Origin of the sequence: Brumimicrobium glaciale (assembly GCF_004152935.1) — a bacterium.
GTDB lineage: Bacteria > Bacteroidota > Bacteroidia > Flavobacteriales_D > Crocinitomicaceae > Brumimicrobium > Brumimicrobium glaciale.
In genome coordinates this window covers 1-115,343 of sequence record NZ_SETE01000004.1, presented here as the reverse complement: position 1 = coordinate 115,343, position 115,343 = coordinate 1, and the positions used below count along the sequence as shown (strand labels likewise).

At 33.5% G+C, this 115,343-nt stretch carries 100 protein-coding genes and 2 tRNA genes (1 of these 102 running past the window's edge); 42 read left to right on the top strand and 60 right to left on the bottom strand.

Going from position 1 to position 115,343, the window contains the following annotated elements; genetic code table 11:
* From carB to ERX46_RS10355, 7 genes are all read left to right on the top strand, one after another.
* On the top strand, positions 1-1,232 hold the final stretch of the coding sequence (gene carB, locus ERX46_RS10385) for a carbamoyl-phosphate synthase large subunit (RefSeq protein WP_130093801.1). Its footprint begins 1,585 nt before the window's first position; 1,232 of the gene's 2,817 nt are visible here — the last part of the coding sequence; its start codon lies off the left edge, out of view; it ends in the stop codon at positions 1,230-1,232.
* 120 nt (positions 1,233-1,352) lie between these two features.
* Entirely contained in the window at positions 1,353-1,619 is a 267-nt protein-coding gene (locus ERX46_RS10380; RefSeq protein ID WP_130093800.1) for a hypothetical protein, read from the top strand.
* A 278-nt stretch (positions 1,620-1,897) separates the two neighbouring features.
* A tRNA-Asp gene (locus ERX46_RS10375) sits at positions 1,898-1,971 on the top strand.
* 244 nt (positions 1,972-2,215) lie between these two features.
* Positions 2,216-2,289, top strand: a tRNA-Asp gene (locus tag ERX46_RS10370).
* Between the two features lie 1,330 nt (positions 2,290-3,619).
* Positions 3,620-4,294, top strand: coding sequence for a M24 family metallopeptidase (locus tag ERX46_RS10365; protein ID WP_130093799.1), 675 nt, complete (start codon positions 3,620-3,622; stop codon positions 4,292-4,294).
* A 206-nt stretch (positions 4,295-4,500) separates the two neighbouring features.
* Positions 4,501-5,046, top strand: coding sequence for a LemA family protein (locus ERX46_RS10360; RefSeq protein ID WP_130093798.1), 546 nt, complete (start codon positions 4,501-4,503; stop codon positions 5,044-5,046).
* Positions 5,043-6,749 (top strand): DUF2207 domain-containing protein, encoded by a 1,707-nt coding sequence (locus ERX46_RS10355; protein WP_130093797.1) that lies wholly within the window; start codon positions 5,043-5,045, stop codon positions 6,747-6,749. Before ERX46_RS10360 ends, ERX46_RS10355 begins: the two co-directional genes overlap by 4 nt.
* Before the next feature lie 32 nt (positions 6,750-6,781).
* On the opposite strand, the gene ERX46_RS10350 is transcribed toward ERX46_RS10355, so the two are convergent.
* The 11 genes from ERX46_RS10350 to ERX46_RS10300 all read right to left on the bottom strand — a co-directional run bounded on the left by ERX46_RS10350 (position 6,782) and on the right by ERX46_RS10300 (position 22,310).
* Entirely contained in the window at positions 6,782-8,404 is a 1,623-nt protein-coding gene (locus ERX46_RS10350; RefSeq protein ID WP_130093796.1) for a hypothetical protein, read from the bottom strand.
* Positions 8,382-9,524 carry a hypothetical protein gene (locus tag ERX46_RS10345; protein WP_130093795.1) on the bottom strand — a complete coding sequence of 381 codons (1,143 nt, stop codon included), beginning with the start codon at positions 9,522-9,524 and terminating at the stop codon, positions 8,382-8,384. The genes ERX46_RS10350 and ERX46_RS10345 overlap by 23 nt, the downstream gene beginning before the upstream one ends.
* Positions 9,525-9,841: 317 nt before the next feature.
* Positions 9,842-10,495, bottom strand: a complete 654-nt coding sequence (locus ERX46_RS10340) for a DUF6629 family protein (protein WP_130093794.1) — start codon at positions 10,493-10,495, stop codon at positions 9,842-9,844.
* 195 nt (positions 10,496-10,690) lie between these two features.
* Positions 10,691-11,635, bottom strand: a complete 945-nt coding sequence (locus ERX46_RS10335) for a HipA domain-containing protein (protein WP_130093793.1) — start codon at positions 11,633-11,635, stop codon at positions 10,691-10,693.
* Positions 11,625-11,960, bottom strand: a complete 336-nt coding sequence (locus ERX46_RS10330) for a HipA N-terminal domain-containing protein (RefSeq protein ID WP_130093792.1) — start codon at positions 11,958-11,960, stop codon at positions 11,625-11,627. The genes ERX46_RS10335 and ERX46_RS10330 overlap by 11 nt, the downstream gene beginning before the upstream one ends.
* 5 nt (positions 11,961-11,965) lie before the next feature.
* The gene (locus tag ERX46_RS10325) at positions 11,966-12,166 is read right to left on the bottom strand and encodes a type II toxin-antitoxin system Y4mF family antitoxin (protein ID WP_109357947.1); all 201 of its coding nucleotides are present in this window, start codon (positions 12,164-12,166) and stop codon (positions 11,966-11,968) included.
* A gap of 309 nt (positions 12,167-12,475) precedes the next feature.
* Complete coding sequence (locus ERX46_RS10320) at positions 12,476-12,922, bottom strand: hypothetical protein (protein ID WP_130093791.1); 447 nt, start codon at positions 12,920-12,922, stop codon at positions 12,476-12,478.
* 258 nt (positions 12,923-13,180) lie between these two features.
* On the bottom strand, positions 13,181-19,168 hold the full coding sequence (locus ERX46_RS10315; RefSeq protein WP_165366211.1) for an HYR-like domain-containing protein: 5,988 nt from the start codon (positions 19,166-19,168) through the stop codon (positions 13,181-13,183).
* 150 nt (positions 19,169-19,318) lie between these two features.
* Positions 19,319-19,699: a glyoxalase gene (locus ERX46_RS10310; protein ID WP_130093789.1), complete on the bottom strand. Its 381-nt coding sequence runs from the start codon at positions 19,697-19,699 to the stop codon at positions 19,319-19,321.
* Positions 19,692-21,155 (bottom strand): AAA family ATPase, encoded by a 1,464-nt coding sequence (locus ERX46_RS10305; protein ID WP_130093788.1) that lies wholly within the window; start codon positions 21,153-21,155, stop codon positions 19,692-19,694. The genes ERX46_RS10310 and ERX46_RS10305 overlap by 8 nt, the downstream gene beginning before the upstream one ends.
* 21 nt (positions 21,156-21,176) lie before the next feature.
* Entirely contained in the window at positions 21,177-22,310 is a 1,134-nt protein-coding gene (locus ERX46_RS10300) for a vWA domain-containing protein (protein WP_130093787.1), read from the bottom strand.
* Between the two features lie 207 nt (positions 22,311-22,517).
* Here ERX46_RS10300 and ERX46_RS10295 point away from each other — a divergent pair, with 207 nt between their 5' ends.
* From ERX46_RS10295 to ERX46_RS10285, 3 genes are all read left to right on the top strand, one after another.
* On the top strand, positions 22,518-23,738 hold the full coding sequence (locus tag ERX46_RS10295) for an FAD-dependent oxidoreductase (RefSeq protein ID WP_165366210.1): 1,221 nt from the start codon (positions 22,518-22,520) through the stop codon (positions 23,736-23,738).
* Positions 23,739-24,174: 436 nt separating this feature from the next.
* Complete coding sequence (locus ERX46_RS10290; RefSeq protein ID WP_130093785.1) at positions 24,175-24,366, top strand: ORF6N domain-containing protein; 192 nt, start codon at positions 24,175-24,177, stop codon at positions 24,364-24,366.
* A gap of 90 nt (positions 24,367-24,456) precedes the next feature.
* Positions 24,457-24,741, top strand: a complete 285-nt coding sequence (locus ERX46_RS10285) for a hypothetical protein (RefSeq protein ID WP_130093784.1) — start codon at positions 24,457-24,459, stop codon at positions 24,739-24,741.
* Positions 24,742-25,181: 440 nt separating this feature from the next.
* Here the strand turns inward: ERX46_RS10285 and ctlX are convergent, their stop codons facing one another.
* Complete coding sequence (gene ctlX, locus ERX46_RS10280) at positions 25,182-26,102, bottom strand: citrulline utilization hydrolase CtlX (RefSeq protein ID WP_130093783.1); 921 nt, start codon at positions 26,100-26,102, stop codon at positions 25,182-25,184.
* A 145-nt stretch (positions 26,103-26,247) separates the two neighbouring features.
* On the opposite strand from ctlX, the gene ERX46_RS10275 reads away from it, so the two are divergent.
* Positions 26,248-26,544: a hypothetical protein gene (locus tag ERX46_RS10275; protein ID WP_130093782.1), complete on the top strand. Its 297-nt coding sequence runs from the start codon at positions 26,248-26,250 to the stop codon at positions 26,542-26,544.
* A 41-nt stretch (positions 26,545-26,585) separates the two neighbouring features.
* On the opposite strand, the gene ERX46_RS10270 is transcribed toward ERX46_RS10275, so the two are convergent.
* Positions 26,586-27,740 (bottom strand): tetratricopeptide repeat protein, encoded by a 1,155-nt coding sequence (locus ERX46_RS10270; protein WP_130093781.1) that lies wholly within the window; start codon positions 27,738-27,740, stop codon positions 26,586-26,588.
* A complete protein-coding gene (locus ERX46_RS10265; RefSeq protein WP_130093780.1) occupies positions 27,718-28,290 on the bottom strand; it encodes an RNA polymerase sigma factor in 573 nt (190 codons plus the stop codon). Before ERX46_RS10265 ends, ERX46_RS10270 begins: the two co-directional genes overlap by 23 nt.
* A 202-nt stretch (positions 28,291-28,492) precedes the next feature.
* On the opposite strand from ERX46_RS10265, the gene ERX46_RS10260 reads away from it, so the two are divergent.
* Together ERX46_RS10260 and ERX46_RS10255 are read left to right on the top strand one after the other, a co-directional pair.
* On the top strand, positions 28,493-28,693 hold the full coding sequence (locus ERX46_RS10260; protein WP_130093779.1) for a hypothetical protein: 201 nt from the start codon (positions 28,493-28,495) through the stop codon (positions 28,691-28,693).
* 25 nt (positions 28,694-28,718) lie between these two features.
* Entirely contained in the window at positions 28,719-29,198 is a 480-nt protein-coding gene (locus ERX46_RS10255; protein ID WP_130093778.1) for a Dps family protein, read from the top strand.
* Between the two features lie 370 nt (positions 29,199-29,568).
* Here the strand turns inward: ERX46_RS10255 and rpe are convergent, their stop codons facing one another.
* Both rpe and ERX46_RS10245 read right to left on the bottom strand, forming a co-directional pair.
* Positions 29,569-30,219 (bottom strand): ribulose-phosphate 3-epimerase, encoded by a 651-nt coding sequence (gene rpe, locus ERX46_RS10250; RefSeq protein WP_130093777.1) that lies wholly within the window; start codon positions 30,217-30,219, stop codon positions 29,569-29,571.
* Between the two features lie 235 nt (positions 30,220-30,454).
* Positions 30,455-32,062 (bottom strand): L,D-transpeptidase family protein, encoded by a 1,608-nt coding sequence (locus tag ERX46_RS10245; RefSeq protein ID WP_165366209.1) that lies wholly within the window; start codon positions 32,060-32,062, stop codon positions 30,455-30,457.
* Between the two features lie 75 nt (positions 32,063-32,137).
* Here ERX46_RS10245 and ERX46_RS10240 point away from each other — a divergent pair, with 75 nt between their 5' ends.
* From ERX46_RS10240 to ERX46_RS10225, 4 genes are all read left to right on the top strand, one after another.
* Complete coding sequence (locus tag ERX46_RS10240) at positions 32,138-32,767, top strand: rhomboid family intramembrane serine protease (protein ID WP_130093775.1); 630 nt, start codon at positions 32,138-32,140, stop codon at positions 32,765-32,767.
* Between the two features lies 1 nt (position 32,768).
* Entirely contained in the window at positions 32,769-33,635 is an 867-nt protein-coding gene (locus tag ERX46_RS10235; RefSeq protein WP_130093774.1) for an aminotransferase class IV, read from the top strand.
* Positions 33,632-34,165, top strand: a complete 534-nt coding sequence (locus ERX46_RS10230; RefSeq protein ID WP_130093773.1) for an NADPH-dependent FMN reductase — start codon at positions 33,632-33,634, stop codon at positions 34,163-34,165. The genes ERX46_RS10235 and ERX46_RS10230 overlap by 4 nt, the downstream gene beginning before the upstream one ends.
* A 151-nt stretch (positions 34,166-34,316) precedes the next feature.
* Positions 34,317-36,500: a glutamine synthetase III family protein gene (locus tag ERX46_RS10225; protein WP_130093772.1), complete on the top strand. Its 2,184-nt coding sequence runs from the start codon at positions 34,317-34,319 to the stop codon at positions 36,498-36,500.
* 73 nt (positions 36,501-36,573) lie between these two features.
* Here the strand turns inward: ERX46_RS10225 and ERX46_RS10220 are convergent, their stop codons facing one another.
* The 11 genes from ERX46_RS10220 to ERX46_RS10170 all read right to left on the bottom strand — a co-directional run bounded on the left by ERX46_RS10220 (position 36,574) and on the right by ERX46_RS10170 (position 44,964).
* Positions 36,574-38,028 (bottom strand): alpha/beta fold hydrolase, encoded by a 1,455-nt coding sequence (locus ERX46_RS10220; protein ID WP_130093771.1) that lies wholly within the window; start codon positions 38,026-38,028, stop codon positions 36,574-36,576.
* Between the two features lie 154 nt (positions 38,029-38,182).
* On the bottom strand, positions 38,183-38,635 hold the full coding sequence (locus ERX46_RS10215) for a hypothetical protein (RefSeq protein WP_130093770.1): 453 nt from the start codon (positions 38,633-38,635) through the stop codon (positions 38,183-38,185).
* Entirely contained in the window at positions 38,635-39,093 is a 459-nt protein-coding gene (locus ERX46_RS10210) for a helix-turn-helix transcriptional regulator (RefSeq protein ID WP_130093769.1), read from the bottom strand. Before ERX46_RS10210 ends, ERX46_RS10215 begins: the two co-directional genes overlap by 1 nt.
* Complete coding sequence (locus ERX46_RS10205; RefSeq protein ID WP_130093768.1) at positions 39,093-39,614, bottom strand: hypothetical protein; 522 nt, start codon at positions 39,612-39,614, stop codon at positions 39,093-39,095. Before ERX46_RS10205 ends, ERX46_RS10210 begins: the two co-directional genes overlap by 1 nt.
* A gap of 295 nt (positions 39,615-39,909) precedes the next feature.
* Positions 39,910-40,476: an elongation factor P gene (gene efp, locus ERX46_RS10200; RefSeq protein ID WP_130093767.1), complete on the bottom strand. Its 567-nt coding sequence runs from the start codon at positions 40,474-40,476 to the stop codon at positions 39,910-39,912.
* A 161-nt stretch (positions 40,477-40,637) separates the two neighbouring features.
* Complete coding sequence (locus tag ERX46_RS10195; RefSeq protein WP_130093766.1) at positions 40,638-41,267, bottom strand: NAD(P)H-dependent oxidoreductase; 630 nt, start codon at positions 41,265-41,267, stop codon at positions 40,638-40,640.
* A gap of 8 nt (positions 41,268-41,275) precedes the next feature.
* Positions 41,276-41,794, bottom strand: coding sequence for a YceI family protein (locus ERX46_RS10190; protein WP_130093765.1), 519 nt, complete (start codon positions 41,792-41,794; stop codon positions 41,276-41,278).
* Between the two features lie 41 nt (positions 41,795-41,835).
* Positions 41,836-42,120, bottom strand: coding sequence for a GNAT family N-acetyltransferase (locus ERX46_RS10185; RefSeq protein WP_130093764.1), 285 nt, complete (start codon positions 42,118-42,120; stop codon positions 41,836-41,838).
* A 17-nt stretch (positions 42,121-42,137) separates the two neighbouring features.
* A complete protein-coding gene (locus ERX46_RS10180; RefSeq protein WP_130094068.1) occupies positions 42,138-42,851 on the bottom strand; it encodes a pirin family protein in 714 nt (237 codons plus the stop codon).
* Between the two features lie 526 nt (positions 42,852-43,377).
* Positions 43,378-44,253, bottom strand: coding sequence for an AraC family transcriptional regulator (locus ERX46_RS10175; protein WP_130093763.1), 876 nt, complete (start codon positions 44,251-44,253; stop codon positions 43,378-43,380).
* Positions 44,254-44,385: 132 nt separating this feature from the next.
* Positions 44,386-44,964, bottom strand: a complete 579-nt coding sequence (locus tag ERX46_RS10170) for an MliC family protein (protein WP_130093762.1) — start codon at positions 44,962-44,964, stop codon at positions 44,386-44,388.
* A gap of 484 nt (positions 44,965-45,448) precedes the next feature.
* Between ERX46_RS10170 and ERX46_RS10165 the strand changes: the two genes are divergently transcribed.
* Positions 45,449-45,769, top strand: coding sequence for a hypothetical protein (locus ERX46_RS10165; protein ID WP_130093761.1), 321 nt, complete (start codon positions 45,449-45,451; stop codon positions 45,767-45,769).
* 536 nt (positions 45,770-46,305) lie between these two features.
* Positions 46,306-47,808, top strand: a complete 1,503-nt coding sequence (locus ERX46_RS10160; protein ID WP_130093760.1) for a hypothetical protein — start codon at positions 46,306-46,308, stop codon at positions 47,806-47,808.
* A gap of 227 nt (positions 47,809-48,035) precedes the next feature.
* Here ERX46_RS10160 and ERX46_RS10155 read toward each other — a convergent pair whose 3' ends face one another.
* The 5 genes from ERX46_RS10155 to ERX46_RS10135 all read right to left on the bottom strand — a co-directional run bounded on the left by ERX46_RS10155 (position 48,036) and on the right by ERX46_RS10135 (position 54,995).
* Positions 48,036-50,384, bottom strand: coding sequence for a heavy metal translocating P-type ATPase (locus ERX46_RS10155; RefSeq protein ID WP_130093759.1), 2,349 nt, complete (start codon positions 50,382-50,384; stop codon positions 48,036-48,038).
* Positions 50,385-50,429: 45 nt separating this feature from the next.
* Positions 50,430-51,782, bottom strand: a complete 1,353-nt coding sequence (hemN, locus tag ERX46_RS10150) for an oxygen-independent coproporphyrinogen III oxidase (RefSeq protein ID WP_130093758.1) — start codon at positions 51,780-51,782, stop codon at positions 50,430-50,432.
* A gap of 177 nt (positions 51,783-51,959) precedes the next feature.
* Positions 51,960-52,844: a hypothetical protein gene (locus ERX46_RS10145; protein ID WP_130093757.1), complete on the bottom strand. Its 885-nt coding sequence runs from the start codon at positions 52,842-52,844 to the stop codon at positions 51,960-51,962.
* A 150-nt stretch (positions 52,845-52,994) separates the two neighbouring features.
* On the bottom strand, positions 52,995-53,945 hold the full coding sequence (locus tag ERX46_RS10140) for a mechanosensitive ion channel family protein (protein ID WP_130093756.1): 951 nt from the start codon (positions 53,943-53,945) through the stop codon (positions 52,995-52,997).
* 126 nt (positions 53,946-54,071) lie between these two features.
* Positions 54,072-54,995, bottom strand: coding sequence for a LysR family transcriptional regulator (locus ERX46_RS10135; RefSeq protein ID WP_130093755.1), 924 nt, complete (start codon positions 54,993-54,995; stop codon positions 54,072-54,074).
* Between the two features lie 177 nt (positions 54,996-55,172).
* Here ERX46_RS10135 and ERX46_RS10130 point away from each other — a divergent pair, with 177 nt between their 5' ends.
* Genes ERX46_RS10130 through ERX46_RS10120 form a run of 3 tightly spaced genes read left to right on the top strand, consistent with a single transcriptional unit; the run spans position 55,173 to position 56,371 of the window.
* Positions 55,173-55,811 (top strand): peroxiredoxin, encoded by a 639-nt coding sequence (locus ERX46_RS10130; protein ID WP_130093754.1) that lies wholly within the window; start codon positions 55,173-55,175, stop codon positions 55,809-55,811.
* Position 55,812: 1 nt separating this feature from the next.
* Complete coding sequence (locus ERX46_RS10125; protein WP_130093753.1) at positions 55,813-56,130, top strand: thioredoxin family protein; 318 nt, start codon at positions 55,813-55,815, stop codon at positions 56,128-56,130.
* The gene (locus tag ERX46_RS10120; protein ID WP_130093752.1) at positions 56,111-56,371 is read left to right on the top strand and encodes a DUF6952 family protein; all 261 of its coding nucleotides are present in this window, start codon (positions 56,111-56,113) and stop codon (positions 56,369-56,371) included. Before ERX46_RS10125 ends, ERX46_RS10120 begins: the two co-directional genes overlap by 20 nt.
* A gap of 667 nt (positions 56,372-57,038) precedes the next feature.
* On the opposite strand, the gene ERX46_RS10110 is transcribed toward ERX46_RS10120, so the two are convergent.
* From ERX46_RS10110 to ERX46_RS10095, 4 genes are all read right to left on the bottom strand, one after another.
* Positions 57,039-57,599, bottom strand: a complete 561-nt coding sequence (locus ERX46_RS10110) for a hypothetical protein (RefSeq protein WP_130093751.1) — start codon at positions 57,597-57,599, stop codon at positions 57,039-57,041.
* Positions 57,600-57,718: 119 nt separating this feature from the next.
* The gene (gcvT, locus tag ERX46_RS10105; RefSeq protein ID WP_130093750.1) at positions 57,719-58,801 is read right to left on the bottom strand and encodes a glycine cleavage system aminomethyltransferase GcvT; all 1,083 of its coding nucleotides are present in this window, start codon (positions 58,799-58,801) and stop codon (positions 57,719-57,721) included.
* A gap of 310 nt (positions 58,802-59,111) precedes the next feature.
* Positions 59,112-59,873, bottom strand: a complete 762-nt coding sequence (locus ERX46_RS10100; protein ID WP_165366208.1) for a nucleotidyl transferase AbiEii/AbiGii toxin family protein — start codon at positions 59,871-59,873, stop codon at positions 59,112-59,114.
* On the bottom strand, positions 59,870-60,157 hold the full coding sequence (locus ERX46_RS10095) for a DUF6922 domain-containing protein (RefSeq protein ID WP_394345118.1): 288 nt from the start codon (positions 60,155-60,157) through the stop codon (positions 59,870-59,872). Before ERX46_RS10095 ends, ERX46_RS10100 begins: the two co-directional genes overlap by 4 nt.
* A 417-nt stretch (positions 60,158-60,574) precedes the next feature.
* On the opposite strand from ERX46_RS10095, the gene ERX46_RS10090 reads away from it, so the two are divergent.
* Positions 60,575-61,270, top strand: coding sequence for a Dph6-related ATP pyrophosphatase (locus ERX46_RS10090; protein WP_130093747.1), 696 nt, complete (start codon positions 60,575-60,577; stop codon positions 61,268-61,270).
* A gap of 247 nt (positions 61,271-61,517) precedes the next feature.
* On the opposite strand, the gene ERX46_RS10085 is transcribed toward ERX46_RS10090, so the two are convergent.
* A complete protein-coding gene (locus tag ERX46_RS10085; protein ID WP_130093746.1) occupies positions 61,518-62,882 on the bottom strand; it encodes an IS4 family transposase in 1,365 nt (454 codons plus the stop codon).
* Positions 62,883-63,178: 296 nt separating this feature from the next.
* Here ERX46_RS10085 and lpxK point away from each other — a divergent pair, with 296 nt between their 5' ends.
* The 7 genes from lpxK (at position 63,179) to ERX46_RS10050 (ending at position 71,287) form a co-directional block, all read left to right on the top strand.
* Positions 63,179-64,219, top strand: a complete 1,041-nt coding sequence (gene lpxK, locus ERX46_RS10080) for a tetraacyldisaccharide 4'-kinase (RefSeq protein ID WP_130093745.1) — start codon at positions 63,179-63,181, stop codon at positions 64,217-64,219.
* Complete coding sequence (locus ERX46_RS10075) at positions 64,200-65,012, top strand: purine-nucleoside phosphorylase (RefSeq protein WP_130093744.1); 813 nt, start codon at positions 64,200-64,202, stop codon at positions 65,010-65,012. Before lpxK ends, ERX46_RS10075 begins: the two co-directional genes overlap by 20 nt.
* A gap of 21 nt (positions 65,013-65,033) precedes the next feature.
* Complete coding sequence (gatB, locus tag ERX46_RS10070; RefSeq protein ID WP_130093743.1) at positions 65,034-66,497, top strand: Asp-tRNA(Asn)/Glu-tRNA(Gln) amidotransferase subunit GatB; 1,464 nt, start codon at positions 65,034-65,036, stop codon at positions 66,495-66,497.
* Between the two features lies 1 nt (position 66,498).
* Positions 66,499-67,752 (top strand): TlpA family protein disulfide reductase, encoded by a 1,254-nt coding sequence (locus ERX46_RS10065; protein ID WP_207214158.1) that lies wholly within the window; start codon positions 66,499-66,501, stop codon positions 67,750-67,752.
* A 10-nt stretch (positions 67,753-67,762) separates the two neighbouring features.
* Complete coding sequence (locus ERX46_RS10060; protein ID WP_130093742.1) at positions 67,763-68,878, top strand: TlpA disulfide reductase family protein; 1,116 nt, start codon at positions 67,763-67,765, stop codon at positions 68,876-68,878.
* 14 nt (positions 68,879-68,892) lie between these two features.
* Complete coding sequence (locus tag ERX46_RS10055) at positions 68,893-69,678, top strand: UDP-2,3-diacylglucosamine diphosphatase (protein ID WP_130093741.1); 786 nt, start codon at positions 68,893-68,895, stop codon at positions 69,676-69,678.
* Between the two features lie 121 nt (positions 69,679-69,799).
* The gene (locus ERX46_RS10050) at positions 69,800-71,287 is read left to right on the top strand and encodes a DUF5723 family protein (protein WP_130093740.1); all 1,488 of its coding nucleotides are present in this window, start codon (positions 69,800-69,802) and stop codon (positions 71,285-71,287) included.
* A 240-nt stretch (positions 71,288-71,527) separates the two neighbouring features.
* Here the strand turns inward: ERX46_RS10050 and ERX46_RS10045 are convergent, their stop codons facing one another.
* Positions 71,528-72,898, bottom strand: coding sequence for an exonuclease domain-containing protein (locus ERX46_RS10045; RefSeq protein WP_130093739.1), 1,371 nt, complete (start codon positions 72,896-72,898; stop codon positions 71,528-71,530).
* 876 nt (positions 72,899-73,774) lie between these two features.
* On the opposite strand from ERX46_RS10045, the gene ERX46_RS10040 reads away from it, so the two are divergent.
* The 3 genes from ERX46_RS10040 to ERX46_RS10030 are packed head-to-tail and all read left to right on the top strand — an operon-like array spanning position 73,775 to position 76,254.
* Positions 73,775-74,935 (top strand): hypothetical protein, encoded by a 1,161-nt coding sequence (locus ERX46_RS10040; protein WP_130093738.1) that lies wholly within the window; start codon positions 73,775-73,777, stop codon positions 74,933-74,935.
* Positions 74,928-75,539, top strand: a complete 612-nt coding sequence (locus ERX46_RS10035) for an RNA polymerase sigma factor (RefSeq protein WP_130093737.1) — start codon at positions 74,928-74,930, stop codon at positions 75,537-75,539. The genes ERX46_RS10040 and ERX46_RS10035 overlap by 8 nt, the downstream gene beginning before the upstream one ends.
* Positions 75,529-76,254: a hypothetical protein gene (locus ERX46_RS10030; RefSeq protein WP_130093736.1), complete on the top strand. Its 726-nt coding sequence runs from the start codon at positions 75,529-75,531 to the stop codon at positions 76,252-76,254. Before ERX46_RS10035 ends, ERX46_RS10030 begins: the two co-directional genes overlap by 11 nt.
* 11 nt (positions 76,255-76,265) lie before the next feature.
* On the opposite strand, the gene ERX46_RS10025 is transcribed toward ERX46_RS10030, so the two are convergent.
* Complete coding sequence (locus ERX46_RS10025) at positions 76,266-76,943, bottom strand: T9SS type A sorting domain-containing protein (protein WP_130093735.1); 678 nt, start codon at positions 76,941-76,943, stop codon at positions 76,266-76,268.
* Positions 76,944-77,257: 314 nt separating this feature from the next.
* On the opposite strand from ERX46_RS10025, the gene ERX46_RS10020 reads away from it, so the two are divergent.
* Together ERX46_RS10020 and ERX46_RS10015 are read left to right on the top strand one after the other, a co-directional pair.
* Positions 77,258-77,503 carry a hypothetical protein gene (locus ERX46_RS10020; protein ID WP_130093734.1) on the top strand — a complete coding sequence of 82 codons (246 nt, stop codon included), beginning with the start codon at positions 77,258-77,260 and terminating at the stop codon, positions 77,501-77,503.
* Positions 77,504-77,809: 306 nt separating this feature from the next.
* On the top strand, positions 77,810-79,153 hold the full coding sequence (locus ERX46_RS10015; protein WP_130093733.1) for an OmpA family protein: 1,344 nt from the start codon (positions 77,810-77,812) through the stop codon (positions 79,151-79,153).
* Between the two features lie 255 nt (positions 79,154-79,408).
* On the opposite strand, the gene ERX46_RS10010 is transcribed toward ERX46_RS10015, so the two are convergent.
* The 5 genes from ERX46_RS10010 to ERX46_RS09990 form a co-directional block, all read right to left on the bottom strand.
* A complete protein-coding gene (locus tag ERX46_RS10010) occupies positions 79,409-81,463 on the bottom strand; it encodes a T9SS type A sorting domain-containing protein (RefSeq protein ID WP_207214157.1) in 2,055 nt (684 codons plus the stop codon).
* Between the two features lie 339 nt (positions 81,464-81,802).
* Positions 81,803-83,110 carry a glycosyltransferase family 2 protein gene (locus ERX46_RS10005; RefSeq protein WP_130093731.1) on the bottom strand — a complete coding sequence of 436 codons (1,308 nt, stop codon included), beginning with the start codon at positions 83,108-83,110 and terminating at the stop codon, positions 81,803-81,805.
* A complete protein-coding gene (locus ERX46_RS10000) occupies positions 83,110-84,537 on the bottom strand; it encodes a TackOD1 domain-containing metal-binding protein (RefSeq protein ID WP_130093730.1) in 1,428 nt (475 codons plus the stop codon). Before ERX46_RS10000 ends, ERX46_RS10005 begins: the two co-directional genes overlap by 1 nt.
* Before the next feature lies 1 nt (position 84,538).
* Positions 84,539-85,633 (bottom strand): HlyD family efflux transporter periplasmic adaptor subunit, encoded by a 1,095-nt coding sequence (locus ERX46_RS09995; RefSeq protein WP_130093729.1) that lies wholly within the window; start codon positions 85,631-85,633, stop codon positions 84,539-84,541.
* Positions 85,620-87,710 (bottom strand): hypothetical protein, encoded by a 2,091-nt coding sequence (locus tag ERX46_RS09990; protein WP_130093728.1) that lies wholly within the window; start codon positions 87,708-87,710, stop codon positions 85,620-85,622. Before ERX46_RS09990 ends, ERX46_RS09995 begins: the two co-directional genes overlap by 14 nt.
* Before the next feature lie 546 nt (positions 87,711-88,256).
* Between ERX46_RS09990 and ERX46_RS09985 the strand changes: the two genes are divergently transcribed.
* A complete protein-coding gene (locus tag ERX46_RS09985; protein ID WP_130093727.1) occupies positions 88,257-90,683 on the top strand; it encodes a TonB-dependent receptor in 2,427 nt (808 codons plus the stop codon).
* Positions 90,684-91,154: 471 nt separating this feature from the next.
* The gene (locus ERX46_RS09980; RefSeq protein ID WP_130093726.1) at positions 91,155-91,388 is read left to right on the top strand and encodes a hypothetical protein; all 234 of its coding nucleotides are present in this window, start codon (positions 91,155-91,157) and stop codon (positions 91,386-91,388) included.
* Positions 91,389-91,452: 64 nt separating this feature from the next.
* Here the strand turns inward: ERX46_RS09980 and ERX46_RS09975 are convergent, their stop codons facing one another.
* From ERX46_RS09975 to ERX46_RS09905, 15 genes are all read right to left on the bottom strand, one after another.
* A complete protein-coding gene (locus ERX46_RS09975; protein WP_130093725.1) occupies positions 91,453-92,472 on the bottom strand; it encodes a type II glyceraldehyde-3-phosphate dehydrogenase in 1,020 nt (339 codons plus the stop codon).
* A 154-nt stretch (positions 92,473-92,626) separates the two neighbouring features.
* Complete coding sequence (locus tag ERX46_RS09970; protein ID WP_262708092.1) at positions 92,627-92,857, bottom strand: heavy-metal-associated domain-containing protein; 231 nt, start codon at positions 92,855-92,857, stop codon at positions 92,627-92,629.
* Between the two features lie 39 nt (positions 92,858-92,896).
* Complete coding sequence (locus tag ERX46_RS09965) at positions 92,897-94,243, bottom strand: APC family permease (RefSeq protein WP_130093723.1); 1,347 nt, start codon at positions 94,241-94,243, stop codon at positions 92,897-92,899.
* A 299-nt stretch (positions 94,244-94,542) separates the two neighbouring features.
* Positions 94,543-96,585 (bottom strand): copper-translocating P-type ATPase, encoded by a 2,043-nt coding sequence (locus ERX46_RS09960; protein ID WP_130093722.1) that lies wholly within the window; start codon positions 96,583-96,585, stop codon positions 94,543-94,545.
* A 42-nt stretch (positions 96,586-96,627) separates the two neighbouring features.
* Entirely contained in the window at positions 96,628-97,014 is a 387-nt protein-coding gene (locus ERX46_RS09955; RefSeq protein WP_130093721.1) for a DUF302 domain-containing protein, read from the bottom strand.
* A gap of 24 nt (positions 97,015-97,038) precedes the next feature.
* Entirely contained in the window at positions 97,039-97,887 is an 849-nt protein-coding gene (locus ERX46_RS09950) for an ATP cone domain-containing protein (protein ID WP_130093720.1), read from the bottom strand.
* Complete coding sequence (locus ERX46_RS09945; RefSeq protein ID WP_130093719.1) at positions 97,884-98,708, bottom strand: universal stress protein; 825 nt, start codon at positions 98,706-98,708, stop codon at positions 97,884-97,886. The genes ERX46_RS09950 and ERX46_RS09945 overlap by 4 nt, the downstream gene beginning before the upstream one ends.
* Before the next feature lie 158 nt (positions 98,709-98,866).
* Positions 98,867-99,436, bottom strand: coding sequence for an AraC family transcriptional regulator (locus tag ERX46_RS09940; protein ID WP_130093718.1), 570 nt, complete (start codon positions 99,434-99,436; stop codon positions 98,867-98,869).
* 4 nt (positions 99,437-99,440) lie between these two features.
* Positions 99,441-99,884, bottom strand: coding sequence for a heme-binding domain-containing protein (locus ERX46_RS09935; protein ID WP_130093717.1), 444 nt, complete (start codon positions 99,882-99,884; stop codon positions 99,441-99,443).
* A gap of 1 nt (position 99,885) precedes the next feature.
* Positions 99,886-100,476, bottom strand: a complete 591-nt coding sequence (locus tag ERX46_RS09930) for a DUF3347 domain-containing protein (protein ID WP_130093716.1) — start codon at positions 100,474-100,476, stop codon at positions 99,886-99,888.
* 30 nt (positions 100,477-100,506) lie between these two features.
* Positions 100,507-102,264, bottom strand: coding sequence for an efflux RND transporter periplasmic adaptor subunit (locus ERX46_RS09925; RefSeq protein WP_130093715.1), 1,758 nt, complete (start codon positions 102,262-102,264; stop codon positions 100,507-100,509).
* A 1-nt stretch (position 102,265) separates the two neighbouring features.
* Entirely contained in the window at positions 102,266-103,474 is a 1,209-nt protein-coding gene (locus tag ERX46_RS09920; RefSeq protein WP_130093714.1) for a TolC family protein, read from the bottom strand.
* Positions 103,471-107,271 (bottom strand): efflux RND transporter permease subunit, encoded by a 3,801-nt coding sequence (locus tag ERX46_RS09915; protein ID WP_130093713.1) that lies wholly within the window; start codon positions 107,269-107,271, stop codon positions 103,471-103,473. The genes ERX46_RS09920 and ERX46_RS09915 overlap by 4 nt, the downstream gene beginning before the upstream one ends.
* A 123-nt stretch (positions 107,272-107,394) precedes the next feature.
* Positions 107,395-107,832, bottom strand: a complete 438-nt coding sequence (locus tag ERX46_RS09910) for an HYC_CC_PP family protein (protein ID WP_130093712.1) — start codon at positions 107,830-107,832, stop codon at positions 107,395-107,397.
* 114 nt (positions 107,833-107,946) lie between these two features.
* Complete coding sequence (locus ERX46_RS09905) at positions 107,947-108,402, bottom strand: DUF305 domain-containing protein (RefSeq protein WP_207214156.1); 456 nt, start codon at positions 108,400-108,402, stop codon at positions 107,947-107,949.
* Between the two features lie 252 nt (positions 108,403-108,654).
* Here ERX46_RS09905 and ERX46_RS09900 point away from each other — a divergent pair, with 252 nt between their 5' ends.
* From ERX46_RS09900 to ERX46_RS09880, 5 genes are all read left to right on the top strand, one after another.
* Positions 108,655-109,281: a carbonic anhydrase gene (locus ERX46_RS09900; RefSeq protein ID WP_130093711.1), complete on the top strand. Its 627-nt coding sequence runs from the start codon at positions 108,655-108,657 to the stop codon at positions 109,279-109,281.
* Between the two features lie 49 nt (positions 109,282-109,330).
* Positions 109,331-109,705 (top strand): YccF domain-containing protein, encoded by a 375-nt coding sequence (locus tag ERX46_RS09895; RefSeq protein WP_130093710.1) that lies wholly within the window; start codon positions 109,331-109,333, stop codon positions 109,703-109,705.
* Positions 109,706-109,902: 197 nt separating this feature from the next.
* Positions 109,903-110,871 (top strand): oxidoreductase family protein, encoded by a 969-nt coding sequence (locus tag ERX46_RS09890; protein ID WP_130093709.1) that lies wholly within the window; start codon positions 109,903-109,905, stop codon positions 110,869-110,871.
* Positions 110,872-111,123: 252 nt separating this feature from the next.
* Positions 111,124-113,400: a caspase family protein gene (locus ERX46_RS09885; protein WP_130093708.1), complete on the top strand. Its 2,277-nt coding sequence runs from the start codon at positions 111,124-111,126 to the stop codon at positions 113,398-113,400.
* On the top strand, positions 113,391-114,866 hold the full coding sequence (locus ERX46_RS09880) for a hypothetical protein (protein WP_130093707.1): 1,476 nt from the start codon (positions 113,391-113,393) through the stop codon (positions 114,864-114,866). Before ERX46_RS09885 ends, ERX46_RS09880 begins: the two co-directional genes overlap by 10 nt.
* Before the next feature lie 56 nt (positions 114,867-114,922).
* Here the strand turns inward: ERX46_RS09880 and ERX46_RS09875 are convergent.
* Positions 114,923-115,343: group II intron maturase-specific domain-containing protein (locus ERX46_RS09875; RefSeq protein WP_317127192.1), on the bottom strand; the 421-nt coding region annotated here is incomplete at its 5' end.

Sequence of the window (115,343 nt, the reverse complement as noted above, 5' to 3'; positions counted from 1 at the left end):
CTTGTGCAGGAGAATTTCCAGCGCAAACACCTTATTATTACTCAACATTCGAATTAGAAAACGAAAGTGAAGTAACGGAGAAAAAGAAAATTGTTGTTTTAGGTTCTGGTCCAAATAGAATCGGTCAAGGAATTGAATTCGATTATTCTTGTGTGCATGGAGTTATGGCTGCGAAAGAAGCAGGATATGAAACCATCATGATCAACTGTAATCCTGAAACTGTTTCTACAGATTTCGATACAGCAGATAAATTGTATTTCGAACCTGTTTTCTGGGAACATATTTATGACATTATTCGCCATGAGAAACCAGAAGGAGTAATTGTTCAATTGGGTGGACAAACAGCATTGAAACTGGCTGAGAAATTAGAGCGTTACGGAATCAAAATCATGGGAACGAGTTATGATGCTTTAGATTTAGCTGAAGACAGAGGTCGTTTCTCACAATTATTGAAAGAAAATAACGTTCCTTATCCAGAATTTGGAGTCGTGGAAAGCGCTGAACAAGCAATTGAGCTTTCTGACACACTTGGATTCCCGTTATTGGTTCGTCCTTCTTATGTTTTGGGAGGTCAGAAAATGAAAATTGTAATCAATAAAGAAGAGTTAGAGCACCATGTTGTGGATATTCTTCATGAAATGCCAGAAAATCAAATTCTATTGGATCACTTCTTAGGAGGAGCAATAGAGGCGGAGGCAGATGCAATTTGTGATGGTGAAAATGTTTACATTATTGGTGTAATGCAGCACATAGAACCAGCTGGAATTCACTCCGGAGATTCTTATGGTGTATTGCCTCCTTACAATTTAGGAGATTTAGTAATGCAACAAATTGAAGACATTACAGTAAAGATTGCTTTGGCCTTGAAAACAGTTGGATTGATAAATATTCAATTCGCAATTCAAAACGATAAAGTATTTGTTATTGAAGCAAATCCAAGAGCTTCGCGTACTGTTCCATTCATTGCGAAGGCGTATGACGAACCTTATGTGAACTATGCAACGAAAGTAATGTTAGGGGTGAATAAGGTAACTGATTTTAATTTCCAACCTAAGAAAGGAGGATATGCGATTAAAATTCCGGTATTCTCATTCAACAAATTCCCTAATGTGAACAAAGAATTAGGACCTGAGATGAAATCAACTGGAGAGGCAATTCACTTCATCAAAGATTTGAAAGATCCTTTCTTCAGAAAGATATTTGCGGAAAGAAATTTATACCTTTCAAAATAAGATTGTTCTTTTATTAGAACTGGGAGAATTTTATAAAAAAGTCCAGGCGATTATAGTCTGGACTTTTTTAATTTTAACCCGAACGTTTTACAGAAGTATATATATTAAAATTGATGTAATATGATTTTATTAAGTATTCCAGGAACGATTAGGATGGTTTTAATCATCATTGCAATATTTGTTATCGTACGTTTCATCAGCCGACTTATGGCGACGAAGAAGAGTGCGGATGACGAGAAACGTTTCAATCAAAATAATGATTCTTTCAAAAGAGCGAAGGAGAAAAGTGATAGTGAGAAAGGGAAGGTTCATATAGTTGAAGGAGGATATCGAGAAGCGGAAGATGTGGATTTTGAAGAGATCAAAGATGACGAAAAAAAGAACTAAAAATAATATTTTCTTAAATCACTGTATTTCAATACCGTTTAGATAAAGATTAAAAAAAGTTCATTTATTTTTAAAAAAACCATTGCAGATGGAAAAAAGTTACTTATATTTGCACTCGCCTAACGAAACAAGAAAGGCACTTACAACGGTAAGTTAAGAAAGAAAGTTTGAAAAAGTAAATTGCGAAAGCAAGTGAACAATACAAAATTAAAGAGCTTAGTAAAATAAGTTTTAGCTGACTGTAGTCAGCGTTTCTCGAAAGAAAAATTATAAGTTTTGGTCTGGTAGTTCAGTTGGTTAGAATGCCTGCCTGTCACGCAGGAGGTCGTGGGTTCGAGTCCCATCCAGACCGCATTTACAAAACGCCTCTATGGCTGGAGGAACAGAAACCCCTACGACGTATCAATGTCTTAGGGGTTTTGTCTTTCCTTTTTGTTGTCTAAGGTTAATTGTTTGATTTTTAGTTGATATTGATTAGCGTTTTGAAATATAAAGCAAATCACAATATATTTGAGTAATACAAAATTTAGTAGCTAAGTAAGATTAGTTATAGTTGACTGTAGTCAGCGTTTCTCGAAAGAGAAGTTATAAGTTTTGGTCTGGTAGTTCAGTTGGTTAGAATGCCTGCCTGTCACGCAGGAGGTCGTGGGTTCGAGTCCCATCCAGACCGCTTTTAAAATACGCCTCTATGGCTGGAGGAATAGAAACCCCTACAACGTATCAATGTTGTAGGGGTTTTGTCTTTTATGGAGGTTTTGGTTCAAGTAATTTTACATTTATCAACAGATTCATTTTAAGACTTGCGTTAAATTTCATTTATGAAATTTCCTTGATCATGGTACAGACGATTTTCAAATTGTCCGCTATCGCACATTATTAAAGGCAAAAAAGAAAAAATAGAGGCCTAATCTCTCTCTTAAAAAGCGATTCCCTTTCTCCTTAAGTTTTGAAATTTTCGATAAGCATTGAGCGGACGGTTTGCAAACCGTCCGTACCACTCTTATGCTTAATCGCAAGCGATTAAGGAGGCAAAGAATGATTCTCATCTTTGATTAGTGGATTGCTTTTTCCCTAAATTTCATTTATGAAATTTCCTTGAGTATGGTACGGACGATTTGCAAATCGTCAGCTATCGCACATTATTAAAGGCAAAAATAAAAAATAGAGACCTAATCTCTCTTTTAAAAAAGCCATTCCCTTTTTCATTAAATTTTGAGATTTTCGATAAGCATTGAGCAGACGGTTTGCAAACCGTCCGTACCACTCTTATGCTTAATCGCAAGCGATTAAGGAGGTAAAGAATGATTCTCATCTTTGATTAATGGATTGCTTTTTCCCTAAATTTCATTTATGAAATTTCTTTGAGTATGGTACGGACGATTTGCAAATCGTCCTCTATTGCTCATTCTTAAAAGCTAAAATTCAAAAAAATCGAAGGCTAATTTCACTTTTTTTAAAGCTCTTTCCTTTCTCCTTAAATTTTAAGATTTTCAATAAGCATTGAGCGGACGGTTTGCAAACCGTCCGTACCACTCTTATGCTTACTCGCAAGCGAATAAGTAGGCAAAGAATGATTCTCATCTTTGATTAATGGATTGCTTTTCCTTAAATTTCATTTATGAAATTTCCTTGAGCCTGGTACAGACGATTTTCAAATCGTCCGCTATCGCTTATTATTAAAGGCAAAAAAGAAAAAATAGAGGCCAAATCTCTCTTTTAAAAAAGCGATTCCCTTTCTCCTTAACTTTTATATCTTTTACCCCTCTTTTTTTGAATTTTAAACCTCTTCTTATACTGTTACCGCGAGATTCTGTCTAGTGGTAACAGTTAACGACTTAAATTGGTAACTCAATTATTTTAATCTCATTCTAAAACATGGGAAACCAATATTGATTAATCAATTCACAAACACATTAACTTATTTGATTCCTTAAAGTTTACTCTCCTGAGTTCAACTTTCTCTATATTTGGAATCAATACAAAAACTAAAATTCAACGCTATGAATTCTATCCTTAACAACTTAATAGAAGCAGAGAAAAAAGCTATAATTCTATTTCAGGAACTTGAAAATCGTGCATTAATTCAGCCTGGAATTACAGAGAAGGAATTAAACATCAAAGTTTATGAACTGGCCAATGAATTGTTTGGAATAAAGAAATATTGGCACAAAAGAATTGTGAGGGCAGGGGAGAATACTTTGTTGCCTTATGCAGGGAATCCGCCCAGTATCGAGATAAAAGAAGATGATATTATATTCTTAGATTTTGGACCTGTTTTCGAGGAATGGGAAGCCGATTTTGGAAGAACTTATGTGTTAGGAAATGATCCAAATAAGAAGAAGTTAACCAGAGACATTGAATTGGCTTGGCACGAAGGAAAAGCATTTTACGATAAGAACTTCGATTCAATTACTTCATCTGAATTGTATGCGTTTACTGTGAATCTAGCAAAAAAGTATGGTTGGGAATACGGAAATGAGCATTGTGGTCATTTAATTGGAAACTTCCCACATGAGAAATTATTGGGAGAGGAAATCATTAATTATATTCATCCCGATAACCATGTTCCGATGTCAGCTCCAGATAAATTGCGCAATAAAAGGTATTGGATTTATGAAATTCATTTTGTTGATTTGAAGAATAAGTTTGGAGGATTTTTTGAACAGATGGTGTAGGTGGGGTAGTGGTGATTTTTGGGTTGAAGGAATTGAGTTGTTTGGAGTTTTTGGGGTTATTTTAAGAGTTTAAAAACTCTATTTTAAAATCCTTTTCAATTTCTATTATTTAATACGCTTATTTAAATATATATATCCAATATCAAAAATAATTTGGTAGAAAGAGTTGTCGTTGTACCTAAAAACAAAATCATTACTTTTACCTCATGTACATAATAATCGCTACATCCATTCTGATTGCCATCATCCTCATCCTCACTTGGGTAATCTACAATCAACTCATCACCGCTCGTGAATCTGTAAACGAAGCCCTTTCTGGCATTGACGTACAACTCAAGAAGCGTTTTGAACTAATTCCACGACTTGTGGAAATGGTAAAAGGTTATAGTAATTACGAAGCTGATTTATTCAAAAAAGTGACTTCAATGCGTTCTTCTGGCGTTGATGATATGCTGCAAAAGGAGAAAGAAGATGCTGGATTGAATCTGGTGAGTCGGTCGATAAAGGTGACTTTTGAAAATTATCCGCAGCTTAAAGCAAACGAGAACTTTCTTGAATTGATGAAGGAACTTTCCAAGGTGGAAGACGAATTGGCGATGTCGAGACGTTATTTGAATGGAACTATTCGAGATTATAATACGAAGATTGGTGTCTTTCCTAACAATATATTGGCGGGACCTTTTGGATTTAAAGAACGCTCATTTTACGAGATTGAGTCGTTTGAACGTGAACCACAAAAAATATTCGAATGAGATATATATTAATACTACTGGCTGGTTTTTTACTGTCCTCTTTTACTTTTCTTGATAAAGAGAAGATTTACTCTTTTCATAGTGATATTCAGATTCAAGCGGATGGAAGTGTATTGGTGACTGAGAAAATAGATGTACTTTCTTTAGGTAGAGAAATTAGAAAAGGGATTTATCGAGATATTCCATTGAATTTTAGGTTGCCTGAAGGGAAGATACGCCAGGTTCTAACTGTAAAAAGCGCAAAAAAAAGTGGAAGTCCAGCTACTTTCAGAACTGAAAACATAAATGGAGGAATTCGAATCTATATTGGTTCTAAAGATACTCGTTTAATTAATGGTAAACATTCCTATGAAATTTCTTATCAACTAGACCGCACAGTTTTCTGCAATGAAATTGACTGTCAGGTTATGTGGAACGTAAATGGAAATCATTGGGGAATGAGCATTGATACCTTGACAGCAACTATCAGGACGCCCGAAAATACGGAAATTCTTGAGTTTGATGGATGGAAAGGAAAATATGGAGAAAATATTGAGAGAAACTTTGAATCTAAATCTTTGTCGGCAGGTAAGCAGGTGTTTATGACGAGTGAATTAAAGCCAGGAAATAACTTAACGATAATGGTCACTTTCGATAAAGAAGTAATGTCGGAGGTCCCTTTTCCAACTCAAATGATTTACTTTTTCAGAGATAATTCCTTAATTCTATTGACAGTTTTTGGATTATTAATCTCGTTTTTAGTCAATCTTGTTTTATGGCTAAAACACGGAAAAGACCCTAAACAAGGAACGATTATTCCTCAATTTTATCCACCCAATGATTGGAGTCCAGCGGAGGTTTTGTTTTTAATGAATGAAGGAAAGGAAGATGATAATATGTTTGCAGCTCAATTGTTGCAATTGGCAGTAAAAGGACATATTAAAATAGAGAAGAAGGGATCAAAGCGAGAAGATAGTTTTGCGATCAGTATTGCTGATAAATCTTCCAAAAAGCAGAAATTAACGGAATTAGAAAAAGGGTTTTTAGATAAGCTTTTAGGCACTGAAGAATCCACCACAATTAGCAAGGAGTATAATGCGAAAGTTGCTAGCGCTCATGGTTATTTAGTCACTGAAATTGAAAAGAAACAAGCTGGATTATATTTTAACAAGAACATAAAATTGATTTTTCCTCAATACATATTTCCAGTGCTTACAATCGTAGGAATGGCAATAGCTTACAATATTTATGAAGGTCCAGTTTGGTTGATTCCTATTGTTGCGATGCTAATGATGATTATGAATATTATCTTTTTACGCCTTTTTTATCAACCGACTAAAGAAGGACGTAAGATGTTGGATCACATTTTAGGTCTGGAAAGATTTATAAAATATGCCGACGAGTTGCGTATAAATGCAATCAATAAACCGGATATGAACTTCGATTATTTCGAGAAGAATCTTCCTTATGCAATAGCGTTTGGAAAGGCGGATGAGTGGGGGAAGAAGTTCCAAGCTCAGGAAATTGAAGCGCAATATAAATCGAGTAATTATTATGTGAGTGGATATTCTTATGCAAGTTTGGGGTATTTTGGAGCGCTTTCGGCTGTTTCTGCTTCGGCTTCGGTTGCACCTTCTGCTGCTGGGTCTTCTGGTGGAGGGTTTGGTGGAGGTGGTGGATTTTCTGGTGGTGGCGCTGGAGGTGGCGGAGGAGGTGGTTGGTAGGAGAAAAGAATTCCAATAGGATTTGAAATGTTTTATTCCAACCCTCTCTCCCTCAAATCAACTATCTCTTTCTCTATATTTTCAACACCAGCAAACGCAATTCTTCCATCATTTTTCAGGATGTATATTTTGTCGTTTAAATGAACGAAATCCAATACAGCTCCATCTGCCTGGATAGGGTAGAAGGTGTCTTCAAAATGATAAAGCAAACCTTCTCCATACCAATGTTTACTTAACTCTTCGTTGCAATCTATAAGGCGTGAATTGTCGTTTATTTGAGGTTTTAAAGTTGATGATTTAAAAGCTCCTGAAATTACCATATTTCCATTTACGATCTTACTTTGTGTTAATTTTGGATTATTGTAAGGATATGACGTTCCATTAACCATGTTTTCTAAGGTCACTGCTTTTTCTTGCTTGTCGAAATATTTGTAATAACCAGGAATGTAAATTGAAGCAATATATAATGTGTCCGCAAGTGCGTTGAGTGTGAAATCTCGAAGATAATTATAATATTTGATGCTATTTAATGGTTTTATTGTGTCATTTTTATATTGATAAATTGAACCTCTGTCCAACAGAAATAGTGACGTTTTACTGGACAACATTTTATCGAAACTATGCGTTCTTTTTCCTGTTTTATAAAATGATTCAATAGAATTTTCATTGATTACAGCCAAGTCAGTAGTTACAGAACTGTTTACCTTATTGAAATCTCCTAGCACATAAAGTTTGTTTTGAAAACACTGAATTGAAATTATATTTCCATTAAAATGAGCAACTTTCTCCCATTTTTCATTATTTAACTTTAAAATTTGATGTGGAAATTCCTCGTGCGGTAAAAGTACTGATACATAAATTTCCTTGTCGCAGAATGAAAGATCTAAAATTTGACCTAATATTTGATTTCCAACGCTTTTCCAAGTTTGGTCAACTGTTGAATAACGTTTGATTTCATGTTTTAGTCCTAGTTGATCTGAACTTGAAATGCAATAAATAGAGTTATCAATTTCATTCTTAAAAATTTGAGAAATCTTCAAACTATCTGTTAAAACAGGAGTCCATTGTACAGGAGTTTTTGCTGCACAAACTAAGGTTGGTGGGCCATAAGTCGGTTGAATTAATGCCAATTCGAATAAGGATAATCCTGATTTTTTCTGCCATGAAATAAGTTGAGAATGTTCAATGTCTTTCAGATAAGATAACAATTGTTTTTCCGCAATTTCTTGAGCTGCTTTTTGGAAACCGCTCTCTTTCATTAAATATCCAACCGCGCAATATGTGTTTTTTGAATCAATGAATATTGGCGTTCGATAATTGGTCAAATTATTTATTGGAAAAACGCCTTGCTGATTATACTTCTTTAAAATTGAAATATTGAGCAATCTGTTCTCCTTTTGTTTCTTATCGAGGTGAATTACCGACTGATTTTCCAAGTAAGAAATCACATTCAATAAATGCAATTGAATCAATTCTTGTTCTGAATTTGGCGTGGAAGTAAATTGAATTTCATTCTCTAATTCTGTCCAATTCTCATTGACGTTTACCAATAAGTGATGTGTTTCTTTTTGTTGATTTGTAATTCCAAAAGATGGAAAAACAATCAATCCTAAAAAGAGGAACAGTAACCAATTATTTACTTTTCGTAGTTCCATCTTCGTTGAAATATTTAATATTGTAAGATCCTTCTAAAATTTCCTCCATTTTTATTTTTCCTGAAGGATAAAAAATTTCTCGTTTGTATAAATCATGTTTTGTATATCCATCTAAACTTTTGAAAGTGTTGATTTGAATAAGTGTACCATTTGAAGAATAAATATTGCTTTTTATAATGTATTGCCTTGTTTTATCCACTTTTATAGATTGCTCCTTAATCAGTCCGTTCTCTAAATAATAAGTATACTTTGCTGTATTGTTAGTTCGTCCAAATTCCATGGAAGACTTTAGAATTCCTGATGAATACCAAATATATTGATGAGACATAGCAGATGCCCATAACTCATGTTTAATGCGTTTTCCATTTTCAAAATACTCCCAATAACCATATTTAGTGTTACCAGAATCTTCCCAAATAGTTTTGTAAGGTTGTTCGAGTTTTAGATTGTAATTTGTTAAAAGACTTAGTCCTTGAGCGTAAGAATTTCTATTTATTGAGTCGAATTCTTTAACGAAATACAAAGGGAAATTATCAGCTACGATATAGTAATTTGCTTTAATTGATCCATTTGAAAAATAGGCTGTACTGTCTAATTTTAATTTATTTTTAATTTCTTTATCTTCAATCGATTTAAATTTTGGCGGAGAATTCGTTTCTAATTCCTTGAAAAACTCCATTTCTTGAAGGTCAAAATCCCCTTTCTTAAATGGAATAATAAGTTGCGTGTCATTCTTTAATTTAGAAATTTTGATGACCATAGCTTCTGGTTCAGACCTATCAAATCCATTATATTTATAAACAATTAGTTCATATGTTAACTCAGGATTAAATTGCATAGAACTGGCTTGTAATTCATGATTTGATTGAGGTTTTAAATCTGCAGTGTCTTTTGAAATAACCTCTGCATATAGTGTACTGTAGTAAGCCGATGATTGTAAAATGGTCTTTGTTTTTAGGTGTTGAGAAGATGGGTATTTGGAAGATATTTCCATTGGATAACAAATACCTTGATCGTAAAACTGGATGTTTAACTCAACAGTATTGGTGCTTTGACTAAATCCGTTCGTTGAATTGAGCAGAAAAGTGCCGAATAGAATGTATTGAATAATTCGAATCATAGCCAAATGTACAGCTATGTGAATTAATGGTTCATTCTATTTTGGGTTATTTAAGAATAGATTTACTCGGATTAATTTTTACCATTATCACATTTTCTTTGGTCATTACAATCTGCGTAAAAAATAGTTAGCACGCTGATTTTAATTGATTAAAAGATATCCTTGTTTTATCAGGTCTTATTATTAATGTTTTAGGTATTTGTAGAATAAAAATACTATTTCTCAAATAATATTATCTAACTATGACGTCGATTAGAACTTCTCCATTTACTATAATTAATCCCAAACCTTTTTGAAATTTATATTATTCAAACCAATCAAGCCTTCTCTAACTTCTTACTTTCTCTGCGTATAATCAAATAAATGTAAATACTAATCAACGAAGAAAAGAAACACCAAACCGACAGTACATGATTCTCATAAAAGTAGAGTGTAATAGCATAAGAGGTAGCGATAAAAACACCTAAAAGCCACATGCGCTTTACATTAGACAAGAACAAGGAGAGAATTGTTGCCGCGGCATATAAGATTGCTCCATATTTATAAATTGTTTCGGGATAATCTTGTTTGTAGGCTATGTGATGACCTAAAATACTTGCTTCCATGTTGTAAGCAATGAGGAAATATGCCAATGAACCACTCACGAAAATTCCAACTCCAGCAAGAATTTTCTGTATGAGTTTTCGTTCCCTTTTGTGGTCCAACATGAGCACTCCAAATGGAACAATAAATGGCCAAATGACTTGTGCGAAGAATATGAAAATATACGTGGCGACTCGCTGCAGAACTATTTGATCAGGGTCGGGGAGTGTTAACCAAAGTACACCTTCAGCGAGTTGTTGAATTCCAAATACCAATGGAATACTTGCAAACCACAATTGCGATTTATGATTGGTCTTTTTAATTGTGGCAACTCCAATAACTGTTAGTACGGCTCCTGCGATAAAACTTGCTTCTGCTGAAAAACACATATTTAATTCTTTTAAGTAATAGTTCCTAAATGCTTAGTCTAGAAAAATACTTATTTAATTTTATTTAGACTTAATTAAACTCTGGGTTTAACTTACTTTTAGGTTTATTGTGAAAGTTGATTTTGAAATTTTTTGGGAAGAAGGATTTGTAAAAGAGTAAGTTCTGCTTTAAAGAATTTTTAGTTCATACAATTATTACCTCAATCCAATCTGCTGATATTTTTTCTCTAGTACTTCAATATAAGCAGTCTTTAAATTATTAGAAAGGAATGAATTATTGATCCATTCAATTGCTTTGGGATAGTTTCTCGTCATTCTTTTAAAAACACCTTTGATTTGTTTATCAGTAAGGGCTAGCTGGTTTCCCAATTCTACAAAATGAACTTTTTTGAATTTCTTTTTTTTACCGCAAAGTGTAAGTGCAAGTTCCTCATGGTCTTCGGGGAAAATTATATTAACATTCAGCAGATCATAGGCTGGAGATAAAATCCACCCAAATTGACTATCAATCAACGAAAAATTCTTTAAATGCATATCATTATTCCCAGTTAGAAACGAAAACAATACCAGTTCAAAATATAGAATTTTATCTAGTAAAGTATTTTGAGAGTACAGCTCTATTGCTTTTCCAACCTTTTCCATTGAGCTAATGTATTTGTCAAATGCCTCCGTGATTTGAAACATATCAATCATGTGAATCTTCTGATTATCTTCAGTTCGATCAATACGCTTGGTGATATAAGATATTTCGCCAGATGCTAATCGGATTAATGAAGAAGGAACAACCCGAATGCCATAAGCTTCAGCTATTCGCATAGTGAGATGTTCATTTGCTGGCATTTCAGGAAATCTATCATTTGGAGGTTTGAAAATATATTGACCATTCAAAGCTCCTTCAACAGTTAATCTTGTATCTGATTTTTCTTTTACAGATTTAACCAATGACATGGATAGTTTTGGCTGAACTCCAGGAATAGCAATGTTTTGTAAAATAATTTTTTGAGCTAATTCTTCCATTTGATTGAGTGAATATCCTATTTTTGGTGGAGCTGGAGTTCCAAAAAATGAGTTCGAACATTTCTTATGAAAATTTACTCCATCATCTATTATTTCGTAGCAATACAAGCATTTATTCTTCATTTTTTGATTTTAAGGGTTGAACACTTACTGCTCCAATGCAATTTTGACAGCATGCCAGTAATAATCCCATCCTATCATTGGGACTAATTTTCCAATTTTCTGAGGCAATATCTAGTAACCAACCTTCAGGAATTAAACCTTCAAAAAACGGAAAGAGTTGCTTGTTTTTATAGACTTTATCGCCTACTGGCATTGAGAATGTTATGAAACTTTTCGGGTGCTTATTTATAAATTGTTGATCATACTGAAAAAGATATTCACCATCATTATTTTCAGTAATTATTCCAGCGAAGAACTCCTTGTAAAATACCTTACCTTGTCTCATGTGCTTTATTTTTTCATGTTAACAGGAGCTAATTCATGTCCAAACATTTGTAAAACCAAATTGACTTTTTCCATATTTAGATTTGTTTTTCCTTGTTCAATTTTACGAATCACAGTAAGTGCAACCCCTGATCGTTCAGCAAATTCTTCTTGCGTTAGATTTATCTCTTTTCTGCGCTCTTTAACAAATTCTGATAATTGTTTCATTATACGTAATTAGATATAATTTAGAGTAAATATAGTGAATTATATTTAAAAGCATATAATTTGTTTAAAAATATGATTATTATATGTTTTGACATATAGTTTAGGAGGTTATTAACTTTTTAATATCAATTAATAAACTTCTAGACTTGAATTGTGTAACTCCCAATTAACCAATTTCACCCCTTTCGGGTATAATTATTCGGCTTTATGTGAAAATACACCTGTTCGGGTATAAATATTAATGTAGTATGAGCTTATCATAAAAGAAAACAAATAACTTTTCAATTATCCTTGAACAAAGAAATATCATTACTTCCTTTTCACTCTAAGCAAACTTTTAGCTAAATCAATAGACATACAAGCGATATTGCCATAAGATCTTTCTCCACTTGCTGTTAGCTGGCAAGCATTTACAAGGTTGTAATAAGCTTTAATTGCGTTTTTGTCGTTTTTCGCTTTAATTAATAGGTTATAAGATGAAGTTCTAAGCTCTTTCCTTAACAAATCATCAACGTAAGATTTTAATTCTTCATCAGTCACAACAATTTCAGCATCTAACTTTTCTCTAAACACTCTGCGATTTTCTTTAGTTCTATCTGTCAAATTGCGTAGAATTCCATTCTTAAAAGCAACATAATCTTTTTCAATTCTAGTAGGCCAAGCCATTAAAGAGCTTCCTTTTTCATCTGAAGGGTAAAGCCAAATCCCATTTCTTAATCGCTTCTTTGTCTTTCTGGGAAGTCTGAATTTTTTCATAGTTGAATGAGTTTGCTGTTTAAAGATACGATAATCTATAATTCCTGCATTCGTAAATTTCTAAAATCGCAATCACCGAAAATTGGCATAACCGCCATTCTTCATTTTTCATTCTTCTACAATCCCTAAATCTCCTTATGAATTCCAAAAAATTCAACATGCAATATTTTTAATTTTTAATTCTTCTTCAATCCCTGCATCTCTTATGAATTCCAAAAAAATCAACATTCTTCATTTTTAATTTTTCATTCTCTTTCTTTACCTCAAAAGATTCACACTTCCCACAATCTCAACATTTTCATCATCCCTCAACTTTTTAAAGTAAACTTTCCAAAGATAAACTCCATCTGGCGCATAAATTGTCTGGCTTGAACCATAAGAACCATCCCAACCATAGGCTGGATCATTGCTCTCAAAAATCAATTCTCCCCAACGGTTATAGATTTGTAGTTTGTACTCAAACGGATCGAAGCCAGAGGTAAATACAGGTTTGAATGACTCATTGTATTGATTTCCATCTGGTGTAAATGTGTTGGGAATAAAGTAAATCAATTCCTCAAAAAATGGAAGATCCAAATTGAAAGTATCCTTACAACCTAAATTACTCGTTGCAACTAATTCCACATCAAAAATGAATTTTCTATTGATCTCATCTACCGAATATTCATGGGTTGGATTTATTGCATTGCTGAAGTTTCCATCTCCAAAATTCCATTCGTAATCAGTAGCTCCTGAAGATTCATTTGTGAAATCAGTCTTATTGTAAATGTTTGTCAATTCTTCTGGATTCACTGTGAAATCAGCAATTGGATAATCGTCAATACAGATGTAATCCGTAACAGTTAAATCATCGGTACAACCATTTGTTAATTCGACCTGTAGGTTAACATCAAAACATCCAGCTTCTGTAAAAATGTGATTTATGTTACATCCTGAAATCTGCTCAACGCCATTTATGGTATAAACACATTGATTTCCAATCCCTGGCGAAGTACTAAACAAGTTGATTTCTTGTGGAGCACAACCAATTGTTCTGTTTGCAGTAAATGAGATGTCTGGAGAAATAATTACTTCAACGTCAATTTGGTCTGTGTTCACACATCCAAAAACAGATGTTCCGACTACGGTGTATGTTAACAATCCTAAACTCGGAGTAAATGGAACATTATCAATAACTCCATTGTCCCAAACATAAGTATCAGCTCCACTTCCAGAAAGCGTTGCCTGATCTCCATCACAAACTGTAAAATCATTTCCTGCTGAAACAATTGGCAAAGGATTTATTGTAACTTGAACTTGATCTGTTGTAAAACAATTCACTCTTTCGGCAGTAACAGTATAAGTTGTAATTCCCACTGGAGGAACAAAACCAACTCCATCAGTGATTCCATTGTTCCAAGAAATATTCGCTGCATCTGGATTAAAAGCTGTTAAGGTGATGGTTTCATTTTCACATGTAACAATGTCAGTTCCCGCATTAACAATTGGTGGAAGCGGATCAGTTAAAGTCATCGTAATATTCTCTGTTGTACTACAGGTTAAACACGTTCCTTCAGTAACAGTGAAATCAGTATAAGCTCCTTGAACTAATCCTGTAATCGTATATTCTCCAGCAGCATCTGTTGTGATAGAAAATGGATTTCCACCATCATAAATCAATTCATAATTAAAGTTAGGCGCTAATCCAGAAAGTGTAATTGTACCTTCGTTTCCATCGCAAGTTGTCGGATTTGTGCTTGAAACGGTAAAAACAGGATCAAACAAGTCAATAACTATTATTTGAGTTACATTTATAAAGTTTCCACAATCATCTGTAATTCTGTAAATACGTGTAATTTGTTCTCCATTACAAGTGTTTGCATCCGTTGCTTCAGATAAAAATGTCACGGTAGGATTAGCTGTACAATTATCCGCTTCGTCTGTTACTACTGCGATATCTGTAACTGGAACATCAACCAAACAGTCTACAAATATTGTATCTGGATTACTTGCTGTTGGCAGAATATCGTCATCAATTGTAATGGTCTGAACAACATCAATATTGTTCCCGCATTTGTCTTCAATGTTGTAAGTTCTAGTAATAATTTCTGGACAAGTATTTCCATCTGAAATGTCACTCACATGAGTTACTGTTGGTATTGTAGAACAATTATCTGCTTCGTCTGTAATTGAAAGTACATCAACAATCGGAACACCTTCAATACATTGCACTAACGTATCATTTGGCGCTGTTCCTGTTGGGTTAATAATTTCACTAATTACAATTTGTTGAGTACAAGAAAGCGTCACGCCACAAGTATCACTAATTTGATAAGTTCTTGTAATTGTTTCAGGACAAATAATTCCATCTGAAACTTCACTAAATAAAGAAAATGAAGCAGAATCAATCACTCCACCAACTGGAATTGTTGCAGAGCCTCCAGCAGTAATAAATTCTTCAAAGTCAGCATAAGCAGCTTGTTCTGAAATATCACAAGAAGCAATTAAATCTCCTGGACAAGTAATATCTGTAATTGCAGGAGAAACGGTAATCATCAGTTGGTCAGAAGAATAACAATTTACACGAACTGATGTTACTGTATAGTAATTTACTCCAACAGGCGGAATAAATCCTACGCCATCCGTTACTCCATTATTCCAAGTGATATTCGCATTTTCTGGGTTAAAAGCATTGAGAATAACAGTTGTTCCTTCACAATATTGAGCATCTGGCCCAGCATTTATAATAGCCGCCGTTGGATCATTTATGTTTATCGAAACATTTTCTGTGGTGGTACAAGCTGGACAATCTGCATCTGAAACAGTATAGTTTGTGTAAGAACCAGCTGAAAGTCCCGTTATAACGTAATTTCCTGCTGCATCTGTAGTTATGGGGTTTGTTGTTCCACCATCAAAACTCATCTCATAATTTGTATTTAGAGATAATCCTGAAAGGGTTATTGTTCCATCAGTTCCGTCGCAGGTAGTTGTTCCAACTCCTGAAACTGTGAAGTTTGGCGTGTAAGAATCAACAAGAATTGTATGGTTCACATTAATGCTGTTTCCACAATCATCTGTAATGCTATAAATACGTGTTATAATTTCCCCGTTACAGGAATCTCCGTCTGTACTTTCTGAAACAAAAGCTACTGTTGGATTTATAGTGCAATTATCGACTTCATCTGAAACTACTGAAATATCCACAACAGGAACATCAGTTAAACATTGAACAGTGGATGAAATATTACTTGCCGTTGGATTAATATCATCATTTATTGTGAATGTTTGAATGACATTAATGTTATTCCCACAATCATCCGCAATATTGTAGGTTCTTGTTACGACCTCTGGACAGGTATTTCCGTCTGACATATCTGAAACATGTGTTACTATTGGATTTACAGTACAATTATCCGCTTCATCAGTAACCGAATTAATGTCTACAGCTGGAATGTTTACAAAACACTGTAAAGCTAAATCAGCTGGAGCTGTTCCCGTTGGATTGGTATCATCATTTATCGTTATGGTTTGAACAACGTCAATATTATTTCCACAATCATCTTCAATATTGTATGTTCTTGTGATGACTTCTGGACAGGTATTTCCATCTGAAACATCTCCTACAAAAGTTACAGTTGGATTTACCGTGCAATTATCTGCTTCATCAGTAATTAAAGTAATATCAGCCACTGGAAGATCTCCGATACATTGAACTGTTAAATCAGCTGGAGCATTTCCGGTTGGATTGGTGTCATCATTTATAGTAATTGTTTGGGTAATATTAATATTATTTCCACAATCATCGGCAATATTATAAATTCTTGAAATGACTTCTGGACAAGTATTTCCATCCGAAGATTCACTAACAAAGGTCACCAATGGATTAGTTGTACAATTGTCTGCCTCATCAGTAATTAGATTAACATCTACTGGAGGAACATCACCAATACATTGGAAAGTTAAATCTTGAATTGTTCCAGTTGGAAGAATGTCATCATTAATAGTAATGGTTTGCGTTACGTTAATATCATTTCCACAATCATCGGCTATAGTATAAGTTCTCGTAATGACTTCTGGACAAGTATTTCCATTCGAGACATCTGAAACATGCGTAACAGTCGGATTAACTGTGCAATTATCCGCTTCATCAGTGATTAAAGCAATATCTGCAGCAGGAAGATCTGTAATGCATTGAATTGTAATTGCTGCTGGCGCTGAACCTGTTGGATCAATGTCATCATGTATGGTGAAGATTTGCGTAACATCAATGTTATTCCCGCATGTGTCCGCAATGTTATAAGTTCTCGTGATTGTTTCTGGACAAGTATTTCCATCTGAAACATCTGCTACAAACGTAACAAATGGATTTGAAGTGCAGTTGTCCGCTTCATCAGTTATTAAATTAACATCTGGAGCAGGAATGTCTGTGGTACATTGAAATACTTCATTTGGCGGAGCTGTTCCAGTTGGATTGGTATCATCATGAATTGTAATTACTTGCGTAACATCAATGCTATTTCCAGCATCATCAGTGATATTATATGTTCTTGTAATGACTTCTGGACAAGTATTTCCATCAGATGCATCTCCGGTATGAGTTACTGTAGGAATAGCAGTACAGTTGTCTGCTTCATTGGTGATTAAAGTAATATCTGCCGTAGGAACATCTGAAATACATTGCACCGTTATATCTGCTGGTGCAGTTCCTGTAGGGTTGATAATATCTGTAGTAATGGTGAAATTAAGTGTGTCGTAGCAAGAATTATTGTCTATAATAACGGTTACTTGCGTTGTAACACCTGCCGTAAATAAAGGATCAGGACATGTTGAACAAGAAAAGGCAGATGCAGGTAACCATTGATAATTTAGGCTTGCATCTAAATTGTATTGAAGTGGAGTCCCAGGACAAATAGTAGTATCTACCAAAAAAGGAGATGTAAAAGGACATGGACAAACATCGTCCACAATAAGATTTGTAATGGGAGTTGTAATCATGCTCATATTAGAAACGCTTCCCAAAGAATCAATACTGAAGGTTACAGGAGTTACTGTAGGCGTATGAAAGCTTTCGGAAATAATCGAGTCATTACAATAGTTATTAGGAGGACCATCTATGGCTAAAAAGAACATATCATATGTATTATTAGACTTATAGTAACTATTTGTAAGAAACGTTTTGTTTTGATTTTGAGAATAAATAAGAGCTTTTGAAGAGCTAGGGTTGGTTGTTATCCCAAAATTATCTCCAAGATGTTTGGTGTAAATTGTTGTACCAATACTATCAACTCCTATTAAACTGGCTTGTTTGCGACTACTTCCTGATAAATCAGAATTCATATAGACTATAAAGTGATTATCATTCACATATTCTATTGTAGATCCATAATCTAAGTTATTACCTCCGTATGTTTTAAACCAATCTAGATTAAAATTAAGATCAAATTTTGCTACGAAAGCATCATATCCACCTTGACCATAAGAATTTGTTCCACCAGCAATTAAATAGCCTAAGTTAGGTACGTAAATCATGTCTGAAATTGCATCAGTGCCCGCTCCTCCGAATGAAGTTTGAGATAGTATATTTCCTCCAGCATCCATTTTGACTAAAATTGAAGATCGTAATCCTGGCCCTAACTGTTGGCTATTCATGTTAAGTAATATTTCGCCGTTTGGAAGAGGAATAAGCCCCCAAATATGATCGTTTGAAGCTACACCTATTACTTTAGACCAAATTATGGTTCCACTTGCGTTTAGTTTGGTGATCATTCCATCGGCTGCTCCAAAAGTCTGATTGTCAACAGAACTGGCAACATAAATAGTTCCGTCATCTTGTTCAATGACTCCTCTTGTCCATTCCCAGTTTCCTGTAAGAGAACCTATTTGTTTTTGCCAAATGATATCACCTAAAGAATTTAACCTCATTATTACTCCTGTTCGACCTTGACTTAAAGATGTCGTTCTAAACGAACATAGAATGTCTCCATTATTAGTTTCGATTATGCCAATTGGGTAAACTTGTTCATCTCCGGTTAAACCATAAGCTTTGCTCCAAATAATTGTACCTGCCGGTGTTAATCTTGAAATTTGGACATCTTCCCCACCAGAACCAAAGGAAGTGGTAATTCCTCCAATTAAAATATCATTATTTGCACATTCATATAAAGCTTCTCCTTTGTCATTTTGGGTTCCACCAAAGGTCTTAGATACATTTTGAGAAAATGAAAAGCTGAAGAATGAAATAAATATAACTAGTAAAGTAAGTTTCATGGTATAAATATAATGCTTAAAAAACATTAGACATAATGAAAACTTTATAGATGTCGATAGAGAATTGTCAATGATAGGTGTGAAAAATTATAAAACCCTTGAAAATTTGACGTATTTCAAGGGTTTTAAATTAAAATTCAATTTATTCTTTTAAGCTTTATGTACCACCAAATCCAAACAACGATTCAGTACAATTTGATTAATCCTTCTATTGATTTCTTTGGTGAAACCAAGATAAATGGCATGTTCCTCCAAAGTGAATTGTCCAATCACCATTCCAATAATCTCTCTTTTAAAAGATTGATTTTTAGAGAATAATCCAGTCAAAGCAGCTTCTTTCTTTAAATCAGGCAACTGATCCAATTGAATTTTAGAAACTTTTAATTGATTGTGCAAATGCGCAATCAATAAATCACTTTGCATTTTTATAATCGGACGCAGCACCTTGTTTTGAAAGTCTTCCTCCGTTGTTGCAATTCCTTCCAGAATTTCTTCTGGTAATGTTGGACGTTCTTTTTGTTCTCTATTCATAAAGTGATCCTAAAATTTTATCGACGAAGCTCATTCCTTTATCGTTGTCCATTTTTTTCTTTGCCAATTGTTTGTATTCCACAAGTCCCCAAAGAATCAATTCTTTCATGAAAACGCTTTCTTTTTCATCTGAATTAGAAATATATTTATCTAAAACAGCTTCCATTGGTTCTACTTTCTCGAACTGTTTTGCATAATTTTCGTCTGTTGAATCTTGTGTTAATTCGAAATCATTGTCGTTCATAAACCATTCTACAACGGCATCAAATTCATCAGTAACTCCAGGTCTTTTCAATTTTTTGAGCGGACGGAATAATTCATTGAATGTCGTTTTCACTGCTAGTCCAATCAAATTACTCGCTACATTTTCAGCTCCAATTTGTTCTCCTTCATAAACCAATTCTACTTTTCCTGTGATTGCTGGAGTAATGGCTTCAAAGTCTGACATGCGAATGGTAGTTTTGCTTTCTCCGCTTTTCAACATTCTCAATTCCGCTGCTGAAACTAAGTTTTCATACATTGTAATACTCATTCTCGCAGAAACTCCACTGTTTGCATCAATGTAAGGGGATTCTCTCGCTTCAAATACAATTTGTTCTAATAATGATTTCGCAGTTTCAGGAACAGTTATATTCTCATTTTTTACTTCAGATATAACTTCTTGTTGTGTAATTCTTTTGGCGATATCAATTGACTTTGGATAATGCGTTAAAATTTGAGATCCAATTCTATCTTTCAACGGAGTTACAATACTTCCACGGTTGGTGTAATCTTCTGGATTCGCTGTGAAAATGAAGTTTACATCCAAAGGCAAACGCATTTTGAATCCGCGAATTTGAATATCTCCTTCTTGCAAGATATTAAACAAAGCCACTTGAATTCGAGCTTGTAAATCTGGAATCTCGTTTATTACGAAAATACAACGGTTAGCGCGAGGAATCATTCCATAATGAATAACGCGTTCATCGGCATAACTCAATTTTAAAGTCGCTGCTTTAATTGGATCAATATCACCAATTAAGTCAGCAACCGTAACATCTGGAGTTGCTAGCTTTTCGTAGAAACGGTCATTTCTGTGCAGCCATTCTATTGGAGTTTCCTCTCCTTTTTCATCTTTTATTGATTTCCCATGATGAGAAATAGGGCAGAAGGGATCATCGTTGATTTCTGAACCTCCGATAAATGGAATATATTCATCCAATAATTCAACCATTGATCTGGCAATTCTTGTTTTCGCTTGACCACGTAATCCCAATAGATTAATGTCATGCTTTGAAAGAATCGCTGTAATTATTTGTGGTATTACAGTATCTTCATATCCTATAATTCCTTCAAAAATCGCTTCTTTATTCTTTAATTTTGTAATTAAGTTTCCACGCAATTCATCTTTAATAGAGCGGGAAGTATATCCTGACTTTTTAAGTTCGCCAAGTGTTTTTATTTCAATGTGATTCATATCTTGATTTATATTTTAAAATTATCTAACGTTTCTTTTTTTATTTTTCTCGTAATCTTCAAAGATCATTTGACCTAATCCTTGCAATCCTGTATAGAAGGCTTTTCCTTGATTGGCTTTTGTGAAATCCTCAACAAATGATTGTAAATAAGGGTCTTGTGCAATCATAAAAGTCGTAATTGGAATACCCAACTTTCTCGCTTCTTTCGCCTTGTTCATGCATTTATCCGTGATGTGAGGATCAAGCCCATTACTGTTTTTATAATATTCACCATTCGGTAAATTCAAGCAACTTGGTTTTCCATCAGTAATCATAAATATCTGACGATTTGCCTGTTTCTTGCGGCGCAAAATATTCAATGCTAAATTTAATCCTGCAACAGTATTGGTGTGATAAGGTCCAACCTGTAAATAAGGTAAATCCTTCACTGTGATTGGCCAAGCATCATTTCCAAAAACAATAATGTCGATGCTGTCTTTCGGATAACGCGTTTTAATGAGTTCCACCAAAGCCATCGCTACTTTTTTTGCAGGAGTAATTCTGTCCTCTCCATACAAAATCATACTGTGACTAATGTCAATCATCAAAACGGTGCTCATTTGGGCAGAATGATGCGTATCGTGAACCACCAAATCTTGTTCTGTCAAACGAAAATCATCGATTCCATTGTTCGTAAAAGCATTTTTTACACTTTCGGTAATGGCAATTTGATCTATACTGTCTCCAAACGAATAATTACGCATATCGCCAGTTTTATCCTGACCAGCGCCCACATGTTTCGTTTTGTGATTTCCTTTTCCTGACTTTTGTAATTCACCAAAAATCTGATCTAAAGCACGTTTTCTGATGACTTGTTCAGTTTTAGCTGTAATCACCATTCCTTTGCCATCTGGCTTGTCCTCGTCATCTTTTATATAGCCGTGTTTCTTTAAATCAGCTATAAAATCGTCTTTTGAATATTCATCAGTATAGAGATTATAGTCCTTATTTAACTGATCCATCCAATCCAAAGTTTCATCGATATCTCCAGAAGTGTGAACAATCAATTCTTGAAATATCTCAAGTAATCGATCAAATGGTGATTTCTCTTCCTCTTCGTATTTCGTAAAAGTGAAACTTGACTTTTTTAGTATGTCTTTATCGTGTTGAGTCATTTGTTTTGTCTTAATAATAAGCTTTCGCAATTGCTTGAATTACTTTCAATGTAACAATATAATATGCATTTAGTTTAAAGAATCTTCGGTTCTTATTTTATTTGCTCAAATAGAGAATTAAATGAAATTCTATTTGAAAATGAACCTATAAACAAACAAAGTGTATATTAAATTGTTGTTTTTATGACAAAATAATATTTAATGGTAATGAAGCATACAAAAGTCGGTATAATAGGAGCAGGGCTCACAGGATTAATTGCAGCCAAAGCGCTTTCTAGTAAAGGAGTTGAAGTTTCAGTTTTTGAGAAATTGAGTCAGCCTGGAGGAAGAATGCGCACTGAAAATATCGACGGATGGAAGTTGGATGTAGGATTTCAAGTTTTACTTACAGCTTATCCTTATTTAAAAAAGCACGTTGAGTTTTCGAAATTAAACACCTTCACTGTTGAGGCTGCAGCAACTATTTTTAGAGATGGGAAAACAACGGCTGTTGGCGATCCTTTTAGAACAAAAAACATCTTGTTTAAAACCATGTTTTCAGATATTGGAAGCATAAAAGATAAATGGCTTATTTTTCAATTGAAAAGATATGTTGACAAACGATCGATAGATTATATTTTCGATGAGAGAAATAGAACTACAATTGAGTTTCTGCAAGAATTTGGGTTTTCACAACAAATCATAGATCGCTTTTTTAAACCATTTTTCGGAGGAATATTCTTAGAAAACCAACTGACAACTTCTTCTCGTATGTTTTTGTTTGTATTTAAAATGTTTTCTAAAGGAAATGCTGTAATTCCAAAAGCAGGAATAAGTGCTGTAGCGAGACTATTGGAAGCAAAATCGATAAATGCGAAGTTCAACTATAATTGCGAAATCACTAAAGTTGATCAAGAAACTATTCATTTCAAGAACGGAGAAAAACAATCTTTTGATTACGTAATTAATACCATTCCAAATTATGGGAAACGAAAAGATTTGGATCAATGGCAAAACTGCTATAATTTATATTTTGAACATTCAGCTCCGGCTATAATCAAACAAGCTAGGATAGGTTTGAATGCGAATGAAAATAGATTGATCAATAACATATTTTATCCAAGTGTGCACCAAAGTCCACAAGATAAAAAAGGTAAATCATTGATTTCTGTGACGGTTTTGAATTCAAATGGATTAAAGGAAATTCAAATCATCGAAAAAGTAATTCAAGAATTAAGAGCAGACTTCAATATCAAAGATGCAAGATTGATTAAAATGTATGAAATTCCTTATGCTCTTCCTAAATTGGATGGTCCAGTGAATACTATTTCTTTTGATCAATCGACGAAAACTTTTGAAGTCGGAGATTTTTTAATGAATGGATCTCAAAATGCAGCTTGTAAAATTGGAGAAATGGTTGCAGAAAGGATTTTGGAGGATTTGGGGTAAATATTTAGCTTACAAGTGGTGACCTTGAAATTATATTATCAGAGAATAATTAAAACATACACATTTTGAAATTGCGAGATTTTACAAGTGCCTCGTGATTTTAAAATGTTTTGCTAATTAATTATTAAATAATCGAAGAAATACCGATTATCTATCTCGAATTTTACAATTTATTATTAGAATAATTTCTTTGAATTATCGAATAGTTTTAACTAACTTAATGATAGAGTTCAAACCACCTTATCGAAAATGAGTCACTTATAAGAGATTGGAGTTCCCATTTAATCAAGAGTTTGTTCTAAAATAACTAGATCTGGTCGCAATTTTCGACGGGTTGTAACTTGAAGTCGCAATTTGCGACCTCAAGTTTTCAAGGTCACAATTTTTGTCCTTGAATCAAAATTAATTAACAACTGAAATACCTAAATCAAATGTTATGAATGACAAAATAGAAATAACACCAGTACTTATTGAAAGCTTAATATTCACTTTTAGAGACGAGCAAGTAATGCTAGATAGAGATTTGGCAGAAATATATCAAGTCGAGGTCAAAAGATTAAATAAACAGGTTAAAAGAAATATTGAACGCTTTCCTAATGTTTTTAAATTCCAACTAACTGATAAATAAAGACATGAACTGGTCGCAATTTGCGACCGGTTCGATATTTTGAAACATTCAAGTGTAAATCCCTACACTTTCACCGAACAAGGAGTAGCAATGCTTTCTGCAGTATTAAGAAGCGATGTAGCTATAAAAGTCAGTATTTCTATAATGAATGCTTTCGTTCAAATGCGCAAAACTATTGGTAATCATCAGCAACTTCTCCAATTATCATCAGATTTTACAAATCGCAAACTAGAAACCAACGAAAAGTTCGAAAATATTTTCAAAGCGCTGGAAGGAGCTGAAATTAAAGATGAAGACAATAGTATTTTGAAAAAAAATGAGGAAAAAAAAAGGGAATCCTGTTGTTTACTCTTATCCGCCTTCTCAATATCATAATCTAAAAAGCCACAGAGTGGTGATATATTAATAGTAAACTATAAACCCACAAAGGTACCCAGCCACAGAGTGGCGACATGGGAATTCTACAAATAGCTCCATTCTGCAGTAATTGCTAATTATAACCGTAGGAAATTTAGGTTTAAAAAATAAAAAGAAACTCTTGGTGAATTTTGATTTTTGGCTATTCCAAAACCCATAGTGGTGATGCATATCAATACTTGACAAAGTCGAGTTTTTTAAATAACGAACTTATATAAAAACGTAAGAGGGAACTGGACGAGCGTCCGTGTTCCCTCTTACTAATCAACCTAACCTAACCACCTAAATCGAGGTAAAGGTACTAATATTTAATTGATATATCACTAAGAATTAATATTAAATTAAAGTTATAATAAATCAGAATACAATCGACTTAATGCTAGTTGATTATGTTTTAATTAAAATATCTCAGCTAACATACATCTAGCACTTCCACCTCCCAAAGTTTCAATTGTTTTCAAATCACTACTCAAAATAGAACAATGATTTTCGATCTTATTGATTTGCTCTTCAGTTAAGCTTTCGCGAGCTTGTTGACTCATCACCATATATTTGCGGTCATTTCCTCCTTTAACCTGCAACATATTTCCAGCGAAAGAGTGCATTTGTTCTTCTGTAATTTCTATAATTTCTTTATTGTCTTCCTCTAAATTTTTAATAACTTCTTGTGCTTGATTTACATCGTCAATCGTATCCAAACATATTACTGCGAAATCCTCACCCAAGGCCATCATCACATTGGTGTGGTAAATTTCCTTGCGTTCATTATCAACCGTTTGATTTGCCGTAAATAGAACAGGAGTGTACTCAAAATCTTCACAGAATTTATGAACCAACTCTTCTTCTGCTCGCTCAGAAAGTGCACAATATACTTTTCTATTTGTACGGTCTAAAACTAAACTCCCTGTTCCTTCAAGAATATTTTCTCCATTATTGAATTTGGTGTAATCAATAATTATAAGACTAATATATTCAGGGCCTCCTGCTGTATTTATAATGTCCTGCCGACGTTCCTTTTTTCTGTTTTCTGCAAACATTGGATACAGTGCAATCTTACCTCCTTCATGGAATGAAATCCAATTATTTGGGAAAATAGAATCAGGTGTATTGTTTTCAGCGATATCATCAAAAACTTTTACCTGAACACCTACATCTCTTAATTTACTAACGAGTTCATCAAATTCAAATTGAGCTGCTTCAGTGATTTCCTCTGGAGATTTGTCCAACTCTTTTTGAAAATAATTATTTACAGCAGTTTCTTCATTCATTCGGAAAGCTACCGGACGAATCATTAATAATTGATTGGTAATTTGTTTCATTAATAACATTTTTAATTTTTGACTAGTGATCTAATTTTCTAAAACATAATTTAAAGATCATAGTTTATTCTCCAATTTGAAATATACGTCAAATTACGTATTTCGAAAACTTTAAGAACCCTTTATTTTTCTAAAAAATATAATTATGAAAGGAATAATACTGTTCATTATCATAGTACCACTTTTATTGGCTTGTAAAAAAATACCAGTACGATCCTCTTTTGAAATAGAACTAATATCGGTAAATAATGATTCGGTGATTGTTAATCAGGGCATTGAGTTGGATTATAATGGTGTCCATAAATTTAAATATTTCTACAATTCAGATGTTGAACTTAATACTATTTATGTTCAATTGGTAAAGAATCCAAATATGAGAGTTGATGGTATTGATGAAGCTAGAATTACACCAAAACTTACTAGCGATAGTGAATCAGGGTAGAACCATAATAATGAATATTCCGAAAAGTATTTTCGTTTTATTTAATCCTTAATTTCACTCAACAATTCCTTCGCCTTTTGATGATAAAAACCACCTTCTTCAATAATCTGATTCAATAGCTGCTTAGCTTTTAAATTTTGTCCTTGTTCAATATGTGCTTTAGCCGAAAACCAATTGGCTTCTTCACGGAAATTACCATATCCTAAGGTGTAAGAATTCTTAAGTAATGCTATGGAATTATCAAATTTACCTAAATTGAAATAACACAATCCACCATAAAAATTAGCATTCACATCGTCGGGATAAGTGTCTAAAATTATAAGATATTGCTTCAATGCTTTTTTGAATTGCTCATTTCTGAAATACGCTGAAGAGGAAGTCAAATAGTCGATATAAGTGAATTCGATGATTTGCAAAGAAGGAAATTCTTGTTTATCGTCTATTGATGATTTGCTTGCTGGAATTCCAACATCTAAAGAATTCCTCACCTTAATTGGACGATTCCTATATGCTCTATAATCCACGTTTTTTAATTCAGATAAGTAAACTTCTTGCGCATTTTTGTAAACCAAAGAACTCTTTGAAGAATTTGGAATTTTCCCTGATGATTGAATAGGTAATTGAATTTCTTCTGTTTGCGTTCCTTCAATTTCTGATTTATCTTCAGTTGCTACTTTTTTATTCTTTACTGATTTTAAATTTGGAATTTCTTTTTCTACTTTTTTTATCTCTTGATTTTTGATTAATTCATTAGATGTAATTTGTTTTTCTGGAGAAATAATAGTGTAAAAGTCAATTTCTTTAATGCGAGAATTCTCAACTTCGGTTTTAATATTTTCTACAATTTGAGGTTTTTTTTCAACGGCTGAATTCCCTTGATAAGTGAAGATGATTAAAACCAACATTGTAAGTGTAAAAAGAAGGAAACTCAATGTCATTCCTTTATTGGGTGAGCCTCCAGTATTTCCGTTTTTTACATATTGATCCATCTTTTTATCTGTAGTTGACATTCCATCATTCACAGAACTGGAGGAAGTTTTCCAACCTTCTAACGCTTGATCATTAAAATCAGAATTTGCCGCTTTCGATTCTGTATCATGCGCATTTCCAGTTCCATCCTTATAATCATCAATCTCTTGACGACTCAAAGGTTTTTTAGGACCAAAAATTCTATTAAGCAGATTTAAAAAGATCATGTTCCTTTAATTTAATTTTTAAGTTGCGTTTTCCATTTTGAATTGCGCTTTTGACTTTATTTAAAGTAAGATTTAACTTTTCACTTACTTCTTTATATGACATTTGTTGAATGTAAAATAGCTTGATAGCTTCATCCTGTGGCGGATCTAACTTATCAATTGCAGTTTCTAATTCAGTCAATTGTATTTCTTTAATTTGTATTTCTTCAATTTCATCTTCTTGGGCTACAATCTCTTCATTGAGTTGCGTATCGTAGTGTTTTTTCTTTCTTAAAACCATCAAACAATTGTTTTTAGTTAGAACGAAAAGCCAAGATTTAAAGTAATTGATTTCGTGCTTTTTAATTTTATCTCCCAATGTCATGAAGATTTCCATAACGATATCTTCCGCGTCATTTTTGTTTCTTAAATAGTTGAGACAAGTTCCCATAACAAGGTGACCATAGCGACTGTAAAGTTCACCAATGATTTTTTTATCATCGTTTGCCCGAAAACTAACGAGTAGTTTAGCATCAGAATAATGTTCAAATTTCTTCCTTGTCTTATTCATCTATCTATTGAGATAACTTAATTGGTATAATTCCATAAATATATTGATATTTCATTGTGATGGGCTAAACAAATTCGGAATAAATCTGTTGTTATATTACATCGTTCATTAACAATTTAAGTATTTTTAGTACAATATAAACATCGATATCAAAATCTTCTTAGTACTTTGAAAATCGGAAATGATTTAATACATTAGAACTATGGAAAAGCAAGAAGAATTAGAAAGAGAAATCAACGAATTAACAGATAGATTACGAAAGGAAAAGCCATCAACATATGAGCATTTAATGGAATCACCATCGACAATTCCTAATAATCAAAATGAGAATTCAGATGATTTTGTTGAGTCATTGAATAAATACAAAAATCAATTAATTGAAATTTTAAAGAAAGACGATTAACCAAATAAATTAAAAAACATATAAAATGAAAGAATTTAAAAGATTAGGATTTGATTCAGAAGAATCACAAAGCGTAGTAAACAATTTGAATTTACTATTGGCGAATTTACATGTGCATTACCAAAAATTACGTAATTATCACTGGAACGTCACTGGAAGTGAGTTTTTTGACATTCACGAAACAACGGAAGCTGAATACACTGAAGTTATAGCTGAAATTGACGAAGTAGCAGAAAGAATTAGAGTATTTGGAGCTACTCCATATAGTCTAATGAAAGATTATCTAGAAGTTTCAGAAATTGAAGAAACTGGAACAGACTTGACTTCAAAAGAAATCATTCAAGAGATCCTTAGTGATTACGAAATTTTGTTCTCATTCATGGTAGATACCATCGAAACAGCAAGAGAAATTGGAGATATTTCCACTGATGACTTGATTACTGGATTCATGAGAAGAAGAGAAAAAATGCACTGGATGTTGAGTGCTTTTAGTAAAGAAGACTAAATAAATAATCAAAAATGGCGCTTGAAAAAGCGCCATTTTTAGTTAAAGGGAGAGAGGAGTGAAGAGAGTGGTTTTCAGGTTTTTAATTCAAGTTGTAAATTAATTGAAATCTTTCAATCTTCTATTTTTTTTGGAATGTAATGTGTTGTTTATTTCTCAAAACTAAAATTGATCCTTACTTTCAAAGTGGAGATATTTATCATTGTAAAATGTCGGAATAAGAACTTATTGAATGTGAGTTATTACCACTAGTTATTGCGTTAATAATAAACCATTAAGCAATTAACCATTAATTAATAAAACATCCACCTAACCCCAACCAATAGAACCCTTTTCACGAATAATCGCGTTAATAATTAAACATTAATAATTATAAAGCTCTCAATTTCCCAATAGTCTCCACCGGATTATCAGATCCAAAAACAAAACTACCAGCCACCAGAGCATCAGCACCTGCGTCTACCAATAATCTTCCTGTATCTAAATTTACTCCACCATCAACTTCTATTAAAGTCTTTGCATTTGCTTCAGTAATCAACGCTTTTAGAGCCCTTACTTTTTCAACTGCTTGTGGAATGAATTTTTGTCCACCGAAACCTGGGTTTACCGACATGATTAAAACTAAATCTATATCGTGAATAATGTCTTTTAATAAATCAACTGGTGTGTGTGGATTCAAAGCAACACCCGTTTTCATTCCAGCACCTTTTATGCGTTGTAATGTGCGGTGTAAATGTGGACAAGTTTCGTAATGGACTGTCAAAATTGCTGCACCTGCTTCCTTAAAATCATCAATGTAATCATCTGGAGTAGCAATCATTAAATGCACGTCTAATGGTTTTGTAGCATGTTTGTGAATTGCTTTCATAACAGGCAAACCAAATGAAATATTGGGTACAAACTGACCATCCATAATGTCAATGTGAAGCCATTCAGCAGAACTGCTGTTCAGCATTTTAACATCACGTTCTAGGTTGGCGAAATCAGCTGATAATACGGAAGGGGAAACGATTGTGCTCATATTGATACTTTTCTACAAAAGTAATAATTCTTGGATGATATTGATGGGGTTCTCTCTTCATTCTCGCTCTGTTTCTCGCACTTTTAATTCGTAAATGAAATAGGTTTATGTCTTAGAGCGCATGGTTTGGACGCATTTCAATGCAACCCTAAGAAACGCTAATTCAAACCAACATCATCGCTCTCCCTCTCTTTCTCACTCTGTTTCTCCCTCTGTTTCTTTTTCCAACTCCGTGCTATAATTCAACGATGGGTTCTCTAAACAATTTATACAAATCAGTTTCCTTTCTATAAACATCTTTGAAAAACTGAACTTGATGCGTTGAATCGTTAATTCCGGTGGTATGGTAAACAATCGTTACAGGAAATTTATCACTTAGAATTAAATAGGTTTCCTTAGCTCTTTCTTTCAAAACATCAACGGAATCGATGTACTTGTGATTTTCAGAAGAAAGAATATCATGAACCAATTTAAATGGCGATTCCGTTCTCACGCATCCATGGCTAAATGTTCGTTCATCTCTAGCAAAAAGGTGTTTTGATGGTGTGTCGTGAATATAAATTGAATTTTCATTTGGGAAAAGTAATTTCACTAAACCTAAACTATTGGAAGGCCCAGGTTCTTGTCTAACGAAAAATGGAAAATTACGCGAACTGTATTTCAGCCAATCAATGCTGTCTGGAACCAAAAGGTTTTTATCTCTGTCCATTATAGAATAGCGATTTCTTTTCAAGTAGGAAACATCCTTTTTTAAATGTGGTAAAATTTCACGACTCGCAATAGAGTAGGGCACATTCCAATAAGGACTCACTACAATATATTTCATTGAAGAGGTGAAAAGAGGAGTTTGATTGCGCTGTGTTCCAATGATTACTTTCGAAGTATTTATCACTTCATTGTTGACATATAAATGCAATAAATAACTTGGGATGTTTATGACAATTAGTTTGCCGCCGATTAATGAGTCAGGAAAATTTCTCATTTTATCTAAAGAAATAATTCCTTTTAGATATCTTGAATAATTTGTTTCGGATAAAGCTTCCATGGTGTTTTTTCCAAGTTTAGCGTCAGTGTTTAATCCATTCAATAACTGAAAAGAACGCAAATTCTCCTTCAAAGAAATCGTGTCCATTAAAGTATCAGTAATAAAATTACGATTGTGTAATTGTTGTGCGATAAAAACAAAGGCTAAACTGTCTTCTGGGATTTTTAAATATAGTTTTTTATTGATATTGTTCTCAATTCCATAAGTTGAAGTAAATTGATTTAAAGCAAAATGCATTTGTATCAATCTTTGATTTTTCTCCTTATACTTTATCAGATGTGAAATCCATGAATCTGAATCTTCTTTTTTCTCCAAGAAGTCTAAAAAGCGTTTTTGAGAAACCCGAGATAGGTTATTTAAAGTGTTTTCTGAATAATTGATTAGTGTTGTATCCTTTAAAGACAAGAATTCAGCGCATCGTAAAATACTTGTTATTTCTTTTCTTACCAATTGATCTGTTGGTGCAAAAGGCATCGTGGACAAATATGATATTGGAAGATTTAATGCAATGTCAGAATTTAGGTATTCAAAAAATGCTGCAATTGAATCAGTGATTTGACCATCTTTTATCCAAATCGAACGATTATTAATCGAAGAATACAATTTTATAGCCCAATCCTTAGAAAATTTATCAATGTTTAAGCTGTCAATCGTATTTTCATCGACAGTAGTTATGATTTGGTCTATTTTTTTATCGCTGTTTAATTCATTTTGATTAAATTCAGCACCCGAGCTGCATTTAGTGAATAAATGAGCCAAAAATAAAAGTGAAATAAGCAGTGTTAATTTGTTCTTCATAGAGTGCAGTTTCATTGTAAAAATAAGAATTATTTTATCAAATATTAGACCCTTTAGAAAGGTTAACAAAGATTTATGGAATTACAGAATTACCCCGTTACAATAGTTATCATTATCGCAACTGTTCTGATCTCATTGCGCGCATTTAAGGACGGAGATTTTAAATATAAATGGATCTTTTATCCGTTTAAAGTAAAAAGAGAAAATGAATTTTATCGCATTATTTCTCATATTTTCATCCATGGCGATACTATGCATTTAATCTTCAATATGTTCGTTTTGTTCTCCTTTGGTGGAATAATGGAATTTATTTTTAGTAGCTATTTCGGTGTTGGTTTAGGAAGTTTGCATTTTGTGTTGCTTTATTTCTTAGGAGGTTTAGCAGCATCTATTTGGCCATATTTAAGGAATAAAGACAATCCCAATTATATGAGTTTAGGAGCATCAGGAGCTGTTTCGGCAGTTTTATTTGCTTCGATTCTTTGGATGCCTGAAGGCGGAATATATTTATTATTTATCCCGTTTGAGATTCCTGCATGGTTATTTGGGATTTTATATTTAGGTTTTGAGTATTATATGAGTAAAAAAGGAGGAACTGGAATTGCACACGATGCCCACTTTGGTGGAGCTATATTTGGAATTTTATACGTTCTCATCATCAACTTTCCTAAAGGTGCCGCATTTTTTGAATATATATTAAGTTAATATGGAAGCACAATACATAAGCAACAATGGTGAAATTTTAGAAAACAATGGTCCAACTTTGGTTGCTGCAAATCGCGCTCATTTATATGGAGACGGCTTGTTTGAAACCATTCGTTTGATTGATGGAAAGCCTATAAACCTAAACGTACATATCCTTCGATTGATGGAAGGAATGTCCGTTCTGAAAATGAGGGTTCCTAATTATTTTTCAACTGATTTTTTTAGTAAAAGAATCAATGAATTAGTCAAAATGTCTAATATTACCGAAGGTGGACGCGTTCGATTATCAATTGACCGAGCGAGCGGAGGAACTTACATGCCAGACACCAATGAAGTGACTTTCTTTATTGAAGCATTTGCAATTCAAAACAATGATTTCGTTTTAAACACTAAAGGATTAGAAGTCGATTTGTACACTAAGGTGAGGAAGGAAAAAAATATATTCTCTAATTTCAAAACAAAGAATGGATTGGTTTACGTAATGGGAGCCATCGAAGCCAAAGAAAAAGGTTTGGATGACTTATTAATTACAGATCAAAAAGGGAATATTCTTGAAAGTACAAGTTCAAATATTTTCTTGGTAAGCAATGGCGTCCTTTATACTCCGGGACTAGATGAAGGATGTTTAGGCGGAACAATGCGAATGATGATTATCAATTTAGCGATTGAAAATAAAATTAAAGTCTACGAATCTTCAATTACTCCACAAAATATTTTGATTGCGGATGAAATATTTCTCACCAATGCAATTAACGGAATCGTTTGGGTGAGTGGTTACCGCACCAAAAGATACATGAACAATGTTTCTAAAAATTTAGTCAATCTACTCAATAATCATTATGTTAAAAAAACTTTAGTACAACAATGAAAATAATAGGATTCGCCGGGAGTAACAGTAGTCAATCGATTAACAAAAAGCTCGTAAAATATACATTAAACGAAATAAAAAACATTGAAACAGAATGGTTAGACATTACCGACTTTCCAATTCCAATTTTTGGTGTTGACCTAGAAGAAAAAGAGGGGATTCCAGAAAATATTCAAAAATTCATTGATAAAATTCAAGAAGCTGATGGTATTGTAGTTTCTCTAGCAGAGCACAATGGATCCTATTCCGTTGCAGCAAAAAATCTTCTGGATTGGTGTTCAAGACACAAGGGGGAATTTTTCAACAATATTCCAATGCTATTAATGGGAACTTCAACTGGGGGATATGGAGCGAAAAATGTTTTAGGAGCTGCTGAAATGCGTTTTCCGAAATTCGGTGCGCAAATTGTTTCGGTTTATTCTTTTCCATCTTTTGAAGATAACTTTTCTAAAGAAAAAGGAATTACAGATGAAGATTTAAAAAAGACTCATGAAAAATGTGTTCAGCAATTAATTGATGCTATTTTATAGTTTTGACTGTTTTTATTAGGGGTGATTTAAAGATAAGAATATGATTTCCTCAAATCACCCCCTAAATTTTCAGCCAAACTCAAAAAAAAGTAGATTTAATAATATTTTTAGTTTTGGAATATCTATTTTTGTCCCAAACTAAAAATAACTTATGTCATCTGTTAGAAGAAATGCATACCAAGATGTTTTACACCGCGAAGTAAAGAAATTTGAGTGGACGGGTAAAATCTCTGAGAAATTTGGAGAAAATGTATTTTATGAAGATAAAATGCGTGAATATCTTCCAGAACAAGCGTATAAATCTATAAAAAGTGCAATTCAACACGGAACTAAAATTGACCGTAATATTGCAGATGTAGCAGCTTCAGCAATGAAGGAATGGGCCTTAGAAAAAGGAGCTACACATTATACGCACTGGTTTCAGCCTTTGACAGGAGCAACAGCAGAAAAACACGATGCTTTCTTTAAGCCAATTGGGCCTGGTCGTGCGATCGAACAATTCAGCGGAGATTTATTAGTTCAGCAAGAGCCAGATGCTTCTTCTTTCCCAAATGGTGGAATTAGAAACACATTCGAAGCGAGAGGTTATACTGCTTGGGATCCATCTTCTCCAGCTTTCGTAATTGATAGTACTTTGTGTATTCCAACAATTTTTATCGCTTACACAGGTGAGGCTTTGGATTACAAAATGCCATTGTTGAAAGCGCTAAATGCAGTAGATAAGGCAGCAACAGAAGTTTGTAAATACTTCGACAAAAACGTTGAAAAGGTTATTGCAACACTAGGTTGGGAACAAGAATATTTTTTGATTGACAAAGCGTTTTACAATGCACGTCCAGATTTAATGATGACGGGTCGTGTTCTTTTTGGTCATCCACCAGCAAAAGGTCAACAATTAGATGATCACTATTTTGGTTCTATTCCAGCAAGAATAACCAACTTCATGCGTGAGTTTGAAATGGAAGCAATTCGTTTGGGGATTCCTGTAACGACGCGTCACAATGAGGTTGCACCAAATCAATTTGAATGCGCTCCGATTTTTGAAGAATGTAACTTAGCCAATGACCACAATCTTTTATTGATGGATTTATTGGAAAAAGTAGCAAGAAAGCACGATTTCAGAATAATCTTACATGAAAAACCATTTCCAGGACTAAACGGATCAGGAAAACACAATAACTGGGCTTTAGCAACAGATACTGGAGTGAATTTATTAGCACCAGGAAAAAATCCAAAAAGCAATTTACAATTTTTGACTTTCTTTGTCAATACAATTAAAGCAATTCACGAACATTCAGATACTTTAAGAGCATCCATTGCGAGTGCATCAAACGATCACCGTTTAGGAGGTCACGAAGCACCGCCAGCAATTGTTTCAGCTTTTATTGGTTCACATTTAACAACGTTGCTTGATGATTTAGAAAAGAACATCAAAGCAGGGAAAATGACACCAGCGGATAAAACGGAATTGAAATTAAACATTGGGAAAATTCCACAAATCTTGTTGGACAATACCGATAGAAATAGAACTTCTCCTTTTGCATTTACTGGGAATAAATTTGAATACCGTGCTGTGGGTTCATTAGCGAATTGTGCCCAACCAATGATTACGATTAATACTATTGTTGCAAGACAATTACAATTATTCAAAATCGCTGTTGATAAACGCATCAAAGACGGAAACGGAAAAGATGAAGCAATCCTTAAAGAATTGCAGAAATTAATCAAAGAATCAAAAAGTATACGTTTTGAAGGAAATGGATATGGTGAGGAATGGGTTATAGAAGCGAAAAAAAGAGGATTAAGTAACTTGAAAGATACACCAAGTGCATTGAAAGTTTGGGAGCGTCAAGACGTTATCGATGTTTTCGAAAAAATGGAAGTATTTACAAAAAGAGAGTTACTTGCTCGTCAGGAAATTGAATACGAAAAATACATTATGCGCAATCAAATTGAAGCGCGTTTGATTAGTGACTTAACTCAAAATCATATCATTCCAGTTGTTGTAGATTATCAAAATAAATTGATTCAAAATATACAAGGACTTACAGCAATTCTTGGTGATGAAGCAATTCAAGGAACGACAGCTCAAAAAGGAATCTTGATTGATTTGTCTATGCACATGAATAAAATGCAAGAATTCTCTCGCGAAATGTTAGAGAATAGAAAGCAAGCTAATAAAATTGAAGATATCGCCAAAAGGGCAGAAGCATATCGTGATACTGTTCGTGTTTTCTTTACAAAGATTTCTTATCACACAGATAAATTAGAAATTTTGGTAGACGACGAAACATGGCCTTTCCCGAAATTACGTGAAATGCTTTTCACTAGTTAGTAGGATTGGAAATGATTGCGGAATAAATATGTATGGATGGGATATATATGTAAGGGCGATTTGCAAATCGGCCCTACGTATATATCCCTAACCAAAAATCATTGATTTTTGCAATTACCACACCTTCCTTTTCCAAATGTGGCGCATGCCCACAATCTTCAATGAAACAGCCTTCAGCATTCTCCAACAAATCCACAATTCCATTCACCTGTTGATCCGTCCCATATTGGTCATTACTTCCTTGAATAATCAACGCAGGAACAGAATTCCCTTTAATATCTTCTGAAATATCCCATTCATTAAAATCTGGTTTTAACCAAGTATTTGCCCAAGCGAAAAATAGGCGTTCGGTCTTTTCTCCATGGAAGAATTCTAATCCTTTTAATTTTCCTGCCTTCCATGCATCAATTGCTGGTTGAATTCCGGCTTTCGTTTCTTCTTCATTTATATAATGTGCTGCCATAGTAACAATTCCTTTGACATTTGAAGGATACTTCGCGCTATACAATAATGCATTTGTTCCACCATCCGAATGTCCAACAATCAATAATGGATTCTTTAATTGAATGGCCTCGATAAAGGCTGGAAGATAATCCAATGCAAACTCATGTAAGTATTTCGCATCTCTAATTTTATCTTCTGATTCGCTAAATCCATAACCTGGAAATTCAATAGCAATTCCTGGTAAATTTAATTCACTGCAAAGATGTTTTGGAAATTTCTGCCATTGTGCGATTGAACCAATTGCTTCGTGTAAAAAGAGAACAACTGTTTCTGTTTCAGATTGAATTTCACCAATGATTTCATAAGCCATTTTTCCGAATGGAGTGGAAGCCCACTGATATTTAAGACTATCTAGGTGAATTGAAATTAGTCTAGCAATATGTTTCGGCGGAATAAAACCTAATGGATGAATCAGCGATGGAATTTCAAAATTGTTTCCAAATTGTAGTCCTTCATTGATATTTAAAGTTTCGTCTTTACTCACCATTTTGTCTTTTCCTCCACGGGTCAAACGAACAGGAATTGTGATTTTTTCGACGCTTTTTTGAGAAATTAATGGGTTTTTACCGAGTTTAGTCATGAAATCGGTAGTTTTCTTTAATAACTCAGGTAAATAATCTCCATGAAGCTGATCGAGATAATTGTAAAATCCTTCTGCTTTTGTAGAAAGGAATTCAACATTCATATTAGCGGTTTCTCTTTTTGCAGATTCTTCCGACCAATCAAATTTAGTTCCTTGTGTTATAATTCCTTTGAAGTTTGTTTCATCTTTTTGCGCTGCAGCAATAGCTAAATATCCACCTAGACTAAAACCATAAACGTAAGCTGGGCCAATTTTATTCAAGAATTTTAGAAAGTCCTTAACAAGAGCGTTGATCTCAAACTCTACTTTAGAAACTTGGTAATCGCCGTGGTGCGGAATTTGAAACGCTTCTATTTCATATTCTGTTTCTAATAAAGGAATGATTTTATCAAATTCAGTGTAGTCACCAAAAGCTCCGTGAATTAAAACTAGTTTTTGCATTGATTTGTATTACTTATAATTCCCTTTTTTAATTAGGAGTGATTTATATCGATTTTTGATTCTATAGCTATCAAATGATATTGTAGAGTGTAACTTGAAATTCACCTTCTAATTAAACATGATTTCACTTGACGAAGAATACTGTTTAAATGGTTTATTCAGAATCACTTATTATATCAAATGAAGCATCTTCTTTAATCATATCTGTCACATTTATAGCTGGAACAATAAAGGTTGAGAAAACCGTTGATTCTGTTTTTGTGAAGAGTACACCTCTTGTTGTTCCTATCGTCATCATTACTAGATGGGCTAAAAAGTCTTTAGGAATGATTAGCGAGTCATCTTGTTTTTGAATAAAATAATTCCAAGATTTCTCCGCTATTTTAAAGTGGCAGCTGACTTCAATTTTCAAAAAGACCTTTTTTCCCTGAGTGAATTCAAACCCAATGAAAACTCCAAGTTGTTTACTTTTTTGATCCAGTTTCAATTTTAACTCAGTGCCTAAACTTGATTCTTTTTTAGACATATAATTATCTTCAAAGATGGCAAATTGCTCAGTTTTTATTCCTTGTAATGCAAAATCTACATGTGGCTTTTCTTCTTTCATTATACAGAAAATTGAGAATAGTGTGCTGAAAATATGAGGTTATCAATTTTAATAGACTTAGTGTCTTGATAGTTGTTTGAACCCTGATAGGTTTGAATAACTAATTTTTCAACGCTCTTTTCAATTGTTATTATTTTTTCTTCAATTGCATTCATTCTGTCCTCGTAATAACTCGCTAAAACGGGAATGTTTAAAATGTTCTGCAATTTAATCTGAGTTTCAATAGTAAGGTTTTGTTTGCCACTCACCAATTTGGTAATTTGTTGTGGAGTAACTTTCATTTCTCTAGCTAAATCTTTTTGTGTCCAACCTAACTCATCTAATTTTATCAATACTTTTATGGAAATTTGCTGAGATTCGCGTAACATAGCACGATTTTTAATTCGGCTTTTTACTTCTACCATAGTTTGAGTATCGTTTTCTGATACTAATTTTAGAAAATTTTCCTTGTTTGTCATTATTGCTCGTTTATAAATTCATAATATGAATCGGCATCAAAAACACTATTGTCTTTAAGAAAATCGCGACATTTATTTATCTTATCCATTTCCTTTTGCGTATGCCATCTATCTTTATTCAAGTGATGAAATTTTATTGTTCCACCTGTTAAGATAAAACAGTTTTCGTCAATTCTAATTGCATATAATCTCAAATAATTCTTTCTACCCTTTTGTTTTGATAACTCTACAATACGGTATTCTTGATTGTCTAATGGTTTGAAAAACTCTTCCAAAATTTTTTTTGTATTAGTTGAAATTTCGTAAAGTATGTCATCAATATCGTTAGCATTTTCAATTAGCTCACTTATCAAATTTTGTATTGATACTCCTTTAGGTATATCAATTTTATTCTGAATTATAAACTGGTATAAATATGTAGTATCATTCCACTGCTTTAGTAATCGGCGGAACTCATTTTCTTCTTCATCCTTATAGTGAAATACAAATAACTGGTCTTCAAAGATAGTAACTATTTTCATTAAATCAACTCTTAGGTTTACTTCATTAGGCTCTTGATTATCTAATATACAGTTTTAAATTCACTTTTAAAATAATCAAAAGGAAATATTTAGATTATAATGATTTGTTTTTTAGACCTGTATGATTAGAGTATAATTCGATTTAAGGAGTATAATTGATTTAGAACGAAGCATGCAGTGTTTTTTTAGATTTTGAATTAATCGAAATACTTTGAATATTTTGTAAATTGGTTTAACCAAAAAAGCCCAAACATAATCGTCAGGGCTTTTAAAATATTTTTCCGAAAGTTAAATCTTACTTTATTCTTTCAACGTATTCTTTTTTCTGAGTACTTACTTTAATTTTCTCTCCAATATCAATAAATAATGGAACTCTAATTTCAGCACCTGTATCAATTGTTGCCGGTTTGAATGTGTTTGTTGCAGTATCTCCTTTAATTCCCGGTTCCGTGTAAGTTACTTCTGCTTCAATGTACATTGGTAATTCTAAAACCAGAGGATTCTCTTCCTCAGCATGGAAAATAATTTCACAAATCATTCCTTCTCGCAAGAATAAAGGATCCTCGATCAAAACGTCTCTGATCACAACTTGTTCGTAGTTTTCAGTATTCATGAAGTGATACCCAATGCTTTCTTCTTGATATAGAAACTGGTATTGTCTTCTTTCAACTCTTACTATTTCTATTTTATGACCAGCAGAAAAAGTGTAGTCTAAGGTTTTTCCAGATTCAATTTCTTTCATTTTTGTTCTAACAAAAGCGGGACCTTTTCCTGGTTTAACGTGTTGAAATTCAATGATAGTTGCGATTTTACCATTGTGCATGATGCAAAGACCATTTCTAATATCTGATGTAGTTGCCATAATTTATTTTTGTTCGATTCCAAATATACTAACAATTATACAAAAAGGAATTACGAATTGTGAATTACGAATTGCGAATTTTTGCAGGTGGAAGTTTTTCAGCCGCCTAGACCTTATTAGAACATTATCATTAAACTAAATGTGTGACATTGTTTTCAGCCCTATATTTCTTCAAACATCGTATCAATTGATTTTCGAAACTTTTTTAAATTTTGTGTCGCATCATCAGCATGCCTGTATCCAACTGCTAGCATCACACACGCATTGAGTCCTCTTTCTTGAAGTCCTAATAATTCATTGACTTCTGAAGCTTCAAAACCTTCTAATGGCGAACAGTCAATTTTCAACTCTGCACAAGCATTCATTGCATTGGCTAAACCGATATAAGCTTGTTTTGCAGACCAATGAAAGAGTTCTTCTGTTGACTTTTTATGGAGTTTTCCTTTTACGAAATCACCATAACCAACAAGTTTGTCAATTTCAATCTCTCGAATTTTGGCCCTGAATTTAATTGAATCCTCTACATCTTCGTCTGTAACCGCAATGGCATTACAGAATACAAATAAATGAGAAGCTTCTGTAATTTGAGCTTGATTCCACGACAAAGGTTTTAACTTTTCCCTCAAAGTTGGACTTTTAATATCCAAAACTTTATAAGGTTGAAGTCCATAAGAAGAGGCAGCCAATTGGACTGCCTCTTTTATAAACCCTACATTTTGTTGTGAAACCTTTTTTGATGTATCATACTTTTTAACAGCATAACGCCATTTTAGGCTTTCTAACAATTGCATATTTCTAATTATGATTGTTTTGTAAATTGAACATCAACTGCCAATCTAACTTTGTCAGAAACTACAATACTTCCAGCTTCTGTAACTGCACTCCAAGTTAAGTTAAAATCTTTTCTATTGATTTCTCCTTTGATCTCGAATCCTGCTTTTGTTTGTCCATAAGGATCTACTACAATTCCGTTAAATTCTGCTTCCAAAGTAACTTCTTTGGTCACATCTCTTATCGTTAAATCTCCTACTAATTTGTCTCCAACAAATGATTTAGATACAAATTTCATTTCTGGAAACTTTTCAGAGTTGAAGAAATCATCTGATTTTAAGTGTGTATCTCTGTCTGCATTTTTAGTATTAACAGATGCTGTTTTAGCACTAAACTCTAAACTTGCATTGCTGAAGTCATCGCTTTCTGTTTCTACAGATGCTTGAAAGTCTTCGAAATGACCAGTTACAGTTGATATCATCATGTGTCTTACTTTGAAAGCAATTTCTGAATGCGTACTGTCGATTAACCAATTTGTTTTACTCATGTTTTTAATTTTTAAGTTATTATTTATTTTACTACTATTTATTATTTTTTCAAAACATCTTGAATGTCAGCAAGCTTTTTAAACATTGCGTTTGCAAAAGGACAAAGCGGCAGGATTTTAATCTCCTTTTCACGTGCCATTTCTACGATTTTGTAAAGCAATTGTTTTCCTACGCCCTTACCTTCAAATGCTGAATCTACTTCTGTATGATCAATGATTATAAAAGCTGAAGAAGGTATTGAATAGGTCATTTTACCTGCTGTTTTACCATTCTCTTCGGCAATTGCATAACCTTTTGTTTCGTTTTCTTTTATTTGAATATCCATAATGTTCTATTTTAGAATTAGACTGACATTGGAACTTCCATTAAAAGAACGCGTGCATTTTCAGTTGCTTTAACGCTGATTGAATCTGTGTTCCAAACTCCCATTCCGTCTCTTTTGGATAGTTTTTCATTGTTGATTTCTACTTCACCTTCAAGAATAAAGGCATAAACCCCATTTCCTTCTTTTTTGATTTTGTATTCATCAGTATTCCCTTTTGTAAATTTTCCAATGTGAAACCAAGCATCTTGATTAATTTTAACGCCTTGTTCACCTTCGTTAGGAGAAACAATCTGATAAAATTCATTTTTCTTCTCAATATCTTTTAAAGAAATCTGATCGTATGCTGGTGTAATGTTTCTTTTATTTGGGAAAACCCAGATTTGAAGAAATTTAACTTGTTTATCCTTATTCTTGTTGTATTCTGAATGCGTAACTCCTGTTCCTGCACTCATGATTTGAACATCACCTTCTTTAATTACAGTCGTGTTTCCAATACTGTCTTTGTGCTCTAAATCTCCTTCTAAAGGGATAGATACAATCTCCATATTGTCATGTGGATGCGTTCCAAATCCCATTCCATCCTGAACTGTATCGTCATTTAAAACACGAAGTACACCAAAGTGCATTCTTTCTGGATTGTGGTAATTTGCAAAACTAAATGTATGGTGTGAGTTTAACCAACCATGATTTGCATGTCCTCTTGTTTCTGCTTTATGTATTACTGTGTTCATCGTTTTTATGTTTTTATTGGGTAAATGATTAAATCCTACTTGTTGCATTAATGTGTCGTAAGTAGATTTTATAGCTTCTCTATTCGAAGCGTTTAAAACTTGTGGTGCAATTGCGCCAACAACTCCTGCTAAAAGTGTGTTTTTTATAAATTTCTTACGGTCCATTTTATTTGCGTTTTAAGTAGTGCTTGGTCGGAAACAGACGATTTTTTATAAATTGTATAGATTTTGAGAATTATTTTATTTTTATTTCTTTAGGAGATGCCTTAGCATCGGCCGACAAGAAAAAAGATAAAATAAACTCAAAAGAATCAATTTTAAATTTGTTGTGTTTCCATCCAAGCACTATGTACACCACAAAGGTGCAACAGTTTAGAAGACTGTACAATATGAAAATTGGGGGTAAACGTATGAAAATCCGATATTCGGCGTGTTTAGTGTTAAGAATGACGCTTTAATGATGAATTATTGTTGAATCACTTGACAACAATCTATCTTCGTATTTGCCGAAAACTACATTAAGGAATCAACTATTTGCTTCGCTTTTCTTAAAAAGAGAAGGAGACAAATCTGTGTGTTTCTTGAAAAACGCACTAAAATTAGCGGGTTCGTTAAAGCCTAATTCATAGGCAATTTCTTTATTGGTAAGGTCAGTGAAGAATATTAATCTTTTTGCTTCTGTAATTATTCTTGCCTGAATATAATCTTTTGCCGTTTTTCCAATTTTCGTCTTAACTGTTCGGTTCAAGTGATCTGGAGTAATATTCAATTCATTCGCATAGTAAGTAGTCGAATGCTCTTTCTTGTAATCTTTGTCTACCGCTTTTCTAAATGATCTAAGTAGGTTATCTCCTGTGGTGTCTACATCAGATTCTATAGGATTGATTGAACAAATGTTATTACATTCTATAAGTAAGAGTTTTAAATAGGATCCGATGGACAAAGTTCTCATGTTTTTATCACTTTGAAATAGCTCAAAAATGCTATTTGCGTAATTTTCAATTTGTCCAAACTGCTTTTCACTTGGTGTTAATGGTGGACTCTGACCGTAATTCTGAAAAAGGTTTAAACTATCAATAAAAGATAAGGGAATTGAGTTTTCTACTAAAAACAGATTGGAGAAGGTCATTGCAAATCCAACGGACTTTTTATCTTCAATCACTTGGTGTACTTGTCCGGGAGCTACAAAAAATACTTGTTGATTAGCTAAAGCGTATGAATTAAAGTCAATTCTATGTTGTCCTTCAGATTGATTGACAATTAATACGGTGTAATAGTTGTGTCTATGAGGTTCGTCAACTTTACCATTGCGCTTAACGTAAATGTCTTCCATTTTAGAAATTGCAAAACTTACATTTCTATTCTCAGCATTTACTTTTTGGTATGTTTTTACTGTATTCATTTAGGCAAGATAAACCATTTTAAAGGTAAAAATAGGAATAAAACCAATTTGTAAATGCTTTTATAATAAAACACCTCAGATTGTACAATTAGTGTCCGCAAGAAAACTAGGCTTCTTCTAATCAAAGACCAATTAATTTTCAAAAATAGTCTCTCCATCTTTGCTTAATTTAAGACCATCACCTTTTCCTCTGAGTTCGTATTGGTCATTTTTATACCAAATTCCTGATGCGGCTTTTTCACCTTTTAGGTCAATTTGTTCACCTCCGTTTAAATAAACTTTAACTGTGTTTTCAGTATTGTTAAAAGTCATATCGAGCGTTTGACCTTCTTTATTTTTCAATGAATAGTTTACTATATCATCTTGATGTTCAAAAATAACTTCACCGTCTTTCTTTAACGCTATATCATTTCCTTTTCCTCTTAATTCGTATTGACCGTTTTTGTACCAAATCCCAGAGGCTGGTTTTTCAGAAAGTAATACTATCGTTTCTCCATCAAAAGTTAAAGTTAATTTCCCTTCAGTGTTGTGAAAAGCCAATTGAAGTTCCTTCCCGTTTTCATCCACAGATGTAATTGTTTCTACTTTTTCTGTGTTTGTTTCCGAAGTCGTTTCTGAATTCACTTGTGGTTTCTCTTTTATTGTGGTTTCATTGCAAGAGTTTAAAATCAATGCGGATACCATTGCCATTGTCAAAATCTTTTTTGTCATTCTATGTGTTATTTATAATTATTGGTTTTGAATTTAAAATCACTGTTTAATGTGTGTTTAAAAATGAATTAAACCTACTATTTCGCAAAGCAAAGTCCATTCCAAAATTTCACTTAATTGTAGGAAGATTAAAAATGAAAAAAGCACTCAATTTTAGAAGAAAGTTCTCATTTTAATTGCATCTTTTAATGAGAAATAGCTTCAAAAACAAATGCAGCACAAATTTGATTCATACTGCATCTTTGATTTAATAGTTTTGAAATTTTATTTAATGTTGGCAAAAAGACTAGGCATTTCTAAGTCTTTGATAGGGAAACGCACCATACAGTAGCCGTTAGCGTTAATTAAAATTGAACTTGAATATGTCTTTAATTACAAAATTGATGAAGGCTTTACCTACGAATATTTAATTCCTGGTACTTTGGTAACCGTAGTGGGTATTATTTGTTCGTTTCTTATTCATCCAATTTACACTTTAATTATAATGGCGGGATTAATGATGATTATGTCTAAAACTGGAATCGAAATTGATATGACCAAAAAAAGGATTCGGAAGTATGTTTCTTGGGGTGTTTTTAAAACAGGTATTTGGAATGACTTATCACAAATAATTAAAGTGGAACTGTGCTTTAACACTCAGCATACAAAATTGACTCGTCCTTTATATCAGAACAAAGGTGATACAACGGCAAAAACTTATGATTTAATACTAATTCCAAATGCGGGAAAAGAAATAATATTGAATGAATTTACAAAACCAAGTTTGGCATATAAAGCTCTCGAAACTCTCAAAAGACATCTCTAATTATGAAATTATTAATCATGTGGATGAAATGCTGAAATATCAACGTCAAAGAAGAAGGCGTTAGAGTCCTATAACAATTGCTAACACGGTTGTACTTCACAGTCTAAATCAAAGCTAAATCACTACTCTCATTCTCATTCTCTTTTATTTTCGCCCTATATCCGCCTGCACTTCCAATCTGTTTCCTGTTGAAGCCACGCTGTAAAACACCCAAAACGGAGCTTCCAAGGTCGCTCATTTTGATGTGTACAGCTGAGCACAACAGTTTAACAGGATTTCCACCTTCGTCAGGGTCGGGAAAAATGAGCATTGCAATAGGAAGTTGCTAAAAACGGCAACTGAGTATTTTAGGATTTTAATAGGGAAAATATGGGAATAGTTGCAAGAGAAACATAGATGCACCCGGGCAACAAATCGCTTGAGAAAGATTTATAACCGGCTAAAATTCTTAAATTTGGGTTGAAATATACAGGTTGGCTAAACGTATATACGATTAACCAATTGTTGTGTTTCATAATAAAAAACCTTAGTGCATATTGGAAACTAAAAGAAAAATAGAACATTTTGATGAGGCTAGTCCTCTTTCTCTCTTTTATGAATTTGGTCTGCACCCAAATGAAATTAAAGAATCAATAATTGATACTTTTTCGCCATATTTTGAAAACAAACAAAATCTTGAAAGATATGCAGTGTCAGATTTTGTTAATAATTGGTTGTCCTATTTGTCAGTATATAGGGATTCTCCTGATTCTTTGAGATTTATAAAATCGATATTGGATATTTTTAACGGTGCGAAGAAGGTTAATTTAAACCAAACAATTGAAGCGTATGCGTTTTGGTTTCCCGAGATTTCCCAAAGTATTTCTAGATTCTGGAGTTTAAACAATAGTCAGGTAAATCTAAATGAGTTATGCATTGAAGATTTTTTAGAAGAAGCTATGAATATGATAGGTCAAACTATAGAAGGATTGACCAAAGTTTTTTTTAAGTTATTGCTGCAATTGAACAGGATAAAGAGGGGGAAATCTTTTGATGTTAATGAAATCAAATCAAAAGATTTAGGTGAAGCAATCGAGGAGTTGATTAATACATCAGACTTAAAAGAACTTTTAATAATCGAACCTCATGCGATACGACTGAATCAATGGAGAAATATTGCGTATCATCATAATACTAAAATTGTGAATAAGGAGATAATTTGCAGTTTTAAAAAAAAGGAGCAAATTTTTGAATTCAAGATAACTAGAGATGAATTAATTGACAGTTTAAAAAGGATTTCATTATCATTTAAACTTATTCGAATTGCAGAATCCATTTTTTGTTTCGATAATTTGAATGATGTTCAATTACAGGTTAGTAAAATTGATAAGTCAACAATAAATATAAGAGAAGAAGCAAAACTACTTGACTTTTATTCAGCAATAGGTTCACAAGGTTTTAAGATTATTGATTTAGAAGTTTGCGAAGATAACTCGATTTTGAAATTACAAGATATGCAACCTTACAGCGATTTTTCGAAAAGAGGTATTCATACATCACAGTTTTTATACAATCTCTGGATATACTCTAATTCTTCAAGTTTAGTCATTGAATACCATCTCCCTAATGGTGAAAAGTTTTTAGCTTCAGAAATTAGTTCAGACAACTTTAAAAACCACGCTAAGACTAATAGTTTATCTGAATTGCTTAAAGAAGTTAAGTTTACACCCTTCATAATTGATTACCAAAACAAAAATCCATTTGAGTCTTTAGCCTTAACAAAAGAACTTAATAAATATAAAAGTGATTTTCGTTCTCAAAGAGGAGAAAAAATATGCTTAAAAGAATTTATTAAACAATTTACCTTAAGTGTATTTAGCAATTATCTGGTATTAAGGTCTGAAGATTTTAGTGAAAATGATATTTCAATAAATATTGGCAATGACGGCTCCATGGCGATTGGAGATAATAAGAATGGTAAAATTGTACTGCACGTGCCAGCTATGATTAGAGAAAAAAACATTCAGAAATTGATTATAAGCTTACGGTTGACTTGGTAGAAGATACATTGAATAACAATCAATATTATTTGAAAAAATCGCAGATTAAAGGACAATTAAAATTGAATACTGAATATAAATAACGAAAGCACAACAATGCATAAAAATAATAGCCGAAATAGACGTTATTTCAAGGGTTTTATTCCTTTTCAACCTTCTTGTAACTTGACAGGGATGAAGCCCGCAATTGGCTACATATTCTTATGCGAAACGTTCATCGTTCCCAATCACCTTATCTTATAAGGCTGAATCAAAAACGTACTCAACAAGACAATCGTAATAGAACTGATTGGCATAAGAATAGCGGCGAACAATGGCGTTACATAGCCTAAGAAAGCAAACGTAATTCCGAATGTATTATAGGTCAACGAGAAATACATACAAATACGCAATACTCTTTTGGCGTGTAATCCAAATTTGAAGAAACTATGGAATTTCTTGATTTGTTCACTTTCAATAATCGCATCACATTTTGGAGTAAATCTAAACTCATCTTCTGAAACGCTAATTCCTAATTCTGCTTCTTCTAAGGCTTCCGAGTCATTCAATCCGTCTCCAATAAAAGCCACGACATCACCTGATTCATTAAACCTTATGATATGATTTTTCTTGTCAGTAGGAGAGAGGTTGAAATGCATAGCGATGGGTTGCTCTAAATCTTTAAATAAAATTTCGTCGGTTGCTTTGTCTCCAGAAAGTAAGGTGACTTTATAGTCTTTCTGAAGTCTGTTGATTTCTTCAATAATTCCTTCTCTTAATTGAGATTGGAATTTGAAGAACCCAACCACTTTATCGTTGATGCTTAAATAACTTCCGCTTTCATCAAATTTCTCTTGTGCATTTGTGAATTTAGCATTTCCAATTCTTAAAACTTTACCGTCGATAGTTTTGGCTTCCACGCCTTGACCAGAAACTTCTGCGTAGTCTAAAATTGTGTCAACATGATCCACTTTATCTTCTAAGAATCTTGTAATACTCTTCGAATATGGATGTGTCGATTGTCTTGTTAATGCGAAAACTTGTCCCATTAATTCAGTAGACATTTCTTCTCCTTCGTAATTAACGCCTTCGATTCTGTCCTTGGTTAATGTTCCTGTTTTATCAAAAACAATATGGTTGATACTGTTCAATTTCTGAATTTCATGACTGTTTCTAAAGTACAATCCAGATTTTCCAAGTTTACGGAGCGCATTTCCATAAACGAATGGAAAAGAAATTGCTAAGGCACATGGACAAGCGACAACGAGAATTGCGGTTACGACTTCTAAAATTCTGCTTGGATCAATGAAAGCCCAAGTAATTGCAGCAGCTGTAGAAACTACGCCAACGATAATCAAGAAATATTTACTCAATAAATTCTCTCTATTTTGAACGATTGACTTAGTTGTTTTCGCAGATTTATTCCAAATACTGGCAAATTTACTTCGATTGGTTGTACTTAAAGCTTTCACTTGAATTGCAGAACCAATTAATTTACTCCCAGCATAGATTTTATCTCCAGTTTTTAAAGTCGCTAAATTAGCTTCTCCAGTAATAAAGCTTGTGTCGATTACCGCTTTTGTAGAAACTAATTCAGCATCACAAGGAATAATTTCTTCATTGAATATCTTTAAGACGTCATCTTTTTCTATTGATTCAATTTTGACAACTTCTTCTTCCTCTGTGATTTTATTTAATCTATGAACTCCCAATGGAAAGTATGCTTTTGGGTCATTGTCAAACGACATATTTCTATAGGTCTTGGATTGAAACCATTTTCCTATCAATAGAAAAAATATAAATCCGGTGAATGAATCCATGTAGCTGGAACCTTCTTGCATTAAAATTGAAGAAGTACTTTTGATAAATAAAACACTAATTCCTAAAGCAATTGGAATATCTAAATTGAGTTGACGTGTTCTAATTGCTGTATAAGCGGAAATAAAATATCCCGAAGCCGAATATAATAGCACAGGAATAGCGGCTCCTAAAGTCAAGTAGGCTGAGAAATTTCTGAAGTCATCAAACATATCGTCCATTCCCAAATATTCTGGGAAAGACCACAACATTACGTTACCAAAAGCAAATCCTGCAACACCTAATTGCATCAATAATTTTTTATCGTAACTGCTTTTCTTCTCTTTTCCTCTGCGTAATTCAGGTTTATATCCTATACTTTCCAGTAAAGAAGCAACTTGAGAAAGTTTAATATTTTTTTTAACTGTTAAAGACAATGTTCTAGCAGTGAAATTAGCTTCACTTTCTAAAATATCTGGATTTAATTTCTGTAAATTTTCTAATAGATAAATACAAGAGCTACAATGTATTGCAGGTAAGAAGAAAGTGACCATGTAAACATCATCATTCTGAAATTCGATAAAATCATTAAAGATTTCAGGAACATCTAAAGCTGTGTACTTTGCATTTCCATCATTATCAGGCTTGATTCCACTTTGTTCGTTGAACTCGTAAAACTTATCCAAACCATTGTCACTAAGAATTTCATAAACCGTCAAACAGCCTGAACAACAAAAATCTTTATCTTCTTTAGAAATGGGTTTTCCAATAATCTTATCCCCACAATGATAGCACCCCATATTTTGAACTACTTAAACGTATGAAAAAATGTAAAATCGCATTTATTAAACCGATTTACTAAATCTACCTTGTGTTGGAATTTTATTCGCATAGGGATCCAATGTCATACAAACATTACGAGAAAATGGTTTTCCATCTTCAGTAACGATAATTTCATTTTCATTCCACTCGATGATTCCGTCTTTTTGAAATTCATCCAAGGTTTCTTTGAATGTAGAAACATGATTTTTCATCCATTCATCGTCCGCGAAGGTAGTTTTAAATTGACACATTAATTGCGTTACATGTTCTTTTAAAGTAGCGTCTGTCTCAGAATGAACGTGACCCTTTACAACAGGTAATTCGTTTGCATCGATCATTTCGTGATAACCACGTGTGCTTTTCACATTCTGAGCATATCCAAATCCATATTCCGAAATTGCAGAAGCACCCAAACCAATCATTCTATCAGTGATGTTAGTGGTGTACCCCATGAAAGTTCTGTTCAAAGCTCCACCTCTTAATGCTTGAGCTAAAATATCAGTGGGCAATGCAAAGTGATCCATTCCAATTTCAACATAACCATGTGCTAGTAATTCATCTTTGGATTTTTCATATAAATCCCTTTTCTCATCTCCAGAAGGTAAATCTTCTTCCGAAAAACCACGTTGTCCTGTTCCTTTTACCCATGGAACATGCGCATAAGAATAGAGAGAAATTGCATCTGGTTTGAGTTGAATGGTTTTAGCAATCGTATCCATCATATCTTCCATCGTTTGCATTGGAAGTCCGAATACTAAATCGTGACTTATTGAGGTAAATCCTACTTTTCTTGCATCGACTGTTACTTTTTCAACTGTTTCAAAAGGTTGAATTCTGTTGATTGCTTTTTGAACGATTGGACTATAAGATTGAACACCAAAGCTCACTCTTCTAAATCCTAAATCATATAAAGTCTGTAATTGTTCGTCGCTTGTGTGATTAGGATGTCCTTCAAAACTAAACAAAGGATCTGGTCCAACTTTGACTTTAATGGCTTCAATTAATCTTTTCAATTGTGCTGCAGCGAAGAAAGTCGGCGTTCCACCACCTAAATGAATTTCATCAACTTGAATGCTTTCTCCATTCAATTTTTCATACATCTGCCATTCCTTAATAACGGCATCAATATAAGGTGCTTCAACACTGTGTTGTTTGGTAATGTGTTTATGACAACCACAAAATGTACACAAACTCTCACAGAATGGGAGGTGAACATATACGCTTGTACTGTGGTTTTTATTTTGTTCTGCTTTTACAAATATAGGAGCGAATTCAGCTGCCGAAAACTCCATTCTGTTCCAATCTAAAATTGTTGGATAAGAAGTATAGCGTGGACTGGAAACGTTGTATTTATTGATAATTTCTTCACTTAACATAATCTCTCTTCATCTAATTTACAAAGGCAAATATCGTGTTAATAAGACGAACAAACAAATGATTAAAGTCAGTTCTCATTCAATTACGAATGTGGAAATTACGAATTACGAATTACGAAATTTGTAATATGAGTTTAATTATTAGAATATAAATTATGTCTAGACAAAAGATTGTTTTCATTTATCTTGGAAATTAAGTTTTAGATAGTTTTCAGGGAGTTTCATTGAAATCGAATTGTTTTTCTTTAAACTTTTACTCCATTTTTTCTTTTTTGATACTATTTGAATGTCTGATCTAAATAAATCTATATTTAGCTCATTGTTGCTATCGAATACTTTATTTCCAATATAATCATCTTTCCTAAAATCATATAATCCTTTTAAATTTCCTGTCACAGTTTCTCCGAATTCATTTTCATCCTCATATTCTTCAGTGAAAGAATAAACTATAAAAATTTCGATTAGTAATTTGGCACATTCTGATTCACTTAAATGATGGATATTTTGCTGAGGGCTATACCATTTCATTTCTCTTAAGTATAAACCGAGGTCTTGTTTGGTTGTAGCGTCATTGAAAAATATATGATTGAAATAGAAATTTAAGTCATCATCTGCTTCATAAAGCTTTAAGATTGATTTTTTGGTAAGAGGTTCTTTTTCGTATAGTTTGAATCTGATATTTGAATAACATGTGCTGTCTGGTCCCCAAACATTGATATCTCTATATTCTGCACAAATCAAATCTTTAGTTACACTCATAAAAATTGAGTCATTTTTATATGAGTATATAGTCTTTTGAATGGAAGTGGTATCTGTGCGTAAAATGTACGTTTCTTTCGATTCTATTAAGAAACCTCTCTCATCATAAAACAATTCAACTTCAACCTGGACGTTATCCCCATAAAAATCATAAACTTCAAAGATCGGTTGGGAATTGTGAGATTTGAAAGAAATTTTAGATATGCCTTTAGAACTAATAACGCTTTTTGTTAATTCTAAATCTTGACTAAATAATTGGCAATTGAATAATAAAGGTAAGAACAGTAAGAAATATTTTATCATTTTAATAAGATTTAAGTTGTGTAATATCTTTCTCTAAAATACTCTTAAAGTTCTCTACCTGATTGAATAATATGAATCTTTACTTTTTATTTTGTTTCCTTTGCTGTAAAACCTCCATTTTCATAAGCACCAAATCAGCAGATGATAACTTTATGACCCTTGATTTCCATTTTTATTCTGCGAAGAATTCTCAGACTTTTGATTTCCATTTCCTATAGTATCAAAATCAACAATCTCATTCAACTTTTCACCACCTTTAATTCCAAAGTCCAATGTTCTGATTGGGAAAGGAATCATAATGTCATTTTTATCAAATGCTTTTTTAATGGCAATAATTGCTTCACTTTGACTTTTCAAAAATTCTAGTTGACTTTTAAATTCAACCCAAATCATTATTCTGAAATCAATAGAACTTCCTCCAAAAGCTAAATAAACCAAATCAATATCTTTGTCTTTATTTATGTTGGGCGTATTCTCCACAGCTTTAATTGCAATTTCTCTAACGCGTTCTAAATCCACTCCATAAGAAACACCAACATTTAAGTCGATACGTTTATAAGTGTTTTCAGAATCATTGATTAACGGATTCTGGAAAAGCATTTTATTTGGAATAATTACCTCTTGTCCTTGAAACGAAGCGATTTCTGTTGTACGAATTCCAATGTGTTTAATTACACCGCTGTGACCTTCACAATGAATAACTTGGCCAATCTTGAAAGGGCGTTTAACAGCCATAAAGAATCCAGCAATAAAGTTGGTTGCAATATCTTGAAATGCAAAACCAAGTGCCAAACCAATTATTCCAGCACCGGCTAATAATGAGGAAACAGTTTTATCGAGATTTAATAAACTCAGCGCTGCAAAAGCACCAATAGAAAGAATCACAACATAAAGAACTTTTGATATTATTGATGAAAGAGACTTGTTATTGAGCGATTTTAGCAGTAACTTTTGGACAATATTTCTAATGAGTCTTCCTGCAAAAACAAATGCAACAAGTACAATAATTGCAAGTACAAAGTTGGGCAACATCTTTACCAATCCTTCAGACCATCCGATTAATTTCTCTAATAAAATGTCGTAATATTTTTTAATTTCCATAATTATTTTTTGATTCGCTTATTAAAATAATAAAATTATAAGTTTCTGAAATCAAAATTTGCATTTTTTTATATTTTTTTCAATATCTAATCCTCTCACTACTCGATACACTAACCCAATACTGTTTTATATTTCCCAAGGCAAAACTTCCACATTTTCCAATTCATTTTGTCCCATACTTTTACTTCTTTGAATAATCCTCATGATTTTCACGATATCGTCTTTTTTGGTATTCCGTTTTAAATTCAATCCTATAATTTGACGGATAGGAGTGTGGTCTACAATTTTCTTAATGTGATTAGGATTCAAATTCAAATGCGGTAGATAATAAAAGGGTATTAAAGTATAACCACCTTCTTGTTCCACCATTTTTGTCAATAAATGAAGATTTCCTCCTTCGTAATTCCATTCCGACTTCTTAGCGTTATCTAATTTACAGAAATTAATCATTTGTGTTCTCAAACAATTTCCTGCGGACAAAAGCCATGGATGTTCGTTTTCCAACTGATCCAATTGAATCGTTTGCTCCTTTATAGTAGGTGCGTAAATCAACACTTCTTCATTGTATAAAATTTGCTGATCTAAACTTAAGTCATCGACTGGACCAGCCATAATTCCAAAATCAATTGTTTTATTCTTTAAAGCCGCCAATAGGTTAGGGGAAGTCAATTCGCTAATGTCTAAATGAACATCTCCAATTTGGTCTTGCCATTTCGCATACAATTCAGGAACTAGATAATTTGATATCGTAGGTATAATTCCAATTCTAATCTCTGATTTATAAGTTCCTTTTAGTCTTTGAATTTGAACATCCAATTCATCATAAGCCGATTGAATTGCAGATAAATGCGGATAAAGCTTTTTTCCCGAATCGGTTAAAGAAATTGGATTCGTATCTCTATTGATGATTTTATAACCCAAAGTATCTTCTGCTTTTTTGAGTTGCATAGAGAGCGTAGGTTGAGTAACATGACAAGCATCAGCAGCACGTTGAAAATTCTTGTGTTTCAGTAAGGCAAAAATGTACGAAAGTTGAACTGGAGAAATCATATAGATAAAGTTTATGTAAATATAATAATTATTGATAAAAACAATGAGAGAAGAAGGAGTATCTTTGTCGTGTCGGTAGGAATAAAGGTTGTTAAAATTCAAATAAATTTGAAGTCTGAGGCACTAAATATTCTTATCTTCATGGAAAATATTAATAACCAATAAAACAAAATAATTATGTCAATTGTAGGAAAAACTTTCCCAGACATCCAAGTGGATGCAATGAATGAAATGGGGGATACATTCAAATTAAATATCTTAGAAGAAGCGAAGAAAAACAAGAAAAAAGTATTGTTATTCTGGTACCCAAAAGACTTTACTTATGTATGTCCAACGGAACTTCACGCATTTCAAGCGAAATTGAAAGAATTCGAAGACAGAAACACTATGGTTATTGGAGCTTCATGTGATACACCAGAAGTTCACTTTGCATGGTTGAGCACAGCAAAAGACAATGGAGGAATCGAAGGAGTTACTTACCCATTAGTAGCAGATTCTAACCGTAACTTGTCAAATATGTTAGGGATTTTAGATATCAAATCTGAAACTTACAACGAAGCAACAGATTCTTTCATTTTAGAAGGAGACAACGTGACTTACCGTGCAACTTACTTAATCGATGAAGAAGGTACAGTATTTCATGAAGGTGTTAACCACATGCCATTAGGACGTAATGTAAATGAGTTTATTCGTTTAATCGATGCTTATTCTCACGTTCAAACACATGGTGAAGTTTGTCCAGCAAACTGGGAAGAAGGAAGTACAGCAATGAGTGCAGACAGTAAAGGAACTGCTGAATACTTAAAAAACAACTAATATGGCGTTTTTAGAGTTAGATACGGATACTTTACAGGAAGAGATTTCTAATGATGGAATAGTTCTCGTACAGTTTTCAGCCGGATGGTGTGGAAATTGCCGAATCATGAAGCCTAAGTTTAAGAAATTTTCTCAGGAACATGAAAATGTAAAGTTCATTGTGATCGATGCGGAAAAGAATCCAGAATCTAGAAAGTTAGCGAAAGTAGATAATTTACCTACGTTTGCAGCCTTCAAGAATGGAGAATTAGTTCAGCAGACACAAACAAACAAAACAGAAGTATTAAAATCTTTTATCGATGAGACTACCAGTAATTAGACACATTTCGACTTTTATTGAAGAGAATGACGAGGATTTCGTAAATGAAACAATTGAAACATTGGAAAATCTTACAGAACTTTCTTCTATGAAAGATGAAGAACTTGACGTAATTGGAGAATTACTTTCCAATATGTACGGCGCAATCGAAGTCAATAAAATGATGAGAGAAGAAGGAGTTTCTCAAAAAGAAGCGGCTAATAAGTTCATGAAGCGTGTGACAGGTTCAATCGATACTTGATAATAGTATTTTCAAATTTTATATAGAGACCATTATTCGTAATGGTCTCTTTTTTTATGAAAATGAATTAAAAGTTGAACTTTTAATTAAAAAACGCTAAAAAAACATAACTTTCTTAAGAAAAGGGCAATATTTTTTGAGTTTAAGCAAGATATACACTACCTTGCAAGCGAATCACAATACATTGAGTTATCGGACTTATAAAAATAGTAAGAAAAAGTAAAATTGAAGACAGGTATCACCGTAACATGGGGAGAATTTGTGTACAAGTAACACGTATACAAAAACAGTTCATGGGTATTCCTTTTCAGACAGTGCATAAATATCGCCAAACTTATACAGGCGAAGTAAAAGACTGTGAAGAATGTGTAATCTCAAAAGCAGAATTGAGTTACTAAAGATAATATTTCCTAAAGGAAGAAAAAAAGGTCAAGCTTAATGCTTGACCTTTTTTTGTGGGGTATTGTGAGGACGAAATGGTGCCAATTATTTTAGTTAAGCTTCGTTGCAGTTGTACTGCTGCGATTGCTTAACCAAAATTTGAAAGATTCATTATAATTCGAAAAATCGAATCACACTTCTGCAACCCTCATCTCAATATTATAAAATAAGCGTTAAAAAGAAAGAAGTTTTCACAATTTCATTAGTGTGTAATTTGTCTTTTAGGTCACTTCAGGCCAACATAAAAATCTTCTCCTAATTGATAAACTTTTAGGTTATCTATATTTGTCCATTCTTTATTAATATCCTTCTTTATCCAACTCCCACTATTATATTTTTTCAGCAAAGTTATTTTGTCATTATTGATTATCCCTTCTCGAATAATTGTATAGACATCTCCAGAACTCTGAGCTATGGATTCAATTTTTATGATAGAGTCCTGAATAGAATAATAATCAGCTCGTTTTATTTGGAAAGGTTTCGAGGTCTCCTCATTGGAAATATTGTTCTGTTGGTGAACATCAAATGGATTACTCTCATAAGTAAAATTATTTTTATTGAAACTGACATAACTTGCTCTTGCATTATTCTGAGAAACATAATATACCTTATCAAAAAAAGTGCTATCACTTATTTTATTCTTTGTTTTATACAAAGTGAAATATTTTTGAGCAAATGCTTCAGATGATAAATATTTATAATCTTCACCTAATTGTCTGCTTTTTTTCATGTAAAGTGAACACGAAACAAGACTAAACAGTAAAGCTATGAATAAGATGATTTTCATAATAAATTATATTATTTCTCAATTCTAAAAATACAAAAAAAAAGAGGATCACATTTCTGCAATCCTCTTCTCAATAGTTATTTGGCATCGCTGCAGTGGCACTGCTGCGACTTAATTATTTACCCTTTATAAAAAGGAGTCTTTACAATCTCAGCTGCAAGCGATTTATTTCTTACACCAATAAATATTTCACCACCTACATTTGCAACATCTACAGGAACATATCCCATTCCAATTGCTTTATCTAATGATGGAGACATTGTTCCAGAAGTTACACGTCCAATTTCGTCACCTGCTGCATTCAAGATAGGGTAACCTTGACGAGGAATACCTTTGTCTTTTAATTCAAAACCAACCAATTTATTTTTGATTCCAGCTTCTTTTTCTGCTTTCAAAGCTTCACTATTTGTAAAGTCTTTTGTGAATTTTGTAATCCAACCCAATCCAGCTTCAAACGGAGAAGTTGTTTCATCGATATCATTACCATACAAACAGAATCCCATTTCTAAACGCAATGTATCACGCGCACCTAATCCAATTGGTTCGATTCCGAAAGCTTCACCAGCTTCAAAAACTTTATCCCAAACTTGTTTTACATCTTTATTTTTAACGTAGATTTCAAATCCACCACTTCCAGTATAACCAGTTGCAGAAATGATCACATCTTTAACACCAGCAAATTCACTGATTTCAAAAGTGTAAAATTTCATTCCCGCTAAATCAACTGAAGTCAATGATTGCATTGCTTCTGCTGCTTTAGGTCCTTGAATAGCCAATAAACTCCATTCGTCAGAGTTGTTTGTCAATTCTGCACCCACGTCATTTTGTGAAGAAATCCAATTCCAATCTTTCTCAATGTTAGAAGCGTTAACGACCAACATAAATTCTAGATCAGCGATTTTATAGATGATTAGATCATCAATAATTCCACCTGTTTTATTTGGAACGTAGCAATATTGTGCCTTTCCAGGAACCAATTTACTTACGTCGTTACTTGTAACTTTTTGAAGTAAAGCTTCTGCATGCTCACCTTTCACAAAGAACTCACCCATGTGAGAAACATCAAAAACACCCACTTTCGTTCTAACAACTTCGTGTTCGTGCTTTAATCCTGCATAGGAAACAGGCATATTATAACCTGCAAAAGGAACCATCTTAGCTCCTAACTCTGTATGTACTGCTGATAACGCTGTTTCTTTCATCGAATTGACATTTTGGTTTAAAATGCAAATTTAAGAATTAATCAATGTGAAATGTTGAAAGCGGAAAAGGAAATTGGCTTTTGAATAAAAGTCAGTTTATTCTCAGAATAAAGATGTTTTTGATTTTATCCAATAATTGACATAAGGTATCATGGGAAGGACTGAGAAAGGTTAAATTAAAAGCAGTTTTTAATAGGTATTTTTATAGTCTGATTAAACTAAGCTTCATCCAAATAGAATAATATTCACATATAATTCCTCTTCTATTTCGATATTTAAAGCAATAATAAATAAGATGCACCACTTTCTCTCAAAGGTCAATTGGCGGAGATTTAGGAAAAGGAATATCCAAGTATGTAAAAAGCTCTCTAACTTTTTTCCTCCAGCTATATCTCGCACTATTCCATGTTTTTCCCTCAAATTTTTGAATGGAGTCATCTGAGTGCGAAGGTCTGAATTGATTTTTGTTATTTTGTTTATCAAAACTTAATAGTAAATTAGGATTACTAATAGGACATCTTTCTTCATCAAGATCGAATATGGTTTTATCTGAATCAGAACTGTGCTTTTTAACCTTAATCTTCAACTCTTTATATAAATCAATTAATGGAATCTCTTCAGTTATATAATCCAAATCATAAACATCTTTTTTTGCAGCTCTATTTGCTGCGCTGATGAGTTTGAAGAGACCTATGTCTTTTTTTGATACTAATCTTATTTTATCTTTTACTTCAATCTCATGAAGTCTTTTCATGTTTTGTAATAATTCAACTTTAATCACTTTATCATTACAATTAATAAAACAACGTGCAAATATAAATTGGTCATTAATGTTGCACGGAAAACTAAAAGAGCTTATATCTTTTCCGAAAAACGACTCAATTTCTGACTGAATAGAATCAAATCCAATTCTTCCAATAATTTTATCAGTAAATAAGTCTATATCAAGAGACTCTCTGTGATTATATCTTAAAGCAAGATTTGTACCTCCTCCTAATGAAAAGGATGAAAGACTATCTAGTTTTTGAAGGTTTTTTATTGTGGTAACAATTTCTACAGAGACAGAACTCATAGCTTGTAGCGATAGAAAGGAGGTGCATTGTATTTCGAAGCTACTAAAAGACATACTTCATTACTAATTCTTTCCTTGGTGTTTTGAAGGCATTCTAGTATTTCATTTGAAGAATAAAAATGTTCTAAATTTTCAATGTCTTTATCAAAAGTAAGTTTTTTTGATTGGAATAAGGCCCTTGGTATAATAATATTCTTATCTCTTTCAATGGATAATTTATCCATATCTATATCCCAAAACAGATGTTTAGGAAAGTAAAATGATATGTAGGCTGCTGTATTCACTTAAATCAATTGCTCAATGTATTTACTACAAAGGTAGGTAATACTGAGTTAAATACAAAAAAAAAATAAAATTAAATGAGATTTTCTTCATTTGTCTTTAGCTTTATCTCTTTAGGTTTTTAAAACTCCTAATGTGCATTATGCACAAATCTACGGCAATTTTGAATGTTTGCCGTGCTTTTGTGCAGTTTGGTATACTCGCTACCGATTAGATACTAGCTTAGTCCTTACTAAAGATGTGACAGGTCAAAAGAGTTTGTTTTCAACCCAAGTGATGGTGGTTATTATGTTTTTTTTTTCGAAAGATTGGTAGGTTTTTGAAATTTGCATTCAACTTTTTTCAAAATCCTTTCAATCCTTTTAATCTGCGTGACACTTAGCTTCCCTCCAAAACACTACTTTTACCCAAAACTTACAATGCAAAAATCCAAAGCAGTATTCAATTGGTCTGGAGGAAAAGACTCAGCGCTAGCCCTCCAAAAAGTCCTTCGTGAAAACGAATTCGAGATAATCGCCTTGTTGACTACTTTTAATGAAGCCGATGAAAGTTCGTCTGCTCATTCAGTTCCTTTAAATTTAATGGAAAAACAAGCAGAGGCCATAGGTATAGAACTGTTTCCTATTTTTATCAATAAATCACCTAACGATTATGAAATCAAAATGCTCGAAGCGGTTGAACATTTCAAAGAAAAAGGAGTAGCGCATTTCATTTTTGGTGATTTGTATTTAGATGAAATCAGAACTTATCGAGAAAGTAAATTGAATCCGCATGGAATAGAGGTGGTAGAACCCATTTGGGGACAAACTGCTGATCAAACAATTCAAGACTTTTTAAATTCTGGATTTAAAGCAAAGATTGTAACTACCCAAGCAGATAAACTGGATGAATCTTATATCGGAAAGGAAATTACGCAAGAATTGATTGATAATTTACCTGAAGGAATTGATGTCTGTGGTGAAAATGGTGAATTTCATACCTTCGTTTATGCTGGGAATCTATTTAAAAATGAAATAGACTTTGAGATTAAAGAAGCTTACAAACTTTCGTTTGATATTAAATTGGATAGTGGTGAAGTGAGTACTTATGAATATTGGCAGGCGAAGTTTAGGTGAAATATTAAAAGTTCATACTTAGATGCGTATATATAATTGTTACAATAAAGTTTGGTGCGAAGCGTCTCCCCCTTCGGATGGGGCTGGGGGGAGGAACTTAAAATAAAGGGTTGATTTTACTTGTTTAAAATGGGGTTTTTAAAAAATCCTCTCCCTTAATCCCTCTCCAAAGATAATGGCGCTAATTTAAGGATTTTATTTGTATTTTCGATATGCTCCGTTCTTTGTTCGCCTGACATATTGCCTGTTAGGCTTTCGCTTTTGTAGTTTTTGATTTCTGAGAATCTCCTCCAGTTCTTCTACGACCTGTTGACCACTTATTGTAGACTCTGCCTTTTTTATCAATAAGAATATCCTTATTAAGCGAATAGAATTTTTGAATGAAGTTTTCTGAGGGGGAAAAAGGCAGGCTTTCAGTGCTTGCGTGGATTACTTTTCGTATCAAATTGTATGTCGCCAAACTCACTGTAAGCTCTTTTAGCGCCATCTCAGGTGTTTTAGACCTTAGTATATTAATGTCCATTATAGTCTTTATTTCACGAATACTAATTTCTATATCCCATCTAGTTAAATAAAGAAGCTGTAGTTCTTCTTTATCTATATTCTCATCTAATATGGTTGTATTTAGGACATAATCTTTTCCATCAGGACTTTTACATTCGAGGCGTCGTATAATTATTTCTTGTACTTCCTCATTTTTCTCCACCCAATTGGAGCGTTTTTTAGGAGCTTTTATTCTAATTATTTCGTCCCCCTTACCTAGAACTTTGATGACCTCATAATTTCTTTTACGTTTGGCAGGCATCAATAATTCTACTCCCTTTCGTTTACATTTAGCGATTACTTCAAAACAATTGTATAAATCATCTACTAAAACCAAAGACTTAATTGGAAGTTCATCGGTCATATCATGAAACAGGGACAGCTCACTTGAGTGTCTGTTTTTTAACTTGAAGTCATATAATTGACCGGTTCCTCTTTCAGTAATTACTTCTAACAATGCTTGAGGATACTCACCACTCCCTTTTGCTCTTCCCTTCACTTCGAAATCAGCTTTAATACTTTCCGTGTCTTGCAATTGCAAATACGTACCATCAGCAATTAGAACACGATAACCGTGAAAATGCGAATACTCGTTATTTACATTAGTTAATCGGCTTTTGTGAAATAACTCTTCCGGCAGGCTGATTGGCAGCCTACTACGTGCTTTGCTATATGCAGCGGTATTGTGAGATATATTTTTATCTAAACTTTTTGGCAGACGTGCAATATAGTTTTTCGGCCTACCAGCGCTTTTCTTAACAGATTGTTGGTCAGATATTGATTGTAAAGCCATATTAGCCTCCAATTCTTCCTTAGTATCAAGCTTATTTTGCTGATGAATATAGTAGTATAGATCAACAGCATTTTGAAGAGATTTATCTTGTTGGACAGCAGATAAAACCATTGTTAATAGTGTATTATGAGGAGTAAAAACGCGATCTCTGCTCTTGTCTCCTTCTGCCTTATCAATATTGAGTTCTGGAAACTCATTTCCTAAAACTCCAATAATGTTACCCTTAATACATTCTTGTATTTTGGTACTTATAGCTAACGATCTATTTAATTTCATATTCTTTTAGTAACTTTCAGTCCACTAAAATAGTGATAATTATGTTAAGTTAGCGCCATTACCTTCGGATGGGGCTGGGGGGAGGAACTTAAAATAAAGGGTTGATTTTACTTGTTTAAAATGGGGTTTTTAAAAAATACTCTCCCTTAATCCCTCTCCAAAGAGGGAAATAAAATTACCTCTGTATTAATTATTTGGTTTCAGAGATTAACTTCTTCCGAAAAATCAACTGAACACTTACGAATATCCACAACTTAAACTTAGCTATTCAAACAAAAATCTCTATTTTTATCACAATGATTTTACTTCGAATACTTTTACTTCCTTTTTCAATAATCTATGGCCTCGTAATGGCTTTTAGGAATATGCTTTTTAATAGGAACATTAAGCCGGTTACTAAAGTGAATTCTACTGTTATTTCTGTTGGAAATTTATCTGTCGGTGGAACAGGGAAAACTCCACATGTTGAGTATTTGCTTAATGTTTTATCAGAAAAATACAAAACTGCCGCTTTATCACGTGGTTATGGACGCCAATCTAAAGGATTTGTGAAAGTTGATGCAGGCGCTGATGTTACCAATGTTGGAGATGAAGCTTTGAATTACGCTCAAAAATTTGAAGGTAAAATTGAAGTCGCAGTTTGTGAAAAGCGAGTAGAAGGGGCAGAGCAAATATTGAAGGATAATCCTGATATTGAAGTCATTGTTTTGGATGACGCTTATCAACACCGTTATCTTTACCGCGATTGTAATATTTTATTGACAGAATTTGACAAGCCATTTTTTAAAGATTATGTTTTGCCAGCTGGTCGATTGCGAGAATTTAGATCTGGAAAACACAGAGCAGATATTGTGATTGTTACTAAGTCACCAGATGCATTGAAGGAAGGTCAAAAAAATAAGTTTATCTCGAAGTTAAACATGAATTCTCGTGTTCCAATATTCTTTTCTTCAATAGATTATGGAAAGTTAATTAACCTTCAAACGAAGCAAGAAATTCAAGTTCCTGCAGCCATTTTATTGATTACAGGAATTGGGAATCCGAAACCTTTAATTGCACATCTAGAACAACATTCAAAAGTCACACATTTAAAGTTCGGCGACCACCACGATTACACAATCAAGGATATTGAGAAAATTCACAAATTATTTGGTAACTTTGCGTCTACTGAAAAAATAATTGTCACCACAGAAAAAGATGCGGTGCGTTTATTGAATTCAGAAGTTAGAAATGAATTACAGTCATTTCCTTGGTATTATCAAGCGATGACAGTGAAAATAGAAAATGAAACGAAATTAATAAAGAAAATATATAGCTATGTTAAACCAAATAAATGAAGCAGTAAAATATCTTCAGTCACAAACTGAAGTGAAGCCACAAGTAGGCGTGATTTTAGGAACTGGATTAGGAGGATTGGTGAATGAAATCAATATCACAAATCAAATTTCTTATGAAGATATTCCACATTTCCCTGTTTCAACGGTTGAAGGACATAGCGGAAGATTGATTTTTGGAGAATTGGGTGGAAAACAAGTGATGGCAATGCAAGGTCGTTTTCATTATTACGAAGGCTATACTTTACAGCAATGTACTTTCCCAGTTCGTGTAATGAAAGCATTAGGAATTGAGCGTTTGGTGGTAAGTAACGCATCAGGAGGAGTAAATGACGATTTTGAGATTGGAGATTTAATGTTAATTAATGATCACATTAATCTTTTCCCTGGAAATCCATTAATTGGAAAAAACATTGATGAGTTAGGTCCACGTTTCCCTGATATGAGTGATGCTTATGACGTTGGAATGATTGAGTTGGCAGAGAAAATCGCAGGAGAATTAAATATCCGTGTGGTTAAAGGAATTTATGCAGGTTTAACAGGGCCAACTTTGGAAACACCAGCAGAATATAAAATGATTAAAATTTTAGGAGCAGATGCTGTTGGAATGTCAACAGTTCCAGAAATTATTGTAGCACGTCACATGGAAATTCCTTGTTTCGCAGTTTCAATCATCACTGATTTAGGTGTTGAAGGGAAAATCGTTAAGGTTTCAGCTCAAGATGTGATTGATGTAGCCAATCAACAAGAGCCAAAAATGACCAAAATTATCAAAGAGTTAATTGCTCGAGTTTAAACATATTTTTTTTTTAGAATAATGGTATCAGAGGAGGTAAAAGCAACATACGAAGTGGTAATTGGACTAGAAGTTCATGCCCAAATGTTAACGAAAACCAAAGCGTATTCAAGCGATGCGAATGAGTATGGAGCGCGACCAAATACAAATGTAAGTGCAATCACTTTGGGTCATCCGGGAACACTTCCTATGATGAACAAGCAAACAATTGAGTACGCTATTAAGTTAGGTTTGGCTTTAAATTGTGAGATTGCAGAAAATCAACATTTTGATCGTAAGAATTATTATTATCCAGATTTACCGAAAGGTTATCAGATAACGCAAGATAAAACGCCAATTTGTGCCAAAGGATGGGTTGATTTACAAATGGAAGATGGAAACATCAAACATGTTGGAATTACACGTATTCACATGGAGGAAGATACTGGGAAAAGTATTCACGATGTTGATGTTTACGATACTTTAGTCGATTTGAATCGTGCTGGAACACCTTTGCTTGAAATCGTAACTGAGCCAGATATGCGAAGTGGAGATGAAGCTTATGTTTATCTAACTGAGATTCGTCAATTGGTGCGTTACTTAGAAATTTGTGATGGGAACATGGAAGAAGGAAATCTTCGCTGTGATGCCAATGTTTCAGTTCGTAAAAGAGGTGCTAAAGAATATGGGAGAAGAGTAGAGGTGAAGAACATGAACTCTATGCGAAATGTGCAACGTGCAATTAATTTTGAGATTGATCGTCACATCGAACTCCTTGAAAATGGTGAAACTGTTGCCCAAGAAACCCGTTCTTTCGATGCTGTAAACTTACGTACGATTTCAATGCGTACAAAGGAAGACGCTAACGATTATCGTTTCTTTACTGAGCCAGATTTACAACCTTTGCATGTTTCAAAAGAGCAAATTGAGTTAATCAGGTCAGAAATGCCTGTTTTACCGAAAGCACTTTTTGAAAAATACACCAAAGAATTAAAATTATCAGAATACGATGCAACGAATATTATTTCAACAAAACCTTTTGCTGAATACTTCGAAGCATTGATTTTACATACAAAAAACTACAAATCTGCATCCAATTGGATGAACGGAGAAGTACGTTCTTATTTGAATCAACAAGGGAAATCAATTGAAGAATTTCCAATTAGTGCTGAAAAGCTAGCCGAGTTAATTGAATTGATTGATGGAGGTTTTGTTTCAAACACTGTTGCAGGTTCGAAAATTTTCCCTGAATTACTAGAAAAGCCTAATGAATCAGCGAAGAAAATTGCTGAGGAATTAAATTTAATTCAAGACAGTGACGAAGATTCAATTTCAGCTGTAATTAAAGACGTAATTAAGCAACATCCAACCGAAGCTGAACGTTATAAAAACGGTGAAAAGCAATTGATAGGATTTTTTATGGGACAAGTAATGAAAGCATCAGGTGGAAAAGCAGATCCAAAATCGGCTAACAAACTGATGCGTCAATTTTTAGATGAAAATTAATATGATTAAGAAAAGTATTTATGTTTTTGCAATGAGCGCTTTGTTCTTTGCATGTGGATCAGAAGAGGAAACGGATACGACAATGGATTCATTGGATTCAACAGAAACTCAATCAGAAATTTCAACTGATGAGGAGTCTGGTCCAATGATGAAAGATCCAAACGAAGTTCCAAACGTTACACTGAATGGTGTGCTTAAAAACGGTGGAAATGCAACTTTAGTTTTAGAGGCGAACACAGATCGTGGGCCTATTGTGATTAATAAAACGACAACAGATGCCGCTGGAAATTTCCAATTAAAAGGTGCTATTCAAGCAATGGGATTATATCAATTGCGCGTAGATGGAAATGTCGCTCAAAATCAAGAACCAAAAGTTATTCCTATGACTTTAGTTCCTGAAGATAATCTTACATTGGAATTAGACTTTAACGATTTCAATAGATCGGTGGTTTACAAAGGGACAGAATGGGCCGAACCTTTAAATGGTTACATGAATGAGATGAAGAAATTCATTGATTGGCAAATGTCTATTGTAAATCCACAAGAATACAAGCAAGAGGAATTAATGAAAATGGTGATGAAGAAAAAGGATCCAATGGACCGCTACATCATTAAGGAGATTCGTAAAGATGCTGACAACCCAGCGCATATTCTTTTGATGACTAATCTTATGCCGATGATGGGATATGATAATTATGATCCAAAGAATATTGAAGTTTTAAAGATTTTGCACGCAGCTTATGAAAAAAGCTACCCTGGACATCCAATGACCGTTAATATTGGTTCTCAAGTTGCACAATTAGAACAAGGATTAAAAGATTACAAAGATTTTAAAGAGAAGAATATCGCTCCTGAAATTGCATTACCAAATCCTGAAGGAAAAGAAATGACACTTTCTTCTTTGAAAGGAAAATACGTTTTAATCGACTTTTGGGCTTCATGGTGCGGTCCTTGTCGTGTTGAAAATCCTAACGTTGTTCGTTTATACAACAAATACAAAGGAGATAAATTTGAAATTTTCAGTGTTTCATTAGACAAGGACAAAGACAAATGGATCAAAGCTATTAAGGCTGACGGATTGATATGGGATTATCATGTAAGTGACTTATTGGGATGGCAAACAACAATGGTTGAAAAATACCAATTTAGTGGAATTCCACATACCGTTTTGATTGATCCAGATGGTAAAATAATCGCAGAAAAATTAAGAGGTCCATCTTTGGAAAGAAAGTTGCAAGAACTCTTCGGAAAATAAAAAATATAATATGATACTACGTACATTCACTTTACTGACTTTTACTTTATTAACGACATTAGGATTCTCACAAGAGCAATTCTCCTTTGTACTAAAAGGACAAATTTTTGGAACTGAGAGTGACACTATTCGAATGTTTCAAAATTTTGGATCAGAAAATGTCGAAATTGCTACTATTGATTTAAATGAAAAAGGATTTTTTGAAGAAAAAATTACTGTTACAGACAAAGATTATTACATTTTATCTCTTGAAGACAATCAGGTAATTAATATCATTGTTGAAGGACCAGACACAATTAGCATTTATGGTGATGGAAGTAATTTACTTTATCACACAAATATCGTTGGTTCTCCATCAAGTTCAGCATTGCTTGGTTTCATGAGAATAAATACACAATACAAAATCCAATTGGATTCTGCTAATCGTTATTTACAAGCCAATCAAGATAAGAAGGCAGAGATTCAAAAAGAATTTCAATCTACTTATCAAGCTTTTATGGGACAAAGAAAGCTTTACATTAATGAAAATGGTGATTCGCCAGCGTTAATTGGTGTAGTTCCTTCAGTAAATATTGAACAAGAATTTGAACTTTACGAAGAAATTGTAGGTCAACTAGATGCTAGTTTTGGTCACAGTCCAACAGTTCAAAGAATAGTAAAGGAATTTGCTGTGAACAAGCAAGAAACGATTGCTAAAATGCCATTTGCTCCAGGAACAGAGGTGAAGGAAATTACATTGCCGAATCCAGATGGTGATACTTTAAGATTGTCAGATTATAAAGGTAAAGTTGTTTTGATTGACTTTTGGGCTGCTTGGTGTGGACCATGTAGACGTGAAAATCCTAATGTGGTCAACCTTTACAATAAATACAACAGCAAAGGTTTTGAAGTGTTTTCTGTTTCATTAGACAAAGACAGGACAAAATGGTTGGCAGCAATTGAACAAGATGGTTTAGTTTGGGACACTCATGTTTCAGATTTAAAAGGATGGTCATCAGCTGCAGGTAGAGATTATAATGTTACTTCAATTCCTTTTACTGTCTTAATTGATGGAGAAGGAAAAGTAATAGGAACTAACCTGAGAGGTGAAGGCTTAGCCAATAAATTGCAAAGTATCTTCGAATAATTCTTGAATCTGTAATGTCAAACCCAAGTAAAAAAATATATTTTGCTTCCGATTTTCATCTTGGTGTACCAACCGCTGAAAAAAGTCTTGTTCGCGAAAGATTAATCGTTCAATGGCTTGATGAAGTTAAAAAAGACGCTGAAGCCATTTATTTAGTTGGCGATATATTTGATTTTTGGTTCGAATATAAACATGCTATTCCAAAAGGGTTTGCACGTTTGCAAGGAAAAATAGCAGAAATCACTGACAGTGGAATTTCGGTTCACTTTTTTACTGGAAATCACGACATGTGGATGTTTGGTTACCACGAGCAAGAACTAGGAATTATCATGCACCGAGAGCCTGTCATCTTTGAAGCACAAGGCAAAAAAGTTTACATTGGTCATGGTGATGGATTAGGACCTGGCGATCACGGTTATAAATTCATCAAAAAAGTATTCTCAAATACCTTTTTTCAATGGTGTTTTGCCCGACTTCATCCAAATTTCGGAATAGGATTAGCGAATTATTTCTCAAGATCCAGTAGAGCAAAAGCTGGTGATACTGACGAAAAGTACTTGGGTGATGATGAAGAATGGTTAGCTATTTATTCCAAAGAAGTACTGGAAAAAGAACACATTGATTACTTTGTTTTTGGTCACCGCCATTTGCCAATCGCCATGTCGATTGGAGAAAATAGTGAGTATTATAACCTAGGAGATTGGATCAAATACTACACTTATGGAGTCTTAGAAAATGGTGAATTCCATTTAAAAACATATCCTGATAATCAACCCTTTATTTTTTCAAAAGACAAATAGTAAAGATTATAGTTTTTTATTTCTATTTTTGAAATAGAATATAAACACTATTACAGACTATTCAACCAATAGGCGAAATCTTTCGTTACCTATGTTTGAAGTAAGTTTAAAAACTATTATTATGATGAAATCTGTCACTCGCTATTTTAGCGCAATATTTCTATTTTTTTTAGCCAATATTTCCTTTTCACAAACACAAGGAGTTGCTTATACAGCAGTTGGGAAAGGTGTCGCAACTACTTTTGTTACAGATTATCATTCTTTAGGAATCAACAGTTCAGCTTTAGGTTGGGGAACAGGTTTTGAAGGTAAGAAGTTTACACTAGGTACAACTGAATTCTCCGGAGGAATTTCAAGTCCTTCTTTGAATAAAGACCGTTTAAAAAACGTGATGTCAAGTGTAAGAAGTCAAATAAATAAAGAAGAAGGATTTGATTTTGACCAACAAAAGTCTGCAGCATCAGATTATGCAGAATCAGGAATTACAGTTAATGCAAGTTATAACTGGTTTGGCGCATCATATCAAAGTGAAAAGTTTGGAGGAATTGCAATTTCAATCAACGAAGAAATTAACTGGTTTTCTCAACTCAATAGACAAACAACAGATCTTATTTTCAGAGGGAAAAGGTCAGACTATTACGATTCTTTGGTGATTGTTTATCAAGGAGACACTTCCACCATCTCAAATTCTGGAAATATTTCACAAGATTCGCTAGAAGCTGTAATAAGAGGGGAAAGAAATAATCCTTTATTGATCAGCCAAATTTCGGATGGTTCTAGAATCAAATTTTCTTGGAATCGAAATTTCAATATTGGTTACGGAAGGAAAATCTTAGGAGACAGAGAGACATTTGCATTATACGCTGGAGTAGTAGCGCGTTACATTCATTCAATTGCAATGTTTGATATGGAATCAAATTCAAATGGTTTAAGCTTGAATTCTTCATTAACTCCATTTTTTAATATTCAATATGACAATGAAACAACTACAACAAATAGTGGAACATTTCCTGAATCAGTTGGAAAAGGGTATGGTTTAGATTTTTCAACGAGTGTAATTTTACTGGATAGAATAAAAATTGCGGCTGCAGTGAATAACATTGGAAGAGTAACTTATAAAAGTAATGTCTACCGAGTAAATGATACTTTATTGGGTTCAACAACCATGGATGGTATTGAAGGTGCAGGATTTGAAGAAATAATGGGTCAGATTTCCGAAGATGGAGGATTGTTTAGTTTGGAAAATGAAAAAGAAGTTGTTGTAGGAAATGCTGCAACTTTTAGATTAGGAGGAAGTATTTCATTTTTCGATAATATGTTGGATGTGGGAGTGGATTTCGTAGCACCTTTCAACAGAGACAATCCTGGAAGTTTACAAAATTCTGTTTTCTCAATAGGAGGTGATATTCGACCAGTTAAATGGCTTCAACTGAGCGCGGGTTACTTTGGTGGTGGAGTTTATGCGCACAATGTTCCAGTTGGAATTAACTTTATTTTGGGAGAAGGAAGATATGAATTTGGTATTTCCTCGCGTGATGCGCTTTCCTTCTTTTCAAAAGATGGGAACAGTTTGTCAACCGCTTTTGGCGTGGCGCGATTCCGTTTTTAATTGATAATTTTGGAACGAGTGGCTTGGGGCGATTTGCTAATCGCCCTTACCACGCGCACCGAGCAGATGTGCGAAAGTAGAGTCGAGTAGATGTACCGAGAAGATGCACCGAGAAGTTGTTTTGACTTGTGCCATTGTACAAGATTTAAAAGAGCGATAAACCATTATCAATTATCCATTATAAAATTATCAATTATTCAATCCCTATCGCGTTTACAATTAACCATTGATAATTAACAATTAAAACTTCCGTATTTCAATTCCTTTTCCAATCCGAACCATCCGATTGATAATCATTCGGATATCTCTGTCTTCTTGGTACCTATCTATCGCTTCTTTCCATGTTTCTATGGAACGGTCATTGAGTTTTTTTGGGAGATAGCCATAACCGATGAAAGTTCCTCTTTCTACCATGAGTAATGCGAGTTCGTTTGCGTCTCTTCCTTGATCTATGATGAAGAAGTTGTCGAGTTCGAAATTGAGTTGGTCTATGAGTCTTTTAACGCGTTGATTGTAGTCTTCTGGTGCTTCTTCTCCTATGCAAGCGCCTTTACACTCCTTGATTTGATATTGAAAACAAGAAGTAGCTGTTGGATATAATCCGACCAGTTTTTTACATAAATTATAATCTTCAACAGCTCTTTCTAAAAAGATTCCTCCTTCATTTTTGTTGGAAAAAGTTGTGATTGGGGCATCGTTTCGTTTTTTGACCAAATCCAAGTGTAAATTGACATAACCTTTTCCATCTTCAAAAGCGAAAAGTCCAAAAGGATATTTGTCTTTTCTTAATTGTCGGTTGTAATGTGGTTTGTGCTTCTTTATTAGATTCGATTCATGAATTAATGCGATAGCCTCAGAACCTGTAATGTCGTATTCAACACGCACAATTTCTTTGGACATGTTGATTCCTTTCTTGGTTTTAATGTTCTTTAAATGCTGTTGAACACGACTTCGAATGTTTTTACTTTTTCCAATATAAATCAATCGACTTTCTTCATCGTAGAATTTATAGACGCCAGTTAATTTTGGAATGGCTTCAATGGCATCAAAATCTAATCCTGGATGCAAATGTTTTGGTATTAAATCCGATTGAACTAGACTTAAAAGCTTCTCTTGATTTTCTTTGAATAATAAATGAAAAAGTTCTACAGTTGCCAAAGCATCTCCACGTGCACGGTGTCTTCCCACCAGTTCTATTCCTAATTCATCTGTCAATTTCCCTAAACTATAGGAAGCGTGTCCCGGAATAATTTGTCGTGAAGACTTTACGGTGCACAAATATTCCATTCTAAATTCAAAGCCTAGCGATTTGTATTCGCTTCGTAAGATATTATAATCAAAACCAACATTGTGTGCTACAAAAACAGCATCTCCAATAAATTCGAGTACCTGTTTCGCCAATTCATAGAATTTTGGAGAATCTTCCACCATTTCGTCATTAATTCCCGTCAATTGAGAAATGAAATAGGGAATAGGTTGCTCAGGATCTACAAGCGATGTGAACTCATCAATAATCTTTTCTCCATCCGTCAGGAAAATTGAGAATTCAGTTATTTTGGAGTTTCTGATACTTCCACCAGTTGTTTCTAAATCTGTTACAGCGTATAGCATTTTGTAAAAATAAGGAATATTGCTTGAAGTGGTTTTGTATCTTGATGAAAAATTAAGCTTAATATTCAAGGCTCTTTAATTAGCTATTTACTTGAAAAAACACATTGCCTTATTTAAATATGCCACAGCAGTGCAACTGCAGCGGTGCGATTTAAATAAATTGCATTTCAGAACAGTTTCAGAACTTTTGCTCGCAATCTTAATTTACGAAGTGATGTTGTGTTTCGACTAGGGCCGCGCTGCAGTTGTACTGCTGCGCTTTATTCTCGAAGCACAAATGCTCTTCTTTAGAATACACTCTAATTTCGAAGCTTTAACTTCCACCCCGACGAAAACCAGCAGCTTTATGAAGTGGTTTTTGTTTGCAGTCAAGCTAATTTGGGTAGCGACCTTGTGAAGCTCCCACAAATAGCTTGACTGCCAAAAAGAAGGAATAAACTATATTAGCTTGTATTTGAAAACACAACAATATTAAAATTGATTCTTTTGAGCCCTTTCTACTTTTTTTCTTGTCGGCTGATGCTTAGGCATCTCCTAAAGAAAGAAAAGTAAAAATCTTCTCAAAAAATCTTCAATTTATAAAAATTGTCTGTTTACAACCACAAACTATGTAGCAGGCGGAATTGGTGGCCAAAGAAAAGACGAAACACTCTCAACTATAACTACTATTTTTTTATAAAGAGATTATCCTTTCCTAATGAATAGAAAATTTAGACAGTAGATGATAGACAATAGATTTGTCATCTTATTTTCTAGCATCTAGCATCTAAAATCTCTAGCTAAATCATACTATACAAAAAACATACTTCCAATTAGTTCAAATAAATAAAACGAACCTTTCTCAAACTTTTGTGTATTACGGTAAAACAAGATATCATGAAAGGAACAGTAATTTTAATGACAGTGCTATTTTGTGCATTTATTGGAATGGCACAAGAGGAGCCGCAAGAAGTTAAATCCATCGTAAAAGAAATCCATGAGTATGAATGGTACACGACTCAATATTTGCTTTGGGAGAAGGAGATTGAGAAAGATAAGAAAAATGGAAATGCTTGGATTAATTTATATTCCGCGGCGAGAATGTCCAGAATTTCTGCTGGTGATAAAGAAATTAGATCAAATTGGTATGACAAAGAACTGGAGGTCGTTAATAATATGAGTAAATCCATTAAAGGAACTTTTGCTTATTATCGAATTATGGGTTGGTACCACTCGATTTGGAGTGCAAAGGATAAGGCGGAGGAAGATAAAATAATTAGTTATGTTGAGAAAGCCCATGAATTAAATCCTACTGAAGCTGATATTTATCCGAATTTGATGAATATTTATGAAATTGCTAGACCTGATTTAGCAAAGCTAAAAGAGATTTCAAAGCTGTGGAAAGCTTCTGCATATAATACTCCGAAATTGATGGCGCTTTCTTATAATGTTTTAATGAATACAAAAAAAGATGCTATAATTATAACTGGAGGTGACAATGATACTTATCCTTTATGGATTATTCAACATGCTGATGATTTTAGAAAAGACGTAAATGTTTTGAATATTTCTCTATTACCGATTGAAGAATATCGCAATAGATTATTCAAAAAAGTTGGAATTCCAGCGCTTGAAGGTGAAAGTCATAAATCTTCAGAAATTTTAGAACATATTATCAAATACAGAGGTGGTCATGATCTTTATTTTTACAACAAAGGAATAGCAGCTAAGGACAGCACAATATTTGACAAGCTTTATAATGTTGGCGTAATCTACCAATACTCAGAAGAATCTTTCAATAATACGTCACTAATTGTAGATCATTTTGAGAATAAATTTATTGTTGATCAGTTAAAGTATGATTATTATCAAAGTGAATATCCGTTGATAGATAAACAATGGGATTACTCTTATTTGCCTGGATTAGTTTCTCTTTATCAGCATTATGAATTGATAGGAAATGAAGTGAAAGCGAAAGAAACCAAGAAGATTATTCTATTTTTAGGGAAAGACTTTTACGGTTTAGATGAAATCAAAGAAGAAATAGGTTTTGAATAATCTTAAAACAAATAAACATATTTCAGATGAAAGCCTGATGTCGTCTCTCCAAAAGGGGGACGAATCGGCGTTTACTGTTTTGTATGATAGATACAGTAATCGGATCTTGTACTTTATGTTTAAAATGTTGAGAAATGATGAAGCGAAAGCACAAGATTTTACGCAAGATGTTTTTATAAAAGTCATTGAAAAGGCGGATCAGTTTGATACTGATAAATCCTTTAAAACTTGGATTTTTACTGTTGCAGCAAATCATTGCAAAAACTATTTTAGAAGTAATAGGCAGGTTTTTGACATTAATGATTCAAGTAATTCTCTAGTTGTTCAAGACTCGATTGAAGAGATTTACGATCAAAAAGAGTTTCGAATTAAGCTGAATATTGAAGTGGATAAGTTGAGTTATAAATTCAAGGAAACGTTTATCCTTCGCTATTTTGAAGATTTAAAACTCAAGGAAATTGCTGAAATTATGGAATGTCCTGTCGGTACGATTAAATCCAGATTGAACCATGTGACACAAATTTTAGCGAAAAAATTAAAAGTGTACAAAGTGTTATTTGACAGTAGTCAGATCAACGAAAAAACTAAAGATTATGAAGATTAGATTAGCAGAATTAATCGAAAAAAAGTCATTTAAGGAACTTTCAAAAGAGGAGCAAAGCTTTGTCTTGACCCAGACTTCAGAAGAAGAGTACAATGAAAAGCACCAACTTATAGCAAATGTTAAAGATGAATTGAAGTCTGAAGCAAGTGAGCTTAAAGCCAATGAAAGTATTCGATTAAGCGCGCTTGCTGCTTTGCGTGCTAAACAAATAGTTGTGGAACCAATTTTCACTTCAACTTCAAGCTCAAAAACCAAAGTGAAATCAGGTTTTTTCAATTTCAAAATACCTTTATGGACAGCAGTTGCGGCGGTTTTTATGATCTTTATTTTGAGTACTCCTGTATTTATTGATTCGCAATTGAATTCCGATAAATCTAATCAATTAGTCGCTTCTGTGGATACGATTTACATTGATAAAATCATAAGAGACACCATAGAAATAACTAAGCCAGCGGATACGGTTTTGAAAACTGTTTATGTTACAAATAATGACATTTCTCAAAAGGTAATTGCTGAGAATGAATTTGAAATAAATAATGAGGTACAATCAACAACAGATTTTTCAATAAATAGAAGCGACAATATTCAAAATGAATTAGAAATGAGAATGGCGATTGGCGGATATACCAATACAATTGATTTCTCGAATCCGAAATCGGGTAGGAGTTTGTCTGAGGATAAGATTGGGAAAGTAGTTTTGGATGTTGTGAATTAAACACGAAAATCCTATTCAATAACCACTTTCATACGTTTAATTTCACCTCCGTTTTCGTTATCAATGATTGAGAAAATATAAATTCCAGAACTCAGTCTTGAAACATCATATTTTGAATTTAGTGCTACATCTATTAATGGATAAGACAATTCTAGATTACCTTTTAAACTGTAGACTTTCATTTCACCACTTTTGATAGATTGGCTCAATTTCAAAGTAATTATGTTTGAAGTTGGATTTGGATATAGCGTAATTTCAGTGGATGATTTCAAAATTATAGTATCTTTTTCTTTTTCCAAAACATGTATTACAGGGTAATTGGTGTTGTAGATTTTATCGTTATCGAAAATATAACGCAATTGGTAGTAACCTGGTTGAGCATCATTAATTGTGGATGATACGTGGTGATAATGGCTTTCAAGTATTTGAAAATCATAGTATTGTACATTCATTAATCCATCATTATAAATCCATTGAACAGAATCATAAAATCGACCACCAAAAACTCCTACTTCGTTCAAATACTCCCAATTTAAAATTACAGGCTTATTTTCAATAATTTGAATTTCGAAAGTGTCCATATTGTCTCCATACTTTAGTTCATGTGATGACAAACGAGTCGAATAATCTCCATTACCGTAGGTGAAATTATACCTTACTGTTAATCCTTTTTCTTCTTGTGAAAACAATCCAAAACTTAATAAAATAACGGAAATTAATGTTTAATACTTCATATATAGTGTGTTTTACTAGATTAACGAAGTTTTTATTTAATTATTTCATGAACGGATATTTTGTTTATCCTTTAAAGGAGTTGTTTTTCTAGATAAAATGAATTTCGAGAGTTGTTTGTAATAGACTTACCTTATAAAGTGCCAGATTTCAAGATAAAATTCAAAATATTCCATAAAAACGCTTTTCTCATTGATTTTTTAAAAAATATACATTAGATTTAGAATGATGTAAGTTGCAAAAATTATTAAACGACTAAAAACGAAACATTATGGGTGATTCAAAAAAGAATGAAAAGATTCCAAAAGATAGAGAAGAGGCTGAAAAGTATTATGGTGATGAGCACAATGAACAACTTAAAAAGAAGGATTTAGATAAGTTGAAAAGTAAACAAGGTAAAGGCGAAAGACCGGCAAATAAAGAACGTTCGAAAAGCAATGTTTTGAGTCATCCAAGAGATGAAGATGATGATTCGTATGAAATCGATCACAATAAAAAGAATTCTAAGAAGAAATAGAAGTTTATAGTTGTAAGCTATTGGCTTTAAGTTGTATGAGTAATGTCAAAGTTTTAGCATTTAATTTTAAGACAAAGGCAAAAATATGCATACAGCTTATTGCCTATTTAAGTTTAACAGGTTTGTTAAATTGATTCCTTTCAATTCATTTTGAAAGGATTTTTTTATTCTATTCTAAATCAAAACAGTTGAAAAACTGAAATGCTATTTTTAAATCTACTTTTGTTAATTCCGAATTTACGATTGTTATTTCAAACTCTGACAATGTAATTTACACTATGAATTGTTTTAAAACCCGAGAATAAGATGTTAAGATTTTTATTATCCATTTTACTTATCACTTTAAGTTATGTTGCTTATTCATCTGACTTTTGTGATCAATATAAAATGTCATTCTATTTTGAATCTAATTCTTCAGAACTACAGAAAAACGATAAAAGAAAGCTAGATTCTCTTGTTTTGACCTTAAAAGGCGAGTTTTATATTGAAATTCATGGATTTACTGATGACATTGGTGAATCTGAGCCTAATTTTAAACTTGGTGAATCAAGAGCAAAAAGTGTGGCTCATTATTTCAAAAACGACAATATTAAAATCATTTCTTATGGAGAAGTAGATCCTATTTTCCCGAATGATAACCCTCAGAATTTGGCGAAAAACAGAAGGGTGGATTTGTTTTTAATTCCAACTTATAATGGTAGAATTAGAATTTCAGGAAAACAAAATAGTTCGATTGATATTCCTTTGAGCAGTAAGACGGACAAAAGTTGGTGTGACTGCGAATTTGAATTAGAAGAGATTAATTCTGATGAAGAAGCGGCTGAAAAAGGAATACCATTAATTACCAAGGATGCTATTGAATTTAGTACAGAGGGAATAATTCGCCTAAAACCTAACGCTTGTTTTACTTATAATTGCAATGATAGTATTGTAATTAGTTTGCCATGGAGCGCAGCAGATAGTGTTGCCTCAATTGCAGTTTTAAAGAGCGATAATAATGGTTTTGAATGGGAGTTTCTCAATGAAGAATTAAAATATATTTTGGCGAATAGTCAGATTCTAGTTACAATTCCATGTGAAAAATGGAATAGATATTGGATAACAATTTGCGGGAGAGGGTTGAGGAATGAAAACAATAAATTGTATGTTACTTTATTAGAAAGGACAAGTAATTATTTTGAAATAGAACCAAAAATATTCATAAGGCGTTTTACTGATACAGTTTATCATTACTCTCCAGAAGATTTAGCTGATTCAGTTCAATTTTATGATATAGGAAGAAATGAAAATCAAGAAATATTCTATTTATCAGATACCTTGAATAAATACAAAGTTTCTCCAAACTTAACTAAAGTACCGTTTTCAAAATATAAAAAATTAGAATTTACTGATACGATGCTACTGCTAAAAAGCAAAGTAGAGATTCAGTTCAGAACACATGTTCAAGGAGAGAAAATTTACCTTAACAATGAGATATACGAAGTAAGAGGGAATTTCTTTGATAGATTATTTAATCTAACCCGTTATCAAATTCCACTGCCAAAGTCTGACTATTACTTTACAATTAATGGAATCAAAAAAAGTTATTCAGCCTTAAAATTTAAGTATAAGAGGCGACGTAATCATTATAAAGCTAAGGTTAGGAAATAGAAATTCTTTTTGAATTCATGACCTTTGGCGCCTTCGACAGGTTAGTCAACGCAGTCAACGGATAACTCTTCTTTGAATTAGCATTCTAAAATAAAACCTAATTATTTTGATGTTATTTTCATTCTCTTCAAAACGTTTTTCCATTTACCTACATTGCCTTCGACAGGCTCAGTCAGCGGATTACTCTTCGGCGACTGAGCTTGTCGAAGGTAATGAAAATGCCAAACTCTCTGACAACTTTTTCTCTTCTTTAATTTACCTCCCAATCACAATCTTCTCTCTAAAAACCTTATCTCCATTTTGAACCACAACAATGTAAATTCCTGGAGGAGTATTTTTATTTGAAATTGAAACAGAAATTAAATCACTATTCTCAATTGAAGAATGAATAATCTTACCTGTTAAATCAGTAATGAAAATTGATTTTTCGCCTGATAGTTTTGAAGCATCAATAGTGAAAGTTCCATTGTTTGGATTTGGATAGATATTGATTTTTGTTTGATCAATTTCATTGGAGAGATTTGCTGTGATATCCTTTTGAAAATAGAGTCTTTTATTAGCGCTTAATTGCTCAAATTCAAAAGAAATTGGGGTATTGAATTCGTCCTTAAATAGCACAGTATCCAACGAACCATTCCAGTCGATAACGAAAGATTGTTCTTCAACAAAGTTCAATGATTGAACAGTGACCACTAAATCATTTCCAATAATTTCAGTGATGCATTCTAGTGAATCTCTATTTCTCCAAAAATCACCAAATTCCTCAAATGCAATGATTTCTGATCTATTTGGTAAGCCATTTATGTAGTCAATCATTGCGTCCAGTTTATACATTCTATTGGGGTGAATTAGAATTGTAGTTGGTGCGAAGTTATCATGGTATTGTTGTGTTACGGTATTCCAAATAGCCACTTTTTCAGGATAGTTTGAATTGTCGATAGGATCACTGCTGTAAACATCAGATATCGTCATTGGAATTTCTAGAATAGTTGACTCATCAGCAGAAAAAGAACGATCTCTAATTGCATAATAGGGGAAGCTAGAAAGCACATCGTTGGCTGAGTAGGTGGAGTTGTAGCTATAATTAGTCAGTTCCATTGCTCTAATTAGAGAATCATTATAAGCTAAATGTCCTGCTCTAAAACTTCTGATTGAAACAGAGAAATCGTCTTGAAGTAAATTTTTAGAGACTTCAATTTCTCCTAAAACGGAACCATTCGCAGTAGCTCCATTACTGTAATTTGGACTATAATTTCCTGTAGTATTTCCTAGTTCGCCCATTGGAAATAGATTTATATCAGCAAAATCTGGATAATGTCCAACGGAATGAGAAGCTAAAGTGTGACCATCTAATTGGAGTTTATTTATTTGGGTATAACCACCAACATAAAAGTTTGTCATCCATTGATCACTCAAGTATCTTGTGGTAATATTATAATGCGCTTTAATTCCATTTTGAAATTGATATTCCGAAAAAACATGCATTGTGTCCATCGCTGTTCTGCTATCGACATCATGTGTTAGCATTATTGCAGAATGTGCGTTATTGTGAGCTGTATGTTTATAAACTGTATGTGGAATGTGATCTCGAACAATGTTTCTGAGCACGATCATAATGACGTCCGAAGTTGGTTCAAAACCATTTGAATAGGTTCTGTGGGCTTGGACATCAAAATTAGCTTGGTTTCTGTATAAAACATCTCTAAAATCTGGTCCAAAAGTATATACAGCACCTGATCCGTAATTGTTTTTAACTACTGCTGGTTCTTGGTTTTCATAGAATGCTAGGGGAGTACCTGTTGTTAGATCATACTGACGCGTGTAAAATGATGTTCCGCTAGATGGTCTACCTAAGGAAATTGTAACTTCTAGCGAGTCATCAATTAAATCAAAGATTGGAGCTGATAAAGTATCCCATTTCATTTCAAATAAGGTGTTTGAAGATGTTGAATTACTTATTCCACATAAGCTAAATAAATCTGGTTCTCTAACGGATGAAGTAATCAAAACTCCTCCAGTAGAAACGAAATTGTCAATTGCTAATATTTCAGCGGCATTAAAAGCATTTTCTTGAATTCTAGAACCTGTAATGATCACTGGATATTGTAATGCTATTGCTAAAGAAGAAGTTGTATCGTAAGGAACACCTGCCAAACGCATTACACGAATTGCAGAAAGCTTTCTAGAAGTTCCTGTTTCGCCATTGTAGTTCGTCATGTCTAAAACACAAACCTTTCTGTCTATTTGAGACCAAGTATTTGAACTCAAGGTGATTATTAGCAACAGTAAACTCAATTTAATATACTTCATCATCAATTATTTATTTCTTAAAGTCACTTGTTTTACTTTTGTTCTAATCATCATAGCTTTCCAAAAGTGTTTTGTTCTAATACAAACATTTTCACAAAGATAGCACTTTCTACATTTTTTAGCAACGAGTTGATTAGCTATGTTTTATTGGTCTCAGAAATAGTTAAAAATATGTGCTTTAGTGCATCTACCTTTAGCTTCTAAAAAGTTTTATATCGAACAATAGATTTTAGAGGTTAGACAAAAGACAAAAAAGAAAGTCTATTGTCTATTGGTCTATAATCTAACGTCTAAGATTAAAAATCTAACATCTAAATTTTCCCTTCATATGCAATCAAATTACAACCCTTTTTCTTTCGCATGAATTGAAGTTTTTAATGGATTCCAGGGATCATTATAACTTGCTTTAAAGAACAATTCCATGAAATAAGCACGTGTTCTTACAAATCTCAAGAAGTATCCAAAGTAGAGTACCATTAAAGGAATATACGGAATGAAATAATAATTTGGCGCATTTGTCCTTTTCCTGAACAGTCCGAAGATTAGCAATTTAATGTAGCCCATGGAAGTATAAAGGAACAGATTGGTTAATATGACATGGAGGATGAGATTTGGGAAATTAAAAATTAAATCAATGAAATAAAAATACCACATAAAGTTAAGAACCAGGTTGTAGAGTATGTTTTCGAAAAACGAAATAAAATTAATTATGCTAAAACCTTGGGTTGGAAATAGAATATCTTTATGCTTTCTTAATCTGAAACGAATTAACGATTTGTCCCATCTGTAGCGCTGTTTGGCTAGTTTCTTAAAAGTATTTGGCGCACTTGTTAGACAAACAGCTTCTGGGGCAAAATGTATTTTGTAACCTGATTTTCTAATTTTCACTGTAATATCACCATCTAGTCCAGGGCCAATGTCCCAACCTTGAATTTTATCCATTACATCTGCTCTAAAAGCACCAAAAGCTCCTGAAATAATGCGGTAAATTCCGAATTGACTGGTAACAATTCTCCCGATTCCAACAGAATTAAAATACTCAACTGCTTGGAGCGTTGTGACGAGGCTTTCCTTGTAGTTTCTTACCATCACGTTTCCTCCAACTCCGCCAATGTCCTTGTCGTAATAGAAAGGCAAAATTATTTTTTCTACAGCATCATTGTCATAAGAGCAGTCAGCGTCTAGATGAATAATGTATTTTCCTTTGGTAAAACGCAATCCTAAATTTGCGGCAGAAGCTTTTCCGCCCCTTTCCTCATTTCTATAAAACTGGTCGATTAAGCCATTTTTCAATAGACTTTTACATATTATTGGTGTGTTATCATCTGAACCGTCATCGATGATAATAAGCTCGTAATTTCTATACGTTTGTTCCGATAAAGATTTTACGAGTTTGAAAATATGTTTACCCTCATTTTTTCCAGGAACGATAATTGAAACAAGCGGATTTTCTTTTTTAAACTCCTCCCTTGCACGTTTCCATCTTTTTCGGTTGGTCCAAATTGAAACCCTGTGTAAAATAAGTCCAACAAGGTCGAGTAGGAAATAACGAAAAAATTCAAAAATTACAAAAAACCAGAATACCCTCAGAAATTTTGAAGGGCCTAGTGCTTGTAAGTAACTTATGAATTCTCCAATTGTATCCATTAAATGTAATCTTTAACCAATTGTTGAATTTGTAAATCACTGGAAAGCTTAACGGTTACCGCTTTTACTTCATGTTCTAATGTGACGATCATGTTCTTGAAATTGGTTTCCATTAACTCTCTCATTAATGTAATTATTTCTTCTGTTAATCTTCGGGCAATTTTTAACGGTAAATCATTTATAGCAATCAAAATAGTTGATGAACTATAGAATGTAATAACAGATGAAGTGGGTAAATATTTTCTAATTGCTTTTATTAGAACCTTCAACATCGTTCTTTGTAGTTCATTGTCCATTGTTGAATACGCCTCACCTGAATTTTTCAAATGAAGAACAGCCAAATTACTATTTCCCTCAGTTTGCTTTAAGCGTTCAATCTCATATTTAAGCATAGTTCTAAAAGTATCCATCTTTACTGTTCCAATGATTTCTTGAAGATCTTTACTCGTTGTCACATATCCACTAACAGACATAATTTGTCCTTTTTTAGTAACAGATAATGCATTGATACTGCTTTTATTCAACTTTTCCACTTCATTGTCGAATTTACAAGTCATACACTTTGCTTTCACATTGAAATCTTGGAAGCGATGTCCGCAACTCAAACAATCATTTATGATACTTGGTTTGTCATAATCTACTCCAATATGTCTCAGTGTTTTATTACATTTTGGACAATTGAGTGCGTCATCAATTTGATTTTTAAAATCTTCTATTGGTCCCACATAGCTGCATGGAAAGTGATGTACAATGTCTTGAGATGTAGCATTTGAACTATTGCACTTCGGACAAACTTCTCGGTAACTTAAATATCCTGTTGTACATTTCGTACATAAGTAAACGGAGTCGAGAAATTCTTTTTTCATTAATTTCTCTTCGAGCATTATATTTATAATATTCAGAACTTGATGTTCTTCATGACGCGAGAAATTAACTGATAGAATAGGGTAGTTGTAACCAATTCCAGAGTTAAAATCTACAAAAGGTTCCATTTCTTCCATGTCTCTGGAGTACATATATGAAAGTACTTTCTGAATAATTAAGGCTTCATAACTTAATGAACTCGAAAAAGTTAAATCTTTAATTCGTAAAAGAATATTCTGAAGCTTTGGAAGAATTAATTTTATTTGTTCTAAAGAGTATAAAGTACCATCCAATAAATTTGTATAAGGATCTTTAAGACTACTTTGATTCAATAAAAGTATTGGCTTGAGGTAATGTTCAGGATTGAAATGCCCTCTAATTCGAGTTATAATATGACGTGTAAATTCCGGATCTCCTGCTTGAATAATGATTACATCATAAAATACAATATCATCAGTTTTTAATGAATCTGTGTTGTAAATTGTATAAAAAGTATATCCAGCAAACTCAATTACATGATCATTTTCCTTCGAAGGTATAATTTCAGTATTTATGTCTTTCATATTAAAATTTTCCTTTTGTAATGGTTACACGCATTTTATAAAATTTCCTCCACTTTTTAAGGTCCTCGGTATTTACAGGATAAATATCGGCAGACAAAGTACGCGTTGGCGGATCATATCTGTTTTGGAATTCTACGGGAATTAAATACGTTGAAAAGTAGAATTTTTTGATGTATCCTTCACTTTTTGTGCCATCCGGGAATTCAAGTGTTACCACATCATTTTCACGCAATTCTTTTAAATCTTCTTGATTGAAAAATGCTTTGATAAATACATTTTCGGGTTTGTGAATAGATAAAATGTTTTCACTTTTCAAGGCGACTTCAAATTCCGATTTATAGAGTTCGGTAATTGTTCCTTCCATCGGACTTTTAAATACCTTTCTTAAACTGTCTAAATTAGTTCCTGATTTAGAATTTCCCTGAGCTGATAATCCCATTTCATTTGCCAAGTCCAATTTAGAATTTAAGGACTTTAATTGTTGCTCATAAATTTTTATTTCCGCCGCTGTTGCACTGTTCTCAGCAATTAACCTATTTCTTCGGTCAATGGTGTTGGTATATTCAGATTTAGGAACAACATCCAATATTACTTGTTCTTCAATATTTTTTGCTTGATTCGTATAAAAGGAAATCAATTTTTGATTCTCATTCAGCATGGATTGTTTAATAGAAATATCTTTTTCTAATTCATACATTTCCCTCTCAATCCAACTTTGCTTCGTTTCCTTGGCTTGAATTGTACTGTATGTTCCTTCAAGACTGAATCCTAGGTTCATTTCTCCATATTGGTCTGCATCAATATAGGTAAATAAAGAATCCCCAACTTTTACTTCGTCACCAGCACCTTTGTGGAATTCCATGATGCGCGAATCTGCTGTATTTCTAAATTTCACATTCTGAAATCGTACTTGTCCAACCGCTTCAATGTAGAATGTGTTGTTTACAAAGTACCTCACTATAAAGAAAAGAATCACAGACAGAATAAGGAAATAGATCAATCTATCCCAATTCATAGGCTTTTTGGGCACCTTTTTAGGTTCCGAAGCACTTTCCGTAACGGCTATATCTCTGCGTTTGAAATTAATACTCTTCATTTAGTAATGTCTTTTTGTCTAACTCAATTAGTGATTCCATATCGTGAATAACAAAACTAGATACAGTGCTAGCCTTTTTCAACAATTGAATGTGTTCTTCAAGTTCAATACGGTTTTTAAAATCATTTGTTCGCAAGGCAATCACCACTTTTTCTTTATAATCTTTTAGAAAAGGAGTTACTTTACGTGTAATGTATTCAATTTTTATGTTTTCATAAGCCATAAAATAAACGCGATCTGAAATACTGAATATCTCCATTGTATATTCTTCAATATAATGTAATGGAATTGAAACAGTTAATTCTATATTTTCCTCATCACAATACAACCTGATTTTCTTAAGCATTTCTACATATTGCTCTAGGTATTCCACCTTTTTCTCTTGCCAATCATCAAAAACATGCGGTTCTACGTCTAAATGAAGTGCATTTATTTTTCTGTCCCCGACATTTATCATTACTTTTTGAAGATATTCTTTCGGGTTTTCATGGTAAATCAATTGATTATTTCCAATCATTATTTCAAGTCGAATACTGTCATTTTTAGGAACCCAATTGTATCTTTCCGCTTGTAAAGTATCGTTTTTAGGTTGAACAATGATTAAGTTATTCAAGTTGTATAATTCTGCATATTCCTGTAAGAAATTGCCAGAATAATTTCGAATAGCATCCGTCCAAACATAAACTCCTTTGTTGACATTATTATAAGAATCAGCATAGTTTGGAACAGCAGCATTTTTCACAAAATCCAATGTGTTGGTATATGGAAGTTCAGAATATATTTTGAGAAGATTCAAGTATAAACTTTGTTTTAATTCGATTAATTCTAAATCTATGCTCAACAATTCATTTATCGTTTGATGCGCTTTTATTGGGTTAAAAGCCATTGATTGACTGTTTTTCAAAATCCTTAATTTCCTGACGCGCTCTTCATATACTTTTCTTTTTTGGTAGAACTGAATGTATTGCTTTAATTTATAGCGGTATTCGTAAGTTAAATTGAGAATGTTTTTTTCTCTCACATAAGCTTCGTCATCGTATTTTGAATATTCAATTTTTTGCTGAATAGCTTCCAGTTTATTACTCGCTTTCATGTTCAGTGGAAGTGGCATTGAAAAGCCTAATCCAAAAGTAAAAAAGTTCCTTTTAGTGGTTGAAATTCCTGATAAATCATAAGTGTTGTAACGCGCAAATGTATTAACAGAGAAATTTCTTGACCAATGTGTTTTTAATGCCAATTGTTCTTCAAGAATAGTTTTGATTGTATCTCTAATTGGAGAATTAAAATTATTGATCAGCTTTTCGTAGTCTATGTCATATAGTGGAAGGTCGTTGATTTTAATCGCAGTATCTATTTCATAAAAATATTGATCGTTATAAGAAAGGTACAGATTTTTCAAGCCACCGATTTCTGCTAAAGTAGATTCATATTTCAATAATTCTTCTTTTGAAAGGTGTTTCAAGAAAAATAGAGACCGTGCAAAGTCAATTTGTTCGTTGATTAATCCTTCACGAATGGAAAGCATTCTCAGCTTCTCTTCATTGAAAAGATAAACGATATGATTCCAACGGTCTAGAAAAAATAGGTTTTTATCTTCTTCTAAATGCAATTTATCAGCCAAGTAAGCTTTGTTAGCATAATATTGAGCTTCTTTTCTGTTTTCAACCAAGCCGCTCTTGAGAATATTCCAATCCACACCGACCTGTGCTCTGCGATTATAAATACTATTGTCAATTACGTTTTCTTCTGGTACGTTAACATTTTCAATATAATTTGCGTTGAGATCAATTCCCCAATCATTTTTTAAAACTTCGGATTTCTGCAAATTGTACTCAGATAAATATTCGTTGGATGAACTTCTTTTAAATACTCTTCTATTCATCAATGTAAAAGCAGAGGTACTGTTGCCTCCAGTTTTGAGTTGTGGAATTGTGTCTAAATATGGAGAAATAACAGTTGTAGCCTCGTCAATAATTGCGCGAACTTCATTTTTAGTTGTCACTTGCCCTTGAGAATCAAACACAAAACTGAAAACGAATAAAAGAACTATAAAATATTTTAGTAGAGTTTTTATCATAAGTTTTTTTAAAGTAAAGCGCTGTAAACAAGTTATGTCAATATTTGCATAAGGAATCTAGTCCAACAATATACAAATTTCACAGAGTAAAACAGCAAGGAGAGTTTCAGATTCTACCAAGAAGTATTAATAAGCGGACAAAGATAAGTAACTAATTGATAATTTATAATGCCAATTAGTACATTCTGTCAACAAGCATCACTCATGACCCATCTTTCAATTATTCATGCGGTGCTGAAAGTCTTTTGGTAAAAGACAGACAATAACAAATTTATATTATGATTTGTACGTTAAAAGTAAATCAATAGAAATATGGGAAGTGATAAGAAAAACAGGACGTAGAAAACTATACTTTTTTAATGCTAATAGTTTTGTGATTTCTGGTAAATCTAAGTTCTTAATGAAGTACTCAACCAAAAGACAGTTTTTTTCACTTCTACCAACTTTAATCAGGGCAGTGTTCATAAGCTGAGAGTGATATTATTGAATGTTTCAAACTTAACTGTTTAATTTTTGTTTTACTTTTGCAAAATATATAATCTGATTATGAAAACCCTTCTAAGCTTAATTTTTATCTCCCTTTGTTTTACAACAGTTTTTGGACAAAATACAGGTGTAATTACGGGTACAATTAAAGATAAAAACCTGCAAGAAGGTTTGATTGGTGTTGTGATTACTTTAACCGGTCCTGACACTGTAAAAGCGATGACTGATATAAACGGAGAGTTTAATATTACTGCTCCAGTTGGTCGTTATAATTTAGAGACATATTATATTGGTTACAAGGATTTTATCAGTTACAACATCAACGTGAATTCTGGAAATGCTCAAGTAATTGAAATTGAACTTCAAGATGATGTTGAAGAATTTGGAGAAGTGACTATTAACGCTTCAAAATCAGTTCGTGCAACAGATATGGTTACGCCTTTAGCAACGCAAAAACTAACTGCAGAGGAAATTAAAGCAAGTCCAGGAGGAAATTTCGATGTTTCAAAAGTAATTCAAGTTTTGCCAGGAGTGGCGGGTGGATCAACTCCCAACAGAAACGACATTATTGTAAGAGGAGGAGGGCCAAGTGAAAATGTCTATTATCTAGATGGAATAGAAATTCCAGTTTTGAATCACTTTCAAACGCAAGGAGCGAGTGGTGGAGCAGCAGGAATTCTGAATGTCTCTTTTATTAGAGAAGTTCAATTGACTTCATCTGCTTTCGATAGTCGTTATGACAACGCTTTGGCGTCAACAATTGTGATTCAACAACGGAATGGTAATCCCAACAAATTGAGCGGAAACATACGTCTTTCAGGAAGTGAAGCTGCAGTGACGCTTGAAGGGCCTTTGGGAAAGAAAACAACATTTTTAGCCTCTGCAAGAAGATCCTATTTACAGTTTTTATTCCAGTTACTTGACTTGCCTATTCGTCCAGATTATTGGGATTTCCAGTATAAAATCAATCATAAAATTAATGCTAAAACAGAATTGAATTTTATTGGAATTGGCGCAATCGATAATTTCAAATTGGCTATTCCCGAAGAAGCAGATGCGAATACCGAATATATAAATCGCGCTAATCCACTCATTAAACAATGGAATTATACTGTTGGAGCTTCACTAAAACGTTTGATTAACAAAGGATATTTCACTGTAGCTTTAAGTCGAAATATGTTTTTCAACGGCGCAGATAGATATGAAGACAATGCTACGCTGGGTGGAAATAAATTGTTTAGTTTAAAGAGTTTTGAGACTGAGAATAAATTAAGAATCGATTTTAATCAGTTTTTTAGCGGTTGGAAATTCTCTTATGGATTGAGTGCTCAATATGTAAAATATGATTTAGATTTATTCAATACTGTTCAAGATGAATTGCAAGATTCAGTTGGAAATGTTATCGCTCCAGCAATTAGTTTTGAAAGTAAGTCAGCAATTGAATTTTATAAATTTGGAGTTTATTCTCACTTGAGTAAATACTTCTTTAAAGAGAAATTATTGATTACTGGAGGTTTGCGAAGTGATATGAATACATTCACAGAAACAGGAAATAATCCTTTCAAAACTATTTCTCCAAGAATATCTTCTTCTTATGCTTTCAACGACAAATGGAATATTTCAGCCTCCGTTGGTTCTTATTATAAGTTACCAGTTTATACTGCATTGGGTTTTAGAGATTCAACCGGTAACCTTGCAAATAAAGGTTTAGAGTACATTAATTCTATCCATTATACGATTGGAACACAATTCATTCCCCGGAATGATTTGAGATTTACATTTGAAACTTTCTACAAAGATTACAGAAATTATCCTGTTTCAATTTCAGATGGAATTTCGTTTGCCAATATAGGAACGGATTTTTCAACGGTTGGAAACGACAGTTATAGTTCGGTTGGAAGAGGTCGCGTTTATGGTTTTGAGGCTTACATGCAACAGAAGTTGATTAAGAATCTATTTTATATTCTAAGCACAACTGTTTATAAATCTGAATTCTCTGGAGTTGATGGTGTTTTCAGACCTTCAACTTGGGATTATGGATTTGTGGTCTCAACAACTTTCGGTTACAAATTCAAGAAAAACTGGGATTTAGGAATCAAATACCGTGTTTCTGGAGGTCAACCTTACACACCATTTGACTTGTCAGCTTCACGAATGAATTACTTAACAACAGGAGTTGGAACTTTAGACTTTGCACAAATCAACGAGAAACGTTTGCCGTTATTCCAACAATTGGATTTACGGGTGGACAAGAAAATCAACTTCAAAAATGTGAGTTTAACGCTGTTTTTAGACATTCAGAATGTGTTTCTCTACAAAATCCCAAGTACACCAAATTACACGTTCCAGCGCAATGCAGACAATACAGGATTCGAAACTACGGATGGAAATCCAATAGCATCAGATGGAAGTAATGGAATTCCAGTAGTTTTAGAAAATAGCTCAGCAACTGTGGTTCCTTCGATTGGGTTTATATTTGAGTTTTAGGGTGGGGGGAACTTTATTGTAATTACTGAGAAATCCCTTTTTTGTTGTTCCAGAAGTTAGTTTTGTGTTTTTTATAAGCTTTCTGAACTGCTACTTAATCAAGCAATGAGAGTTTTTATTTAAGTGTCGAAGATTGAAACAGTGCCAAATTGTATATTCTGTAAATGCAAATTGTTTGGACTAGGTTGCTGTAACCACTTCTGATGATAGAACAAGGTGAAAAATGTACGGATTATAACTTAAATACGGATTGATTCTTGGAGACTTTTGGATTTAGGGGTTGATTTGATGAAGTTTTTAGGGAATAGATTAAGTATGTGACTATTTTAAATTCAGTATGATTTGTCTTCTGACCAAATAAATGAATTGAAAAATTCGATTCAACTAAACTAAGAGGAGATTATCTTATGTTTTTATGTAATAATTTAAGATTAAGAGTTCTACTCTATAATATATGCCTATTTTTATACTATGAAAGCAATATATTTAATCGTAATCTCAATTTGGATAAGCGTTTATTCAATCGCTCAAGTTCCTCAAGAAATTTCCGTGACAGACGATGAACAGACTAATTTTTGGGATTCAACTACTATCATGATAATTGTAGCGGCAATAATCTTAATTATTGTCTTTGCCAGAGGTTGGTCAAAGAGTATTCGTAAGAAACGTGATGAATTGTCTCAGAATGATAAAGGTAATAAATAGATTTATTTAGACATTTCATCGGATGTTTTCTTTCTAAAAACTCAACTATATTTTTGCTTTCATTTCAAATGATTCCTAAACTTTCATTGGTTTTAGCGATTGACTTTGCTCCATCCTTTTCAATACCGGTTAATGCTCTAATGGCATCGATAGTTTCAGGTATTACAATAGCTTGATTATCCACCACGTAAGCATAGAAAAGTTCATCTCCTTGCACCTTCAACATATCTTCCCAGATGGCAACTTCGTACATATCACCCCAAGGTCTTCCCATATCTAAGAACATTTCCTTAATGGTATTGTTGGAAACTAAACCTTCGTCGTAATTTATAAACTTAATTCTACTTGATGTTTTAAATGCATTTAACACCTCATCTTTCGTTGCATGTTTTTTTAGCTTCACATTCCAATAGTGCAGATGACTTAATGTTTGCGGAACTTTTATAGCCGAAGTAATGACATTCAATTCTGGATCTACAATTTGTGCGTCAGGTCCTTGGTGACTTGGGATATCTCTTTCTGGAACCATTGTATTCATAATACCTCCTAAATGACTTTCCCAAGGATCTGTAGCTCGTCTCAAAAGAGTTCCTCTAGCATAATCCAATAAATCAGCTCTTTTTAAGGCAGTTAATGTTCTTAATATTGAGGTGGTATTGCAAGAAACGACTCTTGTTGCATCTAAATTTATTGCTGATTCATAATTGTTTTCAGCGCTAAAAGAATGACCCGTTGTTTCGTGTTTTTCTCCTCCGTGAAGAATAAACTTTGTATTTGAGGCTTTATATTTTTCTATATTCTTTGCTGCAATACTTTTTGGTGTACAGTCTACAATTAAATCCGATTGCGCAATTAAATCATCTAGATTTCCTTCTATTGGAATACCTGCGGTTGTCATTTCCTTCTTAAAAGCATCATCAAAAGCGTATACAGGTAATTCTTTATCAACGGCCATTTTTATTCGCCAATCAGAAACTATATCACAAACTCCTACTAATTCCATATCGTTTTGTAAAACGACAGCATCGGCAACACGCTTTCCTATTACTCCATATCCATTAATACCTACTTTAACTTTCTTCATTTTATTGAAATTATATTGTTGTAAATAGTATAATTTATTTAAGATATTACTTATTACTTGAATTCACCTATTAAAACAACTTTAATATTGTTTTACTAGCCGAATTAGAAGTATTCCTTCTCTAAAGTCTAATTTTTAACTTTAGAGAAGGAGATTATCCACAACAACCTTTTATTGGTTTTTTCGGTTTTTCCTCTTCCTCTACAATTCTGTAACCTCCAGCCTCCGCTAATGCAGCTTGTAATATATTGGTGCTAATTGTCTGATTTACTCTCATTTTTGCTTTGGGAGGATTTAGATTTACAGTTGCTTTATTTACACCATCAATCTCACCTAACGCTTTCTCTACGTTTGCGACGCATCCTCCGCAGGACATTCCTTCAATTTTTATTACTTGTTTAATGATTTTTATTTTTGATTGTTTTTAACTCTTAATATTTTCTTCATCTTTTTCCATTCCCATTGGCATGTTCCCATCCTCATCGGTATGTGAAAACATAAATAAACGTTCGGCAATAAATATTAGAATTATTCCAATACCCGCTGCGATAAGTACAAAAGGATCACTCAGGTATTTTATATAGATAAACGCTGAAAGCACAGCAACATCCATTACAATGGCAATTAGTGGAATGATAGGTTTAAATTTTACTTCCTTTTTTAAATGACGAAAAAGTCCCCAATGAATTGCAATGTCCATTATCAGATAGAAAATAGCCCCGATGGATGCAATTCTCGTTAAATCAAATAATACTGTTAATAAAATAGCCAATGAAACAGTAAATAGGAGGGCAGGATTTTTAAACTTTCCTATTTTTTTCAATGAAGGAATTTGCTTCATATTGCTCAGCATAGCCAATAGTCGTGAAGAAGAGAAGACACTTGCAATAACACCAGATAATGTAGCAATAATAGCTATTCCAATAGTAATCCAAGAACCCCATTCTCCAAACACTGGTTTAGCTGCCGCTGCCAATGCATAATCTTTTGCTTCGATTATTTCAGGAATACTTAAACCTCCTGCAACAGCCAATGCCAATGCTACATATATAAACGTACAGATGAGTATTGAAAATACAATAGATCGACCAAGATTTTTATGTGGATTTTTAATATCACCACCTTGATTGGTAATAGTTGTAAAACCTTTGTAGGCAAGGATTGCCAATGCTAATGCGGCAACAAAACCTAATCCTTTTGGCAGTGCTTCGGTATTTTGAGGAATATATTCTCCAGTAATGTCTGCAAAACCAGAAACTATTAGCCCCGCAATAGCCAGTAATGCTATACCCACCACTTTAATAATTGCTGTAAATGTAGCTGTTGTTCCTATCACTTTATTGCCTGAAATATTTACAATATAAGCTGTAACCAAGAGCAAAATACCAAGAACAGATGCATAACCAGCATAACTTTCAGGAAATAAACGAAGTGTATAGGCTCCAAAAGTTCCTGCAACTAAACTTTCAGAAACAACCATCGAGACATACATCAATAACGAAAATACCCCTGTGGTAGTTCCTGGACCATAAGCTTTATTTAAGAATTTTACGACACCTCCTGAAGAAGGGAAAGCGTTAGAAAACTTTACATACGAATAGGAACTAAACCCAACTACAATAGCACCTGCAATAAATGCAATGGGAAATAAATCGCCAACGAGTTCAGCTATTTGTCCCATAAGTACAAAAATACCAGCACCAATCATAACACCAGTTCCTAGAGATATAGAACCAATTAAAGATAATTTCTGATTTTTAATTTTGTTCATTTTTATCTTTTTTAGTTTTTCTGAATTATGATTAAAGCTCTCAATGATCTTAAAACGATAACAAGTGAGAAGCAAACAATAAAAAATGAGCAGTAACATTAGACCGCAACATAGCAAATTTGTCTTCTAAGTATTTGTAAGTTTGTTCCCAATAAGCCACCAGGTTTAGTCCATCTTACTTTAACTTCTAAAAACTCTTAACTCAACATTAGCTATTCGAAAAAAGAATCTATTTTGTCTAAAGTCTAAAGTCTAATATCTAATATCTATCTTTGTCTAACTTGCCTAATATCTTCTCCTTACTTCTGACCAATCTTCCGTCTCAACAACTGCGCATTTATCGCACAAACAATTGTACTCACACTCATCAAAGCGGCACCAAAAGCTGGGCTTATCATTAGTCCTGGAATAAATCCTGTTGCTAAAGGCAAAGCGATGACATTATAGCCAGTAGCCCAAACTAAGTTTTGAACCATTTTTTTGTAAGTCTCTTTTCCAAATAAAATTAAGTTTACAATATCCTTTGGGTTACTGTCCATTAAGACGATATCAGCAGTTTCTGCAGCAACATCGGTTCCAGAACCTATTGCAATTCCAACATCAGCTTGTGCTAGAGCAGGAGCGTCGTTTACACCGTCCCCAACCATGGCTACAAATTCATTTTTCGCTTGAAGTTCTTTTATTTTCTCCAATTTTTGATCGGGAAGAACCTCTGACATATAATCGTCAAGTCCCAACTTATCAGCTACATATTTGGCTACGATTTCGTTATCTCCCGTGAGTAAAGAAGTTTTTATGTTGTGTTCATGAAGCGTTTTAATTGCATCATAAGAACTTTCTCTTATTTCATCAGCAAAGGTGATAAAGCCAATTAATTCTCCATCTACAAAAGTGAAGATTTTGGTTTCTACTCCTTCATTTTCGTCTGTATCTACTGTTTTATTCATTTGCTCCAACAGTAAAAATCCTCCTGCTTGAATTTCCTTGCCATTTACGATTCCGTGAACACCAATTCCAGCAGTATACTTAAAATCAGTGACAGAAGGGATTTCTAACTTTTCTTCTTTTGCTTTTCGCATTAATCCTTTAGAAATATGATGCTCCGATGGACTTTCTACTGCCGTTGCATAGGTTAAAAGATCTGTTTCAGTATAATCCGGCGATAAAGAGACTATGCGTGTGACTTCGTGTGAACCTTTGGTTAAGGTTCCTGTTTTATCAAAAACGATGGTTGTTATTTTTCGAGAGGACTCAAAAGCAGTACGATTTCGTATAAGTAAACCGTTTCTTGCGGAAACACTTGTAGATATGGAAGCAACGAGTGGAATTGCTAGTCCCAATGCGTGTGGACAACAAATGACCATAACAGTTACCATGCGCTCCATTGAAAATGCAACTGTTTCACCCAGTGCCAACCACGTGAAGAAAGTTCCAAACCCTAAGACCAGTGCTATAATTGTTAACCATTTAGCGGCTACATCTGCAAGGCGTTGTGTTTTTGATTTTTGCTTTTGGGCCGTTTGCACCATATTAATCACTTTGGAGAGATAAGCATCTTCTCCAATTCCTTTAACACGGACTTTTACAACACCATTTCCATTAATAGCTCCACCAATAACTTCATCATCGACCGTTTTATTAACAGGTTTACTTTCCCCCGTTAACATACTTTCATTGAGGTCACTTTCACCTTCTACAATTATTCCATCGGCGGGTACTTTTTCACCTGGTCGAATTAAAATAATATCACCTTCTTTTAAATCACCAATACTTACTTTATGTGTTTCATTACCTTCAACCAAATTAGCTTCATTGGGCATCAATTCTGCTAAGGCTTCCAAAGCTTTACTCGCTCCTAAAACAGAACGCATTTCAAGCCAATGTCCGATTAACATAACATCGATAAGTGTGGCTAATTCCCAAAAGAAGGTTTGACCTTCAAAGCCAAAAATAACCGCAACACTATAGAAATAAGCAGCAGAAATAGCGACCGCAATAAGGGTCATCATTCCAATGGATTTGCTCTTTAGTTCACTGAATAAACCTTTCAAAAAGGGCCAACCACCATAAAAGTAGACAATACTTGATAAACCAAATAAAACGTAATTACTTCCTGTAAAGTTCCATTCAACGCCAAGTATACCTTGTATCATTGGTGCTAAGGCGAGAATAGGAAGAGTTAAAATTAACGAAATCCAAAACCTGCGTTTAAAGTCTTCTATCATCATTTTATGATGATCGTGTCCCATAGCTCCATGACCTGGATTATGTCCAGAATGGTCGTCTTTTTTATGATTCATTTTAGAATGATCCATTTCTTTGTGTTGCTCGTGATTTTTCATAAATTTTATATCTCTGGTATTGCTGTCAGGCTTACAAAAGCCTTATAACTTTTCAATTACATTTTCTAACATTGAAGTTATTTCATTGGCAACGTCGTTCAATTTTTCATTTTCCACAGCCTGCATTGATGCCATTGGGTTTACCGCGGCTACCTCAATAACTCCATCTTCAATTTCTTGTACTATAACATTGCAAGGCAACATCGTTCCAATTTTATCTTCTGCTTGCAATGCTTTATGTGCATAGGAAGGGTTGCAAGCTCCAAGAATTCTATACTTTTTAAAGTTTACATCCAGTTTTTTCTTTAAGGTTGCTGTCACATCAATTTCAGTGAGTATACCAAAACCTTCATCTTTCAATCCTTTTGTAACTTTATCGATTACCTCTTCAAAAGTGCCTTTGATTGTTTTATTAAAATAATACTTCATTTTTTTTTATTTAGTTTATTATTGTTAACTGCTTTTACATAATTCTTCTGAATCTTCTAAAATCTTTTTAAGTCTATTTTTATGAATGCCTATTCCTTCCAATAAATGAGGATTGTCATGAAGCTCTCTACACAACACAATTCCTGAATCTAATAACTTTGTCTTTTCAGCTTTTGTGAGATTCGTAAGAGCAGTTAAAGGATGTAATCCTAACTTATCTATCCTGTCTTTTAAACCATTATTTATTGGATAATCCCAACTGGTCATAAGTAAGCCTACACATTCGCCATATTGAATCGCATCACTAGTAAAACGAGTATTCGTATATAAACCTCCTTTATAAACTTTGTTTTCATGACCATTTATATTTTTCCAACTGATTTCAACATCTAAGAATCTCGAGTGTATGTATAATGGAACTTTAACATTACAAAACCTGCCATGACTAGTGTGATATTTGCATTCAATCATATATTGTTTGTTCCCCTTTTGTGCTATCACATCTACTTCATGTTGTACACAATTCCCTTGGACAATTATTCCAACTTCAGTTTCAAAACCTTCATGTTCCAATACTTTTCCAACAAATCTTTCAAAAGGAAATCCAGAAGGTCCCAATTCCATCAACGCTTTCTTAAGTTTGTACTTAGAAGCACTTACGCTTGATTTACTTTTGAGCATTTTAAAAGCCATTTGGTAAATCTTTTTTGTGGTCATTCCCTCTGCGACTTGCTGTTGGATTTCACTTACTATATTTTGAATATCATCCTCATTCGCCTTTGCGCGTCTAAGTGAATTAATAAGTTTTCTATCATCAAAAGGAACTATATCCCCATTGTATTTTACGATATTTATTGTCTGAGCGCTTTTCACAGGTGTAATGTTATAACAGGTAGGTCAGATTCATTAATTACATTTTCTGTAATACTTGGAGAAAGTAATTTTTTTAAGCCAGATTTTCCATGAGTAGCCAATACAATCACATCGATTTCATTTTCATGAGAAAACTTATTGATTCCTCTTTCTTCAGTTAACGCATTAATGATATTCGTTTGGTAGGTGTTATTTGGGTACGGTTTTAGAAATGCTTCCATGTTTGCTATGGCTTCACCAGTTTCTTTAAAGTTAGCTGGTGTGTTAACATTTAAAAGATGAATTTGAGCTTTCATTAATTTTGCAAAATCAACAATTTGTTTGAAGGATTGAATGGCGTCTTTATTAAAGGTTGAAGCAAATAATATATTCTTTATTTCAAAATTCTCTGGTTTTTGTTTGATCACTAAAACAGGAACATTTGATTTACGAACTAAACGTTGTGTATTTGACCCAAGCACACCTTTATACCCTTTTTCTCCATTAGATCCCATAACTATGAAATCATGTTTATGGTGTTTTGTATGCAGATCTATCTCTTCTCTTCCTTTGTCAAAAACCAAAAAATGTTTAGACTTTAATCCCATTTTTTCTGCTCTTCTTGTCAGTTTAGCTAATTCACCCTTAGCATAACCGATTTCTTTCTTAGTTTCATGAAAATTGTCCTCCTGTTCTTTTGGAAGATTGACCCAATCTACAGGTGTCATAATTAGATGTAAAAAGTGAATTTCAGCATTTGCTTTTTTCGCAATTTCTAATGCAAATTCTGTTGCTATTTGAGCGCATTCAGAAAAGTCTGTGGGTACAAGTATGTTTTTCATTATTTTGTAGTTTAGTTTATTAATAGTTCAATTTATTTGTCTGTTAGAAAAATCCATAGCTGCAAGTATTTGATTTTTTCAAGTAAAGACTAATTCGTTGTTAAACAAATATATAACAGTATAAGCTTTAATCTTTACCATTTTCCACTTATTGAAGATCATATTTTGTCGATTGGAATCCTTTTACTGTTTTCGTGGTTTTTATATTCGGATAAGTTTATTCCAGTTACATTTTTAAACTGCCTGGATAATGCAGATGAATTTTGATATCCTAATGAATAAGCAATGTCAGAAAAGTTTATCTGGCCATCCTCAATTAATTCTTTTGTACGTTCAACTTTTAATAGAATGGTATATTGGCGAACTGTTTTATTAAATATTTTCGAAAATACTTTACTTAAATAATCGTAATTTCGATTCATTCTATTTGTGATGTAATCAGATAAGTTATCTTGAAGATCAGTCGACCAAACATATTCAATAATAAGTTTTTTCACTTGTTCTGCGAGAATATCTTCTCTAACACCAATGACTTCAAACCTATTGTTATTTATGATTTTTTCAATTGTTGAATTGCTAACTTTTTCAGGATTATAACGCAATACAATTTTGCCAAGTTTGATATCAATGATCTCAGCATCTATTTCTTTAAATTCAATAGCTAGAATTTTTATGCAGTTACTACAGATCATCCCTTTTATGTTAAACTCCTTTGTTATATCACCCATTGCTCTATAAATTAGTTATCCATTCCTCAATTACTAACTTGTCCTCATCTGATAATTTAGCATCATTGTGCATCAATGTATAGGAAGTAAGTGGCATTTCGCCATCCTTAATTTGGTTCTGTATTGAGAATAGCTTATTTCTTTTCCCTCGTGCAGAATAGTCTCCAAACTCACTAAAGTTTAGTACTTCTTTACCTATGCGAATATGTCTGTCCATTAACATTGCCATGGGTTGAATTCTGCTGTAAAAAGGATAATTTGTATTGTTACTGTGGCAATCAAAGCAGGAAGTCTCAAGAATAGTTAAGACATTATCTGGAATAGTATAAACCTTTCGTATGTCAGAATACGGTGTGATTTCTTGTTGATTGGTACTGGTTGGGATAAATTGTATCCCAACCAGCAGTATCAATAAGCTATATATTATCCATTTAATATAAGACTTCATATTATTTTATTTCACCATTTATTTTTCCGCATTTTGGCATACTTTGTCCCATATAAGGGTTCTCAACTACATTTTTATTTGTTATCCAAATAGCACCTTTGTTATTATTTGCCATCGGACAATATGCTTCGTACACTTTTTGGTCTGTTCCAACAATCTCAATTAAGTCTTTCATGTCTAAACTTAGCATAACCAAATGCTCACGTTGGTGATGAATGTCTCCAGCATTTTCAGTGATGTGCTCAGCATGTTCAATTGAACTTTTCATGATCTCATCCACTTCTTTGTATTCTTTATTTGATAGATCAGCACCTTGAAAGTCTTTTAATGCGACTCTTAACTTCTTACTTGATTTTGCTGCTTCAGCGGCAGAGTCGTTTGTGAGGTTTTCTGACATTTCGAAATAACTGCTTAGAATTGAAGAAAGGTTATCCTCTTTCTTTTTATCCTCTTCTTGTTCAGAAGAATTCACTTGTTCAGTGCTTTGGGATGGTTTTTCAGTAGTTGTAGATTCACCGCCTCCACAACTTGTTAGAGCGAATAAACCTCCTGCTATGATTACTGATATTACTTTAAAATTTACTTTTTTCATTTTATTAATTTTTAAATTATTATTAATTCATTACTTAATAACCTCCTTCACCTCACCACATTTCAGCATCGCTGCACCATAATAAGGATTCTCAATATCTGAACTACTGCTCAACCAATCGGCGCCTTTATTGTTGTTTGCCATTGGACAATGTTCGATATATAGCGGTTGATCCATTGCTCCAAAAGTGGTCAATAGCACAATCATCTGATCAGATGTATTTTTAAACAAAGTCCTTAAATCTCCAATGTTTTTTGTGTCCACTGCTTTCTGCAAGTCTTTAGAAAGTAGTCCGCTTTGTTTCATCCAAAAATCGTGTGCTTCTCCTTTGAATAACTTCATATCGACCTTCTTTAAAGCTGATTCCATTTTTTTAGCACCACTAAGACTTGATTCAAAATCATCCGCTACTAAATGATTTTTATAATTTAAATACGCTCCAAAAACAGGAGCTAACTCAGCTTTAGCTTTCTTACTTATTGAAATATCTGTAGTTACTGTATTTTGTACTTGTGGTGAATCTCCATGGTTATGTCCCGTATTTGCAGCTCCACCTTCCGGACTCATCATACTTGGTTTTCCTGCCAACTGTGCAGCCGCATCAATACTAAATGTTCCGTTGGTAGCGATTTCTTCGTCTACTTCCAAACCTTCTTTGATTAAATAACTATCACCCAATGAAGGACCTAATGTTACAATTCGCATCATGAAGTCCATTTTGTCAGAAGTTGCATTTTTTACATACACGACTGAACGTTCTCCAGTCCACATTACGGCAGACTTAGGAACAATGATAACTTCTTCATCATTTTCTAGGCGACTTTTAATCACTCCTTGAACAAACATGTCTGGTTTCAGTCGTCTGCCTGTGTTTTTGATAATTACCCTTGCTGAAGCAACTCTGGTAACTGAGTTGATTACTGGATCTATAAAAGAAATCTCTCCGTTGAATGTTTCATTGGGTAGTGCTCTAACACTAAACTCAACTTTATCTCCTTGTTTTACCCAAGGAATATCACTTTCGTAAACATCAAAAAGAATCCACACCGTGCTGATGTCAGCAATTTCGTAGAGTGATTGACCTTTTAGAATATAATCTCCGAGGTTGATTTTCTTATCTGTTACGATTCCAGAAACATCTGCTAAAATTGGAAACTGTTCTTGGATAGTTCCATTCGAAAGAATCTGATTGATTTGCTTTTCCGTTAACTTCCAGTTGCGCAATTTTTCTTTTGAAGCATTAAACAAAGAAGGTTGAGATTCCTTGATTTTTTGTGCTTCGAATAACTCTTCTTGAGCAGCAATGAGTTCAGGAGAATAGATATAAGCCAAAACCTGACCTTTTTGAATCGATTCACCCGTAAAGTTGACCGTTAATCTTTCAATTCGTCCGGGGATATGAGAGGATTGTGAAAAAACGTTTCGTTCATCCGTCTTCACTTTTCCATTCATTCTAACTTCCTTAATCGGCTTTTGTTTAGAAACGATTGATGTTTGAACATTCGCTAATTGCATAGCAGTAGGGGACATCCTAATTTCCATCGGATCTCCATCTTCGTTAGCATCGGAACTCAGAGGAATTAAATCCATACCACACAACGGACAAGCACCAGGTTCATTCATCCTAATTTGTGGATGCATAGAACACGTCCAAATTGTTTCCTCTGTATGGTCATGCGCTTGTTCTGCATTTGTGTTTCTATCGGCTGAACCAAAAATCATCCAACCCAATAGCAATCCAACTACTAAAGTCGATAAAGCGATATATATTGTTTTTCTATTTTTCATTTTAGTTTGATTTTGCTGTTAAATAATCCAGTTTAGCTAAAGCGATATAAAAGTTTGAAATTGCCGTAGCTTCTGCTATTTGGTAGTTTATTAATTCTTGTTGCATGCGTAGTATCTCTATAAAATCTTCCCCTGTATTGCTGTATTCTTTTTCAAGAAGGGTAATTACAATTTTCGATTTTTCGATTTGTTTCTGATAGAGTGATAATTGCTCTTTTGAACTTTCTAATTCATACCAAGTCATTTCATAGTTTGAAATCAAGGTGTTTTTGAAATCACTTTTATAAAACTCAATTGCTTCTTGATTTAATTGCGCTTCTCTAGCAAAAGCTTTGTATCTTTTTCTATAAATCGGAAGAGTAAGACTGAACATAGGCATAATCATATTTCTGCTATCTGGCATGAAACTATAATTTACACCCACACCGAAACTTGGTAATCCTTCTTTGCCTGCTAGAACTTCTGATGCTTGAGCAGATTGATATTTTAAATCAAGAGATTGCAAAGTTGGATTGTTGGCCAATAGACTGTCTCTTCTATAATTCGCAGGGATTTCAACCAAGCCGATTGTATCTTCAATAGCGATTTCAGACGTATCTTCCTTATTGAGAAGATTATTGAAAGTGATAGTCAAAGGCTTTATCTCCTCTTCAAGCAGTTTAATTTCAGTATCCGTATTCTCAATCAAGAGATCTACGCGAATTACATCCACCATTGTGTTTTTACCCACTTTGAATCCAGTCGTTGCGAGTTGTTTGTAACTCATCAACACTTTTCTATTTTCTTTCTGCAATAGAATTTTACGATTGACTACATATAAAGGATACCAAGCTGACTTTACATTCATGTACAACTCATTTTTTGCATCAAGAAAATCATGATACAAAGCTTCTGACTGAAGTTCATAAATACTTCCCGAAGTTTTCAATGTACCAAACCAAGGAATCATCTGTTGAATTCCAATACTGGCTTTCTCATTTCCTGGATGTGGAGTAGATGGACTCAATAAAAATCCAAATGAAATACTCGGATTAGGAAGCGAGTTCACCTGCGCCACTCTTTGAACGGATGACTGAAATTCAGCATATTTAGCTTTCAATAACGGATTATTTTCTGCTGCTTCTTCTAGATATCCGTCTAAAGATTGTGCAGAACCAAGAGTGCTTATTCCTAAAAATAAAACCACTACTATTTTTAAATAATATCTCATTTCGTTTCTTTTTTAAATTTACGTTCCTCTCTCCAGTAATAAAGAACGGGAACAATAAAGTAAGTGATAGAAGCCAGTAGCATTCCTCCAAAAGCGGGAATTGCCATCGGAATCATAATGTCGGCTCCTCTTCCTGTGGACGTTAGAATAGGTAACAATGCAATAATCGTTGTTGCTGAAGTCATGATGGCAGGTTTTATCCTGCGTTGACCAGCTATTACCACTGCTTCCTTTAATTGTGGTATTGAATTGGTCTTGTTCTTTTTAAAACTTTGATCAAGATAAGTTCCCATTAAAACACCATCGTCTGTAGCAATTCCAAAGAGGGCAATGAACCCAACCCAGACGGCAACACTCATGTTGATTGTCCGCAATTGGAAAAGGTCTCGCATACTCATATCGAAAAGATCAAAGTTCAAGAACCAATCTTGACCGTAGAGCCATAAGATGATAAATCCACCACTAAATGCCATCGCTATCCCTGTGAAAATCATCAAGGATGTACTGACAGATTTGAATTGAAAGTAAAGAATTAGGAAAATAACCACCAAAACTAACGGAACAATGATTGCGAGTCTTTTTTCTGCTCTCACTTGATTCTCGTAACTTCCAGAAAACTTATAACTCACTCCATTGGGAACAGTTAATTCTCCTTGATCTATTTTGTCTTTGATAAAACGTTGGGCATCTTCTACCACATCAACTTCGGCGAAACCATCCTTTTTATCCAGTAAGACATAGCCCACCAAGAAGGTGTTTTCACTTTTTATCATTTGTGGACCTTTCACATATTCAATATCCACCAATTCAGCTAAAGGAACCTGAACATTGGTGGGTGTAGGAATAAATACTTTTGCAAGCTGACTAGGATCATCACGCAGTTCTCTAGGATAACGAACCCTCACTGGAAAACGTTTACGACCTTCCACAGTAGAAGTGATTTCCATCCCTCCAATTGCAACTTCTATAGTTTGCTGTACATCTTCGATGTTTAAACCATATCTGGAAATAGCATCTCTGTCTATATTCAAATGTATATAAGGTTTACCTACAATTCTGTCCGCAAAAACAGCTTCCGATTTTACAGAAGGAACTTGCTTTAAAATGGCTTCCAGTTCCATTCCAAAACTTTCAATGGTTTCTAAATCAGGACCAAATACTTTAATTCCCATAGGAGCTCTCATCCCTGTTTGAAGCATCACCAATCGTGTTTCAATAGGTTGAAGTTTTGGAGCTGATGTTACACCTGGGATATTGGTCACCTTTATAATTTCGTCCCAAATATCATCTGGAGAACGAATACTTTTTCTCCAATTACGGAAGTAATGACCTGAATCATCTGAAATTAAATCTTCTTCTTTGATGTTTTTGTTGACGGCTTCTTCTCCAGAGAGTGTATCTCCATTTTTAAGAATATAATTATTATCATCATCAATTTTAAAACGCTCTCTGTGTCCTTTTTTATTTAAAATATACTCAGGTTTGTAATTGATAATACTTTCATACATCGAAATAGGAGCAGGGTCTAGTGCAGATTCCACTCTTCCCATTTTCCCCACAGACAATTCTACCTCAGGAATATTTGCCAGAAGCATATCCAATTGTTGAATCACTTGTTTGTTTTGTTCAATACCTGCATGAGGCATGGAGGTAGGCATGAGTAAAAAACTTCCTTCATCCAATGACGGCATAAATTCTTTACCAAGACCGGGCATAGAATGAGATAAGCTAGACCAAACGGAAGTCTTTCTAATATTTAATCCTACTTTATCGAATCCTGTGGCAACAAATCCAAATATGGAATTGAATCCAAGCCAAGCGGTAGCTCCAAAAAGAATAACGAAAGTTGGAATAAGTAAAAACTTCTTTTTATTTTCTAAACACCAATTGAGCAGGTTTGTATAATACTTTTCGAGTAAATAGAAAGCACCAAGAATTACAGTTACTATGATACCTACAAATATAAAATTCATTAGGAGAGAGTTACTTGCTCCTAGAGGCATCCAATATTTAGCCAATAACCATACAACGGATATAACGGTTATGAAGATGGAAAGATGCTTCGTGATAAAGTTCTGCTTTGCACTGTATTCAGAAATAAACCATGCTATTCCAAAAGCCAATAAAGTCAATCCTCCCCATACACTGATCCATATCGCGGTGATTAAACCACCCACAATAAGTATTAAATTCACTACTATTCCTTTGGTGTTTTTCTTGATTTTAATTTTAAATACCAAATGTGCAAGCGTAGGGAGAATAATCAGCACAACAATCAAGGAAGCCAATAAAGCAAACGTTTTTGTAAATGCCAAAGGTCGAAATAGTTTTCCTTCTGCAGCTTGCATTGTAAACACAGGAATAAAACTCACAATTGTTGTCGTTACGGCAGTTAAAATAGCAGAACTCACTTCAGCTACACCATTATAAACCGTATCAATCAATTTTTGACTGGCGGGAGATTCTTTAATGTGTTTTATGATGTTTTCGGAGAGTATTATCCCCAGATCGACCATGGTTCCAATCGCAATGGCAATACCCGACAAGGCGACAATATTGGCATCGATATGAAAGTAACGCATGGCAATAAAGACCATTAATATGGCCACAGGAAGTAAACTGGAAATAAGAATAGAAGCTTGTAAATTAAGCACCATTACAACGACTACCAAAATAACAATCAATAATTCAAGAGACAATGCTTCTTCAAGTGTACCGATGGTTTCATTGATGAGTTCTGTTCTGTCGTAAAATGGAATTATAGTCAATTGACTTTCCGTTCCATCGGCCAATGTTTTCTTCGGTAATCCACTGGCTATTTCACCAATTTTCTCTTTAACATTATTAATAACCTCTAAAGGATTAGAGCCATAACGTGCTACAGCAACACCACCCACAACTTCAGCTCCATCTTTATCCAAAAGACCTCTTCTGGTTGCAGGGCCTAAAGAAACGACTGCAATATCCATTATTCTAATCGGAACATTTTCATTCACAGCGACTACTGCCTTTTCTATATCCTCGATAGATTCGATGTAGCCTAAACCTCTAACCAAGTATTCAGCTTTGTTTATTTCTATGGTTTTGGCCCCTATATCACGGTTCGACTTCCTTACTGCATTCATTACCTCGTAAAGCGGAATGTTGTAGTTTTTCAGTGCGTCAGGATTAACATCAATTTGATATTCTTGAACATATCCACCAATCGAAGCGACTTCTGAAACACCTTCAGCGGCATTCAGATTGTACTTTACAAAGAAGTCTTGTACAGTTCTGATTTCGTGTAAGTCCCAACCACCAGTTGGATTTCCCTCTTTATCTCTTCCTTCAATTGTGTACCAATAGACTTGTCCCAATGCAGTTGCATCTGGACCCAAAGCTGGTTTAACATCATCCGGAAGTAATTTAGCAGGAAGTGAGTTTAATTTTTCAATGATTCTCGATCTTGACCAATAAAACTCAACATCTTCATCAAAAATGATGTAAATACTACTGAATCCGAATATGGAAGAACTTCGAATAGATTTTACTCCAGGTATTCCAAGTAGCGAAGTCGTTAAAGGATAAGTAATTTGATCCTCGATGTCCTGAGGAGATCTTCCCATCCACTCAGTAAATACAATTTGTTGATTTTCTCCAATATCTGGAATAGCATCAACGGCTACTGGATCTGAAGGTAAAAACCCAGTATTCCAATTGAAAGGAGAGGTAACCAATCCCCATCCAATAAATAAAACCAATATTAATATCGTGACTAACTTGTTTTCAAGGAAGTACTTTATAATTTTATTCAACATAACATACATTTAAAAATGAATAATAAATTCATTGAGGAATACGCTATATCAAATCTGTTTCAGACCAAAAGCTATATCCTCTTGTTTCACTTTCAAAAAATGAAACATTAATTGTATGTTTTTCTAGATTATAAATACCTGATGCAAGACAGAAATATCCTGATCAATAAAGGGAGGGCGATAAGATTCAAATGATTGTTTCTCTTTCTGTAAAAACAAGTTGTTAATTACAAATGAATAAGCAAAAGCGACTACAAATTTAAAGTCTAAATGCGCACTTGCAGTAACTTGAGTTTTATTATAGTCAATGTCCGCAGAAATAGAATGGTATTCATTTTCACAACATCCCTTCTTTTGAATTGATTCTTTGTGTTCGTTATGACCAACATTTGTGCAATCTTCCATTTCAGATGGAGTCATACCACAACTCAAATCTGAATGAACCAAACTGAATGTAGATTCCACCGCTTCACCACCGCAATAATGCGTAATGTAAGTTAGTCCCGAATTTAAAACGAGAATAACGAGCATTAAGAATATGGATGAAATTCTTTTTAACATATCTGTGAATTACAACAAACTTATACAAATAAAATTGATGTAGGGTTATCATTTTCTGATTTAATTTTAATTACAGTTAAAAGTCATATTTTGATAGTCTTGTTTTTGAAGCCTTTACTCATTCTCCAATCTTTCTATCATCTTTTTCATTTCAGTAATTTCTCTCTCTTGTGCTTTGATAATATCATCGGCTAACTTTTTAACATCAGGATCACTTATATCTGCATTTTTACTTGTCAAAATTGCAATTGAATGATGAGGTATCATCGCTCTCATCCATCTAACATCATCTACAGGAATTTGCTGACGAACTAAAAAAGTTGATACTGACATTAATATTAAGCTACCAATAATAATTGTGGCGTTTTTAACTTTATTGGTGTACATTTTCCTCATAAATAGAAACATGACAATCGCCATTCCACCAATTCCAATGAAAGTCATGTACATTCTTGTCCAACTAAAATAGACATGACTAAATTCATAAGTATTAAAATACATGGTGATGTACATTGAAATTGCTGAACAAATCAGCATAAGAATAAACTTTGTGTAATTTGACTTTTCCATCTGAGTGTAGTTTTTATGATTAAACAATTTACGATAAAAATAACTTTTCTGTTTAGGTTTAGCAAATGAGTAGATCATATTATGCTGTAAGTTAGTTGGGCATGAGAATTAAAACCATATTACCTTTCACAAATAATACATGTTTTAATGCAACACTAACTGTATTTATTGTAATTTTCGTAGGATTTTATTGAAGACAGTTTATTTTTGTTTCGATATTAGCAGAAAAAACACAAGATTAAAATTTCATATATGGATATTGAACAAATCTTTAAGAACAACCAAGATTGGGTAAAGAAAAAACTAAGCCTTGATACAAATTACTTTAAAAACCTATCAAAGGGTCAGAATCCAGAAATACTTTATATAGGCTGTTCAGACAGCAGAGTGACAGCAGAGGAGTTAATGGGAGTAGATCCGGGTGATGCTTTTGTGCATAGGAATATTGCCAATATGGTTCCAAATACTGATTTAAGTGCAATGTCTGTGATTGATTATGCCGTTACACAATTAGAGGTAAAGCTAATCGTTGTGTGTGGTCATTATTATTGTGGTGGTGTCAAAGCAGCTATGCAACCTGCCGATTTGGGATTATTAAATCCTTGGCTTAGAAATATTAGAGATGTATACAGATTGCATGAAAAGGAATTGAATGCAATTGTTGACGAAGATGAACGATACAAGCGTTTAGTTGAACTCAATGTGCAAGAACAATGCATCAATGTAATTAAAACAGCCGCAGTTCAGAAAGCAACAAAAAATAGGAATATCGATGTTCACGGTTGGGTATTTGATATTCATTCTGGAAAGTTGATTGATCTAAATATCGATTTTGAAAGTATTCTAAAGGAGATAGAGGAGATTTACCGTTTGGACTAAAACTTTAGAATATGATAAAGTTTTACACCTACACTAAAAAAATAATGCAATGAAATCAATAGGAAACATAATCTGGTTAATCTTCGGCGGGATATTCATCGCCATTGAATATTTAATTTCAAGTCTTTTATTGATGATCACCATCATTGGAATTCCATTTGGTTTACAAACTTTGAAGTTAGCAGGTTTGGCGTTGTGGCCATTTGGTAAAGAAACCCGAGTGATTGAAAACTCAAATGGAGGTTTGTCGCTCATCATGAATATAATATGGTTTTTCGTTGGCGGATTTTGGATTTTTGTAACGCATTTCCTGTTTGGAATTTTATTCGCAATTACAATTATCGGTTACCCTTGGGCTAGACAACATTTTAAATTAGCAACATTGGCCTTGACTCCTTTTGGAAGAGAGATTATTGAAAGGTAGATGAGTGTTTTTATTGGCCTCGTAAATAGTTGGAAATATGCTCCCGATAAGCCATCGGGATTAGTGCATTTGGTTTTAGCTTCTAAAAAATCTTTATTAGACTATAGACATTAGATGTTAGACAAAGAGTAAAGCGTCTTTTTTGTCTATCGTCTATCGTCTAACATCTTTTACTTGTCATCACAAAAGATTAAATAATGAATCCTGATTTTAAAGATTTTCTACTCATAAAGACCGAAGCAAAAGAATGTCATGAAACAGAAATTATTCAATCGTTGTGGAGTGGATATGGAAAGATTTCTAGAATTAAGTTAACAGGAGCAGCGTTTGAAACTGTTGTGATAAAGCATATTTCACTTACTCAAGCCAACGCTCATCCTAGAGGATGGAATACCGATAATTCTCACAATAGAAAAGTGAAATCCTATCAAGTTGAAACGAATTGGTACGAAAACTATAATCAACTTTGTACGGATGATTGTCGAACTCCACAATTTTTAGGGTCGTTTTCTCAAGCGCAAGATCAATGGATTGTATTAGAAGATTTGGACACTCAATTCCCTGCACGAAAACAACACTTGTCCCTTCCAGAAGTAAAAGCGTGTCTAAAATGGTTGGCCAATTTCCACGGGACTTTCATCAATGAAAAACCTGAAGGATTATGGGAAATAGGAACGTATTGGCACATCGCCACCCGACCAGATGAATTAGCACAAATGCAAGCTTCGGATTTAAAGAATAAAGCCAAAGTCATAGATGAAATCTTGAATAATTGTCAATACCAAACTTTGGTACACGGCGATGCTAAAGTGGCGAATTTTTGCTTTTCGAATGATGGAAAGTCAGTTGCCGCCGTCGATTTTCAATATGTAGGAGGAGGTTGTGGAATGAAAGACGTGACTTATTTTTTAGGGAGTTGTCTTTTTGGAAATGAATGCGAAAAATATGAAACGGAGTTATTGGATTTCTATTTTGAGGCATTAGAAATTGGTTGTCGAGATAAGTTTACTTCTGAAGAATACAAAGCACTAGAGCAGGAGTGGAGAGCAATGTTTCCGGTTGCTTCTACGGACTTTACGCGGTTTTTATTGGGTTGGATGCCGAGTCATGAGAAAGTGAATGGGTATAGTTTGAAGTTGGTGGAGGAGGTTTTGGAGGGGTTGTAGAATTTGGGGTGAAAATACAATGTATTCGAAAATTGAGTTTGAAAAGCAGTCAAACATTGAGGAATTATACCTGCATAATACTAAATAGTTTACAATATATCAGAAGTCCTTTTGAGGATTTGTAAAATAAAATATTAAATTTGAAGGTATTAAGTATTATAACACATAACTGTACAAGTTCACATACTGTTTATAAAGTTGTACAGGTTTGTGTTTTATACAAATAAGTTGGGTGTAATTACTACAAAATAAATGAAAGGAAGAAACTTACTTTTTGTAATAGGCATCGATAATTACAGTTCACCAGTTTGGACAAATCTTAACAACGCAGTTCTTGATTGTCACGAGTTATCTCAAATTTTGATTGACAAATACTCTTTTGAAGAAGTAGAAGATCCTCTTTTTAATGAAAATGCGACAAAATCGAATATTTATACCTCTCTAAATACCATAAAACAAATTATTGAGCTTAATGATAGTTTAATTGTATTCTTTGCTGGTCATGGAAATATGAATCCTCACACTAAAAGAGGTTATTGGATTCCTCATGAAGGAACCTCTGATTCGACTTCTTGGATGGAGAATTCTGTAATCAAGGATCATATTCAAGACATAAACGCTCGTCATATTTGGCTCATTGCTGACTCTTGCTTTTCCGGTACATTCCTTACTACCACAAGAGCTATTAGAAAAGAAGAGAGTTACACTTTATTAAGTCAAAAAAAATCCCGTTGGATGATTTCCTCGGGCGGTGAAGAGAAAGTCTCAGATGGCTCTCCAAAAAATCACAGTCCATTCTGCAAATATCTCTTAAGGGCACTAGATCTTAACACTAACAAATATTTAAGCGCTACTGAAGTCATGTTATACACGAAAGTGTTAACAGAAAACAACTCTCACCAAACACCTCATTGGGCAGTTATTGAAAATATTGAGCATTCGGAAGGCGAAATGATTTTAGAACTGAACCATGAACACATTCAAACTACAATACAGGAATCTCGTGGCATTCCAAATTCCAAAAACCTTCGTACAGAAATTTCTCAATACACCAAAAAAAAGGACCGACTAGCTTCTGGTAAAGAGATTTTACTTGTAGAATCCTTTGTGGATGGATCAGATTATATGATTCTTGAAAACTTCAGATTTAATGAGGATGGAAATAAAAAAATTAAATTTGAGGATGAATACGCTATAATGGGTTCCGAGAGAATTAAGCTTGTCAAGAGATTTGCTACTTGGATTGGAATGAATAGATTTTTGGATTTAAATCCAGAATATTCAAAGTCCTCCAAAGTAATAGTTATTAAAGCTGACGAAGAAATCGAACATATTGAAAGTCAGAGTCACTCAGTATCACATTCAGATTATCTACAAGAACTTCTTGAATTCAATAAGGACCAAATGACCTGTTTACACTGTGATGAAAAAATTAGCACCAATGACTCACTTCTTGTTGAAATAGATGAAATAAACTTGAAAAACAAAGTTGGTAACGTTCATTTTGGGTGTTTAAGAAATGCAGACAGAATTTTAGGCCAATCCAAGTATATAGGCTTACAAGAAACAAGACTAGTTAACTTTGATTACTCGCTTTGGACTGAATTACTTTCAAAGGGGCAAGGACAAATTAGAGCCATATACAATAAAATAGATTCAGTACCGGTCGCCATAGTTAGTTGGAACCCCAATAACAACATTAATGAGGGAAAATTCTGCATTAGTATCAAATATGAAAATGGAGAGAATTCATTTGTCAAAATTGGCAAAGCAATTCATAGGTTTAAAAAAGAAGAGATTGACGCTGAATTAGCATTTTTCAGAAATATGTTAGGTACAGATGATCCAATGGGAATGATTATTCCAAATAAGACATTCGGATCATACAGCACTCTTTCAAAGCTAAAGAAACCCAAAGATTCATTTATAAAGGTGAAAGGGTTTGACAAAGCCTTATTTAGTGCCCAATTTGAAGAGTCAAATGAAATTATTGAAAATGACTACACTCCAATAGGTATAGTGAAAGATGAAGATGATAAATCGATTGTATTAGGAGAAATCGTGCCGCTATTGTCAAAGCCAGAAGAATTTGATGCTTTCATAGACAATTGGCAATTGTTTACAGAAATCGAAGGCAAATTTTCGATAAAAATAATAAAGTCAGACTTTGAACTCGACACATACCTTCAATCATTTTTTAAAGAAAATCTGAAGCCGGTAATAAACCCAATGTTTAATACAGAGGGAGATTTGTTAGAATCCGGCTTGATTCTTAAGAGCATGGAGGAAATAATACAAGAAGGTCAAAAAAATTCCTCTGTTGTCCCATATTGGAAGAAAGGAGACAATGTAAAAGTAGTATTTCCTGATGTTGATACTGATAAACATGCTACCGGAGTACTACTAGTTGATGAATTTCATGATGAGAATGGCGAATTATGCTCTGTTTTTCAACCAATCGAAAATGGAAAACCTATTGAGGATATGCAATTTAAATTACCTGTTAAACTGTTAGAAAAATGGAAATAGAAAGAAAAATTGATCAAAGCATTGAAAAAATATTTTCTCTTCAAATAGAACAAAGTCTTGAGTTCTCTAATGAAGACCATCACCTAAGTGGTCGTGAATTAAAAATATCGAAAGGTAATAATTGTTACAATTTTGACGGCTCTTCTCCTATAATTGCAGGAGTTCAAACCCACAAAGAATTAGATTTTGATCGGTCGATAGAATATGAATTTAGTAGTGATTCTGGGAATTATTTTGTTTCAGGACGCGATATCTACTTGAACAATATTGCTTATTCTGAAGATAACCTCAAGATTTTATCTGGTTCAATTTATTCTCTATCTAACACCAAGAGTATTAATAAAAATGAAGGTTTATTTCGAAGATTTATTTTGCCTCTTGGAAATGAGAAAATTAATCTTTCTGATTTTCAAAAGTTTCCAGTCACATTCTCTTCTAATGGTAGAAAGTCTAGGGCATTTTATCTTCTAATAGATGTTAAAGGAATCAAGTACTATATCTATCAGAGAAAGTTTAAAAATGAAAATTACCTTTTTATTGATAGTGGGGCTAAACTCTCTGAAAAAGAATTTCAAAAAATCTGTTTTAACATCATGTTGACTTTTGCTTTTGTCAAAGGTAATCTTCATCATGATCAATCTTACATACTAGGGTTTGAAACGGAAGAAATGGAAGTTGTTGATGAAATAAGCTACTATTCAATGAGAGTTTCAGCCATAACGAACCAACCAACATTCACAACAAACATATACTCCATCTATAAAGATGAATTTGAAAACCTAAATGAAACGGAAGAAAAAGCTCTAAAGGAAAAATTATATGAAGATATCTATGATTTTGACGCAACAACTTTTTCCAAATTAGTTGAATTATTTAATGATGAAGAAAAAGCTCAAAGAGCGGTAATATTATTCATTCATGGGCATCACTCTTCATTAGAAATTAGACTTCCCAATTATTATGTTGCATTAGAAGCAATAACTAGTTTAATCTCTAATAAATTTAAGTCCACTAAAGAAAGATTAAACCCTATTAAGGATAATGATATTGCTAATGAGATTATATCAATGACTATTGATAATATTGAAAAATACATAAAGGATAAAAACATTGCTAAAGAAGATATTAATCTAGAGATCATCAAGCGGAAACTAGACTCGTTAAACACTCCTCCAAATGCTGATAAACTAGCAGAACCATTCAATCGAGTTGGTTATAAATTGAATGAAGAACAACTAAAAATTCTTAAAAAAAGAAACTCTTATTTGCACGGCAGTTTTGTCAAATATGTAGACGAAGACAAAGTTTTTAAAGAAGCTTTGTATGTAAGTCTTAGAGTTCACTTTCTCATTGCTGTTTTAATACTAAAAATGACAGAGTTTGAAGGGAAAATAATCAACTATTCTTCATTGTGGAAGTATATGACAGAAAAGGAAATTATCGAAGATCGACTTGTTAAAATATAAAAACTACACCCAATCGAGTAGACGGCTCCGCCAGATAAACTGACGGAGTGCGCCTCTCACACCACCGTACGTACGGGTCTCGTATACGGCGGTTCGCATCTTGGTGGATTAAACGACAAATGAAGTTCCAACATTCCAATATATCCACGTTTCTTTAGCCTTGAAATAGTTATTGTAGTCACTAAAATAGGACTTTGTGCGACTGCCCATCCTCCCATTCGGGTTCGGCTGTAAGCGTATGCATGGTCTTGGTCAATTCCTAATCGAATGAGATTCTTTCTCTTCCGTTCAGGCTTCTTCCAATGATGCCAAATGCAATAGCGTAGCCGATTCCGTAACCATCCGTCAACATCTCTAAGCTTTCCTTTGATACTTGTTCCACGAAAATAGTTTAACCATCCGCGTTGAACTTCGTTAATCTTTTGGATACGCTCTTCAAAAGTCATCGGAGTGGTTTTTCGGGTGAAGACTTTTAGT

Coding starts and splice junctions, on each gene's coding strand:
- ERX46_RS10380 (WP_130093800.1), top strand. CDS start 1,353: ATGATTTTATTAAGTATTCCAGGAACGATTAGGATGGTTTTAATCATC.
- ERX46_RS10365 (WP_130093799.1), top strand. CDS start 3,620: ATGAATTCTATCCTTAACAACTTAATAGAAGCAGAGAAAAAAGCTATA.
- ERX46_RS10360 (WP_130093798.1), top strand. CDS start 4,501: ATGTACATAATAATCGCTACATCCATTCTGATTGCCATCATCCTCATC.
- ERX46_RS10355 (WP_130093797.1), top strand. CDS start 5,043: ATGAGATATATATTAATACTACTGGCTGGTTTTTTACTGTCCTCTTTT.
- ERX46_RS10350 (WP_130093796.1), bottom strand. CDS start 8,404: ATGGAACTACGAAAAGTAAATAATTGGTTACTGTTCCTCTTTTTAGGA.
- ERX46_RS10345 (WP_130093795.1), bottom strand. CDS start 9,524: ATGATTCGAATTATTCAATACATTCTATTCGGCACTTTTCTGCTCAAT.
- ERX46_RS10340 (WP_130093794.1), bottom strand. CDS start 10,495: ATGTGTTTTTCAGCAGAAGCAAGTTTTATCGCAGGAGCCGTACTAACA.
- ERX46_RS10335 (WP_130093793.1), bottom strand. CDS start 11,635: ATGAAGAATAAATGCTTGTATTGCTACGAAATAATAGATGATGGAGTA.
- ERX46_RS10330 (WP_130093792.1), bottom strand. CDS start 11,960: ATGAGACAAGGTAAGGTATTTTACAAGGAGTTCTTCGCTGGAATAATT.
- ERX46_RS10325 (WP_109357947.1), bottom strand. CDS start 12,166: ATGAAACAATTATCAGAATTTGTTAAAGAGCGCAGAAAAGAGATAAAT.
- ERX46_RS10320 (WP_130093791.1), bottom strand. CDS start 12,922: ATGAAAAAATTCAGACTTCCCAGAAAGACAAAGAAGCGATTAAGAAAT.
- ERX46_RS10315 (WP_165366211.1), bottom strand. CDS start 19,168: ATGAAACTTACTTTACTAGTTATATTTATTTCATTCTTCAGCTTTTCA.
- ERX46_RS10310 (WP_130093789.1), bottom strand. CDS start 19,699: ATGAATAGAGAACAAAAAGAACGTCCAACATTACCAGAAGAAATTCTG.
- ERX46_RS10305 (WP_130093788.1), bottom strand. CDS start 21,155: ATGAATCACATTGAAATAAAAACACTTGGCGAACTTAAAAAGTCAGGA.
- ERX46_RS10300 (WP_130093787.1), bottom strand. CDS start 22,310: ATGACTCAACACGATAAAGACATACTAAAAAAGTCAAGTTTCACTTTT.
- ERX46_RS10295 (WP_165366210.1), top strand. CDS start 22,518: ATGAAGCATACAAAAGTCGGTATAATAGGAGCAGGGCTCACAGGATTA.
- ERX46_RS10290 (WP_130093785.1), top strand. CDS start 24,175: ATGAATGACAAAATAGAAATAACACCAGTACTTATTGAAAGCTTAATA.
- ERX46_RS10285 (WP_130093784.1), top strand. CDS start 24,457: ATGCTTTCTGCAGTATTAAGAAGCGATGTAGCTATAAAAGTCAGTATT.
- ctlX (WP_130093783.1), bottom strand. CDS start 26,102: ATGAAACAAATTACCAATCAATTATTAATGATTCGTCCGGTAGCTTTC.
- ERX46_RS10275 (WP_130093782.1), top strand. CDS start 26,248: ATGAAAGGAATAATACTGTTCATTATCATAGTACCACTTTTATTGGCT.
- ERX46_RS10270 (WP_130093781.1), bottom strand. CDS start 27,740: ATGATCTTTTTAAATCTGCTTAATAGAATTTTTGGTCCTAAAAAACCT.
- ERX46_RS10265 (WP_130093780.1), bottom strand. CDS start 28,290: ATGAATAAGACAAGGAAGAAATTTGAACATTATTCTGATGCTAAACTA.
- ERX46_RS10260 (WP_130093779.1), top strand. CDS start 28,493: ATGGAAAAGCAAGAAGAATTAGAAAGAGAAATCAACGAATTAACAGAT.
- ERX46_RS10255 (WP_130093778.1), top strand. CDS start 28,719: ATGAAAGAATTTAAAAGATTAGGATTTGATTCAGAAGAATCACAAAGC.
- rpe (WP_130093777.1), bottom strand. CDS start 30,219: ATGAGCACAATCGTTTCCCCTTCCGTATTATCAGCTGATTTCGCCAAC.
- ERX46_RS10245 (WP_165366209.1), bottom strand. CDS start 32,062: ATGAAGAACAAATTAACACTGCTTATTTCACTTTTATTTTTGGCTCAT.
- ERX46_RS10240 (WP_130093775.1), top strand. CDS start 32,138: ATGGAATTACAGAATTACCCCGTTACAATAGTTATCATTATCGCAACT.
- ERX46_RS10235 (WP_130093774.1), top strand. CDS start 32,769: ATGGAAGCACAATACATAAGCAACAATGGTGAAATTTTAGAAAACAAT.
- ERX46_RS10230 (WP_130093773.1), top strand. CDS start 33,632: ATGAAAATAATAGGATTCGCCGGGAGTAACAGTAGTCAATCGATTAAC.
- ERX46_RS10225 (WP_130093772.1), top strand. CDS start 34,317: ATGTCATCTGTTAGAAGAAATGCATACCAAGATGTTTTACACCGCGAA.
- ERX46_RS10220 (WP_130093771.1), bottom strand. CDS start 38,028: ATGCAAAAACTAGTTTTAATTCACGGAGCTTTTGGTGACTACACTGAA.
- ERX46_RS10215 (WP_130093770.1), bottom strand. CDS start 38,635: ATGAAAGAAGAAAAGCCACATGTAGATTTTGCATTACAAGGAATAAAA.
- ERX46_RS10210 (WP_130093769.1), bottom strand. CDS start 39,093: ATGACAAACAAGGAAAATTTTCTAAAATTAGTATCAGAAAACGATACT.
- ERX46_RS10205 (WP_130093768.1), bottom strand. CDS start 39,614: ATGAAAATAGTTACTATCTTTGAAGACCAGTTATTTGTATTTCACTAT.
- efp (WP_130093767.1), bottom strand. CDS start 40,476: ATGGCAACTACATCAGATATTAGAAATGGTCTTTGCATCATGCACAAT.
- ERX46_RS10195 (WP_130093766.1), bottom strand. CDS start 41,267: ATGCAATTGTTAGAAAGCCTAAAATGGCGTTATGCTGTTAAAAAGTAT.
- ERX46_RS10190 (WP_130093765.1), bottom strand. CDS start 41,794: ATGAGTAAAACAAATTGGTTAATCGACAGTACGCATTCAGAAATTGCT.
- ERX46_RS10185 (WP_130093764.1), bottom strand. CDS start 42,120: ATGGATATTCAAATAAAAGAAAACGAAACAAAAGGTTATGCAATTGCC.
- ERX46_RS10180 (WP_130094068.1), bottom strand. CDS start 42,851: ATGAACACAGTAATACATAAAGCAGAAACAAGAGGACATGCAAATCAT.
- ERX46_RS10175 (WP_130093763.1), bottom strand. CDS start 44,253: ATGAATACAGTAAAAACATACCAAAAAGTAAATGCTGAGAATAGAAAT.
- ERX46_RS10170 (WP_130093762.1), bottom strand. CDS start 44,964: ATGACAAAAAAGATTTTGACAATGGCAATGGTATCCGCATTGATTTTA.
- ERX46_RS10165 (WP_130093761.1), top strand. CDS start 45,449: ATGGCGGGATTAATGATGATTATGTCTAAAACTGGAATCGAAATTGAT.
- ERX46_RS10155 (WP_130093759.1), bottom strand. CDS start 50,384: ATGGGGTGCTATCATTGTGGGGATAAGATTATTGGAAAACCCATTTCT.
- hemN (WP_130093758.1), bottom strand. CDS start 51,782: ATGTTAAGTGAAGAAATTATCAATAAATACAACGTTTCCAGTCCACGC.
- ERX46_RS10145 (WP_130093757.1), bottom strand. CDS start 52,844: ATGATAAAATATTTCTTACTGTTCTTACCTTTATTATTCAATTGCCAA.
- ERX46_RS10140 (WP_130093756.1), bottom strand. CDS start 53,945: ATGGAAATTAAAAAATATTACGACATTTTATTAGAGAAATTAATCGGA.
- ERX46_RS10135 (WP_130093755.1), bottom strand. CDS start 54,995: ATGATTTCTCCAGTTCAACTTTCGTACATTTTTGCCTTACTGAAACAC.
- ERX46_RS10130 (WP_130093754.1), top strand. CDS start 55,173: ATGTCAATTGTAGGAAAAACTTTCCCAGACATCCAAGTGGATGCAATG.
- ERX46_RS10125 (WP_130093753.1), top strand. CDS start 55,813: ATGGCGTTTTTAGAGTTAGATACGGATACTTTACAGGAAGAGATTTCT.
- ERX46_RS10120 (WP_130093752.1), top strand. CDS start 56,111: ATGAGACTACCAGTAATTAGACACATTTCGACTTTTATTGAAGAGAAT.
- ERX46_RS10110 (WP_130093751.1), bottom strand. CDS start 57,599: ATGAAAATCATCTTATTCATAGCTTTACTGTTTAGTCTTGTTTCGTGT.
- gcvT (WP_130093750.1), bottom strand. CDS start 58,801: ATGAAAGAAACAGCGTTATCAGCAGTACATACAGAGTTAGGAGCTAAG.
- ERX46_RS10100 (WP_165366208.1), bottom strand. CDS start 59,873: ATGAGTTCTGTCTCTGTAGAAATTGTTACCACAATAAAAAACCTTCAA.
- ERX46_RS10090 (WP_130093747.1), top strand. CDS start 60,575: ATGCAAAAATCCAAAGCAGTATTCAATTGGTCTGGAGGAAAAGACTCA.
- ERX46_RS10085 (WP_130093746.1), bottom strand. CDS start 62,882: ATGAAATTAAATAGATCGTTAGCTATAAGTACCAAAATACAAGAATGT.
- lpxK (WP_130093745.1), top strand. CDS start 63,179: ATGATTTTACTTCGAATACTTTTACTTCCTTTTTCAATAATCTATGGC.
- ERX46_RS10075 (WP_130093744.1), top strand. CDS start 64,200: ATGTTAAACCAAATAAATGAAGCAGTAAAATATCTTCAGTCACAAACT.
- gatB (WP_130093743.1), top strand. CDS start 65,034: ATGGTATCAGAGGAGGTAAAAGCAACATACGAAGTGGTAATTGGACTA.
- ERX46_RS10065 (WP_207214158.1), top strand. CDS start 66,499: ATGATTAAGAAAAGTATTTATGTTTTTGCAATGAGCGCTTTGTTCTTT.
- ERX46_RS10060 (WP_130093742.1), top strand. CDS start 67,763: ATGATACTACGTACATTCACTTTACTGACTTTTACTTTATTAACGACA.
- ERX46_RS10055 (WP_130093741.1), top strand. CDS start 68,893: ATGTCAAACCCAAGTAAAAAAATATATTTTGCTTCCGATTTTCATCTT.
- ERX46_RS10050 (WP_130093740.1), top strand. CDS start 69,800: ATGATGAAATCTGTCACTCGCTATTTTAGCGCAATATTTCTATTTTTT.
- ERX46_RS10045 (WP_130093739.1), bottom strand. CDS start 72,898: ATGCTATACGCTGTAACAGATTTAGAAACAACTGGTGGAAGTATCAGA.
- ERX46_RS10040 (WP_130093738.1), top strand. CDS start 73,775: ATGAAAGGAACAGTAATTTTAATGACAGTGCTATTTTGTGCATTTATT.
- ERX46_RS10030 (WP_130093736.1), top strand. CDS start 75,529: ATGAAGATTAGATTAGCAGAATTAATCGAAAAAAAGTCATTTAAGGAA.
- ERX46_RS10020 (WP_130093734.1), top strand. CDS start 77,258: ATGGGTGATTCAAAAAAGAATGAAAAGATTCCAAAAGATAGAGAAGAG.
- ERX46_RS10015 (WP_130093733.1), top strand. CDS start 77,810: ATGTTAAGATTTTTATTATCCATTTTACTTATCACTTTAAGTTATGTT.
- ERX46_RS10010 (WP_207214157.1), bottom strand. CDS start 81,463: ATGAAGTATATTAAATTGAGTTTACTGTTGCTAATAATCACCTTGAGT.
- ERX46_RS10005 (WP_130093731.1), bottom strand. CDS start 83,110: ATGGATACAATTGGAGAATTCATAAGTTACTTACAAGCACTAGGCCCT.
- ERX46_RS10000 (WP_130093730.1), bottom strand. CDS start 84,537: ATGAAAGACATAAATACTGAAATTATACCTTCGAAGGAAAATGATCAT.
- ERX46_RS09995 (WP_130093729.1), bottom strand. CDS start 85,633: ATGAAGAGTATTAATTTCAAACGCAGAGATATAGCCGTTACGGAAAGT.
- ERX46_RS09990 (WP_130093728.1), bottom strand. CDS start 87,710: ATGATAAAAACTCTACTAAAATATTTTATAGTTCTTTTATTCGTTTTC.
- ERX46_RS09985 (WP_130093727.1), top strand. CDS start 88,257: ATGAAAACCCTTCTAAGCTTAATTTTTATCTCCCTTTGTTTTACAACA.
- ERX46_RS09980 (WP_130093726.1), top strand. CDS start 91,155: ATGAAAGCAATATATTTAATCGTAATCTCAATTTGGATAAGCGTTTAT.
- ERX46_RS09975 (WP_130093725.1), bottom strand. CDS start 92,472: ATGAAGAAAGTTAAAGTAGGTATTAATGGATATGGAGTAATAGGAAAG.
- ERX46_RS09965 (WP_130093723.1), bottom strand. CDS start 94,243: ATGAACAAAATTAAAAATCAGAAATTATCTTTAATTGGTTCTATATCT.
- ERX46_RS09960 (WP_130093722.1), bottom strand. CDS start 96,585: ATGAAAAATCACGAGCAACACAAAGAAATGGATCATTCTAAAATGAAT.
- ERX46_RS09955 (WP_130093721.1), bottom strand. CDS start 97,014: ATGAAGTATTATTTTAATAAAACAATCAAAGGCACTTTTGAAGAGGTA.
- ERX46_RS09945 (WP_130093719.1), bottom strand. CDS start 98,708: ATGAAAAACATACTTGTACCCACAGACTTTTCTGAATGCGCTCAAATA.
- ERX46_RS09940 (WP_130093718.1), bottom strand. CDS start 99,436: ATGGGTGATATAACAAAGGAGTTTAACATAAAAGGGATGATCTGTAGT.
- ERX46_RS09935 (WP_130093717.1), bottom strand. CDS start 99,884: ATGAAGTCTTATATTAAATGGATAATATATAGCTTATTGATACTGCTG.
- ERX46_RS09930 (WP_130093716.1), bottom strand. CDS start 100,476: ATGAAAAAAGTAAATTTTAAAGTAATATCAGTAATCATAGCAGGAGGT.
- ERX46_RS09925 (WP_130093715.1), bottom strand. CDS start 102,264: ATGAAAAATAGAAAAACAATATATATCGCTTTATCGACTTTAGTAGTT.
- ERX46_RS09920 (WP_130093714.1), bottom strand. CDS start 103,474: ATGAGATATTATTTAAAAATAGTAGTGGTTTTATTTTTAGGAATAAGC.
- ERX46_RS09915 (WP_130093713.1), bottom strand. CDS start 107,271: ATGTTGAATAAAATTATAAAGTACTTCCTTGAAAACAAGTTAGTCACG.
- ERX46_RS09910 (WP_130093712.1), bottom strand. CDS start 107,832: ATGTTAAAAAGAATTTCATCCATATTCTTAATGCTCGTTATTCTCGTT.
- ERX46_RS09905 (WP_207214156.1), bottom strand. CDS start 108,402: ATGGAAAAGTCAAATTACACAAAGTTTATTCTTATGCTGATTTGTTCA.
- ERX46_RS09900 (WP_130093711.1), top strand. CDS start 108,655: ATGGATATTGAACAAATCTTTAAGAACAACCAAGATTGGGTAAAGAAA.
- ERX46_RS09895 (WP_130093710.1), top strand. CDS start 109,331: ATGAAATCAATAGGAAACATAATCTGGTTAATCTTCGGCGGGATATTC.
- ERX46_RS09890 (WP_130093709.1), top strand. CDS start 109,903: ATGAATCCTGATTTTAAAGATTTTCTACTCATAAAGACCGAAGCAAAA.
- ERX46_RS09885 (WP_130093708.1), top strand. CDS start 111,124: ATGAAAGGAAGAAACTTACTTTTTGTAATAGGCATCGATAATTACAGT.
- ERX46_RS09880 (WP_130093707.1), top strand. CDS start 113,391: ATGGAAATAGAAAGAAAAATTGATCAAAGCATTGAAAAAATATTTTCT.